This window comes from Dyadobacter sp. (genome assembly GCF_017744695.1).
GTDB lineage: Bacteria > Bacteroidota > Bacteroidia > Cytophagales > Spirosomataceae > Dyadobacter.
The window spans coordinates 1,779,780-1,893,711 of record NZ_JAGIAS010000001.1 but is presented as its reverse complement, the minus strand read 5'-3'; the positions used below and the strand labels follow the sequence as shown (position 1 = coordinate 1,893,711).

Here is a 113,932-nt window from a genome sequence, read left to right as displayed (position 1 = left end):
GGCATAATCATCCAGGACTTTCCGCATTTCCGTGATCGTATCGGAACAGTGCCAATATTCCGCGCCATGAACTCCGATTTCAACCACACCGGTTTTGATTCCCATAGGGTTATCGCAATTCATCTTTGACATACGGTTTGCGGCCACATACATAGCCGGCAGCGGCGTTCCCTCCTTGATGATATTCGGGTATATCCTCTGTCCAACGATTCCGATTACGCCCGGAATGGTCAGCAGTAGTTCGATAATTGCCTCTTCGATCATTGCTGTGATTGAGGTAAATTCTGACGAGCCCATTTCATGAACTCTAACCGGAATTCGCGTTCTACATCCACCCGTACCATCGGCATGGTTTGATCATAGGCGCGTTGTAAAAAATTATTTTTGCTCACCCTGCCCAGACTCTTTCCTGTTTTTGAAAAGCGGATCCGGGTACCGCGGGTGATGAAATTCGTTCTCCAACCGACTTTACTGGACCGCTTACTGACGCCGACCAGAATACGGCCGGATTCGTCTTTCTCAGGTGGCACTACCTTGGTGCGTAAATCGCGGCGGGTAGCTCCTCCCTGGGCGTAAGCATTGGCATTCTTTCCGGCACTACGGTGTTTCAGGGATATCCGTGTCCTGCCGCCCTTCGAAACGGGAGCATTGGCCTTTGCCGCGTTCAGCATTGGCTTCGTTGCCTTTCTCAGGATCCGGTTTGTTGTGTCAGTCGGCATGATCTTGCTGTATCTTGCCAAACCCTGATCAACTTTATTCAATCCGGAAGTGTCTGCCGTAACCTTGATCATCCTACCAGTTCGGTATTTATCTGAATCCTGTAACCCCTGCCTATCTCGGTAGCCGTTGAGACCACCTTGTAAACCTGCCCGGTAAAAAAGTCGATGATCTTCCAGTCAGTGACAATTTTGTTCTCGCCAACCAGCAGCTCACGGATAAATGGTATCTGCCAGTTTATCTGCGTTACGGACCGGGTTGCGTTATTCTTTGTCTGAGACTCATCGACAGGCCCGGGCTCTTCCCGATATGCCGGAAACATCTCGTAAACGATCGCTTCGCCAGTATTGGACTCGTTGAACCTGCCAGGCACGTTAACCGGCTTGACGAGCTTGATTCGTCGGTCAAACTGACCTACACCACGTCTTCTATCCTGCATATGGGAGTACGAAAGGGGCTAAAAGCCGGTCAACCATTGTCTTTTTCTCCCGCACATAGTCGCCCGGGGCTTCATACCACTCGGCTATCAATCCGCGGACTGCCCGAAGGAGATTCTTTTCAATCTTCCCCTCTGGATACCCAGCTTTAAATGTCACCCGAAAGAAAGTTTTTGAAGTTCGGAACGAAGCAGCCCACCGAATGCGTGACCGTAATTCACTTTCCCGGATGAGAGAGTAGTTGCTGGCCGGAATCACGGTAAATCCTGAATCTGCTTCCTCTTCAATGCTGGTAATGCTCTGGATCAGGTATTTGTCGCGGATTTCGCACGGCAAGGAATTGGTATACCACTCATAATCCGAAACGGCCAACGAAAGGTTGGTTTCAGTCTCCACATACCCGATGGCCTCATCAATCAGTTCCTGAATCTTGGCATCTTCGGCCACGTATCCCGGAATATCAAGTTTAAGCCACTGTTTCGCCTGTACAAGGGTGACGGGCGAAACAGTGTACTTTTCTTTCAATATCGGGTAGCTCCTCTGCATTATTCCTCAATCTCTTCTGCGTAGTCCATTTCGAGCAGCTTGTCAGCCACTGTTTTAGGGAGAGTCGGCGTTTCGCCTGGCTCATTCACCACCAAAGGGTGAAGTTTGACGATGCGAACTCTCTTTGTTTCAAGCTCGGCGCCCTCGACGGGTTTTCTGGTTTTTGCCATTATTTGTTATGGAAGCGGGCCCCATAAGGGCCCTGGTTGAAAACTTACTTTTGCTGATTACGGACGTACCGTCACGATATCCTTGATCCCGGCGAAAGACTTCTTGCGAGACTCGCGCTGGTTCCAGAATGCATTGACAGTTACCTCGATCTCTGCTTTTTTCTTCGCAGTGTACGGGTCAACGATGTACTCAGTACCACCCCATTGTCCAACGATCCAGTCTTTGAAGTTTCCGTAGATCAGCGCGGATAGGTTCGTCCCTGTGTTTTTCGTCAGGTTCGATGGGATCAGGTTGGAAATAACCGGCTGATAACCATTCAAGAGGTTGTCACGGGTATCCCAAACAGCTTCACCGTTCGTACCTGCGAATTTCTGCGTGGTTTTCAGGATTCCGCGGACTTTTGAGTTGGTCAGATACTTAGGCTTGCCGCGCAAGTGATTGTAGCCAGCCACCATAGTTTCCAGCTCTACGATATCCTCGTAGGTAGGCAAAGCACCGTTAGTGTCCAGTCCGAGCAGGTTGCCGTTTGCGCTGGTGATGATCAAAAGGAGCTTGATAGCTGCCTCAACGTTCATTTTTTGCGCCAATGCTTCGCCGATCTGGCTGATCACAAATTGCTCCATGTCAATACTTCCCTGGATCATGATCTGACGGGAAATAGGAATGGTCACACCACGACGCTCAGGCACCATGCCGAGTGAGCTGAACAGAATTTCAGCATCGATCATTTCTTCGATCTCGTCGAGCTCCTGAATCGCTGGCACAGTGTCCTGCACAGGAATTTTGAGGTTACCAGTCAACCCGGTCAAAAAGGTGGCGTCTACTTCTTTCAGGAAAGTATTGGCCTGCAAAACTTCCAAGACGGAGCGAACATCTTCACGAATCAGTACGCCGCCCTGGTCACCGGGATTGGTGGTCTGCCCGGTCGCAGTCTGGCCGCGCTTGGTGAAAATAGAGTCCATAACGATGAGCCCCGCTCCGTTCACCTCGATATTGTCGCGCTTGGCTGCTTCCATACCGATTGATTGGACCTCCGCTTCAACACCATCCAGTTCTCTCGCATGCAGTTTCGCGTCAAGTGCGCGAAGCAAGCTAAAACGAGCCAAATCACGTTCGTCCTGCTTCGAAACGTCGCGCTGCCCATCTTCGCCAGAACCAATAGATGCTGCACGGCCAGCCTTAAACGCCTGGATTTGCTGCGCACTCCTGATCTGTTCATCGAGCTCTTTTGCCTCATCCGATAAAGTGGAGAATCGCGTACGCTCCTCCGGCGTAAGTGCCCTGGTGTCGGACTCCTTCGCAAGGTTCTCCATTTCGGTACGCATAACAGCGCGCTCTTCTTGGAGCTCTTTAAGAGTTTTCTTATCCATTACTTTGTTTGTTGATGAAATTGTTACTAATCTTTAAATCATCTGCATCCGCATGCGTACATACTGGCTCAGATATTGCCTTTCCTGCTCCTTATGGGCCTTCATTGCCGCTTCGTACGAGCGTTGAACCACGTCGGTAGTAGTTTGAGTGTAAGCTGGCAGGGTTACGGGCCCAACCTCGAACACTTTTTCAATCCGAGTGACATATCTCAGGATTATACCGTCTCTTTCCTGGCTAAAATCCCACTCATCGCCATTTTCGGCGGTTGTAAACATGAATGAGCTGCCAGTTACGTACTCGTTGCGAATCGGTTCAATTACCAGGTCTTTAATCGTCTGCGTAGGCAGCGGCACAGCGTCATAGTGAAATCCCTTTTCGTCGATCGTATACGTAAGAGTCTTGTTTGTGGTCCTGCCGAGCACATAAACCATGTTGTGGTTAAAACAGGACACGATATCTTCCAGATCGGCACCATTCAATGCCCTTGGATCAATGATTTCGTAGAACCAACCGAGTTTTTGCGACCGTTGGTTGAATACGATGCCAGTACCGGGGATATGCACAACGCCATCGGCTCCGGAAACCGCCCGCACTTGACTAAGATTCTGAGGCACTATCCTCGTTTCCATTGCTTTTTTTGTTGTTTTTGGTCTGTTTAAACTCTTTGCCGAGCAGAGCAAGCGGACGGTTTGAGCCGTTCATGTAGGCTGTATCGCCGGTGCCGTCTGGTAGTTTCTCCATCTCTTCCAGGTCGCGCACTTCATCCAACTTGAAGAAGCCAGCGCCGGCCATTTTGGTGTAGTACTCTGCTTGTGCTTTCTGGTCGCCTTTCAGCAGACCTTTAAAATTGTGTCGGGTGAAAATCCCCTTTAATATTTCGTCCTTGCGCAGGCACTTGTAATCCAGCTCCTGCTCGAATTGAGTCGCGATGGGGATCAGTACCGAGTTCGTGAGCGCTATAAACATTTGCTCCACGCCAGTTCCCCATGAGCTTTGAACCTCAGTGTTCCCCAAAACCGAGAGCGGCAGGCCGAACATCATCGCGATCTCTTTCGCGGAGTGATTGAATAGTTCGTTCAACTGAGACTCAACCGGCGTCATACCGACCTTTGTGAATTTGGTCCCGTGAGAAAGGACTACCAGGCCAAACCCGCCATCATCGCCATCCTGCAACCCCTCGACCATCCGCTTTTTGATGATCTTTGCAGCATCCTCGTTTTTTGCGTCGCCACTTTCGATAATCCCGCCGACAAAGGTGCTTTTTGACAAAAACTTATCCTCAAATTGCTTTGCAAGCAGGTTGATTTTGATCGTTTGGGCCTGCCACGTAACAATCGAGCCTCCCCAATTGCCGTCAAAACTCAGGTCTTTTAACCAAATCACTTCATCCTCGGAAAGTGTCTTATTGAGGTGAGGGATCTTAAAATAGAACTCATCCGAAGAAGTGTCATGCAGGATGAACACTTTCGAGCATGGATAAGGGATGATTTCGGTTACCCTGTACAGATAATCACGTTTGATCTCTGCGATTGACCAGCCGTAGACCAGACAGTTCATTAACATTGTACGGTGCGCGATAAATGGCGACATATGCCGGTTCGCACGCTTGGTTAAAACCCAATGGAGCGGGTGCTCTGTGAATTTTTTACTACCACCTCCCGATTCAGAACGGTATACAGTATACGGCAGGCTCGAAAGGATGTTACTGATAAACCTGACACAACCGTAAAACGCAGCGATACTCATCGCGTTCCGTGGCGTCACAGACACATGCAGCTCATCCAATCCCAATTTCCGCGCAAACTCTTCCGCCGCATCCTTCGTAGATGCAACAGAACCGGATCCGTCCGAAACAGTAGCCGGCGTAACCGACCGCTCTTCAACGGGCTCAACAGGTGCGGGCTGGGATCTCTCGCCAAATCGAAAGATGTTTGTCCAACTAGCCAATGAAATATAAGTTTGCTCGAAAGGTACGGAGGCGAAAACCCAATAATTGTAATTCCCAATACCTCCTTTGAAAATTATTTTGCTTTGTTGCCGTAATAAGCCGCTTTGAACGACTCAAACGAGGAATAATAGTTCTTGTAGCCGTCAGTCCAGCAGATCCGGTCTACGTGATCAAATGCGCGCCTTACGGTGGTTCCTGTGGCTAAATGGTCGTTGAACAGCTTAAAAAAAGCCGTTTTGGTCAGTTGTAAGTCTGTTTTCTGAATTTTCATGTTAATACACGCCGTATGATCCGTCGTTTTTAGATTCGCCCATTGTAGTATTCCATTTCGAGTAGGTGCCTATTGCTATGATACTCGCAATAATGCCATCGATTTTGTCGCGGCTTTTGTCCTTCACGGGCGTATAGTTGCCGTATGCATCAACCCGCATCGCCACATTCCCCAACATCCAGGAGGTAATTGGATTCCCATCGTGAAAAATCTCGCCGTTCAGTATCATTTCTTCGAACAACTTGGTAGCCGGAGCCATACCCGCGGCTTTTTGCTGGAAGACCTGCACTTTGTTGTAGTAATCCCAATTCAAGGATCCGTCCTCTCTGGTTACTGCTGCCCACCTGGTGCCCAGCTCCTCAGTCAATTCATCACGGAAATAGGGCGCCGAATATGGGTCGTAGCCGAGAAACATGAGCTCTTGCTCCATCGCCGCCTCGAAAATGTCCCTTTTGATGAAGTTGTAATCAGTCGTTTTACCGGGCGTCGGAATTAAGTGCCCCTCCTCAATCCACTGCTTGTAATCGATCCCGGACCGCACTGCATTTTCCGCTGCGATCTCCGAGCAATAGTGCCGAACCAGCAAGAACTTTTCTTCTGGAAAGAATGCAGCAAGTGAGGAGATATCACGGGACTGCCCCAAGTCAAGGCCGCCATACCACACGTTCCGGTTGGAAAGCGATTTGGCAATGTGCGGCCGGGCCAGCGCATCCCACGTTTCCGAAGGAATCCACGTAATGGCTGCGTCCACCCACATATTGAGGTGCTTTGTTTTAAAGTCAACCTCCTTGGTACCCGAAAGCAACGCCTGTTGGAATTGGCCGCGAAGGTGATCCATTTCAACGGAAATGCCGAGGTTAGGATTTGCTTTGCGCCACGTTTTCTCATCTTTCCAATCGTCGTCCTTGTCAATGCCATAAATCAGGATGAATGATTGATCGAGCTTTGACTTTCCTTTCAGTACACTGATACAGACTTCCCGGTACTTGTAGCACGGGCCTTGCTTATTGTCCCCAGCCGTAGTGATGATGAAGAAGATAGGTTGCTTGCGAGCTGCCATACCGGTCTGCAAACTGTTCCGGACACCATCGTTTTCGTGAACATGGTACTCATCAAGGATTACACCGTGCGGGTTTTTACCCTCTGTCGTCCGCTTGTCGTGCGAAACGGCCATGAACTTACCCCTCAGCTTTTTGTAGATCACGCTCCAAAGACTAACCTTCGCATGCTTCATCAGGGCCGGCGATCGCTCGACCATCGCTTTCGCCTCATCAAAGCACTGCATTGCCTGATCGCGGGTGAATGCCGCAGAATAGATTTCGGGTCCGTTTTCACCATCCCAAAATTGAAGCAGTAGCCCAATGGCGGCGGCGAAAGTGGTTTTCCCGTTCTTCTTCGGAATTTCAATGTAAGCCTCTCGGAACCTCCGTTTCCAACGATTTTTCTCTGAATCGTATGACTGCCAACCGAACAAGCTGATCACTACGAATGCTTGCCAGGGCGAGCATTCGAATTTTCCGCCATCGGTTTCGCCTTTCGACAATGATATCAGATCAAAGAACGAAATCGCAAACGTAGCCAGCCCCTCATTAAACCGTAGTGTCTTTCCGTCCTGCCTGCCTAAGTCTTTGAAATGGCGCTTAACAGCAAGTCGCACCAGTTCGCCGACAATGATCTTACCATCGCGGACATCCTCAGCATACTTTAAGCCAGATTCAAGCGTATTAGCCATTCAATTGTTGCAATTTTTTCATTGCCGCCATTAGCGGATCCTCACCTTTTTCCGGAGCTTCGATTCTCGCCCGGGCGGCCGGTGTAAAGCCGAACTGATTTGCAATTTTCAACGCGTTAGACAAAGCGGCATTTTTGATACCGACGGCCGGGTGCTGCTGTGAGTAGGTTCCCCCATCGCCTCGCTCGAAAGTCATGATCATACCTTCCTTTCGGATCACGTCGCACGCTTCAATGTACGATCCCATTTCATTGCAGTATGCGGAAAGCAGGGCCAGATCGGTATTTGCGAGGATGCCCATCTTGATCAGTTCGGTGCATGCCATCTTCCATTCCTTTTTGGCGGCGGCAGATAAATACTTCGGCGCCGATGGCGGGTGCTCGATAGTTGACGGCATGATTTCGTTTGTATTCGCGCGATCCTTCCGGGCCGTACCTTCCAGCTTTTTTTGCGCAGTCGGTTTACGTGGTCTACCTGGTCCCATTTTTCAAAAAAAAAATCAATTGTTACTCTTGATACCCCCACCCCCTGAATTTTGACATTGTACTCAGATGGGGGCGGCGGGCATTGTCACGGGGTCACCTTTAAAGTTTTGACCCCTCCCCTGTAGTAGGACTACTACAAGCCCAAAAAACGGCTCAGAACGCTGGAAACGGCCTTTCTCTATCATAGTCCCTTTTTCACCCTAATTCACCCACTATCATCCCCATACGCTTCGCAATGACCAAGAGCTCTCCATTTGATATGGCTGTCTCTCCTGTCAACTTCAAAGCATCGAAGGCCTGCTGCGCACGTTCTAATGCTGCTTGCTCCTTCTCAATAAGAATCTGGATGACGTCAGCTACATCCTCTGCATCAAAGTGTATTCCAAAAGCGGATACCATGCGATCTCCCCGTTTCGTTTGATACCTCTTTTCAAGTGCTTCCGACAGTTTATTCATGTGCTGCTCGTGGTGCACAACATAAGCATGCAGGTTGGTCGCATGATCTAATTGTTCCTTTGTCATGATACTTTGTTGCTAAATGATTAATTAATATGATAATTTGCCTTTAATGACATTAACTATGGTTCTAGCTTGAATTCACCTTTACCGATCACTTCATGAGTAAGTACTTTCCACCTAAATTTGATCAAAGTGCATTTTCTTGCCCAAACTGCAATGTTCTAGCAAATCAGACCTGGTCACATTATATATTATGCTATTATGACAGGAGCAATGTTGCTTTTCACCTCCATCAAGCCGACCCTACATTGAACTACTCAATTGCCCAATGTACTCATTGCAAGGATCTCTCTTTTTGGAAAAGAGAAAAACTACTATTTCCAAATGTTTCAACCGTTGAAGAAGCAAATCCAGATTTGCCGGACGATATTAAAGCAGACTACAATGAGGCCAAAGATATACTCAATACATCCCCAAGGAGCTCAGCCGCATTACTACGACTTGCACTTCAAAAAATTCTAGCTCACATAGGCGAGAAGGGCAATAACATCAACGATGACATCAAAAACCTTGTCAAGCGCGGTCTCCCAGCACAGTTTCAGCAGGCTCTCGACTCTATTCGAGTGATCGGCAACAATGCTGTTCATCCTGGCCAAATAGATTTGAATGACAATCCTGAAATAGCAAGAGCCCTATTCGGCCTTTTAAATGTTATCTGCCATTACTTCATTACCCAACCAAAGAAAATTGCTGAAATATACGGGGCACTTCCTGAGAAAGACCTTAATAACATTGCAAAACGGGACGGCGCGCCGACTTGATGTTTTTTATTTAAACTGAGCTTCATCCTGAACTTTTCGGCATTCTTGGCCGTACATCAACCGTTATTCATATGTATGACCTCTACCTCTCTATCAAGGACTCGATCTTAACGCAATTCCCAGGATCGAATGTACTGCTTGAAATTCCACCGGGTGTAACGCCTAATGTTTTCGAATCGACAATTTCCGTCGACTGGTCACCGCCTACCCTGTTTCAAATTTCGAACTCCCAATTCGGGGATAATCCGGATGCATTATTCATTTCACTGTTTCCGGTCATCTATATTGATCAAAAAGGGAAATGTTGCCCGATTGATTATTTTACCCGCAATGAAGTCGAGTTTACCGACGAAGGCGGTAGATCGCTCTCCATCGTCAAGATGGAGGCGACCGATCAATATCGGCTGGTTTTGATAGATTTCGCTTCGAAGGATGCTGATATAGTAGAGTCATTCGCTTGTGGGGCTGAAATAATTAGTCAACTTATTGATATACTTTCCGTTCAAGATACTGGCCGTCCATATTGATCAGTCTTTTTCCTATGCCTCGCCTCCTCAGCGCTTTTTATTGTGTGACAGCGCTTGCAGAGGCTTTGCAGGTTTTTGGGGTCGAAGGGAGCGCCTCCAACCTCCAACGGGACAATATGATCAACCTGAACGGCCTCTACCAAACGCCCTTTTCTGTCGCAAATCTGACAATATGGAAAGTCCCGCAGCTGCTGAGGCCGTACCCTGTCGCGCCACTCTCTGCAATCGCGTATTTTTCTTACCTCGGCGGCGGTTCGTGGGGTGAGTCCAATTAATTCGCTCATAAGCGGCTAAAACGAGGCACCTGCCGATTGCACGACAGTATGCATTTACTGACTTTGTCGCAGCCGCCAACGTGCCACAGACCATTTCAAACTGTAAATTCTGGTAAGTCGCTATGAGGTCATTCGCAGCTTTTCTCATTAATTCCTGGTCAATGACCAGCTTAGCCTGATACTCTTTCAAGCGAATAGCGTGGATCTTCATGACTCGATGAATCGTTTGTTCCGGCGTAATTCGTTGACCTTTCCCCTAAGTCGTCGGCATTCATCTTCTCTCTGAATTAATCGGTCCTCAGCCAATGACGCTCGTTCATGCTGGCGAACAAGCCCGATGACTGTTTGAGACTTCTCGTATCTTAATCGCTCAATCACTCTCAGCCAGCGGCGTTTTCGACACAGCCAAATGATAAGCCATAAAATGCTCGTACAAATCGCGGAAAGCAATGAAACAGTGATCATAGTTGTGATGAAGAATATGCCTCTGAGGCTGTGTGAAACAAAGTATCATCCGAAAACCATCCGAACGGCTTCCCGTCCTTGGAAACAAGGATTTCGCTTCCCTGGTACCTGTCGACAGTGCAAGACTGGACTGTATCCTTGGTTTCAACGTAGTATGCTACCTGCCCTGGATGAAACTTCTGCTTGCCGGGGATACCCTCGTCTGCCTCCCTGAGGCTATCACAGTGCTTTTTGTAAAGCTTTATGTTTTCAAAGCTTTTTTGTAGTAAAGCTGCTTCACTCATGATTTGTATCGGATTTCGTGGATTTGCAAAAGGAGATCAGGGAACGATTGGTGATTGGGTCCGTCGATAATGCAAAGATTCCCGGCAACACAGGCACGATCCTCGACTGCCAGAGCCTCGACTTCGATCAGCATGCGCATACCGGGCTTCAGATTCACAATCCGGGCTACATCTGAATTCTTTGGGGAGCGATCGAATGGGACCGCATCGACGAGTTCTGACTTCGACCTGCGAGCTTTTCGTTGGGTTGGCACCATGTTAATTTGTTTGTTGATGAAGTGATGCATAGTCTGGGTCAGCCAATCGGTCTGCTAACGGCGTAGCCAAACTCAACAAGCCCAAATATAGATAATAGTTATTATTAATACCATTCAATAGACAATATCTATTTCTATTTCTGCAAATAGTACAACATTTTTGTCACCAGTTACAACCTCGACTTCTCCTACTATCCATGAATCTTGACGAAATACAATCATTGCTGACAGAAGCAATCACATACCCATTAAAATTCAACAACGAGGATAACCCGTCAGAGGTCAGGGGACTTTCCAGGTATCGAATTATCTTGGAAGAACTTCGTCGACTTGGAATCGAGTCAAAAACAATTGGCGACTTTTCAATATTTCTTCATAGTTATCCTAACTCCGACCTATTGGGGGCCGATTCTGAGACTATGAAGTACATTTTAACCAGGTCAATCGAATTGCGAGAAGCTCTCGTTGCTGTAAGCAACTTCATATCTAGAACCTTTCCTCCCCTTGACGAAGATAGCTTGCGGATACGACTACCTGATGGCAACGGCTTTCAAGATCTTGAAAAGTACACGAGCGCCTTCAAAATAGCGTTCACTCTTCCTTTGCGCCACCCTCAAGTCGACGGCACGATTCAGATACTTCGAGGCGAGCCCGGGTCCGTATGGCTAGTGGTTAAGGTTCTTGGAATTGGGAAAATGGCATATAAGTTAATAAACGATATCTGCTGGTCGGCCGCAGTCATCTGGAGAAAGGTTCTGGATAACAAAATGGTAGCTCAAGAGGTGAGATCATATAAATTAAAAAACGATTATCTGGAGATGATATTGGGCGCCCAGAAGCAGCTTATCAGCGACCATGTGGAGACAGAAGTCTCAGGCATTATTACGAGAAATGGATTAAAAGCTGACCCTGAATATCGATCTCAACTGGCCAAATCCATCATGGCCATGCACGAGTTGTTTATAAAAGGTGCAGAAGTTCAACCTTCTTTGAAGGAAGCGAATAACGGTCCTGAGAAATTTCCGGATATCAAACAGCTACAATCGGTGGAGTCGCGGGTAAAAGCCCTTCCCGAGCAAGCAGAAGGTGCCAAAATTCCTCCATTGGCTAAAGTAAAACATACCGGTTCGCCCAAAATCAGAAAATCCCCTAAACAATGAAAGAATTTATTGTACTAGCAATCGAAGTTACTCGAAAGCATTGGCCTGAACTTGAAGAATTACCTTCTGATAACAGTAAAAATGCCGCTCTGCCAGTCTACGAGGCTATTTTATCGTACGAGTCTCCGACGATACTTGTAATTTTTAACACCTTCGAGAACCAGGTAAAAGTCGTCTGCCAGACATTCGCCGATTCGGATGAACTCAGACAATATGCCGCGGCGAAGTTCAAAAATCCTGCTTTTAAAACCCTTCCGCGGCATGAGGCGCGCTTTTTCACTTACGAGGGAGATCCGGCAAGCATTCGTAAAGTGACGCCAGTGCCGAAGACGGCCGTCGCGGCAGGCCCACAGGTTGAAGGGTTACCGACCGAAGAAGAGCTATTACACATCATAAAGGATTGTTTCGACCAGCTCGGAGTAAAGTTTTGAAACGATAGGTAACTAAAAACGGGAGCTGCGAGGCTCCCGTTTTATTTTTAAATCGGTTCGAATTGAATTGCATCATTCACCGGGTGAAATTTGTACTCTTGAGTAGCGAGAGAAAAAGCGATTTCTAATCCCCGGCTAGAAATGTCATAATTGACTCCGAGGTAATGCCTCAGACATGACGCGTCACTATCGTTCCATGCTTTGTACTCAGGTTCACGCCTCCAAGGAAGCTCCCCAATAACATCCACGTTGTGAGTCAGACGGTTAAATGCGATATTACCTGCCAATTTTGAGTCATTTTGCAAAATCAGTTTATGGTTTGGGATAGATCCTTCTGGACTACCTCCCCTTTTAAGAGTTAATTTTGACTCCCAATTGGGCGTAGGCGGTGGATAATTCGTGAGGGGCCTGTCCGTAATGTTAAAGACCGGCTTTGTAACGGCCTCAATATTACATTCGTGGCTGGGGTATGATCTTTCCTCATCCTTAGTATCTCCAAATGTTTTTAATGTGTACCAAAATCGGCCATTGACAGACGGCTCGATTTTAGTAATCATGCCGACATATTTATCGTCCACTCGAATAGTCTGCCCTTCAATATAAGGTGAGGCGTTAAGATTTCTAGGTGACGCAAGATACATGCGTTTACCGTTCCTGAAAATTCTGTGTGGGTCCAACATAATGTCCACTTCTGGAGCTTTATACCCGTCATGCAAGGCAAAAATTGTCCCCGGTAGCTGTTTGTTAATAACCCATACTCTTTGGCCTAAAAAGAGATTTCCGAATTGTTCTTTTTTCATTATCGAGGGGATTAAGTCTTAAGTGAAAATAATAAAATTTTAGTCCAGCAATTGGGCACCGCAGACGTATTGCCAATAGCGTCTGAATTTTCCGTGATCTCAAAAACTGGTAATTGATCTAAATTAAGCAAGGTTAATAGTTATGCCTTTGATTATCAAAAAATTGATTTTCCATTTTACTAAAAAATAAGGTGGATACTACCCGTTATGCACTTCGCTACCGTTAATTTCCATATTTCCATATTTTCTCCATAGGCAGTAGTTATTTATACTCTATATAAATAATCTACCCCTATTTAAATATTATGTTATTATATAATTAACGGTAGTATAAGTAGTGAAAATAATTAACTATTTGAATTTCAAATAGTTAATTATTTTCAAAAACTTCCAATGATTTCCTGGCCGTCCCGTGTATGCTCACTTCGCTCGCGGTTCCGCCGGTCGGGTTTTCAGAATCCACACGCCGATATGCTCTTTGGTTCCCGTAGACTTTAAATTCAGTCTTTGATTTATAGGGCTTCCACCCTGGCATCTTTCGCATTATGTTGTGTATAAATCGGGTGTTCTGGGACGACATGTCTTTTGTCGAACCCCCAAGGGCTTCCACCCATATTTCAGCGGCGCAAACTCGGGTTCTCGTGGTGAGTCCTGGTTTTGACGAATCCCCGTATTCGAAATAGATTTTTCGCTGGACCGGCTCCATAGAATCCCAACCGTCCGGTAACTTCATTTCTAAAAACCTGTGAATTAGCCCTTGGCGCTCATCTGATACAGTATGATCAGCCTGAGTTTCTCGTGCTAAGGCCTCCAATTCCGGAGTTAAATACAGCAGCTCCGTTTTATGCAGTACGAAAGCTTCTGCCCAAATTTGGTCAACTTCATATGGGTCGAGAAACTCACCCTCGATAATTTTCTTTGGCGGATTTACGAATACGACAACAGGCCAAAACCTTCTGTTACCCGTTTGGCTCGATAAGAATTCTTCATTATTTGACGACCCTATAAATACGCACTGTCTTTTGAATGAGGACTGGTGCTCCCCTCGCGTCACCCGATATCGATCCACAGTCGTCGTAATGAAACTTTTTGCAGCCTCAACCTCAGCTCTGTTAAGCCCTGACATCTCCGGAATTTCAATGATCCAAACACCTCGCACTTGTTCTTGCGCCCGAACTCCGTTACCCCCATGTAGCATTGAAAAATTAAAGGTCTCAGAGAACCATTCCTTTCCTAATGATTTTGCTAATGTACTTTTCTTGGTCCCTTCCGTACTTATTAAAGTCAAAATGTAGTCAAATTTCGCCCCTGGCCGGAACACCCTCGTCACCGCTGCGCACAACGTTTTACGTATGAATGCGCGTGCGAGAGGGGTATCTTCGGCGCCTAAGTAGTCGGTTAGTAGCGTGTCTACTCGTGGAACGCCGTCCCATTTCAGGCCTGATAAATACTCTCTGATCGGGTGAAACTGATTCTCTTTTGCTATCAACGGATAGGTATCATCAATTATGGGGCTTCGCTTAATATTGTAAGGGTTTTTCCCCAAATAGTTCCGAAGCCCCTTAACATCATTATCAGCTATTTGGCGGATCCCAGGCACTGAGTCCCAAGGGACGGGGCCTTCTATATTGATGTGTTCTGAAAACTCGTTGAATTTAAAACGCCCCTTCAATGCTGGATCTGACCTAAGAATGAGCTCGATGTTATGGGGCGAAGTGATAAATCTACCTTTGGTATCGAATTCTGCTTTGGAAACCCAGTCCAATTCCTTCTTACCACCAGGTATATCCGCGAAATCAACCCCAGCCTCCGCAAACTTTGCCGCGGCATTTAACGCCTTCACCTTTGGATCGTTCCTGATCAAATCCAGCATTGCCATGAAAGAAGGCTTTTTATTAATCGGGGTATCTTCGGCCACATTAGCATCCATTGGCTCGTACAGGTGAATTCGAACCAAATCGACGACGTTACATAGCCGACTATACGCGGGGTCCGTCATATGGTTACTGTAAAGGAAGAGCCCATCTGTATATTCAACAGCTCCGGCATGCCCACTGCCAGCCTTATAGGTCCATCTTCCCGACATATCAGTTTCTTCGTATACGTTAGGTAGGTATTCGTAAATTACGTCCGATACAGTCGGATATGCCTGGCAAAAGAGACCAATCAGACCACCTTTCTCCCGCGGGTCTGCCTGTGTTTGCTTTCTGAACGCAGCGTCCCTGATCTGTTTGGTTTCCCTGCTTGTTCGAGGCCACTCGCTTTGGTCTTCCCAGTTCCGATACATCCCTTTAACCTCGTCGACGCATATCCGGGGCCCCTCGATCCGTTTAAAAATAAATTCACCGACCATATCTTTACTGACCGAGGGCAAGTGCATGAACTGGGTAACCCTGAAAGAAGTATGGTCACACTGCTCAATACCAAACATTTCTCCGGTTTTACGTGCCACGGGCTCGTATTCGTCTGGACGGAGTTCTCGGTCAGGAATTAGTATTAGCCTAAGTCGGGGTTTTTCTGCTGAATGCTTACGCGTTGAGTAGATTATGGCGTCGTACCCGAATAGCATCTCATAATCCTCGGAGAATCCCAGCTTTGCAAAATCCAAATCGATCGTAATAACAGACCTGTGAAGAACGTTTGTGTTCTTTCGGACACCGTTGGGCAGATACCCACCGAAAAACCCGCCCACATCCTTGATTCGATCTTGTTCGCCGGTGGGCATTTTAAGGTATTCTGCGAAGGTTTCATTGGTAACCTGCGGCTCTGAGCACATTTTCGCCAAAGTCTCGACGCTCATTTGTTTGTTCTGCCACGTCTTTGTATTCCGGTGTTTGCCTATGGCAATGTCTAATAAATCCATTTTGTATGATTAGAATGTTAAATGAAGAGGCGCCCTTCTACCAGCTAAACGGGAGAGTCTACCTTCTTGACTGCGGCATACCAGATCCAGGGATTTGATATTTCCCGCTTTCCAAACCTCTCGTCATAAATCTCATAGAAAACCCGCCGGATGCCGTCGCCGCAATTGAAAGCCTCGACACTGCCTTCGTCCGTGGCCATCCCTCGACTGTAAGAATCAGCTATACGAACCCCGGTTTCATACATTTCTTCATGTGTCAGATCCATTAACCTGCACACTTTAAGCTCTAACACTTCAAGCCATAGCCGGCTTACATATATCGGCATCGTTACAGGCAATAGCCAACGGGCGCCCGGCAATTCAGGTTCGGTAGCCTTAAAGTGAAGTTTCTCCCGGACGTAGCGGCCACCTATTTGTTTGAAACCCGAGAACGTTTCCCTGCACCACAGGATCGTCCCGGGTTGATCGAAGGGTGTACTTTCACAAACGTTGTTATCCCAGTTGCCGGCATCAACAAGTAGATAAATATCCTTCCGATTTCCGTTTTGAAGCACCTGCTTGATTATGCCCCTGGGCTGCTGTCTGAGAGGCCGAACCAGAGCCCGCTGTACTTCCTCTAAGAGTAAGGGAATTTCCTGAGGTAAAGGATAGAATGGTTTCATGGCGTTACGGCTATTTTCAGTTTCAAATTCGTGACTTTGCACCCGTAGTAAACTGAATAGTTGCCCTGGACTACATTACTCCAAAAATCAAAACCTTCTGGCGTCCAGTCCCACACGAACGCGGAACCGAGGTGTGATATTGGCCCTTTCGGATTGGGCATTGGGTAATCGATTTGCCGACGCTGCGCCAGCTCCCGTAAACCGGGAGGTAACTGAGATATAAGCATAATTGGAAATTTTAAGTGATGGTAATTACTTGTCGAGCACTTCTCGAAAAACTGCTTCTGCGCCGGGGTGGCCCGATGCGATAACCTTTATGAGGTCTTCGCCGTAGTATTGAACTGGCATTATGCTTTTAAAAGAAACTTCGCTCAAAAGTCCTTCTTCGGTTAACTTTTTGAAGACCTCGATCAGGTCTTGGCTGGTTAGGTGGAACGTCTGTCTATCCATATGAGATGAGGTTTAGTAGAATCCTGTCCACGTACAGTCGTGGCAATCTTCTGGCCAAATCCGATTCCAGGCTTTCGCTTTCAGGCGCTTGAAGCGTTCCTTATAGTTCGGAAAATACCCCACAAACGGGTACAGTTTGTGAACCCACCCGTATGAATATCGGGCATGGTGAATGCGGTGGATGCCAGTAATTAGCTGCAACCACCTGAATGATCTTGCTTTCATTTTCTAAGAAATGGACAGGAATCTAAATATCAATAAATTGGCAATGGCATCTCTTCAAGCGGCCGCCAGTGCGAATAGGTCCGCTCATAATAATCGTTTTTCGGGTCAAAAACGGTAATCTTCCCGACGTAGTGTTTCCCTGCTTGCATTGCGTGGACTTCCTGGTTCTTCAATGGCTTGTCTTTATCAAATCGGTACCATCCATTGTTATCCTCAATCCCCACCAACCCGACCGGTCGCCAATAAACGTCACGTCCTTCTTTCTTGATTTGGACCTGCTGCTCTGAAAATCCATAGGACGCCCAATTCAAACTCACGTTAGGCCCGAACTCACATATCATTGCCCAACCGTCACGGGTTACAGCCGGAAGCTTGCCCCATGCGGCTCCGTATGCGTTCACAATGGCTTGCTGCCGCGGAGTCAATTCTGTATCCATAGCGAGCGATAATTAAGCAGCCGATTTCTCCCCATTGATTTGAATATTCGTCGTTTGGAGCTCGTCGGAGACATCAACAAGGAAATTCACAAGTGAATGTGCATAATCAACCTTGGCAAGGCAGTCCTCCAAGGACGGAGCGTCGACAAGGTTAGAATTACGAAGCTCTTGATACATGTAGGCGCTTGCCAGGTCGTTCAGTATTTTGGTGGCCTCGCCGGCGCCCTCGTGCCCAATGAAACGTTGGCAAATTTTTGCCAGTTCAGAATTCGGGACAGGCAGGGCCTCCGGCAACTCGCGCGGATACAGAACCCTTTTAGCGTAGTGCTCTCGCCAAGCGACCTCCCAATCATCAATGTCCGGGCTGTTGCTTTCGAACGCGCTCATATCCTGGTGATATCCCAACTCAGCTAAGAAGCACTTCGCCTTAAACCCGGTCTGCTTGGCTTCATTCGCGGCATGGGTAAGAGAGGCTACCTGGTCAGCGAGCCCGCTCGCTTTCCGTTTCCAATAATTGATGTCGTTTTCCTTGTCGAGGCCAACTTGCGAAGGTACCCCGGGTTGTAAAGTGTTCATTTCAGATAAAAGCGGTTAAGGTTAACTGAATGCTTTTTTGGGTTCGATTCGACCCTTCTCAATGAATTCGTTAAGGTCGCCAATTTTGTAGTACACGTAGTGCCCGCGCTTGTAATGTCGGAGCTTCTTTTTGGCGGTATAAGCCCGGACAGTTGGTATTGCTACGCCGAGGATACCTGCGGCCTCCTCAATACGCACGAACTCGAATTTGCTTAGTCCATGTTCATTCAGGCTTCCTTCAATCGCCTTGTCAAGGCGCCGGCCCAGGTCGTCCAGCCGGTCGAAAAGTGGTTGATACGGATGTTCCATCGGTTATGTTGGTTCTTGATGCACAGATTTTTAGGTGTGACGAGGTGATTATAAGAGACATTGCGCATTATAGATAGCCAGTACCCTTAATTAGACCGAAATGAGGGATTCCAATTCAGCTATGGCCGCTTGCGTTAATACTTTTTGTTTTTTTTGAAGCTCCTCGAATTCCCGGATAATTGAAGCTGCGGTCTTAAAGAATAGAGCTAAATCGTTATCAGAGGGCTTAGAAATCCCTCTTCTCCAATTAGATACGACTGTTCTAGACTTACCGAGTTGTTCGTAAAATTTTGCGTTTGCGCCTGGCAAAGTATTGATCTTTGTGATCGCATTGCCAAGAAGAGTTTCGATACTTGTTGCCACGGTTTGCATTTACGTCTAATAGTTTACTATTTACCATTAAATAACTACATTTAGGATACTAAATGCATACAAATTACATTTGACGCGTCATTTAGTACATCAAATGTAGTGTACATTTTTACATCAAAGCAACTGTTTGCGCAATAATTTTATAGAAATGTTTGAGAGATTTTCACAATACCTTGACTATAAGGGAATTACTGCTTATGTCGTTGAAAACGAAATAGGCCTATCTAGAGGAGCATTGTACAAGTCTATTAGACTGAATTCCAATATAAGCTCAGCAGTTCTTGCAAAGATTGCAGTACAGTACCCAGATTTAAACATCATTTGGCTACTTACTGGCAAGGGCGGAATGACAAATAGCTCACAGACCTCTCTCCCTTTCAATCCTGACGGAACCCCCCTGGCTGGCGGAGAACAATCTTTATTGAGCGCCGGTCCAGATCAAGATAAAAACAACAATTGGTCAGCGGCCGGGTTTGAATTGATAAAACGCGAAAACTCAACAGAATTCTGGGGGTTCCGGGGAGGCGTGGACAGATATTTAATTACCACCCCTTTGATGTACATCAGTCGTGATTATGGGTATGACTATTACGCGGAGGTTTGGGACGACTTAGAGGAAATTGACCTTTTCGCCCGCCATGCGGTGGCCGTGGAATCTGTCAAATTCGGGTTATACAGGTCCTTTTATGTCAACGATAGTGGGCTAAATTCCAATGACGAGGACGATCTTAGAATTGGAGACATTGTAACTGGCATCCGAATAGAGCCAAAAAACAGACGTATAGGCCTTTCCACGGCGCACCTCGCCATTATAACAGCCAAACAAGGCGTTTTTGTTAGAAAAATAAAGAATCTTAATATTTCCGCCAGTGAGGTAGAGCTAGCCTCGACACATCCCGATCAATCGAAGTTTCCTGCCATCACTTTACCCTTCACTGACATCTTTGAAATTTACGAAATTGTAGCCATTACAAGATATCGAAATCCAGGGGCCCAACTTCCTCTAAATTTTACTTAGTAAACCGAAAAACCCCATTGGGTACAGGCCGCAACTCTGCCAGTGAATTAATTGCAGAATTTGACAAATTTAAGGAAATCTACTATGTTAAGGCTCGAACAGAACCCCTTGACTAACACAATGAACACCTCTTCCAATCAGCCCGATAAACACAAGTGGTACAACCAGATATGGTTAGTTGTATTGCTTGTTTTTGTCTTCCCTCCCGCAGGATTCTACGGACTCTATAAAATGCGAGTATTACCAGAGTCAATTAGGGCTTTGATTGGCATTGCTTATATCGCTATTCTGGTCTGGGTCGCATCAAAAAACCAACAATCTCCTTACCAATTTTCAGACAGCGGGAGCAAGGCACCCATTAGTAATGCTGGACTTGATACCACAATCTCCGCCGCCGATACAACACTCCTTGAAATAAGCGACTGGCTGTATAGTGATGATGTTGACAGAATGACATCGAAGAAGAGGTATTTTGCAAACACGTTCGCGACAGAGGAGATTAATTTTGACTTCCCATACGACGGCGGAACTACCTTCGGATTAATCGTGAGACATTCCGACGGCCAAAACGACGTAATGCTTAGATGCGATAAGTGTCAGTTTATTTACAGAATCGGAGAGGCGAATCGACTTAAAGTAAAGTTTGATGAGGGAGCGCCCGAGACCTTCGTTTTTCACGAGACCGATAATGGTAGTTCGGAATTAATATTCATCGCCTCAGCCGACGAATTTATTAGCCGTATGAAGAAATCTAAGCATTTGCTGATCGGAGCGGAATTCTATGAAGCGGGAACAAAGTATATTGATTTTGATATATCAGGCCTTAAATGGGATCATTAAAACAAATATGCAGCACACAGGCCCGGCACACGTCGGGCTTTTTTGTTTTAGCTCAATCACTGTTAGTTGCACTGTTAGTAAAAGAAAAAGGACTTAGCAATTCGATGCTAAGTCCTTGATTTTGAGAGTGGGCCCACCTGGGATCGAACCAGGCACCTACTGATTATGAGTCAGTTGCTCTAACCGAATGAGCTATAGGCCCTTTTTTGTGATCTGCTTCGAGTTTGATACTTACTGATTATGAGTCAGTTGTCCTAAGCGATCGGTTATATGGTTTGTGAGCTATTTACTCATTCTCAAACCTCGTTTGGAGTGCAAAATTAGCGAATCGGTTCAATTCTCCAAATGAAAGCAACAAGATTAGCTTCTTTTGTCCGTTGGTTGTTTATTACTTTTGCCAAAAAATCGATTTTGAATAAAAGGAAAATCATCAACGATCCGGTCTACGGATTTATATCCATCGCGTCGGATCTGCTTTACGATCTGGTCGATCATCCTTACTTTCAGCGGCTCAGGAGGATCAGGCAGCTCGGCCTGGCCGATATCGTTTATCCCGGCGCTTTACACACACGTTTCCATCATGCGCTCGGCGCCATGCACCTCATGAGCCAGGCGTTACGGACTCTGCAGGAAAAGGGCCATATGATCTGGGAGCCTGAATCGGAGGGGGCGCAGGCGGCGATCCTGCTGCACGACCTGGGGCACGGGCCGTTTTCGCACGTCCTGGAAAGTGTGGTGCTTCCCGGTGTCCCACATGAAGCGATTACGCTGGTGATGATGAAGGACCTCAACCGACAGTTGAACGGCCGGCTCGATATCGCGATCCAGATGTTCGAAGGGAAGTATCCGCGCAAGTTTTACCACCAGATGATTTCCAGCCAGCTGGATATGGATCGGATGGACTACCTGAACCGCGACAGCTTCTACACGGGGGTCATCGAAGGGTCCATCGGCGCCGATCGCCTGATCAAAATGCTGGATATCAGCCATGACCAGCTGGTGGTGGAGGAAAAAGGGCTTTTGAGCATCGAAAACTTCCTGCATGCACGCAGGCTGATGTACTGGCAGGTGTACCTGCATAAGACGCTCCTGAGCGCGCAGGCGATGCTCACGCAGATCATGCACCGCGCCCGCGAACTGGCGGCGGCAGGAGAGCCGCTTTTCGCCACACCCGATTTTGCTCGCTTCCTTTACAACCGGTTTACTCTCGCGGATTTTGATAATGAACCCGATTTGCTGGCGGCATTCAACGGATTGGATGATAACGACGTATGGGCATCTGTAAAAGGATGGAAAACCCATCCGGACCCTGTTTTATCGACGTTATGTCAAATGCTATTGGATCGGAACCTGTTCAAAATCAGTTTTTTCAGTGAGCCGCCGGGGGAAGAGGCATTAGCGCCGCTTCGCGAGCGACTCACGGCACGCGGGATCTCCGAAACGGATATGAAATATTTCCTGATCACGGGCGAAACAACCAATTGGGCCTACGCGAAAGAACAGGACCCGATCCGCGTGAAAATGAAAAAAGGGAATTTACTGGATATAGCCGATGCGTCCGACATTCCGACCATCGAAGCCCTCACTAAGATTGTACGCAAGTACTATGTATGTTGGGGTAAAAATGTATCTTTGCGTGGTTAATCAGGATCCAAAAAAGAAGGCAGAATTAATAATTTTTACAACGTAGTCGAATACTATTACCCGAAATTAGCCGATAAAATATGAAATTTACTGTCAGCGAGATTGCTCAGATGCTGAATGGAACTGTTGTTGGAAATGATCAGATTACAATTAGTTCGGCTGCAAAAATTGAAGAGGGCCTGCCGGGTTGTATATCTTTTCTGGCCAATAGCAAATATGAGCATTATATCTACTCCACACAGTCTTCGGCAGTAATTGTCAATAAAGATTTTGTCCCCAAAAAAGATATTGCAGCGACGTTGATCTACGTCGATAATGCCTATACCGCCTTCACGATCCTGCTGGAGGAATATCAGAAACGCCTCGCCGGCATCAAGTCGGGGGTGGAGCAGCCGAGTTTCATCGGAGAGAACAGCCAGACGGGAGAGAACTGTTACCGAGGCGCATTTTCCTATATCGGGAAAAATTGCGTGATTGGAAAAGAAGTGAAGATTTACCCGCAGGCCTGGTTGGGCGACGGGGTTGAGGTAGGCGATTATTCGGTGATCCATCCCGGTGTGAAGATCTACGACAACACGGTGATCGGTAAGAATGTGACCATTTTTGCCAACACGGTAATCGGCAGCGACGGCTTCGGCTTCGCTCCACAGGCCGATGGCAGTTACAAGACGATCCCGCAGCTGGGAAATGTGGTAATAGAGGATAATGTGAGCATCGGTTCCAACACGACGATCGACTGTGCGACGATGGGCTCGACCATTATCCGCCGGGGAGCGAAAATAGATAACCTGGTTCAGATCGCACATAATGTAGAGATTGGAAAAAATACCGTAATTGCGGCCCAGTCGGGAGTGTCCGGTTCTACCACTGTGGGCGATCAATGTGTGATTGCCGGTCAGGTTGGTTTGGTTGGCCATATTACGGTAGCAAACAATACGAAGATCGGAGCTCAGAGCGGGCTTGGCAAATCCATTAAAAAGGAAGGCCTGTCGCTATCGGGCTCCCCCGCCAGGGACCTGAACGAACATTTACGGTCCATGGCTTTGGTGCGTAGGCTGCCTGAGCTGGAAGAACGGCTGAAAGACCTGGAACGCAAGCAGGAAACGTCTGATTTTCAGTAATAACAGCATGTCCGGACGCACCTTATTTAGAAAAGGAAATAGATATAATGAACGAAAAACAACAAACCATTTCTAAGTCTGTATCCGTAACTGGAGTGGGTTTACATACCGGTGTTGTCGCTACGATGACATTCGTGCCGGCGCCAGCCAACCACGGGTACAAGTTTCAACGTGTTGATTTACCCGACCAGCCCATTGTAGATGCAGATGTCGATAATGTAGTGGATCTTTCCCGCGGTACTACCATCGAGCAGAACGGCGCGCGGATCCATACGGTTGAGCACACACTTGCCGCGCTGGTAGGTTTGCAGATCGATAACGTGCTGATCCAGCTCGACGGACCCGAACCGCCGATCATGGACGGCAGCTCCATCAAATTCGTGGATGCGTTGCTCGATGCAGGTATCGAGGAACAAAACGCCTACCGCAATTATTTCGAAGTTCCGGAATACGTACATTATAAGAATAAGGATAAAGATACCGAGCTGGTGGCACTACCGCTTTCGGACTACCGCCTCACGGTCATGGTGGATTATAACTCTACCGTGATCAGCAGCCAGCACGCTTCTCTGAACGATATCACGCTTTTCAAAGACGATATCGCATCGTGCCGTACATTCGTGTTCCTACACGAGCTGGAAGCACTTTACAAGCAGAACCTCATCAAAGGCGGCGACCTTACGAATGCGATCGTGATCGTGGACCGCGAGGTGAAGGATGGTGAGCTGGACCATTTGTCTCAGCTTTTGAACAAGCCGAAAGTCAGTGTCGACAAATCCAAAGGTATCCTCAACAATGTGGACCTGCATTATTCCAATGAAATGGCACGCCACAAGCTGCTCGACCTCATTGGTGACCTTGCGCTGGTAGGTCGGCCGATCAAGGCGCAGATCCTTGCGGCACGTCCGGGACACGCTGCGAATGTGGCTCTGGCTAAAAAGATCAAAAAACTGATCAAATCGGGAAAAGGAGATATCCCGCAATACGATCCCAACAAAGCACCTGTATTCGATATTAACCAGATAGGTCAGCTGCTCGCGCACCGCTATCCGTTCCAGATGATCGACAAGATCATCGCGCTCGACGAAAACAGCGTGGTAGGGGTGAAGAATGTGACGATCAACGAACAATTTTTTCTGGGGCACTTTCCGGGTAACCCGGTAATGCCTGGCGTCCTGCAATTGGAAGCAATGGCGCAAACGGGTGGAATCCTGGTACTTTCCAGCGTTCCCGATCCGGACAATTATTGGCCGTACCTCATCGGAATCGATGCCTGCCGTTTCCGCCGCAATGTTTTTCCGGGGGATACAGTTATTTTTAAATGTGAATTCACTTCGCCGATGAAGAGGGGGATAGTTAAAATGAGCGGCCGGGGATATGTAGCCGGACAGCTGGTGTGTGAAGCGGATATGATAGCAAGCCTGGTAAAGAAAAAATGACTCAATCATTAGCATATATCCATCCTGACGCTAAGATTGCTCAGAATGTAGAGATTGAACCCTTTGCCATGATCCATGCCGATGTTGAGATCGGGGAAGGATCGTGGATAGGATCACACGCTGTAATCAATTCGGGTGCGCGTATTGGTAAAAATTGTAAGATATATCCCGGTGCCGTCGTTTCGGCTACGCCCCAGGATTTGAAATACAATAATGAATACACCCTGACGGTGGTCGGCGACAATACGACGATCCGCGAATATGCGACGATCAGCCGTGGTACCGAGGAGCATTGGAAAACAGTGGTGGGTTCCGATTGTCTGATCATGGCTTATGCGCACGTGGCACACGATTGCCGCGTTGGGAACAACGTCATCATCGGTAATAATGTACAAATGGCAGGGCACGTCCATGTGGGCGACTGGGCTATTGTAAGTGCATTGAGTGCGGTGCATCAGTTCGTCAAGATCGGTATCCACGCATTTGTATCGGGTGCTTCGCTGGTGCGGAAGGATGTTCCTCCGTTTACCAAAGCCGCACGCGAGCCTATTTCTTACGTGGGTATCAACTCCGTAGGGCTGCGCAGAAGAGGCTTTACCAATGAGCAGATTATCGACATTCAGAATATCTACCGTTTCGTGTACATGAAGGGCCTCAATAATGCGGAAGCGCTTCAAAAGATCGAACTCGAAATGGCGCCTTCGGACGAACGCGACGAAATCATCAATTTTATCCGCAACTCGGAAAGAGGGATTATGAAAAGCCCGTTCCAGACAACCGGAGCGAGCGAAACAGAAGCGCAATCGTGATGTTTTGGGCGATTAAGCTGTAAGCAATAAGCCGTAGGCCGTAAGCAAGATGTGGTTTGTGGTTCTGAAGATTTCAATTACAATGCAAAAGCTCCGCTGATAACGGAGCTTTTTTGCTATTCGAGGACCATGAGCTGGTCGCCAATCTTCAATTCTCCGAAATTCTGCACCGTTACATTCTGGCCGAAGAGTATCTTGTTGCCGTTCCGCCGGTAGCTTGCCAGGGTTTTGAGCGGCTCGGCGCCTTTTTCGGCGGTTTCGGGATTAATGGTCGTGAGCACGCAGCGCGCGCATGGTTTGACCACTTCGAAATGGAGGTCGCCAATAGTAATGCGCTTCCATTGATCTTCCGCAAATGGTTCGGTGCCGCTGATGACGAAATTAGGCCGGAAACGCCTCATTTCGATCGGCTCGGCCAAACGGCCGTTCAGATCGTCGAGGGAAGCCTGTGAAATGACCAGGTAAGGAAAGCCATCCGCAAAACTTACGTTTTCGTTGTGCCGCGCATAGCGTGGATCCGCCTTCCTTTCTGTCGAATCGGGCATTACTACCAACCGAAGGTTCATATCAAGCTGCCGGGTAAGCCATGCGTCGGCTTCGTCGGAGACTGTGAGCGCTTCCGCGGTATCGTCCCATACTTGCACGGTCACAGGTAGTGCGGTGACCGGTTGGTAAGGAACGAGTACAAAATCCGTCGGGTCGGCACGGAGGTATATTTTCAATCCTCCTTCTGTTAATGCGACGTCGATCAGCGCCATTTTCAAATGTTCGCGCTGCGTGATGAACACGTTTTCTTCATCAATGATCATCCAGCGGCGATCATATTGAAGCCCTCTTTCTTCTGTTAATGCTTTGGTGAGCCTGATCCCGCCGAGGGATTTTACAGGATAAACCCAGATTTCTGACAATGTCATGGCCATGATTATTGGATGGTCAGCTTACGTATACGCTGGTTAGCTGAATCTGTAACAAAAAGATTTCCGTCTTTGTCCAAAGTACATCCCTGCGGATGCTTAAAAAGTGCATGATCACCGGTTCCTTCCCGATAACCCTCCGTCCCGCCCTTGCCTGCGAGCGTCGTTACGTACCCGTCGGGGTACACGAGGCGGATACAGTGGTTCCACAGGTCGTTCACATAGAGGTTCCCGAGTTTGTCGATCTGGATATTGCAAGGTTGGTTAAACATCGCCTGCCCGGCTTCGCCGTCGTGGTAGCCGGCCTGGGTAGGTGTCCCTGCAAATGTGACGACCATGCCGTCGGGGGTGATCTTGCGAATACAATGGTTGTGTTTGTCAGCGACGAAAATGTTGCCGTTTGCATCAAAGTTCAGATAAGCCGGCATGTAAAACTTTGCTTCCCTGAGTTTACCGTTGGCATAGCCGGGCGTGCTGCCGGCGAAAGTACTGACTTGTCCTTCCGAAAGTTTTCTGATCAGCCCGTTCCCGGTATCGCAAATCCAGAGCGTGCCTGTTTTGTCCAGTTTTATACCATAGGGCTCATTGAATTGGGCGGATGCCAGCCCGCCGTCGGCAGATCCGGGACGGGATGGCTCCCCTGCGACGGTGGTGAGTGTGCCGTTCGCGAATATTTTACGGATAGCATTGTTTTTATGGTCGGCTACGAATATCGACCCGTCGGGTGCGAGCTCGATGCCGATCGGGAACTTCATCAAACCCTCGTTGCCTTTGCCGTCTTTGAATCCCCCACTCGCCGCACCCGCAACAGTGGAAGTGCTGCCGTCGGTTTCGATGCGCCTGACCATGCAGTTACCGAGGTCGGCAGCGAACATAACGCCCTTGCTATCCATGGCAATGTTGTATAACGTCCCGAATTTGGACTTTTCGGGTGGGCCATCTGCAAAGCCGCCGGCCCCGCTGCCTGAGAAGTAGCTCGTGGTGGCTGTGTAGAGATAGCGGAATGCTGTCGCAGAAGTGACTTTTTTGCTATTTACCGTGAGTTCCAACTTTCCTAAACCACATTTATCGGGAACCACCGCGGTTATTTCAGTATCGGTAACAGCATTGATTGTCGCTTTCAAACCATTGATTTGAAGCGAAACCTTCGACAGATCATTACTGAAATACTTGCCCTGAATTCGGATGACAGTACCTTTTTGGCCTGAAAGAGGGGAGAAACTGGTGAGTTCGGGAGGCTTGTTACCGCCGGTAGCAGGAGGGTTCGGCGTCGTCGAGTCGCCGCATGACAACCAGATCGCGGAAGCGATCGCGAGTGCCGATAGCACGAACGTTCTCACGGGTTGACGACAAATCGGGTGGTAACCTGCTGTTGCTGCGACTCCACTTGAAGCACATAAGTGCCAGCAGGGAGTTTGGAAACATCCAGTTCCGTTTTTCCGTTTACCCGTCTTTTTTCGCGGATAACCGTGCGGCCGGTCATATCGGTAACCGTTAATTGGGCATTTTGCAAGGTCGATGTTCCTTCAATCTGCATTCTGCCCCTAATAGGGTTCGGGTATACGGTGAAAATGCCGTGTGCGGGTTTCACCGCTGTGACGACTTCTTTGGGAAAAGTGATTTCCCAAATCTGGCCCTGGCCTTCGAGCACATATAACTTATTGTCGACGATGGTCGCATCCGTCGGCTGGAAAAAATCGGAGGCGATGCGGTAGGCGTTCAGGGTATAGTCATCGCCGGCCGTATTTTTCTTCAGATCGAGCATGAGCAAGTCCTGTCCGGGGTCCTGCATCGGTCCGTAAGTAGCGGAGCCCTCCTGGAAATTCAGCACAAACCCTTTGCCTTTGTATTCCCCGCCAAAGGCTGATTTTGTATCAAAAACGAGTCCTAGCGGCGATCTGTGGGCCGTGAATGTGCTGATTGTCTTACCGGTTTCGCTCGCGTCCATCACTTTCCCCGTGGCCGGATCGCGGTACATATCGGCGTCCGGACCGGCATTTTGGATTGGTTTGCGAAAAATCAGGTTTTGGGGTTTTTGGGGATATTGCGGATCGTCATGAAACGCGCCGATCTGGTAAGCGGTATAATTGCGGTTGATTAGCTTGTCGTCCGCCGGCTTGTATCCGGCAAATTGCATAGGCGTATCGTTTCCGCCCATTTCCCAGGGAAAACCATAATGTGCACCCGGCCTTATCCAGTTCATTTCTTCGGGATCGTCGCGGTCGCCGGAGTTTTCGACGCTGAACAAGTCGCCGTTGGCAGCAAATGCGAGGCTGAAAGCATTCCGCACCCCGCGCACGTGAACGTAAGGCGCGAGCGCGGCCGAGTCCTTAGGCAGTTGCAGGTTTTCGGTATTGGCGGGTATTTTGAAGATACAGGCTGTCAATGGAACTTCGCGCAGGTCGGGGTAAAGGCCCTCATTATCCTTCACCTCGCCGTGATCGGTGCGCGAGCCGCTGGCGATGTACATATCCTTGCCGTCGGGCGAGAAACAGATGGCGCTGAATGCGTGATCGAAAAGCGTTTTGGAAGAGGCGTGTTCGGCGGTTCTGAAGATTTCAGTCCAAACCGGCTTACCGCCGGTCAACCGGGCTTTCACCGCCTTCCCGTAGCCTGAAACGCCTTGCGCAACGACCACATTACCGGCCAGGTAAACGCTGCCTTCGTGTAGCGCAAGCCCTTGCAGGTAGTTAATGCCGTGATCCTGTGCCGAAGTCAGTCTTTGGATGCTGTAATTCCCTGATCCGTTCGGGGTCAGGTGAAACAGGTCGCCATTCCAGGCGATGGTATAAAACGATTGATCGGAAGCGTCGTACGCGATCCTGGTTTGGGTGTCAGTGCTGTCGATCCGGAAGAATGGCCTGATCGTCAGGTCACTGCGGAGCGTGCGCGCTTGTTGTGCGAGCAGCGGACCGATTGGCGGCAGGATTGAAAGAAAAAGAATGCTCAGGCAAAAATGTTTCATACAATCCCTTCCAGATTAGTAATACCTCAAAACTCCATCCTCGCAAGCGGGCTGACAGTCTGGTCGCAGAAATCGCCCGCCTCGAATTTGTAATGCGCCGCAATCGCGATCATGGCCGCATTATCCGTACAATATTCGAAAGCAGGAATATACACATTCCAGCCCAGCTGTTCGCCGAGTTCCTGCAACGATTTGCGCAAACCTGAGTTAGCGGAAACACCGCCGGCGATCGCAATTTCCTTAATACCCGTTTCGCGGGATGCTTTTTTTAGTTTTTTAAGGAGAATATCAATTAAAGTAAACTGAATGCTGGCACAAATGTCGGCTATGTTTTCCTTGATGAAATCCGGATTCTGGCGGACCTGTTTTTGGAGGAAATACAAAAACGAAGTTTTAATCCCACTGAATGAAAAATCCAGCCCGGGTATTTCCGGAAGCGGAAATGGGAAGGCTTGGGGATTCCCCTGCGCGGCATATTTGTCGATCAGCGGGCCGCCCGGATAGGGCAGGTCGAGGAGCTTGGCCGTTTTATCAAAAGCCTCACCCACTGCGTCATCGCGCGTTTCGCCGATAATTTCCATCTCGAGCGGGCCGGTGACTTTTACGATTTGGGTATGTCCACCGCTCACGGTAAGGCAAAGGAAAGGGAATGCAGGCTTGGGCGTATCTATGAAATGCGCGAGCACGTGCGCCTGCATGTGATTGATCTCGATCAGCGGGATATCCAATCCGAGCGCCATGGACTTTGCGAACGAAGTACCTACCAGCAAAGCGCCCAGTAAACCAGGCCCCTTGGTAAAAGCAATGGCATCCAGGTCTTTTTTTGCTATTTTTGCATCATTCAATGCTTTGTCCACCACCGGCAGAATGTGTTGCTGATGCGCTCTCGAAGCCAGTTCGGGAACGACGCCGCCGTACTGGGTGTGGATGAGTTGCGTAGCAACAACATTGGAGCGGATATTCCCGTTTGTTATAACAGCTGCGGAGGTTTCGTCACACGACGATTCAATGGCGAGGATATTCATACTGTGGAAAATATTCGCAAAATTAAGCATTAACAATAAGATAAGCAGTATCCCGCTGCGAAGCTATATATGTTAAAATTCCTGAAGGCGCTTGGTAATGGTCTGATCGTGGTTATCATCTTCGTGCTGCTGGCGCTTGGAATTGCTACCACCGCATTACAGCTTCCTTCGGTGCAAACCTGGGCCGTAGGGTACGTAACGGCCGATATCTCCGCCAAGCTGAATTATCCCATTTCCATTGAAAGGGTTAATATCAAATGGTTCGACGTGGTTTCGCTGGAAGGCGTTTCGGTGAAGGATTCCTCGGGTGCGGACATGATCGATGTCGGTCGCCTGGATGTCAATCTGAATCTTAACAATATTCTCCGCGACTCGGCGAAGGAGATATTTCTGGACGAAGTCAATGTGTACCGGCCTGATGTACACCTGGTCATAGTGCCGAAATCGGGCGACCTCAACATCGACGGCTTCATCGCCCGCATTAACGAGCTCACCGCTCCGGCAGTGCCCAGGCCGCCGAATGCGCCCGAGAACAACACGCCTTTCATCATTGGCAAAGCGAAGGTGATCGACGGTACATTCGGTTACGACGACCCGCGTCAGCCCCGCGATCGCGGTTCACGGGTATTTGACTACTCCCATTTCAGCCTCAAACACCTCTATGGCGAGCTCAGCGATTTCCTCGTTCAGGGAGATACCATTGCATTTCGTGCCAAAAACCTGAAAACGGTCGATAAGCAGACGGGCCTTGAAATGCACGACCTCGACACTAAATTCCTTTTTTGCCAGAAAAAAATGGAATTGAAGGAGCTCGATGCGCACATTGGCAATTCGCATTTGAAAGACGAGGTGATATTCTATTACAACCGGTCGGGCGAGTTGGGCGACTTCAATCACAAGATCCGCATGAAAGGGCACCTCGTCGGTAGCCGGGTGGATTCGCGTGATCTGGGCTTGTTTTCGAGTTACATCGATGGCTTGAATGAAACCTGGATGATATCAGGCGATTTCAATGGGAAGGTCGATGATTTTATGCTTTCCAATACCGACCTGCACTTCGGGAAGAACAGCAGGCTCATTGGCGATATCGGTTTTAAGGGCCTTCCTACGATCGAAGGCGTGCTGATGGACATCCGGTTATCGGTCTCCAAAATAGACCCCGTCGACCTCGTGCAATATTACCCGGAATGGGACATGCACCCCGATTTGCAAAAATTCGGCTATACCCTGCTGGATGGCACATTCAAGGGGACACTGGAAGATTTTGCGGTAAATGCGTCGGCTTCGTCGGAGTTGGGCGAGCTGTCGGGAGATCTGGTGTTCCACATTGCCGACGCCAAAACGACCACCTATTCGGGTGAGGTGAAGACGTCGGCTTTCAATTTAGGGACTTTGCTGGAAGACGAGGACAACTGGCAGGAACTGGATTTTGAAGGGAAGGTATACGGAAAAGGATTGGAACTCTCGGTCGCTTCCGCGGATATGAATGCGCTGGTGCACCGGGTAGGTTTCAGAAATTATGATTATAAAAACATCCGGCTGAGAGGCAATTTGCAGAACCAGTATTTCAATGGGCTGGTGAGCACCCGCGATAGCAACCTGGTGGTTAACCTCGACGGTGAGTTCGATCTTTCGAAGCAGCAAAACATGTTCGACGTCAGAGGGGTGATCGAAAAGGCTAATTTGAAAGAACTCGGTTTCAGCGAAGACCCGATCACGCTCCGCACGCAATTGAATGTGAATGTGACGGGTAACACGGTCGATGAGCTGGTTGGTCATGCCAAATTACTCAATACCTACCTCGTGATGACCAATAAAGAGCGTAACCTTGTCGTGGATACGCTGGTATTGTCTTCCAGGAACCACCTCGGAAAACGGCATCTGCAACTCGACAGCGAGTTCCTGACGGCCAAGGTGGAAGGCAACTTCCTGCCGACACAGGCCTGGAAGGACGTGAGCCAGGTTTTGGAAGAATATAAACTGTATTTCTTTGAAAACGAGGCCAGCCGGAATGAATACTACGCACGGAAGCCATTGAAAATGCTGTCGCGCAGGTACGATATCGACTACTCGGTTCAGACCCATAACCTGTCGAAGTTCCTGGCTTTCCTCAGCCCGGATATTTACATTTCCCGCGGTGCAAAAGCGGAGGGAATTTTTAAAATGGATAACACGGCGGTACTGACATTCAATGCGGTGTCGGATACGGTGAGTTATGGTAAAAACCAGTTTATGAATGCGGAAGTGGATGTTACCACCTCGAAATTCGTAAACAGCGCCGAAGTACTCGCGTCCATTCTTGTGACTTCCGACAAGCAGCAGATCAGCAAAATGGTGCCTACCGAGAAAATGGAGCTGGAAGGGACCTGGGATGTGGACCATATCGATTTCAACGGCGCGATCCATCAGGTTAAAAGTACCAACAGGGCCAACCTGGCGGGTGAGATACGATTCCTGCCGGCTGGTCTGGATATTGGTTTCAAAAACTCCAAACTCAACCTGCTGGATGAAGAATGGAACGTGCCTTCCGAGAGCCTGATTTCGATTGTGGGCGACGATATCACGATGTCGAACCTCGGTTTGGTGAGCGGCAAGCAACGCATTTTCCTCAGCGGAACCGCGTCGGAAGATCCGGAAAAGAGCCTTTTGCTGGATATTAAAAACTTCAAACTCGCCAGCTTGAACCCAGTTTTCACCACCAAGCTATCGGGCATCATGGACGGCTCTGCCAAGGTGAAGGATATTTACAACAGTGCTATGCTCGATGCGAATTTTGCGATCGAAGGCCTTGGGTATGGTCAGTACGAGTTCGGTAACCTGCTGGGGACCGGCGATTGGGACCAGATCACCAGCGAGTTGCAGATCGACGCCCAGCTTAACAAGAATGCACGCCGGGTTTTCAGCCTCGTGGGATCCTATCGCCCAAAACTCGAAACAAACACCCTGAATCTGAAAGCCATTTTCAATCAGGCGGATTTCAAAGCGCTCGAACCTTTCGCGGAAGGACTGGTCTCCGACATCAGCGGGACCGCGCAGGGGGTAGTATCGATAAAGGGGGTGGTCGACGCGCCTGTTTTGGAAGGGTCGCTCACTGTGGATAAAGGCCGGATGAAGTTTGATTACCTGCAATCGGTGTTTACATTCAGCGATAAAATCAATTTCAGTGAAAGCGAGATCACCGGCAATAACATTCTCGTTACCGATTCCGACGGCAATACGGCGACATTGCGCGGCGGGGTTTTTCATGATGGTTTCAAGTATTTCTCGCTCGGGTTCAATGCAGACCTTCGCAATTTCAAAATCCTGAATACCACCGTGAAGGATAATGACATGTTCTACGGAACGGCCTACGTAACCGGTCCTGTGGCGGTGTACGGGCCGATTGATAACCTGAACATCGAGGCCAATGTGACCAGTAACAAAGGCACGCGTATCCATATCCCGCTGGATGGTGCTACCGAAGTGGCCACGCAGGATTATATTCAGTTTGTGAGCAAAATGGTGCCCGCCGACAGTACAACCGGTGCTCCCGCTGTTGATTCCGTAGCCCGCAGCCACATTGCAGGCGGGATCAAAATGGATTTCAACTTCAACCTTACTCCCGACGCGACCTGCGAAATTATCTTCGACCGGCAAACCGGCGACGTGTTGCGCGGAAACGGTAGCGGACGTCTCAACCTGAACATCGATACCCAGGGTGATTTCACCATGGCGGGGACGTACGAGATCGAAAAGGGAGAGTATAATTTTACTTTACAGAATGTCATCAACAAGAAATTCAATATCAAGCCGGGCAGCAGGATCGTCTGGGCGGGTGATCCTTACGGCGCACAGCTCGACGTAAAGGCGGGGTACACCCAAATGGTGTCGCTGGCGGGCGTGCTGCCCAATACCGGGAATCTGGGGAATAACAGCGGGGATGCATTGTCGAGAAGGTATCCCGTGGAGGTGACCATCGGGCTGTCGGAACGGCTGATGTCGCCCACCATCCGGTATGACCTGAAAATCCTCGATAATCCCTCGCTGAGCGCTTACCGGGGCCAGCTGGAAGCATTTCAGAACAAGTTGAAATCAGACGAACAGGAGCTGAGCCGGCAGGTGAGCAGCTTGCTTGTCGTGAACCAGCTATTGCCTGAAAGCAGCCTGGCGACGGTAGGTAGCCAGAACTTTCTCGGAAGCAGCATCAGCGAACTCGTATCGAACCAGATCAGCCGCTGGGCTTCGGGTATCAACGAAAATCTCGAAGTGGGTGTTTCGGGCCTTTCCCTGGACCAGAATGCATTGAATAACTTGCAGCTGCGCTTCTCGTACCGGTTCCTGAACGACCGTTTTCGCGTAACGCGAGACGGCCGGTTTACTTCCGGGACGCAGTCGCAAACGGGTGCCTCTCAATACGATGCTGCGAGCTTGCTCGGTGAGTGGACGTTGGAGTACTGGTTGAATGCCAAAGGTTCGGTGCGGGTGAAGGCCTACAACCGGAATATCCAGAATAACCTGGTGTTCAACAGCGGTACCTTCACGACGGGCGGTGTGAGCATGCAGTTTACCCACAGTTTCAACCGCTTCACCCGTTCGCCTAAACCAGGCGTGCGAATCCCCTTCCTGCCTGCCGATTCTGTCCGCCAGGATGCTCCGCAGGATGCCAAACAGGATACCACAAGAAAGCTGATCTCAGAAAAAGACCCTACACGCTAGCGCCCGCCGCCAGTTCCTGCTTGATCGCGTGAATGCGGTCGTTGAAATGCAGGTGCGGGAAATCGAGGCCCGGTACGCAGGTCGCGCCCAGGTAATCCATTACCTCCTTCGGATGCGGTACACGCTGCCCGGAGGCAATGCTGATATGCTTGGAAGTAGTCCAGAGCACGGTTTTGAGTTCGGTGCGGAGGTCGTTGGTCATGAAATACTCGGTCACCATCGTGTCTTCATTGTAGTAGATCACACGCGAGGTAATGCGTACCCACTCGCTGATGCGCGCGGGCCTTACGTACGCGATCTGGTGCTGGTACACGACCCAGCTCGTACGCAGCTCGCGGAACATTGCCTCAAAACTGAAACCATACAATTTGGAAACCTGGTCTTCCCGCGCATTGAAGAAGTAATCGAAGTATTTGGAGTTGTTCAGATGCATCAGCGGATCGCAATCCTGAAAACGGATGATCACCCTCGATTCCGCCTCGACGGGCATGTCGGATAGTTTGGCAGTAAACAGCATGGTTTTTAATTTATCTTGTTAGCAGTGTCATTCTCCGCGGTACCGCACAGCCAGCCCGCTCAGCATATAGCCTTCCTTATTCACGCTTGTGTAGTATTTGTATTTCACATTGATAATGGCATCGGCGCCAATTTTCTGGGCTTTCATAACCAGCCGTGCGGTCAGGAGCTCTTTTGTTTTGGCGTCGTTTCCGCGGAACATCATCCGCTTGTCCTTGGTTTGGTCGGCCGTCAGCGAATCCTCGCTGCCGATCTCCACCACCGCCAATTCGGAATAGGGACGTTCCAGCGGTTGGTTATCGTACAGGACCTGGATCGGGTATTTGGTATTGGATGAAATGGGGATCCCGTTGCCTGCGCAGGCAGATAGCAGGGCAGCAGCCAGGAAGGAAAACAGGATCGGGGCTTTTTTAATTGTGGTCATTCTCTTTCGATGAGGGACGTGTTTTGAAAATTCATATGCAACCCATACACGCATGATGCGACATTATGTTGCAACGTATATATTTTGCCATTTGTCACCAATCCATTGGTAAATGTGATATTCTGCACTATTTTCAAGGATTATAAATCTAAACTAATTGATTTTAATATGGTCATGAAATCTAGAAGAACAAATTTGTTCAGGCAGGGCTCGCTCGTCGGAATGATGCTTGCTGCGATGCTGGCAATGCCTTCGGAAGCGCAGCAGTTGCCGAAAGGCGTTACGAAAGTGACGTCCGTGGAAGGGATTACGGAATACAATCTCGAGAACGGCCTGAAAGTACTGATGTTCCCCGACCCCTCCAAGCCGACCATCACGGTAAACGTCACCTATCTGGTAGGTTCCCGTCACGAAGGTTACGGAGAAACGGGGATGGCCCACTTGCTCGAACACCTGGTGTTCAAAGGCTCTCCGAAGCATACCAACATTCCACAGGAACTCACCGAGCACGGTGCGCGACCGAACGGTACCACGTGGTATGACCGTACCAATTATTTCGAAACTTTCTCAGCCTCCGACGAAAACCTGAAATGGGCACTCGACCTGGAATCCGACCGGATGGTGAACTCATTTATTGCCAAGAAGGACCTCGACAGCGAATTCAGCGTGGTGCGTAACGAGTTCGAATCGGGCGAAAACAGTCCGTTCCGCGTGTTGATGCAGCGGGTCATTTCGGGAGGTTACCTGTGGCACAACTACGGCAAGTCGACGATCGGTAACCGCTCCGACATCGAGCGCGTACCCATCGAAAACCTGCAAGCATTTTACAAGAGATATTACCAGCCGGATAATGCGGTGCTGACGGTGGCCGGGAAGGTCGACGAGCCTAAAACGCTGGCATTGATCAACGAATATTTTGGTAAAATTCCTAAACCGACCCGTGTCCTTCCACACTCGTATACCGTGGAGCCTACCCAGGACGGCGAACGTTTTGTGGAGTTGAAAAGAACAGGCGATGTGCAAATGCTGATGGCGATGTACCATATTATGCCTGGCTCGCACGCCGATTACCCTGCCATGGAGGTGCTCACGGAAGTGCTTACCACGGAGCCAAACGGAAGGTTGTATAAAAACCTGGTGGACACCAAGAAAGCCTCGTCCCAATTTGGATACACATTCCAGCTGTACGACCCCGGTTTCGTATTGTTCGGGGCTGAAATCCTGAAAGAGAAATCGCTGGATGAAGCGAAAAAAGCATTCACCGCGACGCTGGATTCGACTGCCACGTTCAAACCATCCAAAGAGGATGTGGAAAGGGCCAAAACAACGATTCTCAAAAACTGGGACCTCGAATTCCGGAACTCGGAAAGGGTGGGGTTGAGCATCAGCGAATCCATCGCTACGGGCGACTGGCGTCTGGCATTCCTTTTCCGCGATAATATCCGCAAAGTAACGCCCGAAGACGTAGCCCGGGTCGCACAATATTATTTCAAACCATCGAACCGCACTCTGGGTACATTCATGCCTGAGGCTAACCCGGTAAGGGCCGAAATTCCCGAAGCGCCGAAAGTAGCCGATCTCGTGAAGGACTACAAGGGAGAGGCTGTGGTAGCGGAAGGCGAGGCATTTGACCCTTCGCCGGCCAATGTGGAAAGCCGTACGACGCGGGTCGAGAAAGCGAATACGATTGAAACCGCATTGCTACCTAAAAAGACCCGCGGTAATGTAGTTGCGGCGCGCGTTTTCCTCCGGTTCGGCGACGAGAAGAGCCTGCAAAACAAGGCGACGATCTCCGATCTGACCGGCTCAATGCTTGACAAGGGTACGAAAACCAAAACCCGCCAGCAGGTGAAGGACGAGTTCGACCGTCTGAAAGCACGTGTCAGTTTCTTCGGTAATACCAATCAGGCCGGGGCGAGTATTGAAACAACCAAAGAGAACCTGCCTGCCGTGATGAAACTGGTGGCGGAAGTGTTGAAAACCCCTGCATTCGACGAAAACGAATTCGAAAAACTGAAACAGGAAGAACTGGCGGGCATTGAATCGCAGCGGAGCGAACCGCAGGCCATCGCTTTTAACCAGTACCGCCGCCTTACCTCGCCTTACCCCAAAAGCGACGTACGCTACGTCGGCACGTTCGATGAGGATGTCGAGAGCATTAAGGCTACGACGATTGACCAGATCCGTCAATTCCACAAGGAATTTTATGGGGCTAACAACGCCTCGGCCACCGTGGTGGGCGATTTCGACAAGGATGCGATCCAGAAAATCCTGAACGACGAGTTCGGAAGCTGGAAAAGTGCAAAGCCGTTCACCCGCATTGCTTCGCCTTACCAGGCAGTAAAGGCCGAAAACAAGGCGATCGAGACGCCGGATAAGGCCAACGCGATGTTTGTGGCCGGGTTGAATATGCCATTGCAGGATACCGATCCCGACTATCCGGCATTGATAATGGGTAACTACATGCTCGGCGGAGGCTTCCTGAATTCGCGCCTGGCTACCCGTATTCGTCAGAAGGAAGGGTTGAGCTACGGCGTTGGCTCCCAATTCTCGGCGAGCCCGCTGGACAAGAACGGTACATTTATGTCGTACGCCATTTACGCACCTCAGAATGCGGAGAAACTGGAAGCGGCATTCAAAGAGGAAATCGAGAAGGTGATGAAGGAAGGATTTACGGCCGACGAGTTGAAAGCAGCCAAGTCGGGATACCTGCAATCGCGGCAGGTAGCGCGCTCGCAGGACGCGTCGCTTACCAACACGCTCAGCAGCAACCTTTATTTAAACCGTACCATGCAATGGGATGCCGATTTTGAGAAGAAAATCGAAGCATTGACGCCGGACCAGATCAAGGCTGCATTTAACAAGCATATCGACTACAATAAGCTGGTGATCATCAAAGCCGGTGATTTTGAGAAAGCCAAAAAAGGCGCTCAAACCGGTGGGGCACCTGCACAGCTTGGTGGAAGCGACAAAAAATAAGATTAAAATAAAATTAAGATTCAGGGAACCGGTCGTGAAATGCACGCCGGTTTTCTGCTTTTAAACGTAGTACATCTTTATCTTTGCCGAGTAATATTTACACGGAACCTCACGCTGTCAATAGCATCACAATGAAATTGATCTATCATCCGCTTCTCAGAGTTTTGTTTGCAGGACTCGTTATTGTTCAACCTGTTTTTGCCCAAACCAAAAGTAAAACGGGGGAGACGGCTCCTACGGCGGCAGCCAAACTGGCACGGCCCAAACTGGTAGTAGGCATGGTCGTCGACCAGATGCGCTACGACTACCTGTACCGCTATTATGACAAATACAAGGAGGGTGGTTTGAAAAGGCTTATGAATGAGGGCTTCAACTGCCGCAACAACCATTACCATTATGCATTGACTGTAACAGCGGCCGGGCATTCGGCTGTTTACACCGGCTCGATGCCAGCGATGAACGGTATTGTGGGTAACGACTGGTACGATGTCGCACAAGCCAAAAACGTGTATTGCACGGATGATAATACGGTTGCGACAGTAGGGAGCAGCAATGTAACGGTAGGCAAAATGTCGCCGCGAAACCTGCTGGTTACCACGGTTACCGATCAGCTGCGCATTGCCACCAATTTCCGCTCCAAAACCATCGGCGTAGCGATCAAAGACCGTGCTTCCATTCTGCCGGCCGGTCACTCGGCAACGGGTGCCTACTGGTTTGATTCCAAAACCGGGAATTTCGTGACGAGTACCTATTACACGGATCAACTGCCGCAATGGGTTGCAGATTACAATAACCTGAAAAAGCCTGCCGAATACATGGGTAAAGGCTGGAATACGATGTTGCCTATCGCAGAATATACCCAAAGCTCCCCCGACGATGTGCCCTGGGAAGGCAAACTCTCGACTGCGACGAAGCCGGTGTTCCCGCATGATCTGACAGGCAATGCGGGCGATGCCTATGGCCCGATGACAACTTCGCCATGGGGTAACACGATTACCAAGGAAATGGCCATTGCGGCGATCAAAGGTGAAAACCTGGGCAAAGGTGCCGACACCGACTTCCTCGCGGTAAGTTTTTCTTCTCCCGATCGGATCGGCCATATGTTCGGGCCGAACTCGGTGGAGCAGGAAGACGATTATCTGAAACTGGACCGGGAATTTGCCGATTTCTTTAACTTCCTCGATAGCTGGGCGGGCAAAGGCAATTACACCGTGTTCCTCACTGCCGACCACGGTGCCATGGATGTGCCTGCATTCTGGCAGGAGCATAAGTTGCCTGCGGGGTTGCTGAATGCGACCACCCTGACCCGCACCATCGTGAAAACATTGAATGATGCTTACGGGGAGGCGGAATATGTTTCTGCATTTGAGAACTACCAGCTTTACCTCAACAAGGCGATACTGAAAGAGAAGAAGATCTCCGTGGCGGATGTGTACCAGACATTGCGTGACGCATTGCTGGCCGTGGACGGGGTAGCCGATGTAATCAACCTGCGCGATATGGGCAAGGCGCCATTGAATACCTACCAATTGGAGCTTTTTAAGAACAATATCAATGCCAAACGCAGCGGCGATTTACAAGTATTGCTCCAACCGGGCTGGTTTGCTTCAACTATGAGTACCGGCACCGACCATGGTACTCCCTACAACTACGATACGCACGTGCCGTTCCTGCTGTACGGCTGGGGAATCAACAAGGGCGAGACGCTTCGCCGTACTTCCATCGCCGACATAGCGCCGACCATTTCGGCATTGCTGCACATTCTGCCGCCAAGTGGTAATGTGGGCAACCCGGTGCAGGAAGCATTGAAAAAGTAACCTGAAAAGAGTATTCGCTGCGGGCCATGCCGGGTTCGGACTGTATCCGGCTCCGCAGTTTTTTTGTTTTATCTAAATCCCTTAACTGTGAGAAAATTAGCTTGCTGGGTATTGGCTGCAATGGCTATGACGGCCGTTTCCGCACAAACCCCCAAGAAAGCCGGCGCCGCGCAGGCCGCGGCTGCCAAAGCTGCCGCAACAAAAACTTCGGCCATTGCCCGCCCAAAACTGGTAGTAGGTATTGTAGTGGATCAAATGCGTTACGATTACCTGTACCGCTATTACGACCAGTATACCGAGGGCGGTTTCAAAAGAATGATGAATGAGGGCTTCAACTGCCAAAACAACCATTACAGCTACGCGCTCACGGTAACGGCTGCGGGGCACGCGTCCGCGTACACGGGATCGGTACCGGCGATCAACGGGATTGTGGGCAATGAATGGTACGACCCGATCGCGAAACAGGACGTGTATTGTGTGGAAGACAGCACGGTGAAAACCGTTGGAAGCAGCAACGTGGCAGTAGGTAAAATGTCTCCCAAAAATCTGCTCGTGAGCACGGTGACCGATCAGCTCCGCATCGCGACCAACTTCCGTTCCAAAACCATCGGTGTAGCGATCAAAGACCGTGGCTCGATCCTGCCCGCAGGTCATGCCGCGAATGCCGCCTATTGGTTTGACTCCAAAACCGGCAACTGGGTGAGCAGCACCTATTATATGGAAGACCTTCCGCAATGGGCCAAGGATTACAATGCAAAGAAAAGACCTGCCGAATATGCACAAAAAGGCTGGGGCCTTCTGTTGACCGCGGATGCCTATACACAAAGCTCTCCGGACGATGTGGCCTGGGAAGGAAAACTGCCGGGCGCGAAAAAGCCGGTATTCCCTTATGAGCTCGTCGGAATGGCGGGTGATGCATTCGGTATTGTGACCGATACACCCTGGGGTAATACCATTACCAAGGAAATGGCTATCGAGGCGATCAAAGGCGAACAACTTGGAAAAGGGAAAGATACCGATTTCCTGGCGATCAGTTTCTCGTCGACCGATAAGATTGGCCACCGTGTGGGACCGAACTCTGTGGAGCAGCAGGACGATTTTCTGCGCCTGGACCGCGAGTTTGCTGATTTGTTCAACTTCCTCGATGGCTGGGTAGGAAAAGGGCAATATACCGTATTCCTGACCGCCGACCATGGGGTGGTGGATGTGCCGGGCTTCGCGAAGGAGCACAAGTTGCCCGCAGGCCTGGTCGATCGTAAATTGCTGACCAACGCCGTTACCGACGCGCTGAATGAGGCTTTTGGAAAAGATAAATATGTGGTTGCTACCGACAACAACCAGCTTTATTTTGACCACAACCTTTTGAGAAAAAAGAACATCACTATCGCAGCCGTGCACAGCGTGGTACGTGACGCCGCATTGACGGTGCCGGGCATCGCCGACGTGATCGACCTGACCGACATGGGCAAAGCGCCGCTGAATACTTATCAGCTGGAATTGTACAAGAATAATGTGAATGCCAAGCGCAGCGGCGATTTGCAGGTAATTTCACAACCGGGGTGGTTCTACGGAACTTCCACAGGAACCTCGCATGGTACGCCTTATAACTATGATACCCAGGTGCCGTTTGTAATGTTCGGCTGGGGCATTAACAAAGGGGAGACGGTGAAGAGAACTTCCGTTTGCGACATTGCACCAACCATCGCTTCGCTGCTGCACATTTTACCGGCGAGCGGCAACATCGGACATCCGGTGGAGGAAGCGCTGAAAAAGTAATTTTAGTATAAAAACAAAAAGCCGTGGGGCCGAGTCAATCGGGCCCACGGCTTTTTGTTTGGATGAATGTTTCAGGATTCTTCCACGATCAGGACGATGCCCTCTGTTTTTTTGATCACTACCTTGCTGCCGGCCGGGATATTCTGATGGTTTTCCGAAACAGCTTTCCATTCGGCGCCGCGGTAGTATATACGGCCTTCGCCATTACCTGGAATGTCGCGGATCACCATGGCCGTTTCCCCGGTGAATTCGCTGTATTCGGGGCTGGAACGTCGTTCGAGCAATTTACGGGCGTGCTTTCGGAGAACGAGTAGTGAAACCAGCGAGATAGCCGAAAATGCCAGTATCTGGCTTTCAGTACTAGGGAGTAGTCCGATAGACGTGAGCAGGGAAGTGAGCAATGCGCCGGCTGCGAAGAAAACGAACACGAGCAGGACGCTGACCAGTTCTGCCAGGAGCATTACCAGCCCTACGACGAGCCAAATCTGTGGTAAGGTCAAATCCATGATACTATTGCTTATGTTCCGATGATTTGACTACGGTTAATGCCGTCGCGATCAGCGAACCCATGTCGGCGAGGTTGGCAGGCAGGATCAGGGTATTGCCGGCTTTGGCTATTTTACCAAATTGCTCCACGTAATTTTCGGCTACTTTCAATTGTACAGCTTCTGTGCCGCCTTCTTCCCGGATAGCCTTGGCTACGAGTCGGATACTTTCTGCTGTCGCTTCTGCCACCGATTTCAATGCCGAAGCCTCGCCTTCCGCCTCGTTGATTTGCCGCAAGCGGATACCTTCCGATTCCAGCACGACTTTCTGTTTTTGTCCTTCGGCTACATTAATCGCCGCCTGCTTTTCACCATCCGATTGCAGGATCACCGCACGACGCTCGCGTTCAGCCTGCATTTGTTTTTCCATCGCATTCAGTACGCTTTGCGGCGGGGTAATGTTCTTGATTTCGTAGCGGAGTACCTTCACGCCCCAGCCTGTGGCCGCTTCATCGATCGATTCGACGACCGCACGGTTGATCGTCATACGCTCCTCGAATGTCTTGTCCAGGTCCAGCTTGCCGATCTCACTACGCATTGTCGTCTGGGCCAACTGGATTACGGCAAAAGTATAGTCCGAAATACCGTAGGCCGCTTTCCGCGGGTCGATTACCTGGATGAATATGACGCCGTCCATGCGCACCTGCACGTTATCGCGGGTGATACAGATCTGCTCGGGAATATCCACAGCGGCTTCTTTAAGCGTGTACTTATAGGCAATCCGGTCGAAAAAGGGAATGATAAAATTGACGCCCGGTTGCAGGACGGCATAAAACTTTCCCAGACGTTCCAGAATGTAAGCACTTTGCTGTGGGACAACCTTGACGGTCATCAGAATGGTGAGCACCACCAGGACGAGCAGAACAATGAAAGGGGTCATAACAAGTCGGTTTAAGGTCTATGGCGAAAATAACACGAAGTGGCGTTCATTCCTATCGCTCTCGGACTAATGTAAGGTAATGGTGCCCGTCGGTCGATCTCCCGGATAAGTGGTCGCGCGACTAGGGGATCAATAGTTTCCTGCCTCCCAAATCGATGCCTGCACGCGTTCGCAAGCGCAAAATGTATACGCCTGCGGGCATGTGCGAGGCATTGAAAGTAAGGTCGGAAGCCGGCGTGATTTCCATTATTTTATGACCCGACAGATTGTAAAGCTCGCCGGTATAATCTTCCGTGTTTCGTTCAGCAGTACTTTCAATTGTGATTTTGTAAACAGGGTGACTAACCGGGTAAACAGACCATTTTACCTGCCGACAAGGCGATTTTACAGAGCGGATGGTGGAGTTTTCAAATGTGCCGTCTGTATCGGTGCTGCTGAAAAACGCAAACACCGCTGCCGTCACACTGATTTCCTGTACCGTAAATTCCGACATTTCAACAGCCTGCCGCGCGTCGGTATAGCGACGAAGGACAGGATATGGATCTTCTTTCAGATAGCCATAGGGGTAGCGATTCAGTGAATCCTGGATGATAAAACTCGAAGGCCGGTTCATCAGCAAAGAAGCGGCCGGCCCGAAAACCGGCACACCGGGTACGGGCTGCGCAAACTTGCCTGGAAGCGTCGACCAATGCAAAGGATACTGTGGCGAATGCACGCCGGCATTTGTGATGAAGCATTGTGACAGCGGATTATTGCCCAAAGGAATATCGAGCTGGATTTTAGCATAATTCAGCAAATCAGGCTTTTGCAGTATATGCGCAAACAAAATGTAGTCGAATGCATAGCTTTGAGCCATCCCGAAAGAACCGTAACCCACGTAACCCTTGAAATGGTGGTAGGCGCCATGGTAGGCGTGGATTTTCATGGTTCGGTTGAAATAATTCACCAATATTTCGCTGTTCAGCTTGTCTTTAAATTCGTCGACAAACGCATTGTTTACATCAAAAGTCGTGGTTGCATAAGCCCAGGCGGCTTTGAAAGTATGCTGCTGCCAGCTCATGGTCGCATGGAACTGATGCGGGATTTGACTGTACCATTCGTTAAAATCGGTATTGTATTGCGCTTCGCCGGTTGTTTTGTACAGTTCTGCCGCTGCCCATGCGCGGTTGTCGGCGTCGATAGGGTCGGGATAAGGGCCTGCCGAAATGCCGGGAACATTAACCGGAGGTGTAGGAGTGGTGTGGTTTTTCAGGAATGACCATGCATTGCGGGCTTTTTCGAGGCATAATGCGGCATAGGCGGCATTGGCGTTTTGGAAATTTCTGGCTGCCATGGCCATCGCCGCCGCGAATAATGCGGTCGACTGCGTGGTTTTTTCAGAAATGTAGAGGGTGTTTTGCTCTTCGCCCGGCAAACCTTGAGACCACGTGGCGGGAGTGACGCGGAAGTAAACGCCGCCGTCGGGCGCCTGCATTTGCATGAGCCAGTCGGTTTCATATCGGGCCTCGTCGAGCCAATCGGGAATGCCGTTGCCGCTTTCGGGGATATTGAGGTGGTTGTCGGGGAATTTTTCGGGGTAAATTTCAAACGCGGTGAAGATAATGAACAATGCGCTCGCCGCCGTGGGAACGTAACGCCCGTAGTCGCCTGCATCCAGCCAGCCGCCCAGCATGGGTAATGCGGTACCCGGAGGGTAGTCGGAGGCTGAATAGAGTGCTGAGTTAAGGTGCGAGGAATGGATTTGGGCGGTTTGAGCAGGTAACCCTTCGCGTGCCCATGCGCCGGCATGGATGGCGTCAAGTTCGCCGGATCGCTGGTAATATAATGCCCGGGCGGTGTTCAGGTAAAGTGTATTGTAGCAGTCCGAAGCGATGGTGAACATTTCGGAACGGCCATATCCGGGCACATAAACGTAGTATTTGCCAGGTGTTTCCAAAGCGGAAAAATCCATTTCAAACACACTTTCGCCACTGAATGCCGAGTCTGATTTGAGATACTGACAAGTTCCGGTGAATGCTACCTGCTGATCCTCATCCATAACCTGAAACGCAGGCGGTGCAAGCGAATCGATGGGCATAAACCAGGCATCACCCAAAAATCGCCCCAATTTCCCCAGTTTAGGGCTCGCGGGCAGATAACCTACTTCATTAGCCTTTACATTTCCTCGGATTTCGGCGTCGCTGAAAGTAAAGATGGTGTCCAGATTTGCAGTGTTACCATCGGTGTCGCTAATGTTGTCGACTTGTAAATGGTAGGAGGTGCCGTTTTTTAATGGTTTTTCAAAAATCAGGTACAATTCAAAAACGATGGTCGGCTCGTCGGACGGGCTAAGTCCCTTTACGAAGCTATGCCGACCAATCCGGACGGGCTGGGTGAACGTTTGATAATCAGGATCAATGGCTGATAGCAGCGAATAGCGCTTTGGATCATGGCAGCCCGTGGTGTCGAATCTTTCACTGATTGTCAGTGAAATAACGCGGTTGGAAATCAGTGACGATGTTATCACGTGATTGCCGGGTATTGAACCGGCTGGTTGGGCGTTGGCGTAGCTGGTCACCAGAAGGAGCAGCAGTAGCATTGTTCTTTCCATCACATTTCATGTTTGGTCTGTGACGGAATGCAGCATACTTGTGCCTTGGAGGGAGGCGAAGAAAAAGCAAATTCCAACCGGCGGTGCTTACTTATTGGCCGGTTGGAATAAACAGGGTTTCTTTTTGAAAGAGCCGGGTAAAAGGTTGCGATACGGGAACTAGTTCCTCAATATTTCCTTGGAAATAACGATTTTCTGTATTTCGCTTGTGCCTTCGCCGATGGTACAAAGCTTGCTGTCGCGATAGAATTTTTCGGCGGGATAATCTTTCACAAACCCGTAACCTCCGAATATCTGCACCGCTTCGTTGGCCACGCGCACAGCTGTTTCCGACGAGTGGTATTTGGCCACCGAGCTCGCCAGCGTCACTTTTTCTCCGGCGTCTTTCAATGCAGCGGCATGGAAAGTGAGTAATGACGAAGCCTGGACATCGGTGTACATGTCGGCGAGTTTGAATGCAATGGCCTGGAAGTCGCAGATAGCTTTGCCGAACTGCTTGCGTTCTTTGGAATAGGTCAGAGCTGCCTCATACGCGCCCCAGGCGGTACCTACGCCCAACGCGGCGATGGAAATGCGGCCGCCATCGAGCACTTTAAGGGATTGTATGAACCCGTCGCCGATCTCTCCCAATCGTTGGCTGTCCGGAATACGGCAATCCTGAAACAACAGTTCCACGGTCTCAGAAGCCCGCATTCCGAGTTTGTCTTCCTTGCGGCCCGCCGTGAAACCCGGTGTATTGGTGTCGAGCACGAATGCGGTGGCGCCATGCTTGTCGCCTGGTTCTCCGGTACGGGTCATTACGACCAGCACATCGGCGCTTTTGCCATTGGTAATGAAGTTTTTGGAACCATTGATTACCCAGTCGTTCCCATCCCGGACGGCCACTGTGCGCATATTGCCCGCGTCGGAACCGGTATTAGGCTCGGTAAGGCCCCACGCACCCACAAGCGAGCCCGTAGCGAGGCCGGGCAGGTATTTTTGCTTCTGTTCGTCGTTGCCGAACATGTAGATATGATTGGTACAAAGCGAATTGTGTGCTGCCATTGACAAGGCTACCGACGGATCGACCTTCGCCAGCTCGATAATAGCCGTAACATACTCGCGGTAGCCGAGCCCTGCGCCACCGAGGCTCTCAGGAATGAGCATACCCATGAGGCCGAGCTCTCCCAGCGATCTGAAAAGTTCTTTTGGAAAATGCTGCTGGTCGTCCCAGGTACGGATGTTTGGCTTGATGTGCAGCGCGGCGAAATCCCTGACGGTTTGTTTGATGAGGTTACAAATTTCGTCGGAGGGGTTTATAGTCAGGTCCTTTTCTCGTGTGTCCATAGGTGTTGATGATTATATTTGTGTGACTACCCAATGATAGTGAGAATGCGACAAATTCGCTAGCCAGTAACGAACAAATACAAATCGCGAAGGTGAACATTCGCCTAAAAAAATTACTTTTGCAACCGTCCTCACGCACTGGACTTAGTTAAGTACAATTCCCGGATTTTATTAAACAAGTGCCAAAACAGCTATATATAATTAACCGTTTATGAAAATTGCAGTAGTAGGAACAGGATACGTGGGTTTGGTGACAGGTACTTGCTTTGCCGAGACCGGCAACCAGGTGACTTGCGTCGATATCGACGTCAGAAAGGTTGAACGCCTTCAAAAAGGAGAAATACCCATTTACGAGCCGGGTCTCGACGTTCTTTTCGACCGCAATGTGGCCGAAGGACGCTTGTTGTTTACGACCAACCTGGCCGAAGGTGTCAAAGATGCGCAGGTGATATTCCTCGCATTACCAACGCCTCCGGGGGAAGACGGCTCTGCCGACCTGAAATATATTCTCAAAGTGGCAGACGATCTCGGGCCGATCCTGGATCAGTATGCGGTGATCATCGACAAGAGCACGGTGCCGGTCGGAACGGCTGAGAAAGTACACGCGGCGATCGCTAAAAATGCCAAAGTGGATTTCGACGTGGTGTCGAACCCCGAGTTCCTTCGTGAGGGCGTAGCCGTGGAAGATTTCATGAAACCCGACCGCGTCGTGGTGGGTACAACCTCGGAAAAAGCCAAAAAGGTAATGGAGAAGTTGTATGCCCCGCTGGTACGCCAGGGTAACCCTGTTATTTTCATGGATGAGCGCTCGGCAGAAATGACCAAATATGCAGCGAATTCATTCCTGGCCATGAAGATCACCTTCATGAACGAAATCGCGAACCTTTGCGAGAAAGTAGGTGCGAATGTGGACGATATTCGTCGCGGTATCGGTACGGACAGCCGTATCGGCAAGCGCTTCCTGTTCGCGGGGATCGGATACGGCGGTAGCTGTTTTCCGAAAGACGTTCAGGCGCTCGCCAAAACATCCAAAGATTACGACTATGACTTCCGCATCCTGAAATCGGTGATGGATGTGAACTACGACCAGAAAAAGAAACTGCTTCCGATGGTGGAAGGGTTCTTCGGTGATGGGCTGAAAGGCAAAACGATCGCAGTGTGGGGCCTGGCATTCAAACCATATACTGATGATATCCGGGAAGCTCCTGCATTGGAAAACATCGATGCATTGCTCGCAGCCGGCGCGAAAGTGACCGCCTATGATCCTGAGGCGATGCCTAATGTGAAGGGCGTTCTGGGCGATAAGGTTACTTTCTGCCACACGCCTTACGCAGCGCTCGATGACGCGGATGCGTTGATGATCTTTACCGAATGGCCTCAGTTCCGCACGCCGGAATTTGAGAAAATGGGTAAACTGTTGAAAAACAAGGTGATTTTCGACGGCAGAAACTTGTACGAACTCGATCAGATGCGTGAAATGGGTTATACCTATTATAGCATCGGTCGCGAGAAGGTGGTACCGGCCTGATCATAAAATAGTAAATACTCTAACTTACTCATCTTAATGAAACGTGTTTTAATTACGGGAGCAGCAGGTTTCCTGGGTTCGCACCTCTGCGAGCGTTTTTTAAAGGAGGGAATGTATGTGATCGGGATGGACAACCTGATCACCGGCGATATGCGCAATATCGAACACCTGATGCCCAACCCGAATTTCGAGTTTTATCATCATGATGTGACCAAATATGTGCATGTACCCGGCGAGCTCGATTACATTATGCACTTCGCATCTCCCGCCAGTCCGATCGACTATCTGAAAATCCCGATCCAGACGCTCAAAGTAGGCGCAATGGGAACGCATAACCTGCTGGGATTGGCCCGTGCCAAAAAATCACGTTTCATTATCGCTTCCACTTCGGAGGTATACGGCGACCCGCTCGTGCACCCGCAAACCGAAGATTACTGGGGCCACGTGAACCCGATCGGGCCGCGCGGCTGCTACGACGAGGCGAAGCGTTACCAGGAGGCAATCACGATGGCGTACCACCGCTACCACGGCCTCGAAACGCGTATTGTTCGTATCTTCAATACCTACGGACCCAGAATGCGCCTGAACGACGGACGGGTATTGCCTGCATTCATGGGCCAGGCGTTGCGCGGCGAGGACATTACCGTGTTCGGTGATGGTACGCAAACCCGCTCGTTCTGCTATGTGGATGATTTGGTAGAAGGCATTTACCGTCTGCTGATGAGCGACTATTCGTTGCCCGTTAACATCGGGAACCCGGCGGAGATCACGATCGGCCAGTTTGCGGAAGAGATTATCAAGCTGACGGGCACAGATCAGAAAGTGGTTTACAAACCGCTTCCACAGGACGATCCGAAACAGCGCCAGCCGGATATTTCGAAAGCGAAAGAAGTTCTGGGTTGGGAACCGAAAGTGCCCCGTGAAGAAGGTTTGCGCATTACCTACGATTACTTCCGCAGCTTGCCGAAGGAGCGTTTGTACGAAGAGTCGAACCACCGCGGTTTCGAAGGATTCAGCGCCAACAAATAATTGTATTAATCTATATTTTCCCCGGACTAAAGTCCAGGGCATTGCATGTTTCTTTTTGAATTTTAAGCAATCTTAATCCCATTGCCCCGGACTTCAGTCCGGGGACCTTAATCAAACAAAAAACCCGCTTTCGGCGGGTTTTTGTTTGGTTAAGGTAGGGAATCAGTCGTATTATACTTCCATGATCTCCCTTTCTTTCACGGAGAATATCTGCTCTATTTTGGCCACGAAGCTGTCTGTCAGTTTCTGAACGCGCTCTTCACTGGATTTTACCAAATCCTCGGAAACACCTTCCTTAGTTAGTTTTCTCAGCGAGTTGTTGGCATCCTGACGGATATTACGAACATTGATCTTCGCGGTTTCAATCTCGTTTTTGGCACGTTTTACGAGCTCGCGACGGCGCTCTTCATTCAATGGGGGAACAGAAATCCGGATGAGCTCGCCATCGTTAGAAGGAGAGAAGCCCAGGTTACTATTGCGGATCGCCTTTTCGATGTCGTTGATGATTTTCTTCTCGAAAGGTTTGATCGCCAGCGTCCGGGCATCGGGCGTGTTGATTGTCGCCACGTTCTGGATCGGCGTCATTGAACCATAGTATTCGATCTGAAGACCTTCCAGCATCTGCGGAGATGCTTTTCCGGCGCGGATTTTACCTAATTCAATAATAAGGTGTTTGATTGCGCCGTCCATGGTATCCTTGGCGTCATCCAGATATAATTCTATTTCTTCCATTGTTTTATAGTAAGCTGTATTTTTCTATTGGTTCGAGATCAGCGTTCCGACGTTTCCACCCATCACCAGATCGTACAGGTTGCCGGGTTTGTTCATATCGAATACGATGATCGGGAGGTCATTTTCCTTGCACAACGTGAATGCGGTAAGGTCCATGATCTTGAGGTTTTTGGCCAATGCCTCGTCAAATGATAGCTGGTCGTATTTGGTTGCCGTCGGATCTTTCTCCGGATCGGCCGTGTAAACACCGTCCACACGGGTACCTTTCAAAACCACCTCCGATTCCGACTCGATGGCACGGAGGCCCGCTGTTGTATCGGTTGTAAAATAAGGGTTCCCGGTACCTGCTCCGAAGATCACTACACGTCCCTTTTCGAGGTGACGAACAGCACGGCGGCGGATCAATGGCTCGCAAACCTGCTCCATTTTGATGGCCGACATCAGGCGTGTGTTCATTCCGTGTTTTTCCAGTGAGCTCTGGATCGCCATCCCGTTGATCACGGTCGCGAGCATGCCCATATGATCGCCCTGAACCCGGTCGATCCCGGATTTTTCCACAGAAGCTCCGCGGAAAATATTTCCACCACCAATTACGATTGCAACCTGCACGCCTACCTCGGTAATCCTTTTGATTTCCTTGGCATAATTGTCGAGAATGTTAAAGTCGATGACCTGGGCTTTGTCGCCCCCGTTGAGTGCTTCTCCGCTGAGTTTCAGTAATAAACGTTTGTATTTTGGTTCCGGCATGGTTGTGAGTGGTGTTTTGATCCGTAAAAATAAGCGGACGAAGTTCAGATTCACAAGTAATTTAGTGAAACTCCAATAATACCTGGTTTTTTTCCACAATCTGTCCGGGCGTCACTTTCAACGTTTTAATAACCCCGCTTCCCGATGATTTAATCACATTTTCCATTTTCATGGCCACCAGCACGAGCAGGTTGTCACCCTTGGCAATGCTGTCTCCTTCGGCCACGGCGATGGATTGGATCAGACCCGGCATAGGGGCTTTTACGTTGTTGATCTTTTGAGCGGAGCCATTCTGCATGCCCATTTTTTCGAGCAAAAGATCGAGGTCGTCCTTTGCCGTAGTGTGGTAATGCTGGCCGTCGATGAGCAAATGCGTCGTTTTTTCGGTCGGGTTACGGTCCAGCACTTCGATATTGTAGGATTTGTTGTTCCAGATAACGTGGAAACGGTTGTTGCCAAGCGCCGCAATGTCGCCGTTGAAAGCATTTCCATTGATAAACCAGCCTTCTTTCCGCTGGTCGATTTCAAATGCATGGCTGTTTTCAGGCTGCTCGGCCTGCGGCTTGTTGCCCACATTTACTTTCAGCATACCATTTCGCTGTAATCGTTCGCAATTTCTTTGAGGATGCTGTCGAGTTCGTCGAAGGTAGGCGCTTCCACGAGGCGCATTCTGTATGGTTTGAAGTGTTCCAGCCCTTTGAAATAATTGGTATAATGTCTTCTCATTTCAAAAACACCTGCTACCGGCCCTTTCCAGCGGATGGAGAATTCGAGGTGCCTGCGGCAAACATCCACGCGCTGCTCCATGGTAGGCGGCGGCAGTTTTTCACCGGTTTTGAGGTAATGCTTGATCTCGTTGAAGATCCACGGATTACCGATCGTCGCGCGGCCGATCATAATGCCGTCTACGCCGTAGGTATTTTTGTATTCCAATGCCTTCTCGGGCGTATCGATATCGCCATTGCCGAAAATTGGGATGGTAATGCGCGGGTTTTCCTTCACTTTGGCAATGAGCGACCAGTCGGCCGCGCCTTTGTACATCTGTACGCGGGTGCGCCCGTGAATAGACAGCGCTTTTATGCCGATATCCTGCAAGCGCTCCGCCACTTCCTGGATATTCTTCGTATTGTCGTCCCAGCCAAGGCGCGTTTTTACCGTCACCGGTAAATGCGTCGACTTGATCACCGACTCCGTCATTTTGACCATTTTGGGAATGTCCTGCAACAATGCAGCGCCCGCGCCGCGGCAAGCGACATTCTTTACGGGACAGCCGTAGTTGATATCGATCAGGTCGGGGTTCACGCGCGAGGCGATCTCTGCGCACGAGCCCATCGTTTCCACATCGCTGCCGAATAGCTGGATGCCCACCGGTCTTTCGTACTCAAAAATATCCAGTTTCTGAACGCTTTTAGCCGCATCACGAATGAGCCCTTCGGACGACACAAATTCGGTGTACATCAAATCGGCCCCGTTTTCCTTGCAGACCGCACGGAAAGGCGGGTCGCTGACGTCCTCCATAGGCGCCAGCAGCAACGGAAAATCACTCAGTTCTATATTTCCAATCTTAACCATAATCCTTCAACACCACTACGCAGTAATATGATAATAAACTGTAAATTTACACCAATTATGCAAAATAGTAACCCGAATCTGGCTGTTTCGCGCGTACCCGGCACCTGGGGCAGTTTATTGGTACTGGTCGGCTTCATGCTTATCGGTATGGCCGTAGGCAACGTACTGGCTGTAATGGCGCTCGCCGTTTACCTTGGCGCGGACACCGAAAGCGTTACAGCCCTGCTCACCCAGCTCTTTGCCGAACCTGAAAAAGTACCAAACGGGTGGAACGCGCTGATGATCATGCAAGGTACGGTCCATTTCTTTTCCTATTTGCTCCCGACACTCATTTATTGGTTCTATATCGAACGCCGCACCATAAGCGCCCTGAGCACGGAGCGCAAACCTGTATGGTACATTTGGGTACTGGTGTTTTTGCTGGTACTGGCATTTATTCCGGCGAACAGCAAGTTTATCGAATGGAATCAGGCGATGGATTTACCGGATGCATTGTCGGGCCTCGAAAAATGGATGCGCGATAAGGAAGACCAGCTTTCGGTGATGACGGAGTTTCTCACGAGTTATACGAATTTCGGCCAGCTGCTGATCGCTTTGTTCGTAGTAACGGTGTTGCCTGCTCTTGGGGAGGAAATCCTGTTCCGGGGGGTGATACAATCCAAATTGTACCTCGAATTACGCAATATTCATGTGGCGATCTGGGTGTCGGCGGCTATTTTCAGTGCTATTCACTTCCAGTTTTACGGCTTTTTGCCGCGTATGATGCTTGGTGCATTGTTCGGCTATCTGTATTATTGGAGCGGCAATTTGTGGGTCGCGATCCTGGCACATTTCGTTAACAATGGTTTTGTGCTGGTAATGATGTATTTACATAATGTAGGCCTGATAGAGATTAATATAGAAGAGGCAAAATCGATGCCGTTGATGCTCATTACGGCTTCGCTGGTTGTGTCTGCTGCCATTCTGCAGGTGATCAGAAAAAACGGCCAGGGGACGGGAACGGGTGTTCTGCGCAACTTTTAAGATAATTTAACATTTCAAAAATAATGGAGGAAAACTGGGCGAAGGCCTACCAGAGCGGACAGGCGATCCGGGCCGAAATAGCCCGCGAAATTTTGGAACAGAATGGAATCGGGGCGGTGATTGTGAACAAGCAGGATAGTAATTACCCGATATTCGGAAACTTTGAAGTGCATGTGCCCGCAGTCGAACTGGAAAAGGCCCAAACAATACTAACAAATGACGAAGCGCTTAAACAACCTGAGTAATTTACAGCAAAGGACCATCACCGGGTTGGCGGGCGTATTTGTTATTATTAGTTGCATTGTTTACAGTGAATGGTCATTTTTGCTGCTTTTTTGCGCCATCAGCTCCCTCACACAGCTCGAATTTTACAAACTGCTCGGCCTCGATGGTAACCAGCCACTTACATATTATGGCACGTTCTGTGGCACAGTCATGATGCTTCTTGCGTATTTGATAGAGCAGGACATTGTCGAGTTTGAAAACTACTTCATTATCAGCCCGCTGCTATCGATGATCTTTTTTATCAAACTCTATAAAAAGAACGATCTGAAACCCTTTACGAATATCGGTTTTACGTTCCTGGGCATTATTTACGTGGCATTGCCGTTCGCATTGATCATCGTGATGGCGCTGCGCGGAGGAACTTACAACTACGAGATCGTACTCGGTAGCCTGCTGCTCCTCTGGGCGTCGGATATCGGGGGGTATTTTGCGGGGACCAAGTTTGGGAAAAGGAAACTGTTCGAGCGCATTTCTCCCAAAAAATCCTGGGAAGGGTCAATGGGCAGTGCTGTCTTTGCGGGTATCATCGCATTTGCGCTGGGGCATTATTTCCGTACCTTCGAGCCCTGGAAGTGGTATTGCATCGGCGCGATTATCGTGGTGGTGGGTACGTATGGCGACCTGGTGGAATCGTTGTTCAAACGGAGTATCGCCATCAAGGACTCGGGGAGCAGTATTCCCGGCCATGGAGGCTTCCTCGACCGTTTCGACGGCCTTTTACTGTCGGCGCCATTTATTGTTACATTTTTGAAGTTATTTTCCTGAGCAAAATCGCTTTGTATAATTCATAGGGCAATGCCCGGTTACTCAGGTCGTTTGTAAAATAAGGAACGGAATTTTTACAAGCATTCGGCAAACACTATTTGAAGGGAAATTTATCATCGTGCTAATCAAAGTTTCCGGGCTTTCCCGGGGCGTAATCTGGAAGGAATGAAACGGAGTCTTTTAATATTTTTCCTCGTGCTGGCGGGAATGTTGTGTGGGCGGGAAGCATTTGCTCAGGGTGAACAGAAAGCGATTATCTTCTCGGGGGTGGTCGTGGGAGGTAAAACCACGGAGCGCTTGCCCGGTGCCACCATTTTTATCGTGAATGCGGGACGGGGAACGCTTGCCAAAGCCGACGGTTCATTTACTATCCCGGTTTTCCCGGGCGATAGCATTGTGTTCAGCTATGTAGGCTATAAAAAGCAATTCCACATTGTTCCAAGAGGTTACAACTCGGATATCTATTCGGCGATCGTGGCCCTGCGCGAAGATGTAGTGACCCTTTCCGGCGTTACCATCTACCCCTATTCAACCGAAGAGGAATTTAAGAAGGCTTTTCTTGCACTTAAATTGCCCGATCAGGCCGAGCGTGATGCATTGGCAAAGAGTACCGACCCGGATTATATCAATCGGCTTGCCGCTCAAATGCCCAACAATGCGCAGACCAACTATCGGTACTCGATGGACCAGCTGATGTTTGGTAGGGAATCGGCGGCGAACAAAGGTTTTGCTACGAGCTTCCCGTTCCTGAACCCGTTTGCATGGGCGAAATTTATCAAATCAGTCAAAAACGGGGACTTGAAACAGAAGGATTGGAGCAAAGAGCTGAATGCAACCCCGCGTGAAAATATCACGAAGCAGGATTTCATCGTGCCAAGCCCCGCCGAAGCGGAAGCTGCCAAAAAGCGGAGCGGAAACTAGCCAGCCGGTTCAAACTTCTTCAATTGCAAATCATTGCCGTCAAATACGGCATAATGCTGCTGGGTAACCCATTCGCCGAGGTTAATGTAGCGTGAATGTGCACTGACGTCCATGTCGAGCACGAGGTGCCGGTGTCCGAAAATGTAATAGTCGTGGGGAGCAGTAGCCTCCACATCGCGGCAATATTGGAATAACCATTCATGATCCGCACCCAGGAAGCGTTCTTCACCCTTATTCACATTCGCCAACCGGCTGCGCTTCGACCATTCGGAGGCGATCCACATACCTACGTCCGGGTGTACGACCCGGAAGAGCCATTGGAAGAACTTGTTTTCAAATACTTTCTTCAAAAACTTGTAAGTATGGTCTCCCGGGCCAAGGCCGTCGCCGTGGCCTACCAGCAGCTTTTTAGTACCTGATGGCGAGCTGATAGCGAAGCTCACCGGGTTGCGGTAAATGGGCGCACCGAGCTCTTCGGTGAGGTACCCCGACATCCACATATCATGGTTTCCTGTAAAAATCACGAGCTCGATTCCTTCGTCTGCCAACTCGGCCAGCTTGCCCAGCAAACGCACAAAGCCTTTCGGTATCGCCCGGTTGTATTCAAACCAGAAATCAAAAATATCGCCCACGAGAAAGATCACCTGGGCATCGTGTCTGATTGATTCCAGCCAGCTTACGATGCGCCTTTCGCGCTCGCGGCTCGCGGAGGCGGTGGGTACGCCGAGGTGAAAGTCAGACGCGAAGTAAATGCGCCGCCCAGGGGCAAGGGTAATGTTTTTTTGCTGGAATGAAAGACTCATGTAGATTGTACAAATGCGGTGCAATTTACGATGTTCGCGGAAAATGCAGCGATGGTATGGTTTTTCAGCAGGCTCTTTCTAGCTTGCAGCTATTTTAAAGAACCTGTGAAATGAAACGTTACCTATCCATTTTTGCCCTCTCGGTGTGTCTCCTGGGCGTTGTCGTGCCAGCGTTGGCGCAGGCCCCGAAAAAGATACCCGCCGACAAACAGCGCGTTACGCTCTGGAAGCCCGACAAGGGGCAGTACTATTTCAGCCACGCATTGATTTTTGATTATCAGAATAAAGCGGATAAAACCGCCGGGACGATCAAAATTCACCTGGACCCGGTTACAGGCGCCATGTGTTTTGTGAAGGAAACGAGTTTCGGAAAAGGCGGTAAAGCATTTGATTTTGTGATCGGCTTCCCCGACGGGAAATACATTTTCTGTGGAACCGATGAGGACGGTAAGAAAGTCAGGATCAATGAAGTGGTGAAGGAATTTAAGCCGGATGCGGATACTAAAAAGCAGCAGCAGGACGATTTCGCGACCTATGTGGTACCCACAGAAAACAAACGGGAAGAATTTGGCCTGACCAGCACCGAGTATGACCTCACTTACGCGACTTCGGGCACTCAGGAGAAGATCTGGCTTACCAAAACCCCATTTAGCGTGTACCCGCTCTACGGCCTCGAATTCGTCGAAAGCGCCGTAAGTCTGCCGGTTTCATTTGATTACATGAACCTGCTGCCTTCGGATTTGTTGCTTTCAGAGATTAATTCGAAAGACCTGGTCTTGAAATTGAAAAGTTTTGGCAAGGATCCTTACACGGCGAATGCCAAGGGTTATGCGGTATTGAAGGTGAATGACTGATGTTTGATAAATGTCAGTCTGAGCGAAGTCGAAGACAGTCAGTATGGAGCCGTCCCACATGCCCTTCGACTGCGCTCAGGGTGACATTTGTTATGCATTCTCTACTGGAACCGCGGTTTCCGTGCTAGCCTCCGCCTGTGCGCGTTCGGCCATTACCTCGGATAGCGGGCGCATATTGGCCGGAATTTCAGGTTCCTTGTCTTCATCCGCCGAATATGGGAACACATCCAGGATCGGGGTGAGGTTAATGTCCGTCACTTCGTAAGGGATCAGGAAGTTGCGCATGCTTTCGTTGATCCGGTCGAGTGCTTGCTGGATGCCTTCCGCATTGACCAGCATATAATTCACAATTTTCTTCTCCTTGCCGCTCTTTTCGTCCACGGAGAAGTAAATGACCTTGGCTTTGAACCACTGTTCGCCTTCCTCATAAGAAAAGAGGTCGGCCAGGCGCATTCTGCTGATGGCCGTCACACTGAAATCGCTGGCGTCGGTAAGGATTTGCTTGTACAATCTCGCTTCCGACTCGGTGTATGAAACTGCATCTACCAGATACGTCTCATTGATCGTTTTCAACCTTCCTGCTTCGTCTTCTTTTTGATACCGAATTTTTCCTAAATACCAGCTGGCCATTGTTCGTGTTGATTGGGTGAAAATTAGAGTGTGCAAATGTAGAGGCTGGTTCGAAAGCACGCAAAAAATAACACCAGAAACTAATAATCCCCGCCCCGGGTATGCGTTCTGATACCTACTGTTTAACTTGCGAAAAATACATTGTAATGAAAAAACACATTTGGTTGGCCGTAATCGTCGTTGTTGTGGCTGTAATGACAAGTTGCGGCGTGAGCCGTCAGGTTTCGGAAGCGAAGGTTTTTGGTGATTGTAAATATGATATTGCGTCGGTCGACAGCGTGTACCTCGCTGGTATCGACATTCGCGAGTTCCGGAATATCAGGAGTTTCAGTGATTTCGACCTGGCCAGATATCCGCGACTGGCCATGGGGTTACTCAGAAAAGACGTGCCGCTGAATCTCCGGGTTAATGTGGATATCACCAATCCTACCCGCAAGCGGGCGGCGATCAACCAGCTGGAATATAAAGTGCTGCTGACTGAAAGCGAAATTTTCAACGGCTACCTGAGCCAACTGATCGAAGTGATGCCGGGCACCACGCCTACGCGCGTACCTGTGAGCCTGCAAACCAATGCATACCAGTTGCTTTCCAACGACAAAACGCGCGATCAGTTTGTGAACATGATTATCGCCCTGACGGGCAAGTCGGACGCCAAGCCTTCGAAGTTCGTGGTGAAAGTAAGGCCGACGCTGGATATTGCCGGAAAGCAGGTCAATTACCCCGGTTATATTACTTTTGAAAAAGAAATAACCAGCCAGATGATCACCGGAACGCGGTAAGCAGGCGCAGTCAGTTCCCAAACTCCCCTATGTTTTGAAGCTATTTCTCGAAGATCCTCATTTGTTTGAGTATTACAGTCTCGTTGTTGTACTGCTGATACTGTTTGGGGCTACGTTTTGGATAGAAAAAATAAGATCCTGGCGGCAGTGGACCGGTATCGGACTGGTCGTATTACCCGTGCTCTATTTTTTCATCCTCCTTGATGCGCACGTCGTCAATATTCCTTATACCGACGATTTCAATCTACTTGAAACCGTGCAGAAACTGCGCAACTCGGGGAGTTTCACAGGAATGCTGAAAGCGCTTTTCGAGCAGGTGAACCAGCACAGGTTTGGCTTCGAGCGGATCGTCATGTTGATCATGTTCGCGCTGACCGGCTCGGTCAATATCAAAACGCAGATCATCATCGGGGACCTTTTCATGCTGGGAATAGGCTATTTGCTTTACCTAGGCCTGAAAAAGGAGCGCATTTCGTGGTACTGGTTCATTCCCGTGCCCTACATACTTTTCAATCTGGTTTACTTCGAAAACGCTTATTGGGGAATTGCGGCGCTGCAAAACACACCGCTGATCTTCTTTGCCATGCTTACCGTCCATGGCCTTGCACGTGAGGATGAAAAGGGCTTCCGCGTCGGACTGATTGCTGCATTGCTGACAACCTTCACGAGTGGCAGCGGATTGCTGGCGTGGATCGTAGGAATGATCATATTAACCTTTCAGAAGCGTTTCAAAAGCCTGCTCTGGTGGCTTGTGGCCAGCGTTGTGGTATTGCTGTTCTACTTCTTTTTCGATTACCAGTTCGTCAGTTCCCCGGGTGAAAAAGTCTGGAACCACCCGTTTTTCAATGCGATTTTCGTGATGGCGTTCTGGGGTAATGCCTTGTACCTCGACGTGAGGCATCCGCTTGTGCCGGTGTTTCACAAGGACATGATCGCTTGTGTTGTGCTGGGGGCCGGTATTGCATTAATCTTTGCGATCTGGGCATTAAGAACACTACTGGCACGCAAACCTGTCTGGTCGGACTGGTTCCTGCTTGGTACAATGATGTTCATCATGGGTACCGGTGCGATGTTCGTCATCAGCCGGCCGATCAACAATTACGTTATGTACGGCGGTACCGTGTTTTCGAGGCGGTACATGATATTCGGAATTGTATTGGTCGCTGCTTGCTATATCTGCGTCGTAATTGCTTTGAAGAATTTCAAATCCTGGAAAAAACTGGCGGCTATTGTTGCGATGGTGTTTTTTATCGGGTTGAATTTTGTGAGCTATTTCACTTCCATCGTATCGATACGAAAACTGCACGACGATCTGGTGATCGACAGCTACTTTTGGAAGAATTACAAAACATTCTTGACCATCGGGGACCTGTTTACCGACATCCCGTTCTGGAACCACCCCACGCGCATGCGCGACCTGATCATCGATCTTGAATCGGATGGGATTACGGATTTCTACCAGTTTTACGACATGCCCGCGCAGGAAGACCTGATCCGTCAGACCGCGTCGCGAAAACCGTTTGCGGGAACCTTCGATGCGCAGTTCCAGTACAGAAATGGAGAAAACAATCTTCCCGTCAAGTATTTCAAATTTTTTGTAACGCCGGAGAGGGCGCAGAAAGAAACCTTTTACATTGCGCTGGATTCGGGGCGGCATACGATCGTACTCCCTGCGGTTCCGGAGCATAATACGGTTTCCGATTTTTTACAAAAAGCTTCATATTACAGTAACAATTACCAGTACTCGCTTTACAAGCCGAAGCTTCCCGAGGGAAAATACCGCGCGTGGATCATGTCACGCGATGAATCCGGGAAGTGGAAATCGGCTTATACCGGAAAGCAAGTGTTATTTTACTAAGGCTGTCAATGCCTGCCCCTCATTTATGCAAATACTAACCTACAATCTGAACGGCATCCGCGCCGCATTAAAAAACGGCCTGCTCGACTGGCTGCAAACCACACCGGCCGATATTCTTTGTTTTCAGGAAGTAAAAGCTACGCCGGATGTGGTCGACCTTTCGGGTTTTCGGGCACTGGGTTATGAACTCGCGGGCTGGCACGCCGCCGAGAAAAAGGGTTACAGCGGGGTCGCGATATTTTCCAAAATCAAGCCGGACCTTGTTGTGGAAGGATGCGGCATTCCGGCTTACGATTCGGAGGGCCGCGTGTTAAGGGCTGATTTCGGCGATATCACGGTGCTGAACTGCTATTTTCCTTCCGGTACCAGCGGCGACGTGCGGCAGAGCGTGAAAATGCGCTTCCTTGCCGATTTCTTCGTTTGGGTAAATGAATTGAGAAAGGAGCGTCCGAACCTGATCATTTGCGGAGACTACAATATTGCACATACCGAAATCGATATCCACGATCCGGTCAGGAACCAGAAATCATCCGGCTTCCTGCCCGAAGAGCGTGCCTGGATGACCGAATGGTTTGCCAACGGCTATACCGACGCCTTCCGTTTCATGAACCCCACGCTCCGCCAATACTCCTGGTGGACCTACCGCGCCGGCGCCCGCGGCAACAACAAAGGATGGCGTATCGATTACATTTCCGTAGCCGAACCGATCAAAGACCGCATCACCGGTGCCCGCCAGTACAACGATGCCGTCCATTCGGACCACTGTCCGGTGTGGTTGGAAATTGAGTAGGGCATTGGGGTAAATGTGTGTTTCAATGCCGGTGATAATTGTTTATTTTTGATAGAAGCAAAAACTCAATGACCCATGGATGCCGAAATGCAGGTGACTTTAAAAATGGTTAGCCCGATGAGTGACGAAGAATTCTTTGAGTTCTGCCAAATAAACGACACACTAGAGTTCGAAAGGGACTCGCATGGAAACATTATAGTTATGTCACCAACAACAATGTCTACTTCGCGCCTGAATTTCCGCCTTGGTGGGGTTATGTTCAAATGGTTTGAGCAAACGGGCTTAGGTGAATTTTTGGAATCCTCGTCCGGCTTTACATTGCCAAACGGGGCCGTGAGATCGCCTGATATATCCTGGATCAGTCCGGAAAGATTGATTGATTTGGACGATGAAGAAAGAGAGAAGTTCGCACACGTGTGCCCGGATTTTGTAGTCGAAATTCGTTCCAAATCCGATTCAAAGCAATACGTACTTGAAAAGATGAAGGAATACATTGAAAACGGTACCCGTCTCGGCTGGATGATTGACCGGTTCGATCGTAAAGTATATATTTTTCGTGAAGATGGCTCGGTATCTACAGAGGATTTCGCCGCTGTACTTTCGGGTGAGAATGTTCTTCCAGGCTTAACAGTTGATCTGGGAAAGTTGATCAAATAGCCCAGATGTAAAATTTTTTATTTTGTTTCAATACTACCTCATCTACAAACCCTTCGGAATGCTTTCGCAATTCTCCCGCGAGGGCGATCATCAGACGCTGGCTGATCTCGATTTTACATTTGCCAAAGACATTTACCCCGTAGGCCGGCTTGACGCTGACAGCGAAGGGCTCTTGCTCCTGACGAACGACAATTTCCTCAAAACAAAACTACTCGAACCGCGTAACAGGCACACGCGTACGTATTACGTGCAGGTGGAAGGCGAGGTTACAGAAGAAGCTTGCCGGCAGCTTTCCAATGGCGTAATGATTTCTATCAATGGGAAACAGTACAAGACGCTGCCCGCCGAGATCTCGAAAATAAACGAGCCGGAGCTGCCGGAGCGTAATCCGCCGATCCGTTTCCGGAAGAATATCCCTACTTCATGGCTGTCGGTTACATTGCATGAGGGCAAGAACCGGCAGGTGCGGCGGATGACGGCGGCGGTCGGTTTCCCGACGCTCAGGCTAGTTCGCTGGTCTATCGGAAAAATTTCATTAGCGGATAAAAAAATAAATTTTCCTAAACCAGGGGACGTATGGGAAGTTACGCCGAAAGAGGCTAAACTTTTTTATGAAAGGACCTTTTGACGAGGGGATAAATCATTTGCCCTGACTTGCCAAACCGGAGAGAAGGCTTAATTTTGTACAAATCCTTGTTCTTAAAATTAGGCTGATAATTGGCAAAGGCACACAAAGAAACTCCGCTTAATAAACAATACAATCAGATTAAAGCCAAATATCCCGGAGCACTGCTGCTTTTCCGGGTTGGTGATTTTTATGAGACTTTCGGAGAGGATGCGGTAAGGGCTTCCAAAATTCTGGGCATTGTACTTACACGCCGGAATAATGGCGGTGCGCACGAGGAGCTCGCAGGTTTTCCACACCATTCATTGGATAATTATCTGCCCAAACTCGTCCGCGCGGGCGAGCGTGTGGCGATTTGCGACCAGCTGGAAGATCCGGCTGCGGCAAAAGGCATTGTAAAGCGCGGGGTAACGGAGCTTGTTACGCCGGGCGTGTCGTTCAACGATAATGTGCTCGATATTCGTAAAAACAACTATCTGGCGGCGATACACGTAGGCAGCGACGGTTTTTACGGGATTGCGTTCCTGGATATTTCCACGGGCGAATTCATGGCATCGCAGGGCAATGCGGCCTACGTAGACAAAATGCTCCAGGGCTTCGGCCCGGCCGAGGTGTTGTATTGCAAAAAACATAAGCAGGAATTCAACGAACTCTTCGGAGGGAAATACCATACTTTTCACCTGGAAGACTGGTGCTTCGGCTATGATTATGGCTATGAGCAGCTTACAGGCCATTTTCAGACTACAACTTTAAAGGGCTACGGCATTGAGTCGCTCCCGCTGGGCATTATTGCGGCGGGGGTGATTTTGCATTACCTGCGCGAAACCGAGCACAAGGAGGTCGCGCATATCAGCCGCATTACCCGGTTGGAAGAGGAGAAATATGTGTGGCTCGACCGTTTCACCGTCCGTAACCTGGAACTCGTGTATCCTCAACAAGAAGGTGGTGTACCACTGATCGACATCCTCGATCACACGGTTACGCCGATGGGCGCGAGGCAGTTGCGGAAATGGATGGTATTGCCGTTGAAAGACAAAGCGCCGGTTGAGGAACGTTTGGCCGCGGTTGCGCACCTCCTGGCACATGAGGAGCTCCATGAGTCGCTGGTTGGATACTTCAAACAGATCGGCGACCTGGAACGACTGATTTCCAAAGTGGCGGTGCGGCGTATTAATCCGCGGGAGTTGGTTCAGCTAAAAAAATCACTGAAACAGATTACCCCCGTAAAAGAATTGCTGACGGGCGGTATGCTGAATAAATTTGCTTCCCAGCTCGATACCTGCGACGCATTGGTCGAGAAAATCGAACGCGAGCTTCGCGATGACGCGCCGGTATTGTCCAACCAGGGCCGGATGATCCGGAGCGGTGTAGACAGCGAACTGGATGAATTGCACGCCATTTCTTACGAAGGCAAGGATTACCTGATCAAACTCCAGAACCGGGAGATCGAACGCACCGGTATTGGTTCGTTAAAAATTGCCTATAACAAGGTATTTGGCTACTATCTAGAAGTGACCCACGCGCATCAGAGCAAGGTACCTTCCGACTGGATCCGGAAACAGACCCTCGTGAATGCGGAACGGTATATTACGCCTGAGCTCAAAGAGTACGAAGAGAAGATCATGAATGCGGAGGATCGCATTTCGGCCATCGAATTCAAAATATTCAGTGAAATCGTTCAAACGGCTTCGGAGTATGTGGCGGCCATTCAGCAGAATGCGCTGGTAATATCGGCGCTGGATGTACTGAGTTCGTTTGCATTGGCTGCCCGGAAGAACAAATACGTGCAACCGGTCATCAGTGAGGGCAACGAGCTGGATATCAAGGAAGGACGCCACCCGGTAATCGAGCAGCAATTGCCGGTGGGCGAGAGCTATGTGCCCAACGATGTTTACCTTGACGACGCCAGCCAGCAGATCATCATCATTACCGGTCCCAACATGGCCGGTAAGTCGGCGTTGCTCCGGCAAACGGCATTGATCGTGCTGATGGCCCAAATGGGTAGTTTTGTCCCGGCCAAATCGGCTACGATTGGTCTGGTCGACAAGGTTTTCACCCGGGTAGGGGCGAGCGATAACCTCAGTAAAGGGGAAAGTACTTTCATGGTCGAAATGACCGAAACGGCCAGCATCCTGAATAACCTGAGCAGCAAAAGCCTGGTACTGATGGATGAGATTGGTCGCGGAACGAGCACTTACGACGGTGTTTCCATTGCCTGGGCGATTACAGAATACCTCCATAGCCAGTCAGATTGCCGGCCCAAAACGCTTTTTGCCACCCACTACCACGAATTGAACCAGCTTGCGGAGGATTTCCCGCGCATCAAAAACTTCAATGTAGCCGTAAAGGAAGTGGACAACAAAGTGGTTTTCCTGCGGAAACTCAAACCGGGCGGCAGTGCGCATAGTTTCGGTATCCATGTGGCGCAGATCGCCGGTATGCCGCAACCGATTGTCCTGCGCGCGAGTGAGATCATGCAACACCTGGAAAAAGACCACGTGGCGCACGAGCACAAGAAGCGGGTGAAGGATATTCCTAAAAACAATTTCCAGCTCAGCATTTTTGAACCGGCGGACCCGAAGCTGGACGAATTGAAAGAAAAATTGCTGCTCGTGGATGTCAACACACTATCACCCATCGAAGCATTGCTGAAACTGAACGAGTTCCAGAAGCTGATCAAGAAGTAAATTTATTTTCAATGTCATACCAATCAATCTCCTACAACCGCTAACCTAGTTTATGAAAAATTCGACCCGCTTTCAGTTGATGGCCATGATGTTCCTGCTCTATTTTGTGTGGGGTGCATGGTACGGGCAAATGAGCAAGTATATGTTTACCGAGTTGGGCGCAACGGGCGTCCAGGTGGGGAATGCATACGCGGCATTCTCCATTGCAATGATCATCGCGCCATTCTTTGTGGGTATGATCGCCGACCGTTATTTCGCAGCGCAGAAAGTGCTGGGAATATTAAACATAGTAGGGGCAGGTATTCTGTACGTGCTGTCCGAAGTGAAAGATCCCGACACGTTCTTTTGGGTAATCCTGGCCTATTGTATCACTTTCGCGCCGGCCATGTCGCTCACGACTTCCATTGCGATGCAACAAGTGACCAATTCGGAAAAAGACTTCCCCGCCATCCGCGTAATGGGAACCGTGGCATGGATCGCGGTAACGAACATCATCGGATACTATGAAATCGGTCACACGGCATTGATTTTCAAGATTTCCATGTTCACTGCGGCATTCCTGGGTGTTTACTCATTCTTTTTGCCCGATACCCCTCCAAAGCCAAGTTCACACACTTCTGTCTCGGATATTCTTGGTTTGGATGCCTTCAAATTGTTCAAAGACCGTTCTTTCGCGATCTTCTTCATTTCGTCGCTGCTGATCTGCATCCCGCTGTCATTCTATTATGCAATGGCCAATCCGTCGCTGACGGATTCGGGCATGACCAATGTAGAAAATAAAATGTCCCTTGGCCAGGCTTCGGAAGTGGTATTCATGTTGCTGATCCCGCTGGCGTTTTCACGTTTCGGTGTGAAATGGATGCTGGTCGTAGGCCTCGTTGCATGGATCATCCGTTTCATTGGTTTTGGTTACGGAGATGCATCCAGCGAATGGCTGCTTTACCTCGCGATCGTGCTGCACGGTGTTTGCTATGACTTTTTCTTCGTTACCGGCCAGATTTACACCGATAGCAAAGCAGGTGAGCAATACCGTTCTTCCGCACAAGGGCTGATCTCCATCGCTACGTACGGCATCGGTATGGGTATCGGTTCGTGGATTGCTGGTGTAGTGGCGGATATGTATACCGTCGACAATGTGAAAAACTGGACGTCGATCTGGATGGTACCGGCAGGCATTGCCGCGGTGGTACTGGTGCTTTTTGTATTGTTTTTCCGGGACAACAAAGTTAAAGCTGCTGCATGAAATCATTCCTGACCATCGGCCTTCTGATATTGTCCAACGCCTTCATGACGATGGCGTGGTACGGGCATTTGAAATTCAAGGAGCTGGGTTGGTTTAGCAAACTGGGGCTGTTCTCCATTATCCTCATCAGTTGGGGAATAGCCCTGTTTGAATATTGTTTTCAGGTTCCTGCCAACAGAATAGGCTTCAAGGAAAATGGCGGACCATTTTCACTGGTAGAACTGAAAGTGATCCAGGAGGTGATCACATTGGTCATTTTCATGGTTTTTACATTGCTTTTCTTTAAAACGGAGACTTTCCGCTGGAACCACTTCGTCGGGTTCGTTTTCCTGGTGCTGGCGGTTTACTTCATATTCAGAAAATAAAAAGAGCCTGCGAGCGGAAGCTTGCAGGCTCTTTTTATAATGTAATATTTTAATCCCAATCGTCGTCGCCACCGAACCGGCGGCCATAGTCTTTCGAACCACCTCCGCCTTTTTTGTTGCTGTAACGATCTTCCATTTTCGGTCTGCCTCCCTGGTGACGATTATGGTCATGTCCGCGGTCGTGGTGCCCCTTGTCGCGTTGCTTATCAGGTTGGCGGAAGTTGTTGCCTCCTCCTCCCGAAAATCCCCGATCGCCAAAGTTGCGTTCCGCAGGTCTTGCCGGAGCGCTTGGTGCATCGTCATCGTCCTGATCGTCGTCGTCAAGGGATGGTTCTTGCCGGGTATAATCTCTTCCTGTATTTCTATCTTGAGTATAAGGCGTTCTGTTACCTGGACCGTCATTTCCCGCCGGTCGTGGCCGGTTAAAGCCTTCCCGGTTACGCGTATCGGGGCGGGAAGTACCGCCGCCGTCGCTTCTGGGTTCTCTCTTTTGGGATTCGTTTACTACCAGAGGCCTGCCATACATATCCGCCCCGTTCAATGCATTAATGGCAGCTCTCGCTTCTGTTTCATCGGGCATTTCAACAAACCCGAACCCTTTGCTTTGACGCGTAATTTTGTCAATGATAATTTTCGCCGAGCTTACTTTACCATACTTTTCGAAAGCTTCACGCAGCTCGCTTTCCTTTAACTTAAAAGAAAGACTACCAACAAAAATGTCCATGAAACGCCTTGATTTTATTGATTTTAGATGTAATAAATATATTTTACTTTATCCACTCAAGAGCCAAAGTCTGCTTATTTACTTTTCTTGATCTTGATTTTCTGATTATTATATCAAAGCTAAATAAAATTGCCCAAAGTGATCCAAGGGGACATTTTTTAATTTTTTTCTATAATTTAAGCCGGACGTCATAAACGAAATCGCGGACCGACCGGATGGAATAGATTAAGACCTTGCGAAATAGCGGGTTGAGCAGGTAATTAAATTCGTCGTCCATGATCGCAGACGGGATTTTAATAATCCCGTAGTCAGCCTTCCGGAGTAAGTTAGTACCAAAATCTTTGGTCGAAGCGGGTGCAGGGGCATTCTTCCAGTCGCCCGGCAAGGCGCTTGCGGGCAAGTCTAAAATGTAAGCAGGGTCTATTTCAAATGCGGTAATACTGAGCGCCCTTGGAATGTCGTCGATGTTGACATTGGCCGTGTATTCCAGTAAAGCCAGCGCGCGGCTTTCCGAAGTGTAAATGCACGGCGTGAGCGGGTGGTTCCAGCGGCCACCATGCAGGCGTGCTCCTTCACCATCGAGGTCGCGGGCGTAACGTGTGCGCCCGACTCTGTAAACGATCATCGGCTACGGTGTTAAGAATAAACCCCATAATCGATGCGGCCAATCAGATTTTTGACCTCCTCTCGGCCAAACTGATTGTCCAGAAAATCAAAAGGCCGCTCACCGCCCAATGCCTGATTGGGCCTGAAAACCCAGCTATTGAAACGCTCCGTATCTTCGAATACCTCGTATCCGTAAGAATAAATATCCGCCAGGCTCACAATCCGCTCGCTGAGGGATTGGTTAAACTTTTCATCCCCCTTTTTATTGATGAGCGTGGCCCGCGCTACCGACAATGCGTGCGCTAACTGATCGTAATCCAGATCGGCCTTGTTCTTGAATAGCTCAAAATCATTTTTGCTGATCCCTTTACGGATCATATCGATTTTCTGAAAGCTGGTCATCTGGCTTTCCGGCCGTTGCAAGGGAGTTTTGAAGATGATGCCGGGATGTTGTGCGCCGTAATAGGCAGCGTAAGGTTCATTAAAAGTGGCCCCTGGAGCGTCATCAGGCTCGGGATAAGGCTTAGGTGTGTGTTTTTTCATGATGATTTAAATTTCTACTAAATGAAGTATAATTTTATACTAAATGTACGAAAATAAAAATGCCCCGCAAAATAGCAGGGCATTTCTCAAATTACTTTTTCTTCTTATTCTTTTTCTTACCTGTCTCAACCGGCTCCGGTGCCACTTTGGTCAGGTCCTTGATGCGGATGTTCCTGAATTTGAGTTCGGAACCGTGACCGAGGAATCCGAGGTGCCCGCTGGTCCTTTTCAGTCCGGGGTGGTCTTTGTGGTCCGCCGTGCCGTTTTTGCTGGCTTCCGCCAGGTCGCCGTCAAGGATCACGGTGCCGTTCAGCGTTACCTTTAGTTTCGAGCCCTGAACGCGGACTTCCTCGTAGTTCCATTCGCCAACCGGTTTCAGATAACCTCTTTTGGCGGGAATAATGCCGTAGGCTGAACCGTGGTACTGATATTCGTGCAAATCCTTGTAAATCTCGGCGTCGTTGTCCAGTATCTGGATTTCGGTTCCTACGTATGCCGCGTCGCCTTCCATAGGTGTGCGGATACCAAGACCGTTATTCGCACCCGGCGTAAGCTGGAACTCGAAACGGAAATCGAAATCGCTGTATTCGTCTTTGGTGTACAGGTTGCCTTTGCCGCCTTTCTTAGGATCGACAACCAGTTCGCCGTTCTGGATGAAATAGTCGGTTTTGTTACCCACCCATTCAAACATATTCGTACCATCGAACAGCACCTTGAAATCGTCCTTCTGTTCTGCTTCCGGCAATGTAAACTCCGGGCGAGGGATTTCGCGGACGTAGATGTCGCGGTAATGGATCTCGTTGCCGTGCGCCTGCAATTCGAGCTGTTCTTTCGCGAAGATCGGCAGGTTGCGGTCCCAGTAGTTTTCCAGTACCACATTGTCCACCACATTTTCGCCATTCAGATCTACCGATACGCGGTCGCCGATCATCGTAATGTGGAAAGTGTTCCATTCGCCAATCGCATTGTCGGCTACTTTCGAAGGCTTGCTTGGATTTTTTTGATTGTTATAAAGTCCGCCCGAGCCTACTTGCGCCCCCACGCTCACGCGTGAGGTGTCCCAGATCTGAACCTGCGGGGTACCGCGTAGATAAATACCTGCGTCACCATCCTTCTGGATTTTCCAATCGACGTACATTTCAAAATCGCCGTATTGCTTCACCGTGCAAAGGTTATCGCCGTGGCCCGAGAAAACGAGTTCGCCGTCTTTGGCAAACCAATCCTTAAATGCGGCCTCATCCGCTTTTTTCTGTTTGAACGCCAGCGTGTCGGCGCTCATTTTGCGGCGTGCAATCGGGTTTTGTACCAGGCCTTTCCAGCCCGAAAGGTCTTTGCCATTAAAAAGGGGCACAAAGCCTTCGCCTGCGGGCAATTCAGCCAGGTGCTTGCGGATCGATTCGCGTTGGTAATCGGCGTCCTGACCTTTCAAAAGAGGTCCTGCCTTGGTCAGCAGTTCGCGGATTTCGGCGCTGTACAGGTTTTTGTTAGCCAATGCAATGTTCATCACCGCCTGGGCAGCAGCTTGCTGGGTACCTGCATTGTCCAGGTATTTGCCGGCGAGCAGTAGTGAGTTAAAGGTTCTGTTTCTTCCCAGCTCCTTTAAAATAACTTCTTTCTGTGCATCGGTTTTGGCGATGGCCAACGCTTCGCGGAGCATGATCACTTTGTTGGCAGCAGTCTTGCCCGATTTCGCGGTAGCGGCCACATAGCCATTCAATGCTGCATTGAAATCGTCGGAGTCGCCGGTGCTATGAGCGATAGCCAGCAACTCTTTAGCAGCACTCGCATCCGACCACGCCGAAAGTGCCGCAATAGCTGATTTTTTCTTCGCCGCATCACCATTTCCATAAGCTTCCACTACTGACTTCAACGCCTTCTTACCGCCAATACCGGCCAGAACTGCGAGGTAATTGCCCTGCTTGTCGGCAGGAGCAGCCTGTATTTGTTTCAGAACGGCGTCTGTCTGGCTGTTGGCATCACCACTTTCCTTGATCGCCACGTTGATAGCGCGCTGTGTAGCCGAAATCTCGTCGGCATTGGAAACAGTGTTCAGCAGGGTGTACAATTGTGGCAGATCGTTAGCGGTAGCCAGTGATTGCAATGCACCGAAAGCAGATTTCCGCACTTCGGGATTTGTACTTTTCAATTGTGCGGAAACTACCGGCAGTTTGGAGCTCGCCCCACGGGCAGCCAGCACGTCGATCAAAGCCGATTGTGAGGCAGCGGGCAGGGTAGGGATGGCCGTTGCCACCTGATCTACCAATGAAGAGCCTTTGATCGTCAGCAAGCTGCTTTTCGCCGTTGCGATTTCATCTGCGTTAGCCGTTTTCAAAACCGGGATCAGTTTGGCAACGCTGCTCTCCTGTCCGATTTTACCCGCTGCCCAGATGGCCGCCGTTTTTACCTTGCTATCCTTTGAAGCAAGCGCTTTCAAAACCACCGGCAATGCATCTTTCGATTCTGCGCGGCCGAGCATGGTGATGATTTCCGCCTGTACAGTGGGTGTAGCCTTTTTAAATGCATTCAGCCACGGTGTAGTGCCATCGGCCATCAGGTATTTTTGGCCCAATTTCAATGCGGCAGCGCGGTACTGTGCGTCGCTGCTTTGCAATGCGCTCACGAGCACGGGAACGGATTCTCTCTTTTTGATATCCGAGTAAATCTTCAATGCAGAAGAACGTGTCGCCGATTGCTTCACATCAGGTGTAGCTTTGATCAATGCGAGTGCCGCTTTTTCAGCGGTTGCAGCATGGCCAGTAGCGGCAAGGTTTGCCAGATATTTGAGGTAGACAGCCGTTGCATCTGCTTCGTCGTAACCGTACGCGGCCTTTTGTGCTGCACCTGCCAGAATACTTTCCGAGGTAGGAGAACCTATTTCAGAAAGCGCATAAAGGCTTACCTTCCGGAGTTTGGTATCAGCGCTGGTAGCGGCTTTTTCGATGGCCGGAGCGGCGTCTTTGTTGTGGCTGCCGCCCAATGCCTCAGTGATCGCCAGTTGTGCGCTTCCGCTGGCATTGCCGAGTGCTTGCAGCAATGCAGCTCCTGCCGCTGGCGAGCCAATGCGTGCCAATGTCCGCGCGGCAGGCTGCGAAAGCCGCTCGTCTTTGAGATAACCCTTCAAAACCTCCACCGATTCATCTTTACCAACCGTTTGAAGCTGGTAAATCAGGAAGTTTTTACTGTCGGGGTCATTCACTTTCGACAATGCTTCGCCATAGGCTTCGGCCGCGTCTTTGCGCAATGCCTCTTTGCCAGCCTGGGAGGCATAGTAAGTGAAACCACCCAGCGCGTACTGGATTTTGGTATTATCCCCTTTGCCGGGTGGCGTCAGCATGGATGCGATCTGCACGAGTCCGGGTTTGCCGAGCTGGGCGAGTTCTTCCATGTTTTTCTTCAATGCCGCCTCGTTCTGGGAGGGCAGTTTTGACAACACCGCTTTGACTTTGGCATCGAGCGGGTTGTCGGTTTGGGCCATCAGCTGCGAGGAAGCCAGGCAGAGGGCCATGATATTGTAAAGTCTGTTTTTCATCGGATATGCCGGTGCTGCAAGCCACAGGGCCTGTCAGTTAGCTGGTTAAGTTCTTAAATGGTCCAGGGAGCACGCATAGGTTGGTTGATCAGCCGGTTTGCGCCTTCGTCGTCGATAAATTCCTGCTTGTCCGGATCGAATTTCAACGAGCGGCCCAGGCGCAATGCGATGAGGCCCATGTTGACGATCGTGCAAGAGCGGTGCCCGTTTTCTTCGTTCAACGCGAATTTCTTACGGTTTTTAACGGCGTCTACGAAATCAGTAACCTGCGGTTCGGGATCCGGGAACGCGGCGAGTTTCTTTTCCAGGTCAGGAATATCCGATTTGAAATTTTGGTACAGCTTGCCTTTGGGACCTTCGATGTACGCTACTTTATCGTCCTTGGCTTCGCCGTCGAGTACGATCTGGCAGCCATCGGCATACGTATAGGTAATGCGGCGCCACGTGCCTACGGCCTCGGTGTGCTGCTGGGGAGCATCCACTTCCACGCTCACAGGGCTGGTATCGTCCTTCCCGAGGAAGTATTGAATAGGATCGATGTAATGCTGGCCCATGTCGCCCAGGCCGCCGCCATCATAATCCCAATAGCCGCGGAAAGTCTGGTGTACGCGGTGTTCGCTGTATGGTTTGTACGGCGCTGGTCCGAGCCACATGTCGTAGTCGAGTTCGGCTGGTACCGGTTGAGGGGCATTGTTGGTTTTACCTACCCAATAAAATTTCCAGTCGAAGCCGGTATGCTTGCTCACGGTTACCTTTAATGGCCAGCCGAGCAATCCGCTCTGAACGAGCTTTTTGATAGGTTTAACGGTCGTATTCATTCCGTAGAAATTGCTTTCAAAACGGAACCAGGTGTTGAGACGGAACACCCTTCCATGCTGCTGGACGGCCTCGACCAGGCGCTTACCTTCGCCGATGGTACGTGTCATCGGTTTCTCGCACCAAACATCCTTACCGGCGCGGGCGGCGTCGGCAGCGATAATGCCGTGCCAGTGCGGAGGTGTCGCCACGTGCACGATGTCGACTTCGGGAAGCTGGATGAGCTCGCGGTAGTCGGAGAAGGTTTTGACGCCTTTGTCGACCATGTTAACCGCGATGTCGAGGTGCCTTTTATCCACGTCGCACAATGCTACCACCTTGGTACCTGCGTAAGGGATGTGCCCGCGGCCCATGGAGCCGGTGCCGACGATGGCTTTGGTGAGCGTGTCGCTCGGAGCGAGGTAACCTTTCCCCAGCACATGGCGGGGAACGATCGAAAACGTTGCCAGCGTTGCCAGCGAGCCTTTGATAAAGCTCCTCCGGGAGGCGCTCCTCCGGGATGCCGAAGTGCCATTCTCTTCTTTCATTCGTTAAGGTTCTTTTAGGAAGTAAAAATGATTGTTAAGTGCTTGTGAAATTAGGACAATATTCAGAATGCGCCAAAGCATTCCACGGCATTACCCGATATTAATGGGGTAAGGCCGCGGAATAGGCTATAAAATCAGAGAAAATGGGCAATACGCGCTGCGTGCTCGTTACAACGGAATGTTGCCGTGCTTCTTTTTAGGGAGCACATCCACCTTGTTTTCGAGCATTTCGAAGGCACGGATGAGCTTCGCGCGGGTCTGGTCGGGATAGATCACCTCGTCGATATAACCACGGTGCGCGGCGCGGTAGGGATTCGCGAACTTGTGTGTATAATCGTCGATTTTTTCCTTCAATTTCTCCTCCGGGTTTTCGGCCTGTGCGATCTCGCGTTTGAAAATAATCTCAGCTGCGCCGCTGGCTCCCATTACCGCAATTTCGGCGGAAGGCCAGGCGAAGTTCATATCCGCCCCGATGTGCTTGGAGTTCATCACATCGTAGGCGCCGCCGTAAGCCTTACGCGTGATCACGGTAATGCGCGGAACCGTCGCTTCGCAGAATGCGTACAGCAACTTCGCACCGTTGCTGATGATCGCATTCCATTCCTGATCGGTGCCCGGAAGGAAGCCGGGGACGTCTTCCAAAACCAGTAATGGAATATTGAAACAGTCGCAAAACCGCACGAAACGCGCCGCTTTCTGGCTTGCATGAATATCCAGTACACCTGCGAGTACAGCCGGCTGGTTAGCCACAATGCCGATGCTCCTGCCTGCAATGCGGGAGAAGCCTACGACGATATTTTCGGCAAAATTTTCGTGTACTTCAAAAAAACTGTCGCTGTCCGAGAGCTCGGTGATCACCTCGCGCATGTCGTAAGGCTGGTTGGCATTCTCGGGAATGAGGGTATTCAAAGCGGGGCGAAGCTCGTCGCCGGGTGTGTAGGGGTACCGCGGTGCGTCGTCCTCGCAGTTTTGCGGCATGTAGCTCAGCAATTTTTTAATGGATTGCAGGCATTCGACTTCATTGGCAGACACAAAATGCGTCACGCCCGATTTCGTCGCGTGCGTCATCGCGCCGCCGAGTTCTTCTGATGTTACCTCCTCATGCGTTACGGTTTTGACGACGTTAGGCCCCGTTACGAACATATAGCTCGTGTTTTCGACCATCAGAATGAAATCCGTGATCGCAGGCGAATATACGGCACCGCCCGCGCATGGGCCCATTACGGCCGATATTTGCGGGATGACACCGGACGCCAATGTGTTTTTATAGAAAATATCCGCATAACCTGCCAGCGAGAGTACCCCTTCCTGAATGCGGGCCCCGCCGGAGTCGTTCAGGCCGACGAGCGGGGCGCCGTTTTTCATGGCGAGGTCCATGAGCTTACAAATTTTCTCGGCATGTGTCTCCGAAAGCGATCCACCGAAAACCGTAAAATCCTGCGCAAAAACGTACACCAGCCGGCCATTGACCTTACCATAGCCCGTCACCACGCCGTCGCCGAGGTAATGCTCTTTATCCAGCCCGAAATCCTTGCTGCGGTGCATCACAAACCGGCCTATTTCTTCGAAAGAACCTTTGTCGAGGAGAATGGAAATGCGCTCGCGGGCAGTGAGTTTACCCTTCGCATGTTGCGCCTGGATCCTGCTTTCACCGCCGCCCAGCTCAGCCTCAGCATTTTTTTGATCTAAAAGTTCTTTTTTTGAAACAGCGGCTGATCGGGATTCCATGTAATGCGGGGATATGGTTACATTTGTTGTTGGTGAACGGTTATAAATATAGCTGCATTTTAATGATTCGGGAAATTATTGGATGTTTATGAGGTCGACGGGCAGCGGTTTGCTTTTCCTGATCTTATGGCTATGCTGGCCATGGAATGCCGCTTTCGCCCAGGTGACGGGTGGCCGTAGCCGTCTGGATTTTCTGCAATTGCCGGCCCAGGCGCGTAGTACCGCATTGGGGTCCAGCCACATTACCGCACAAGGGAACGATCCCCTGTTGTTTCTGCAAAACCCTGCACTGCTCGATTCCGCGAAGATCAACAATGTATCGCTGAACCTGATGCCTTACCTGGCGGATACCAAATTTGTGAATATGGGTTATGCCAACCGAGTCCGCAAAACGGGTGGCATTTGGGCGGTTGGGCTGCAATACCTGAACTACGGTACCATGCAGGAAACCGACGACATCGGGAACGTGGTAGGGGAGTTCCGCGCGGCGGACTATGGTCTTTCCGCAGGGTACGGACATACATTGGGCGCATTTACGCTCGGCGCAACGGCCAAGTTCGTGGGCGCGTCCATTGAAAGTTACCAGACCTGGGGTATGGCATTCGACTGGGGCGCCACATTCCGGCATCCGCGGGAGGACCTTACAATCGGTTTCGCTGCCAAAAACTTCGGCTTTTTAAAACAGACCTACAATGGGGCGAATACGCCGGTGTTGCCGTTGGATATGCGGGTGGGGGTGACTTTCAAACCGAAGTATATGCCCGTTCGGGTGTCGATGACGGCCCATCATCTGAACCGTTTCGATATGGTTTACAACGATCCGAACCTGTTTTATACCTATGATCTCAATGGTAATAAGTTATCCAAAAAGGTAGGCGTAGCGGAAAAGCTGGGCAGGCACTTGTCCCTGGGCGCGGAGATTCTGGCACACCCCAATTTTCGCATTCTGCTAGGCTACGACCATTTGAAGAGGCAGGAATTGCGCCTGAATAATCGTGGGGCGCTGGCCGGGTTTTCCTTTGGCGCGTGGCTGCGCATTAAAAGATTCGAGGTCGGTTATGGCCGGGCGCAATATGTACCAGGCTTCGGCAGTAGCTCCATTTCCATTGTAATGAACCTCAAAAACGGGTTTGTCAGAAGCAAATGGGACGAGCCGGTGAAAGCCAGGCCCGCCCGCTGATGTGATGCGTTATCTGCGCGTGTAATGCAGTTGTACCAACCCTTTTTCAAAAGACTTACTGCTCTGAAAAGTAAGGTTTTGCTCCGGCTGACCGTCTTTGAACAGACGGATGCCGTCGCCAAGCAGAATAGGGATCAATGAAACAATGTACTCGTCGATCAAGTCGAGTTGCATGAGCTGGTTCACCACTTCGGCGCCGCCGTCGACAAAAATGTGTTTCCCTTCTTTTTGTTTCAACTCTTCGATGAAGGCTTTCAGGTCGCCGGTGTGGAAGCGGACATTGCCTTCCTGCGCACGCGGGGTACGCGTCATGATGTGGTATTCCTTATCGGGTCGAAGGTATTCAATGCCCATGGCCTGGACTTTATCATACGTTTTGCGACCGATAATCACCGTGTCGATGGTGTCGATGAACTCGGCATAGCCGTAATCTTCGCCTTCTTGCTCGACGAGGGAAAGGAACGTCAGGTCATCATCATGTTTGGCAATGTAGCCGTCGAGGCTGGCGGCAATGTAAACGAATACTTTTCTGGTCATAGCTGGTGATTTGGTTAAAGCAGAAAAAAGAGGATGACTATTTTTCGTCAAAAGTTGGAACCACTAGCGAGATTCGACCACCTTCCCTTTTTCCAGTTTCAAATAATGCGTTACACAGCTCGGGATCTCGTTCGGATAATGCGAAACATAGATTAATGTCCGTTGATCGGTATCGCATATGGCATTTACAACCGATTTGAAATAGTCGATTGCGTCGGTATCCAGTCCCTGGCAAGGCTCGTCGAGGATCAGCAACGGTGGGTTTTTGACCAATGCCCGCGCAAGCAGTACCATCCTTTGCTGCCCTTTTGAAAGCTGTGAAAAATCCTTTTCGATCAGTTCATGAACGTGAAGGAGCTCGGCCACTTCGTGTACGCGTCCGATTTGTGTTTCCGTGAGTTTTTTAAAGAAAACCCCGGTGGCGTCGAAAAAGCCGGACGCAATGGTTTTGAAAACGGTGGTATTTCTGGGGAAGTACAAATGCAATTCCGGCGAAACGTGCCCGATCTTTTGCTTGATATCCCAGATGGAAGCCCCTGCGCCGCCTCGTTTTTGATCGAACAAGTCAAAGTCATTTGCAAAACGCTGCGGGTTATCGGCTGTAATAATGCTCAGTAATGTCGATTTGCCGGAGCCATTCGGACCGGATAACGCCCATTTCTCTCCCTTGGCGATTTGCCAGCTTACCCCGTCGAGAATCTGATCTTCGCCATATTTGACGCGGATATTCCTCAAATCGAGCGCATATTGGAAGCCGGTGAATTCCGGATGGCCGAAATGGGCCAGTTTTTGCGGATCAGGCTGTGGAAAGTGATGGGTATGGGTTGCCGCCGACCGAAATTGCGCCACGGGCTTTTGGGCTTCGATCTTCCCGGCTTCCAGTTCCAGCACATCGGTTATGCAAGGCGGTATTTCGGTTGCCGTGGTGGCCATGATAATGGTTACGCCATGCTTGCTCAGTTCGGTCAATGCATTGCGAAGCACCTCGCGCGAATGCACATCCAGGCCACTGAACGCGTTGTCGAGCATGAGTACTTTCGGTTTTTTCAACAGCGACTTCGCCAAAAGCATTCTCCTGGTTTCGCCGTTGGAAAGCGTCACAAACGGGTGATCGAGCAAGTGGGTGATGGACAGCAACCCGCTTACCCGGCCCAGTTCTTCATCACTCACTTTGGATGGCGCGAGTGTCACGGATTTGTCGTCTACGGTGCCTACCGGTTTCAATTGGTCCGTCAGGATCGCCCGCACGCTGGGTGCGCGTTCGGACTCGTATGCGTGAAAACGCTGCTGGTAATACTCAGCCCCGGCACTCACAATGCGGTTGAACGAATAGTCGTTAGAGGCAAGCTCGATATTCTCACGGACAGGTGTGTTCCAATCGTAAACGACCTTGCCTGTCAGCACAGGCCATTTTCCTGCGATAACTTCGAGCAATACCGACTTGCCGGAGCCGTTCGGGCCAATGATCGCCCAATTTTTCCCTTGTTCAATATTCCAGTTGATTTCAGAAAGGACCGTTGATTCGTATTTGCGGACGGAGACGTTTTGAAGCGAAATGAGTGTCATGCGAAAGCCAGGTAATGAAAGAGCAAATACCACAATTTTGGCTTTAAATGGAAACAAAAAGAGCATCCGTTGCCGGATGCCCTTGCTAAGCGTTTGAATCTGTGATTAATGCAGTTAATGGTGGAATTCCATATTGAACTCCCGGATCATCGTGCTGACGAATGCCGAAAGGTCGTCGGTCGTACGGCTTGTGACGAGCCCGTTGTTGGTCACCACTTCCTGATCTACCCATATCGCGCCGGCATTTTCGAGGTCGTGGCGGATGGCGGCGTAGGAGGTAAGCGTGCGGCCCAGTACCACGTCGGCGTCGATCAGGATTTGCGGGCCGTGGCAGATAGCTGCCACCGGTTTTCCGGCGATAAAGAACGACCGCACAAAGTCGACCGCCTTCTGGTTGATCCTCAGCGCGTCGAGGCCCATCACTCCGCCCGGCAGCAGCAGTGCGTCGTAATATTCGGCACGTGCCATTTCAAGCGGGACATCGACCCGATGGTTTTCGCCCCAATCCAGATGACTCCATCCTTTCACAATGTCCTTGCTGGGCGAAATGACATGGGTTGTCGCGCCACGTTGGTTTAGGACTTTTCTGGGGCAGGTCATTTCAACCTGCTCAAATCCATCGGCAACCAGTATCGCGACTTTGATTGAATTCAGTGATTGTTCCATGGATTTAGGTGCGGATTAAAAGGTTAGACTATAAGAATAAATAATTGTACAAAAACTATGCCAGTAAATCGACTTGTTTTTGGGTCGAGCACGCGGCAAAGCGGCGGTGCGCAGCTTCCACAACGTGGGAATGAGGCCTCCGGTAAATCCCGATTTGGGGAAAATAAAAAGAGCGGCATTGCTGCCGCTCCCTGTATTAGCATTATTCCGCGATTATATCTCTACGCCCCCGACGTTTTCGAAAACCAGCTCACCTTTCGAATCGAGTTCCATCATGATCACCGAGTCTTTCGCAACCTGTCCGCTCAGAATGCCTTTCGACAGTTCATTCAGGATTCTTCTTTGAAGGACCCTTTTCAGCGGACGCGCACCGAATGCCGGATCGAAACCGTCTTCACCGAGCTTGGTGAGTGCTTCGTCGGTTGCGTCGAGCGTGATTCCCTGCTCTTTCAGCATGTGCTGAATGCCTTTGAACTGGATATCCACGATTTTGCGGATGTTTTTCAAGGTCAGCGGTTCGAACAGCACGATCTCGTCGATACGGTTGAGGAACTCGGGCCTTACGGACGCTTTCAGCAGATCGAGTACCGCCTGTTTGGCCTCTTCGATGATCAGCGTGTGGTTCCAGCCTTCGTCTTCCGCGAATTTCTCCTGGATAATGTGGCTGCCGATGTTCGACGTCATGATGATGATCGTGTTCTTGAAATTCGCCACACGACCTTTGTTATCAGTCAAACGACCTTCGTCGAGCACTTGCAGCAGGATGTTCCACACATCCGGGTGTGCTTTTTCAATCTCGTCGAGCAGGATTACGCTGTACGGTTTGCGTCGAACGGCCTCCGTGAGCTGTCCGCCTTCATCGTAACCCACGTACCCCGGAGGCGCACCCACGAGGCGGCTTACCGCGTGGCGTTCCTGGTATTCGCTCATATCGATCCGGACCATGGCATTCTCGTCGTTGAAGAGGTATTCGGCCAGCGTTTTCGCTAGCTCGGTTTTACCTACACCCGTCGGGCCGAGGAAGAGGAAACTGCCAATCGGCCGTTTCGCATCCTGCAAACCTGCGCGGCTGCGGCGTACGGCGTCGGACACCACTTCAATGGCCTCATTCTGGCCTGCCACGCGCTGGTGCAAATGCTCTTCGAGTTGCAGCAGCTTCTCGCGGTCGCTTTGCAGCATTTTGCTGACAGGGATACCGGTCCATTTAGCCACTACTTCGGCAATATCCTCCGGCGTAATCTCTTCCTGCATCAGGCTTTCCGCATTTTCGGACTTTTGCAGCTCATTCAATTTGGCCTGAACCTCCGGAATGCGGCCATAGCGGATCTCGGCTACTTTTCCGAAGTCGCCCGAACGTTCGGCCTGCTCGGCTTCGAGGCGGAGTTGCTCGCTTTGTTCTTTCAATGCGCGTACCTCATTTACTTTCCCCTTTTCATTTTCCCATTGGGATTTCAGGGCATTGCGTTGCTCGCCGAGGTCGGCAATTTCTTTGTTCAGGACTGTTTCCTTGTCCTTATTGTTTTCACGGCGGATCGCCTCGCGCTCAATTTCAAGCTGCATAATGCGGCGGTTCAGCTCATCGAGCTCTTCCGGCACGCTGTCCATTTCGAGGCGCAATTTCGAAGCGGCCTCATCCATTAAGTCAATCGCCTTGTCGGGCAGGAACCGGTCACTAATGTAGCGGTTCGAAAGCTCTACGGCAGCGATCACCGCGTCGTCCTGGATGCGAACACCGTGGTGCAATTCATATTTTTCCTTGATACCCCTCAGAATGCTGATCGCATCGGAGATATTAGGCTCATCCACCATCACAGCCTGGAACCGACGTTCCAAAGCCTTGTCCTTCTCGACGTATTTCTGGTATTCTTTCAATGTGGTAGCACCGATCGCGTGCAGTTCGCCGCGTGCCAATGCCGGTTTCAGCAAGTTGGCGGCATCCATGGCGCTTTCGCCACCGCCACCCGCACCGATCAGCGTGTGGATTTCGTCAATAAAGAGTACAATCTCACCTTCCGAATCGGTCACCTCTTTGATAACCGCTTTCAACCTTTCTTCAAATTCTCCTTTGTATTTCGCACCGGCAATGAGCAAACCCATGTCTAGCGACACAATGGTTTTCGATTTCAGGTTTTCAGGAACGTCGCCCTGCACGATACGCTGGGCCAGCCCTTCCACGATGGCGGTTTTACCCACACCCGGCTCACCAAGCAGGATCGGGTTGTTTTTCGTACGGCGGCTGAGTATCTGCAATACCCGCCTGATTTCTTCGTCACGGCCGATAACCGGGTCAATTTTACCCGCTTTGGCCAGTTCATTTAAATTTTTGCTGTACCGTTCCAGAGAGCGGTATTTGGCTTCTGCGTTTTGATCTTTCACAGGGTTATTCTTTCCTCTTAGTTCTTTGATTGCATTGATCAGTTCCTTCTCATTGAATCCCAGCTCCTTCATCATGTTGGCTGTGGAATCTTTTCCGCTGAGTATACCCAGAATCAGCAGCTCGATGCTGATGAATTCGTCCCCGAATTCTTTCAGGTAATTCTGTGCCTTGCCACTGGCAGCGGCCATATCGTTGCCCAGGTAGGGCTGTCCCCCACTCACACGCGGGTACCCATCCAATATCTTCTGTAAACGGTTGTTGAGTACATCCGCGCTGATATTGAGTTTGTTAAGTAGAAATAATGACGTATTGGGGTCCTCCTCCAAAATGGATTTCAACACGTGCCCCGTTTCAATGGCCTGCTGCTGGTTTCCCTGGACCATTTGAGCGGCGTGCTGGATTACCTCCTGCGCCTTGATAGTATATTGGTTAAAGTTCATGGCGTTGATCGCTTTGTTAATGGTACAACGCTGAATGAAAAATGGTGTGCCGATTGATCAAATCGGAAATTTTGTCTCAAAAGAGTGACGTGAAGGGGGCGTTTCGGACAAAATGGCAAGAAGTTAGTGGCTTTTCTTTTCGATCTTCTTATGGATTTCGAGCGTTTCGGCCAGCGCCGCGGAGCCGTACCACATCAATAGATCCATGTCGAGCAGCTTGGCTTGAACGGCGGGGTCGGTCTCGACGAGTTTTCGACCTTCCTCGATGGAATCTGCATTGAGGATGAAAATACCGCGGTATTTGTCATTTTTGAAAAATGGGCCTGCTACAACCAGCTTCCCTGTCTCGGCGAGGCGGTTGATGTTCTGCATATGCCCGGCGAAGGCACTGTCCGATTTGCTTTTGGGGACATTCGTCGCACTTCCTGTTTTCAGAAAAACCATCACATATTTCTTCATACCATATTCATCCGCATTCAGCTTTTTGGCAAGCGTGGAGTCATAGGCTGCGTTGGCGGATTGGGCAATGCCGTCATAGGAAACGGCCGAAAGGCAGGCCAGGAGGAGTGTGGCGTACAGTGTTTTCATCAGTCATCGATTTAAGTATAGGTTAATGAATAAATGTATTGAAATTTTGACTGAAAAGGAATGCGGACGGGTACCAAAAACAAGAAGCTGCACAGGTACTTTTGTGCAGCTTCTCTCTACTGATTTGTGGCAAAATCTTAAATCTCTGTTTGCGTCCTTAGTAAATCTTCCATCGTCTCGCGCCGTCTTACCAGCTTTGCCACGCCGTTGTCGATCAGCACTTCGGCCGGACGGAAGCGGGCATTGTAGTTCGAGCTCATCGTTAACCCATAAGCGCCGGCATTCAGGAATGCCAGCACATCACCCTTACGGACCTCGGGAAGTTCGCGGTCGGTGGCGAAGGTGTCGGTTTCACAGATGTAGCCTACCACATTGTAATGCTTCAATTCACCTTTCGGGTTTGAAATATTGAGAATGTGGTGGTAGGAACCATACATCATCGGGCGGATCAGGTGGTTAAGGCCCGAATCTACATGCACAAAGTTGCGTGCGGGATCTTCCTTAACCACATTGGTAGTAACGAAAAGGAAGCCCGATTCGCTGACGAGAAACTTGCCCGGTTCAAACCAAAGCTGTAACTCGCGGCCATATTCCTGGCAGAACGTCTGAAATCGTTTGGAAATCTTTTTGCCCAGTAAATCCATATCCGTAATGGCGTCGCCCGGCAGGTAGGAAACTTTGAAGCCACCGCCCAGATCGACCACCTGGAGGTCGGGGAAATGCTTCGCGGTTTCGAAAAGGATATCGGCGACTTTCAGGAATGGTTCGGCGTCTTTAATATCCGAACCTGTGTGCTGGTGCAAGCCGATCACTTTAATATCGTACTTTTTGATTACCTCCAAAATCTGATCCAGCAGCAGGACTGAAATCCCGAACTTGGAGTCGGCGTGCGCCGTCATGATCTTGGTGTGCCCTCCCGCAGCTACATTGGGCTTAATGCGGATCATGCAGGGCTTGGTATTGCCATAAGTTTGTCCGAACCATTCTAGCAGCGGGATGCTGTCGACGTTCACAATCGCCCCGGCTTCGACAGCCTCGCGTACTTCTTCAAAATGTACGCCGCTGGGCGTAAATGTGATCTGGTTCGCAGCATAACCCGCCATTTTCCCCATTTCAAATTCACCCGGTGATACTACGTCCAGTTCTACCCCGATTTCGCGCATCAGCCGCAGCACGGCCAGGTTGGTATTGGCCTTGCAGGCATATTTGATCTTCATATTCACGCCGGCAAATGCATGTTGCAGCTCGGCTGCTTTCCTGCGGATAGTCGCGCCGTCGTACACGTAAAGCGGGCTTCCGTACTGGTTGATTAACTCAATAGGGTCGATTCCCTGAATAGAATATGGGTAATGGTCAGAAAGTTGCATTGTATGATATGGGCGGCAGGTACTGTGCCGGAATGATTGAACTACAAATATTTGTCGAGATAAATGGCCATTTCCTGTTGCAGGGCCGCAGCTTCCAGTTTCGCTTTTTCGGCGAAATCGGTGCCATTGCTGGCGTAGATAATGCTGCGCGACGCATTGACGAGCAATCCGCAGCTTTTGTTCATGCCGAACCTCGAAACCTCTTCCAGATTTCCGCCCTGTGCGCCTACGCCGGGTACGAGCAGGAAATGATCAGGGATGATGGTGCGAATTTGCTCGAAGTCGGATGCTTGCGTGGCGCCTACTACATACATCATGCGCTCTGCACCTGCCCAGGTCTGCGACGTGCGCAAAACATTTTCGTACAGGGCAGAGCCTTCCGCATCAAGCCGCTGGAAATCGGCGCTGCCCGGGTTGGAGGTTAATGCGAGCAAAATCACCCATTTGCCTTCGAATGCCAGGAACGGCGTCACCGAATCGCTGCCCATATAAGGGGCTACGGTGATGGAATCGAATTCGAGGCCGGAAGACGATTTGTCGAAAAAAGCCCTTGCATACAAGCCGGAAGTGTTTCCGATATCGCCGCGCTTCGCGTCGGCAATTGTGAAGTGGCTTTTCGGGATGTACTCGACGGTTTTTTGAAGGCTCTCCCAACCTTTTGGTCCCATGGCTTCGTAAAATGCGATGTTGGGTTTATACGACACGCAGTAGTCGGCGGTGGCGTCGATGATCTGCTTGTTGAATTCAAAGATAGGATCGTCAGTTTTCAACAAATGCGCCGGGATTTTCTGGATATCGGTGTCCAAACCCACACACAAATAGGACCTTTTAGTCGAAATTTGCTGGAAGAGCTCTTGATAAGTCATGATTTTGTAAATATTGCGGCGAAATTACAACCTCTTCCAATAGATTCATAAATTTGCCGCAACATTAAACTTTGCTCCAACCAACTCATAACGATCATATGCAGATTAGAGAAACTTCCATTGCCGGTCTGGTTGAAATATTTCCAAGGGTCTTCGGTGACGACCGTGGAGTATTCTTTGAATCGTATAATGAGGAGACATTTAAAAAACTCGGTCTGCCTGTAAACTTCGTTCAGGATAATCAGTCGTTTTCAAAAAAGGGTGTGGTAAGAGGCTTGCATTTCCAGAATGCGCCATTTGCACAAGGCAAGCTGGTGCGTGTGATCTCGGGCAGGGTGCTGGATGTGGCCGTGGATATCCGTCCGGATTCTCCGACATTCGGCAAGCACGAAGTATTTGAACTGAGCGGAACGCAAAACAATATTGCCTATATCCCGGAAGGCTTCGCACACGGGTTTGTGGCGCTGGAAGATTCTGTTTTTAGCTACAAATGCACCAACCTTTATAACAAGGAATCCGAGTCGGGTATTCTCTGGAATGATCCGGATTTGAATATCAACTGGGGCGTTACCGATCCGATCGTTTCGGAAAAAGACCTGATCCTGCCCACCTTCCGTTCACTTTTTGGTGAGCTGATCAAGTAAAACCCGGCACTATTTTTCAAAAAGCTCTTCGAGTGCTTTCGACGCTACTTTCCGGGCCGAATGCGAATTTTGCCCGGTAATGAGCCGCTCGTCCATTTCAATGAATTCCACAAATGGGATCATAGCTTTGGTGTAATGCGCGCCGCGCTCCTTTAACTTGTCTTCGAGATAAAAAGGTACCTCGCTCACAAAACTGACCAGCGCTTCTTCGACATTGGAGTAGCCGGTCACATATTTGTCCTGAATGAGTAATGTGCCGTCGGACAACCGGACGTTGAGCAATCCGCAAACGCCGTGCGCAACAGCTGTTACCATGCCATTCCGCTCATAAATAGCTTTCGCGATGTTTTGAAGTTCGGTATTCTCGGTGAAATCCGACATTGCGCCGTGGCCACCTGCGAAATAGATCAGGCGATAATCGCCGGGGTTAACATCTGATGGTTTGAGGGAGTTTTGAAGCTTTGCGCGGAAAGAGGCATCTTCCCAGTATCGGGCATTGCATTCGTCTTTTAGGTCGACGCTCCTTTCATCCACGGGGATCGCGCCGCCCAGCGGACTTATGATGTCCATCAGAATGCGCCTTTTGGCCATCAAGTCGTAAAAATGCGTCAGTTCATTCAGCCAGAGACCTGTTTTAGAGGTTTTGGTCGGATATGAGTCGTGGTTAGTGCAGACGATCAGGACTTTCATAGCTATACATGGAATGGCTCCGGGAAATATAGTAAAACCCCGGAAGTTTTCATCATGAAAGCGTTATCCTTAACTCAGTAGCTGGTTTTTGTAGGCGAATGCAACCGCGGCTGCGGTACTTTTCGTACCGGTTTTTTCCAAAACCCGCAACCGGTGCCCTTCGACCGTGCGCACGCTGATGAACAGTTTGTCGCCGATTTCGGTCGTGGAAAGCCCGTCGCAGATCAATTGAAGTACTTCTTTCTCGCGGGACGAGAGCGCTACATTACACGCATTCGGGAAAAACGGATGCTTGTTGACCTGCCGGTTCACCATTTTGCGGTGCATGGCCTTAGAGACGAAGTCGTTGTAGTAAAAGCCTTCTTCGTGCACCCTTCTGATCGCTTTTTCGACCTCGTCGGGGCTTGTATCTTTCAGCAAATAGCCCTGTACGCCCTTTTCGAGCATGTGTATCACAAAGCGATCTTCGTTGTACATCGAAACCACGATGATCTTGATATTCGGAAAGCGTTCGAAGGCAGCTTCCGTGGCCTGGATGCCGTCCATGACAGGCATTTGCAGGTCCATAAAAACGATGTCGGGCGTATTGGCGGGCAGGCGGTCCAGCAATTCCTGGCCGTTGCCGGCTTCCAGTATAAATTCGAAATCGGGAATGCCGCTCAGCATGGAGATGAACCCCTTTCTGAATAGTTCGTGGTCGTCGGCAATTCCTAGTTTAAGGGTGCTCATAGCATTAAATATTCACTCGTTCCCGGCGGAATGGATGTAATGGTTCAGGTTTGTTACCGGATGCCGGGTTCACCGGAATCCTCGCGATGGCGCTGGAACCGCCCCTGGCCGGCTGTTCGTACTGGACAGTTCCATTTACAATGGCTAGCCGGCTTTCAATTCCCAACAGGCCCAGCCCCGCCAGGTTGCTTTCCTTTATTTTTTCGGGGTCGAAACCGACACCATTGTCGGTCACCCGCAAACCTATCATTTCTTCGTCGATTTCCAGCACAATATCGATTTTTGTGCAGCTTGCATGCTTGATCGCATTGTTGACCAACTCCTGCATAATGCGGTAAAGCGTCAGTTCCAGCTTCTGGCCCTGACGCGGAAACTCCTCCGTATTGGATTGAAAGGCAATCACCAGATTGTTGTCCTCTTCCAGCTTATGAATGAACTCTTCAATGGCTTCCATTAGCCCGAACCTTTCCAGCGTAGTCGGTACGAGGTCGCGCGTGATGCGCCGCACGTGCAGGATTGTCTCTTCCACAAGCGACTGCGACTTTTTCATAATGCTCTCCTCTTTCTCATCTCCCGAGTTTGCTACTAATTTACTCAATTGGTTGAGACTTAGCTTGGTAAGCGAGAGCATCGTGCCGATATCGTCATGCAAATCCTGCGCAATTCTCCGTCGCTCCGTTTCTTCGGAATTGAGCGCGGTATCAAGGAGCAAGCGGTTGTAATTTTTCTCGATGTCGTTGATTCGTTTTTCTTCCTCGAACCTTTTTTTCTGGTAGTACATCACAAACGCGATCATGCAAAACGCCATGGCCAGCATAGCCAGGGAGGCTATCAAAAGTGCCCATTTTAGTTCTTCGCTATTTTGCATATTTCCGGGGTGAAAAATTGTAAATGCCCACGCTGAAAAGCACGGCGCACAGGATTTCAAAAATACTTGGAATAACTTCGGTTATCCCGAGATCCGTTTGGTTGTTCCATGTGTATGTATAATGGAGGAATGGTGCCAGGAATATCAGACTTGAATAGTATAGCAGCAATCCCGAACATACCCAAAAAAATGGGAATGTCAGCAAGTTAGGTATTTGAAGCGATTTAATGATTTCGTAGAAATAGAGCAGAATAAGTGAAATCATTAAAACACCTTCGACCGTTTTAGCATACAGGACGAGTCTGTGCTCATTCAGATCGCCCAAATTTTCATTAGAATTAAATATGTCCCAGATACTGAACACGAAGACGCCGACAATAGAAGTCAGCACGAACCCCTTCTGCGCCTTCCCCGTAAACTGGAAATAGAACATCCCGCTTAATAAGGCGTAAAAAAGCGGGATGCTTAAATTGTACAATATCAGATTGTTAGTTCTGGTGGATGCCAAGTGAAGCATGATAATGTCGATGATCAGCTTGGAGACTAGATAGCAGAAAAGCAACCTTAAAGATTTATCTAAAAAGGCTTTTCTGGTTATAGTGAGTGTTAATGGTAAAACTGTGACAAATACTGCAATAGAAGAAATAGGATTATTGACAATATATGCAAAGTGGCTATCGAACATACATTAATCGATTATCGAACTTTCCTGTTCCTAACATTGGCGTGGGCAAAGTGGCCCACCTGTCATGGCCTCGCCACTGTCCGGCATATCTTTCAAGCCGCCCAGTTGTGCAGTCCTGATAATGTCCTTGCCATCCGCATCGACAGGAACCAGAACAAGTCTTGGAGTTGGTTTTTTGGCCTTTTTTGTTTTGGTGTCATCATCTTCTTCCTCGTCTCTCAATCCGTAATATACTCTGAATCCTACACAGTTGTCACCATGCAGCTTAATCAGTTCGTTGAATGTGTGAATGCCGAAGAACTCAGCCTTCACGTAGTTTTCACCTTTGTCGGTGAAGTAACGTTCCCTTTTTTGATGTGGAATGGTAAGCTCCTGAGCCTCCGATGCTGAAATCAGCCGACCCTCCCGACCTGTAAATCTCTTGCTGTCCATAGTTTTAGTTAAAGTATAACAATTAATCAACGTAAATGTAAATAGGGAGGCTGCCAAGGGCAAGTCAACCATTTGCAATTGATTTAACGGTTAGTTTGTAACTAATTGTAAATCAATTCAATTTGTTCCTGGTGGTCGAAAATCGCGTAATTTTACGTATAACTTCCGGGCAATAATACGATGCCGTACTTGTAAGCCTACCCATGCTAAAAATCGGGGATTTTTGCGCTAAAATGCTTGTGTAGAGCTTTTGTACATTTGTAAAGCGTTAGGGAAGACTTTTTAAAAGCTTTCTCATCAAGATTAAAGGGTTAGGTTATAGTCGAAAGCCGCGGGGGATGTCCCTCGCGGCTTTTTTGATTGTTTGCCTCCAATGCCGATTTTTGGCATTGATACATACAATGACGTTATGAAACCAACCATAGAAATCGAATACTGCCCCAAGTGCGGATGGCTGCTGAGGGCTGCGTGGATGGCGCAGGAGCTGTTGACCACGTTTAGCGATGACTTATATGCCGTGCAGTTGCGGCCTTCGGAGGTGGCCGGCCGGTACCTCATTACACTCGGTGAGGAACTGCTTTGGGACAGGAAGCGTGAAGGTCACTTCCCCGAACCGAAGGAAATCAAACAGCGGGTAAGGGATATCATCGCGCCAGATCGCAGCCTTGGTCACAGCGACCGATGAGCAGACCGGGATGTTGGAATGGTGCCATTTTGGCGCACTATATCGGTGGAAACTGTAATTTTGGCACTATTTCTTTTCCTTTTTTCGACAAAAGGAAAAGACGCGGTGAAAATGCATTGGTGTGCCTCAATGACTGGGTTTCACGCATACAACCGGGTTACAGAGACTATACCGCCCATCACATTTCTGTCCGGAAACGATCTTTGGCACGCAGTTTTTCGTTAATAGGTAAAACTTGTGAACCTAAAACGCGATAGCTATGGAAAGCAAACTGAAAATACCACGGGAGATGTTGATGAACATAGACTTCATCAACACAGTAAACGGTGGAATGAGTGAGCCCTCTATCAAGCTTGACAAAGGGTCGGACGGTTTCGAAGTAGTTGTGAAAATTCCAGGCATCGAGGTTGAGGATCTTCAATTGGAGGTTGTAAAAGGCAAGAGGAACTCAAATAACTTAAAGCTTTTCCACTTGCTGCCCATATTTTCACAGGAAAATTTGCCCGACGAAGAGCAGTGGAAGACAATCCGTTTCATCAATACTTTCGTCATCCCGGACGGAGTAGATATAGACAATATATCAGCAAGGTACGACGATGGTCGTCGTCAATTGGTACTGTTCCTTCCTTTCGGGGACGAACAGGGGGATTATCACCGTAAGGTGGACATTGAACGTTGGTAAAATTATCGGCGGAATATAACGTAGTCCGGCAGTTTGCCGGGCTTTTTTATTGCCCAGGAGCTATCTCAGGCGGTTTTTTGACGACCAGAACGAAGTAAATCGAAGTGCTGTTTGGTATTAATCCGGGTAGCGGTTGTACGCTTCCAATAGAATGCATTAAGATTGAGTAAAGATTCCACACTTTTTCAAAAAAGGAATTACATATCTGTATCTTGCACTATTAATTCCCTTAGTGCTCGTCAATCTCAACGTTATGAAAAAGTCTAATATTTTCGCTTTTATTGAGCTTACCAAGTTGGTCGAAGAACTCAAAGTTGACCAGTCCAAACTAAGGCAGAAACTGAAATCACAGTCGGCCTACTTCAACATTATCGAACCAAGGTATTTTTCGGAAGGATTGATCGGAGAGTGGGAAAGCATTCTCAGTGTAATCAAGCAGAAAGGCGCCAAAGTGAATGAAGAAGGTCGTGTGGTGTCGAATGCCGTAAGTAACACGATCGATCATTTGAGCGACAAAGAATGTTTCTCGCTGGTAGAGCGGGTCAACTCGATCTACGACTCGGTGAAAAAGGAGTTTCAGTAAAAAGGGGCCCTGCATGGTACTCCGCCCATGCAGGGCCGATGAGTTTAGTTCACTGTTCCGCCGTTCCAGACATCTTTGCCCGGTTGGACGAATGCGAGGCTACCGTCGCGGTCTTCCGCCATCAGGATCATTCCGTGGCTTTCCATTCCCATCATCTTCCTCGGTGCCAGGTTTGCGAGGTATAATACCTTCTTGCCTATCACTTCTTCCGCTTTGAAATGCTCCGAAATGCCGCTCAAAACGGTGCGTTGTTCCGAGCCGATATCGATCAGCAGCTTCAACAGCTTCTTGCTTTTGGGTACATTTTCGGCTTCGAGGATCGTTGCGATGCGAATATCCATTTTCGTAAAGTCGTCATACTGAATTTCAGGTTTGACAGGAAGCACGGTTTTACCTTCCAGTTCATTCAGCCGCTTAGCATCGTGCAGTTTCTGAACCTGTTTCTCGATCACACTGTCTTCTATTTTCTCAAAAAGGAGCTTCCCTTCCAAAACAGGCTGACCCGCCGGCAGCAAATCAGCATGACCTGCATCCTGCCAGTTTTTACCCGAAAGGCCAAGTTGCTCCTGGATTTTCGCTGCTGTAAATGGCAACACCGGCTCCGAAACGATCGAAAGCGTTGCTGAAATTTGTAATGCGATATTCAAAATTGTATTCACACGCTCCGGGTCAGTTTTGATCACATGCCACGGCTGTGTATCGGCCAGGTACTTGTTTCCTGTGCGCGCGAGGTCCATGATGAGCGCGAGCGCCTCGCGGAAGCGGTAGTTTTCCATCGACTCGGCTATCCTTGCCGGGAATGCAGCCAGCTCATCGAACGCGGCGCGGTCAATATCCTGCAATTCGCCACGTTGAGGCACTTTGCCTTCGCAGAATTTTTGCGTGAGCACCACGGCGCGGTTGATGAAGTTGCCATAGATGCCTACGAGCTCACTATTATTGCGGGTCTGGAAATCTTTCCAGGTAAATTCGCTGTCTTTGGTTTCGGGCGCGTTCGCGGTGAGCACGTACCGTAATACATCCTGCTTGTCGGGAAGTTCTTCGAGGTATTCATGCAGCCACACCGCCCAGTTGCGGGAGGTCGAAATTTTGTCGCCTTCAAGGTTCATGAATTCGTTGGCAGGGACATTATCGGCCAGGATGTAGTTTCCTTCGGCCATCAGCATAGCCGGAAAGATAATGCAGTGGAAAACGATATTGTCCTTTCCAATAAAATGGACCAGCTTGGTTTCACCCTGCGATGCATCCTTTGCGGGCTGCCACCATTTTTGCCAGCCTTCGGCGGTGCCGTTCTTCTGGATTAACCAATCCTTGGTGGCGGAAATGTAGCCAATCGGTGCTTCGAACCACACGTACAGTACCTTGCCTTCTGTGTCTTCGACGGGCACTTTAATGCCCCAGTCGAGGTCGCGGGTCATCGCGCGGGGTTTCAGCCCGTCTTTCAGCCAGGACTGACATTGCCCGAACACGTTGGTCTTCCATTCGGAGTGGCTGTTGACGTACGCTTCGATGTCCGGCTGCATTTTGTCCAGAGGCAGATACCAGTTTTTGGTTGCCTTCAATACCGGTTTTGCTCCCGACAATGTCGATCGCGGATCTTTCAATTCCAATGGACTCAGTGTGGAGCCGCAGCGCTCGCATTGGTCGCCATAGGCATTGGGGTTGGCACAAACAGGGCAGGTACCTACGATGTACCGGTCGGCAAGGAACTGCTGTGCGGTTTCGTCATAGTACTGCTCGGTCGTTTCTTCGATGAACACCTTTTTATCATACAAATCCCTGAAAATTTCGCGGGAAGTTTCGTGATGAATCGGCTTGCTCGTGCGCGAATAGATGTCGAATGAAATACCCAGCGATTTGAAAGAAGCGTCGATTTGTTCATAATATTTATCGACTACCTGCTGGGGCGTGAGACCCTCCTTTTTGGCGCGGATGGTAATGGGGACGCCGTGTTCGTCGGTGCCGCTGATAAACGCTACTTCCTTGCCGGAAGAACGCAAATAGCGAACGTATATATCTGCAGGGACATAACAACCCGCCAGGTGGCCAATGTGGATCGGGCCGTTGGCGTAGATCAACGCTGCTGTGACGGTATATCTTTCGGGATTTGAAATCGGCATTTGAATTCAGGGATTTGGTTCAATCATCGGAGCATCGCTTTGCTCCCCGGTGTGGCCGGAACGTAAAATTAGTAAAAAGGCTTGCAATGGTGTGACAAACTACTTTTTTACTACGAACTTTGACCCAAACAATTTGTTTCATTTAAATGAAAGTACTCATTACCGGTGCGACAGGCCTGGTGGGCAGTGCAGTAGCCAGAAGGTTCTTGTCGGAAAATCATGAAGTATTCGCGCTCGTGCGCCCCGGTGCGGATAAGCGCCTGCTCGCGGACGCGCACCCGAAGCTGACGTGGGTGGAAGGCGATATCCTCGATTTGCTTTCCCTCGAAAAGGCCATTGAAGGGATGGACTACGTTGTTCATACGGCGGCGGTTGTGTCGTTTGTCCCGCGTGATCGGAAGATGATGTACAAAGTGAATCAGGAAGGTACCGCCAACGTGGTAAATGTGTGTTTGAAATACCAAACACAAAAACTGGTACACGTAAGTAGCATCGCCGCCATCGGCCGCCCCGATCCGCGCAAGCAGTCGGCGGGGCAGGCAGTGATCTTAAATGAAGAACAGCGCTGGGAGGATTCACCCGAAAATTCGGAATATGCCAAAACCAAGCATATGGCCGAGCTGGAAGTGTGGCGCGGTATAGCGGAAGGCCTCAGTGCCGTAATTGTGAACCCGACGATAATCCTCGGTGAGGGCGATTGGGAGAAGAGCAGCACACAACTTTTCAGGTACGTATATAGAGAAAAGCCATTTTACACAGAAGGCATTGCGAACGTGGTCGACGTGCAGGATGTCGCCGAAATCGTATACCGCCTGGCCGGCTCCGATATTACCGGAGAGCGCTTCCTGCTCAATGCGGGGAGCATTTCCTTTCATAATTTGTTCAATATGATAGCGGATAAAATGCGCCGCAAAAGGCCGTCGTTCAAGGTCGGTTCTGGCCTGGCCGGGGTGATATGGCGGGTAGAGGCGGTGAGGACCTGGCTATTGGGTACGAAGCCGCTGATTACCAGAGAGACAGCACAATCGGCAGCCAGAAAAATTACCTATGACAATGGCAAAGTCAGGAAAGCATTGGATTTTCAATTTCAGTCTATTGAGGAAACGGTGTCCCGCATTAGTGAAAGTTTGCTCGGGAGAGTTTGAAATCCGGGGAATTATTTTATAACTTTCTTTCATTAATAGTGGTGCATTTGCCCTCGATTCTAACCTAGCGGTTCGTATGATGGAGAAAAATTTTGGTGAAAGGAAGGATTATATGAAGGAGACACTGCTCAGGTTCGAAAGAATGCTGAAAACCAGCGAGCCGGTCTTTTTTGATTTGGACACTTACGAAAAGGTTACAGTACATTACATAGAAAAGGGGGATTGGGAAAAGGCTTTCAAAGCTTGTGAGATGGGCCTGTCGGATTACCCCTATTCGCTCGACCTGCTGCTCAGCATGGTCCAGTTGCACGCCAACCGCGGCGAGCACGAAATGGCCCTCGAAATATTGGAGCGCGCCTCACTCTTTCACCCCGGCGATATCGAAATCTCTTTCATGCAAGTGGCGGTAGCCAATATGATGGGAGAATACGAAGAGGCGATCGAAATTCTCGAGAACTTGCTCGGCAGGGTGGAGGACCGTGATGAAATCTATTTCCAGATTGGCCAGACTTATCAGAACTGGGGTAAATATGAAGATGCGATCAAGTATTATAAGCGGTCGCTTCGCAATAATCTGAACAATGAAAATGCGCTTTACGAACTGGCCCATTGCCTCGACCTGGTAGGCCAGCTGGAAAGCCATCTGGACTATTACAACGACCTCGTCGATCGCGACCCGTTCTCGCACCACGCGTGGTATAACCTCGGCATTGCATTCAGCAAGCTGGAACGTCATGAGGATGCCGTGCACGCATACGAGTACGCAACGTTGATCAAGGATGATTTCGCTTCGGCATTTTTCCAATTGGGGAATTCTTACATGAACCTGGAAAAGTACGAGGACGCCAAAGTGCAATACCTCCGCGCCATCGAGCTCGAAGGCGACCAGCCGGAAACATGCTGCTGCCTCGGTACCTGTTACGAAAAACTGGGCGAGTTTGAGACCGCCATTAAATATTACCGCCAAACCGTCAAGCTGGATAGCCAGTGGGACGACGGCTGGTATGGCCTCGGTATCTGTTTCAGTGAGCTCGGTCGTTGGTATGAAGCGGTAGGTTTTCTCCGCAAGGCAATCCAGATCACAGAGCTGAACCCCGATTACTGGCTGGCTTTGGCCGAAACAGAGTTCAAGGTCGGCAATGTCGTTTCCGCATTCGAAGCATTTGAAAAGGCAGCGGAAATAGAACCTTCCAACCCGGATATCTGGCTGAAATGGTCGTATGTGCTGTTTGAACAAGGTAACTACGCCCGAGCGTGCGACTTGTTGCAGGCGGCGATCGACGAAATGTCGGAAGAAGCGGATTTGTATTACCGCATGGCAGTTTATCAGATCCACGCAGGGCAGTACCGCGAAGCATTAGTGAACCTCGAAATCGGTTTGACGCTGGATTACGATGCCCACGAGCAGCTTTTCGATTTCTTCCCTGATCTGGAAAAACAGAAAGCATTGTACCGCATTATCGAGCAGTATCGTGAGAAATAATTACCTCAGACTTTCATAAAGCTGAACAAGCTGCCCGGCAATATGCTTAGCCGCAAATTGTTGAACATGTAGCCTGCCGGCGTCCGATAAAGTATTCCGAAGATGAACATCAGTGACCAGTTTTTGCAGCTGTTCGCTGATGTTTTCTGTTTGAAAGGGATCTGCATAAAGTCCGCCGGGGCCGCCGGCTTCTTCAAGGCAGGAGCCTTTGGCCGCCAGCACCGCCGTACCGCTGTGTAATGCTTCGACGATAGGAATGCCGAAACCTTCATAAATGGATACGTACGCAAATACTTCTGCCTGTTGGTACAAGGCCGGTAGATGTAGCGTGGATACATTATGCAACAAAAGCACGCGGTCTTCGAGCTTCAAACGCTGGATTGTCTCCTTGATTTTTGGCAAATAACCGGTTGGTTTTCCTACCAATACCAGTTTGAAATCATGGTTTCTCAGCTGCGCAAATGCTTCTATCAGCCGATGTTGATTTTTCCGCTCTTCCAATGTGCCCACACACAGAATAAACGGACCGTCAATACCGTATTCAGCGCAAATGCGACTTCTTTCTTCCTGGGTAACCTGTTTTTGAAACACCGGGTTGCAGTCCTGGTAAATGACCTTGATTTTGGAATCTTCAACGTCGTATAGCTCGATCAGGTCGCGGCGCGTTTGATCACTCACTGCTACGACCGAATCGGCGCGTTTGCAGGCGGACTGGAATTTGTGGCGGTAAATGGCGCGGTCGACGGTTTTGAAAAGGTGCGGCAGCCTTTCGAAAATGAGGTCGTGAATGGTTACGACAGACCTGATGCCCGCTGCTTGCAATCCTTGCGGGATTTCGTTGCTCAGGCCGTGGTAAATGCCGACATTATCATCGCGAAGCTGTCGTGTTATCCGTGCGTAGCGCCAATAGGCCGAAAGTTTTTGGTCGATAAATCCTTTGGGATAATGTATTGAACCGCTGGGGAGTTCGTCGAATAGATGTCGGTTGTTTTTAGGGGTGTAGGCAAGATATTCGTGACCGGGTTCATGGACCATTAACGCGTCGAGCACGAAGCGGCTGTAATTTCCCAGACCAGTTTTATTGGCAAACGCTCTTTTAGCGTCGAATCCGATGCGCATCATGTATAACTGCAAGGCTTTCCGGGCAAAAGTCCGTATTTTTGCGGATACCACCGAAAATTATTGGTGGCTATTTTGTGTTACAAAGGAATGAAGAGAAACAATGTCCGCAAACGGGGCAACCCCAAAGCATCCTCCCTTTCACTAGCCGAAGAATATCAGATACACACGCTGGCCAACGGGATCCGCATTGCACACAAGCAGGTTCCCTACACGCAAATAGCGCATTGCGGCATTATGCTCGATATCGGCAGCCGCGACGAACTACCGCACCAGCAAGGCCTGGCCCACTTCTGGGAACACATGGCTTTCAAGGGTACTGAAAAAAGAAGCTCCTATCACGTAATCAACCGGCTCGAAAATGTGGGTGGTGAGTTGAATGCCTATACGACTAAAGAGAAAATATGCTTCCACGCTTCGGTTCTCGACGATCATTTCGAGAAGGCGATGGACCTGCTGGCCGATATTACTTTTCATTCTGTTTTTCCCGACAAGCAGATCGAGCGGGAGCGGAATGTGATTTTGGAAGAAATGTCCATGTACGTCGATTCACCGGAGGACGCCATCCAGGATGATTTCGACCAGCTGATTTTTCCGGATCACGCATTGGGCGCTAACATTCTCGGCACGGCGGAGACGGTCAATTCGTTTGGCCGGGAGCAATTGTATGAATTCATTAATCATAATATCGATACCGAGCGCATTGTGGTATCGTCGGTGAGCCGTTTGCCGTTTTCGAAGGTGATCCGCATTGCTGAGAAGTATCTCGGCGCTGTGCCGCATCGAACTACGAGCCGGGAGCGCAAAGCCCCGTTGATTTACACGCCTGTGCGTCAGGAACGCGAGCGCCCGATCCAGCAGGCGCAAGTGGCGATGGGCCAGCCCGCATATGCATTGCTCGATGAGCGCAGGTTGCCGTTTTTTATGCTGGTGAACCTGCTTGGCGGGCCTGGAATGAACTCGCGTTTTAACCTTTCGTTGCGTGAGAAATATGGCTTCGTGTACTCCATCGAGGCCAATTATACACCCTATCTCGACACCGGGTTTATGGGGATTTTCTTTGGTACGGAGAAAAAGCAGCTGAACAAGAGTATTTCGCTGATCAATAAAGAACTGAAACGTATCAGGGAAGTACCTTTAACCACGCTGCAACTTCATCAGACAAAGGTGCAGCTAATGGGGCAGCTCGCGATGTCGGAAGAAAGCAATATGAGTTTTATGCTCATGATGGCGAAAAGTATCCTCGATACCGGCAAGGTGGATTCGCTGCCGGAGATTTTTGGTGAAATCGAGCAGATTGCCGCCGCGCAGTTGCAGGAAATCGCGATGGAGCTGTTTAATGAGCAGAATTTCAGCTACCTGACATTCCTGCCGGAGGAATGATACCGGATATTAATGCAAAAAAGCGCTGTCGGTTCCATTGAAACGGCAGCGCTTTTTGCTTATGATTTTTCTACTTTACTTCGGCGCGGTAATACATTGTCGATGTATTCTCAGGCGTCAGGATGCTTTTTGCAGCATTGTTAATATCATCCGGAGTGAGCGCCCGGATAATATCTGCATCGGCATTTGCCCAATCTACATTGCCTGCATTAGCGGCGAATGCGAGGTTCATCGCGCGGTTGAGCAGCTCTACCTCCGAGAATGCCAGTGATGCCTCCGATTGGTTCTTCACTTTGGTCACTTCTTCTTCCGATGCGCCGTTTTCAACGATTTCCTGCAAGATTTCAGTGACCGCGGCGTCGGCTTCTTCCAAAGTGACACCGGGATTCAGATTGCCTTTGATCATCAACAAGCCGGGGTCGAGGGAAGAAATGATGCTGCCGCTCACGCTGTTGAACAGCGCCCGTTCTTTCAGCAACTTCTGATACAAGCGTGAGGATTTACCTCTTCCCAAAACATCACTGAGCAAATCGCTCGCGTAGAACCCGGGTTCGTACCTCCCGGGCATATGAAATACCTTGATCAGCGAATTGAGCGGAACGGCAGCCGAAGTTTCCAGGAACCGGGCTTCGGTTTGTACCGGTTCGGCAGGGAGGTTCCGCACATAAGCCGGGCCGGCCGGGATTTCCCCAAACCATTTTTCGGCCAATTCCTGTACTTTTTCAAATGAGACAGCCCCTGCGACGACCATTACCGCGTTGTTAGGGCGGTAGAAACGGAAGAAGAAGTCCTGTACATCGTCCATCGTAGCACGTTCGATGTGGCCGATATCCTTACCGATCGTTGCCCAGCGGTAGGGATGCGTCTTGTAGGCCAATGGCCGTAATTTGAGCCACATGTCGCCATAAGGCTGGTTGAGATACCGCTGTTTGAATTCCTCGATTACCACCTTGCGCTGTACTTCGAGCACATTGGGGTCGAACGACAGGCTCAGCATCCGGTCCGATTCCAACCAGAAAGCCGTTTCCACATTGTCGGCAGGTAATGTGATGTAGTAGTTGGTAATATCGGGAGAGGTAAATGCGTTGTTCTCGCCGCCGACGTTCTGCACCGGAATATCGTAGCTGGGAATGTTTTTGGAACCACCGAACATCAAATGCTCGAACAAATGTGCGAAACCGGTGCGTTCTTCATCTTCATCCCGGGAACCCACATTGTACAGGATATTTACCGCAGCCATGGGTGTCGAAAAGTCTTCGTGGACAAATACCCGAAGGCCGTTACCCAAGGTAAACTGCTTGTAGCGAATCATATTTTATCAAAAAGGAAGTTGAATAGAGAGCATATGCCCAAAATAAAACCGGCGGCCGAAACCCGCACCGTCAATTATGGGTTATAAACAAAGCTACTGTTCAGCTGGGACACCACCAAACCAATTTAGTTGAGAGCCATGCAAATTACACTTCATTCGCTGTGCATATGGGTTTTGCTTGCCCTATGCACAACGCAGGCCAATGCACAGTTACTAAATGACCCTGCCTCGTTAAAAAACATTCAAAATAGCCTCGACAAAATTTACAATTACGAGTTCGATGAAGCGGTTCAGATTATCGACCAGGTAGAGAAAAAATATCCCAATCACCCCGTTTCCTACATTCTCGACTCATTTATTCTTTACTGGAAATACCTGCCCATCAAGGACAATCCTGCCAAGTCCAAAGAATACATTCAAAAGCTTGACCAATGCCTGGAAGCGATTAACAAGCGCTACGGTAAAAATAGCACCGATCCGGAAGCCGTGTTTTACACAATGGTGGCGAGGGGCTATATGGCAATGATGTACAACTACCGCGGCGAAATGATGGCCGCCGCGGGCGAGGGGAAAAAGGCCTACAATGCATTCGTGGAAGGTTTCAAGCTGATGCATAAGAACCCGGAATTTTACTTCACTTCGGGGATGTACAATTATTATGTGGAAGTGTATCCGGAAGAACATCCGATCGTGAAGCCATTGCTGGTGTTTTTCAAAAATGGCGACAAGGCTTTGGGACTGAAACAGGTAGACACGGCTACGAAAGTCGGGACGATTACGAAAGCGGAGTCATGCTATTACATTTCCCACATTTACCTGAAGTATGAAGCGAAACCTGAGAAGGCCGTTTTTTACATGGAGAAGCTGGTGGATATGTACCCGCGAAATCCTATTTATCTGATGAAGCATCTGGAAGCACAGTTGCTGTCAGGCAAATACGAGGAGGCCTATGAAGGCGTACAACTGCTTCGCAAGCAAAGTACCGGTTTTTATCCGGTTGCCTGGCGGACGTTTCAGGGGATTTTGGAAGAAAAAGACCGGAAAAATGATGCTGCCGCTCAAAAGGAATACCTGGCAGCGCTCAAAACGCCTCACGACGACCAATACACGAAAGAGTATCACGCATTTGCGTACGCAGGCCTCGCGCGCATTTCCGCGCGGGCAGGCAACAAGGCGAAGGCCAAAGAGTATTATAAAAAATGCCTTGGCAAAGCGGAATACCGGTCGGTTATACGCGAAGCCAAGGCATTTAAATGAAGTCGGCTAGTTAGGGAAGAGACTTTTATCGAGCCCCGGGATGATTTTCAGGGCGTTTTTATAGTACAGCTTTTTCAAAACTTCGTCGGATAGCCCCATGCCGTACATGCGCCAGAATGCGTGGTATTTTTTGTGATAGGGGAAATACTCATCCTCGGTTTCCAGCACCCGGAAATAGGTGGCATATTCAGCCGGCACCCAGCTATCTTTTCCAAAAAGGACGCGGTCCTGGTATTTTTCAAAAAACTTCTTCGCAGTACGCGGCTGGCGGCCCAGCTCGGCAATAACCGCGCCTATTTCCACGTACATATTCGGGAAGGCGATCATCAGGCTATCGAGCTTTTTGAGGTTGTTGGGATACCAGCCCATATGCGCATTGATAAACGTCGTTTTCGGGTTCATCTTGAAAATATGGTGCTGCTCGGCGATCAGCGAATCGAACGGAATCGGGTCATGGGGGCCACGCTTGCGGCCGGGATGCGTTTTCAGTTCGAGCCAGCGCTCGTTGTAACGGTCCATGGGGTCCCAGAAAGAGGGCACGTCGGCGGTGTGGATCAGCACCGGAATGCCCAGTTCGCCGCATTTCTGCCAAACCGGCTGCAGACGCGGATCGCTCACCGGCACGCGGTTGCCTTTGTCGTCCTTAATGCCGGCAAAGCCAAGGCTCTTGTATATTTTCAAGCCTTTCGCACCCATTTTGACATCCTCTTCCAACTGTTTGACCGCCTTTGCGGACCAGTCTTTTTCGCCAAAACCTTTGAATTGCAGGTTGGTGAAAACAGCGATGCGCTTCGGCTCGTTTTTAGCCACATTTTCCAGTGATCCCTTTAAAGTAGCCGTCCCCTCAGCCCATTCCTGTGACCAGCCCCGACCACTGAGATTTACCATAATGGCCATATTCAGCGCATCCATTTCTTTTACCAACCCTTTCAGATCCTGGGAGGGCATCTGATACTGGTGGTTATGCACGTCGATAAACGGGAATTTGGCTTTTTTCAGGGGATGTTCTTCCACCTTTAGCGTGGAAACAGGGTCGTATTCTTCAAAACCGAGGGGTTGTTCGGCGAGTGGTGCAGACTGCTGCTGAGCGCAGGCCGAGAACGTAACACCAATGGAAACGGAGAGAAACAGTAGGACTTTTTTCATGCAAATCTATCATTTAACAGGATCGTTGATTAAGCATTACCCGACCATGCCGGGTTTATAGATCAATGCGACACAATGCGCGGCAATGCCTTCTTCCCTTCCCACGAATCCCAAATGCTCGGAAGTGGTCGCTTTGATTGAAATATTTTCTTCTAAGATGCCGGTAACTTCGGCCAGGCAGGTTTTCATGGCCGGAATGTGCGGGTTGAGCTTCGGATTCTGCAATACAATGGTCACATCTACATTCCCGACCTCGTAACCCTTTTCACGAATCATTTCAAGCACTTTGGCGAGCAGTATTTTACTGTCCACCCCTTTCCATTGCGGGTCTTTGTCGGAAAAATGATAGCCTATATTGCGAAGATTGGCCGCGCCCAGGAGTGCGTCGCACATGACGTGGCACACTACATCGGCATCGGAGTGCCCTTTGGCACCGTGTGTGTGGGGGATTAAAATGCCGCCGAGCCAAAAAGGCCGGCCTTCTACTAACTGGTGAACATCGTAGCCCTGGCCTACGCGGAATGGGAACATAATAATGGTACTCGGGGGTGTTATAGGTTGTCTAATTTTCTTTTGATAGCCTCGATACTGTCGTCAAGCCTTTTGGTTTTGCCTCTGTGTTTCGCTAATGCAGCTTCCAGCCGATCAGTATGTTCCTTCGCCAGATCGAACTTTCTCATCATGTATTCGTACAATAGTGAAAGATCGTCCTTCCCGAGCGTGTTTCTCGCATAGTTCTCAATATTGATAGCGTTTTTTCGCGCGATTGTAAACACGTCAAGAAGCGTTCTATGCAACTTGGCGTGTTTCATCTCATAGATTTGCTGTTGACGCTTCGTCCGAGCGGCCAAGGAAGCAACGGATCGGATGTCGTTTGCCATGTTAATGTCGAGCAACCGTATCTTTTTGAGATCATTGTCAATTCTGTCGAGGATAAGATAGATATCTGCCGTCATTTCTTCGAGGTTACTGATTCTTTCGCTGTCTTTCATAAAAGATAGGTTAACAAATATAACAATTCTTTCCTACCTATACGGAAGACGGGTGGATTGGTAACGATATATCGAACAGCAATTTTCAAGCGGTGAAAAAAGTGATTAAAATCGCTTTTTTTGACATTGCAGGGCAACTTTTTACTGACTAGCTTTGGTTACTTTTATGAATCAACACAATTAACAATATCAACTATAAAGACGCATGAAAACCAACATCGGAATATCTGACGAGCATAGCCAGGCCGTTGCCTATCAGTTGAACAAGTTGCTCGCCAACGAGTTTGTGCTTTATACCAAAACACGCAATTACCACTGGAACATCGGGGGGATGAATTTCTTCGAACTACACAAGCTGTTTGAAGGACAATACGAGCAGCTGCAAGTAATCCTGGACGATATCGCTGAGCGTATCCGTGCGATCGGGCACTATTCCGAAGCGCGCCTGGCGGATATTCTCAAACTGACCGACCTGCTCGAACCGGAATATACCACCGAACCGAAAACCCAGCTGCAGAATTTGCTGGACGACCATGAAACGATCATTCGTCTCCTGCGCCCACTGGTGACCGAATTTGCCGATACTTACAAAGACCTGGGATCAAGCGATTACGTGACGGGCCTGCTCAGAGAGCATGAGAAAATGGCCTGGATGCTGCGCGCATTTTTGAAATAGGGTTTTGTAATGAATATAAAAAAGCCGGTCGGATCACTAGGTCCGCCGGCTTTCGTGTGTACAGGTCAATATCGTTATTGCTTATTCACTTGTGTTTCAGTTTTGATCTTTTCGATCTCCTCTTGCTGTGCAACCGATTTGAAATAGAAGTACAAACCGGCGATCAGGAAGATTTTCGACAGAATGAAAACGGCGATGAATGCGGGACGCCACAGTTTATGCACTTTCATGTGCGTGTCGTTGACCTCCACGTCAAGGTATTGTTTCGCATCGACCGGCTCTTCGCTGCCGCTGCGGCCTTTTTTCTCACGGATGCTTCTCAGCAATATAATTTCCCTGACGGCTTCGGGTGGAGGTACAGATCCTTCCGCGAAGTAGCGTTTAATGTCGTATTCGAGATCATTTACGTATTCGGCCATTTCGCTGTCAGCCTGCATCATTTTCGCGACCTGCGCTTGCTCTTCCTCGTTGGCGAGTCCCATTAAATGTGATTCGAGAATACCGCTCTCGATAAATTCCTGTTTGCTCAATGGGTGTAAAGGTTATGCGTTGCGATATGATTTGAAAAACTCGTGAAAAGAGCGAAGTACTTCTTTCTTAGATATGTTCAGTTTGCCTGCGACTTCGTCCGGCGTGTAACCTTGCCTGAATGCGAGATCGAAAATGCTTTGCGGAGAGGCATCTCCCTGTGCATATTCAATTCCTGAAGGTGCCAGGGCGGTCAGTTTGCGTTTGGCTTCCACCGCTTTGGCCCGCGCAAGCTTGATCACGCAAGCGGCAAAGGTAAAGGGATAACTGTTACAAGACTGCAATTGCGGAGAGGAAAATACGCTCACCAGGACTTCCTGGGCCAGGTGTACCTGCGGCAGGATTTGTAATATAATGCCATATGCCATGGCGCCGTATTGATCATACACTTCAAGGGAAGTGAGCGTTTTTGGCTTCGAAAGTGCATGACCGTCGACTCCATTGCCAGCTCGTTCTAATTCATTCATATAGGCAATTAATTGATCGGATATTGGGTCGGGTAAAACGGAGAGCTTTTAGTATGCTGTTGAAATTAGGGAAGTTTTGAACAAGTAGTGTGGGGCGTTGCGGGTAAATTTAATAGAATGCTCCATAAAAAGGTCAGTTGCTTGTAAAAAGTTTGGATTAAAGTTGTCAAACTATTTCAATTGCCGTACCACTTTTTAGTTCGGAAATTCATTTTCTGGAAGGATTGCGGATGGTTAACTTTGCGGGATGAAAGAGAAATTAGCAGTCATTTTTGATATGGACGGTGTGATTGTCCATACCAACCCTTATCACTCCCGCGCATTCCGCGAATTTTTTTCAAAACGAAACCTTTCGCCTACCGAAGAGGAATTTGCCCAACATATGTATGGCAAAAGCAATAGCTACATTTTAAGCCATTTTTTACAGCGCGTAGTGGAAGGCGAAGAGTTGTTGCAAATGGAAGAGGAAAAGGAAGGCCTATTTCGTGAATTGTACGCCCCTTACGTGGAACCGATCAAGGGTATCGTCGAATTTATGCATGATTTGAAAGCGAATGGAGCTGTATTGGGCGTGGGTACCTCTGCCCCGCGGGCCAACCTGGATCTGATCGTAAGCAAAGTGCCCATTCAGGAAATGCTCGGATCCATTCTGGCCAGCGAGGACGTGAAAAAGCATAAGCCCGATCCGGAAGTTTACCTTACTTCGGCGAAAAACCTGGGCGTGGAGCCGGAGCAATGCGTTGTATTTGAGGATTCGTTCTCGGGTGTTTCGGCGGCGCTTAATGCAGGTATGCGTGTGGTAGGCGTATTAAGCTCGCATACCCGCGAGGAATTGCCGCCGTGCAACCTGTATATAAACGATTACAGCGATCTCTCATACGGAAAGATCGCAGCACTCTTTTAAATATTGGATTACTATAAGGTGACGGGATCGTCGACTTTGACATCGAAGGCGCCCGTCAGAACTTTTTCGTTTCGTTTGATTTGAAGGAAAATCCGGTACTGTCCCCCTTTCGGGAAAGCATAGGGAAATGATATGCGTGTGCCGTGTTCCATGCCGGTCATACCGCCTTCGGTGGCATTGTACATGCCCATTTCCTTCATGAGAAATAGCTCCCGGTCAATGGTCGGCATGGCTTTGAGATGGGCTAAATGCCTGTCGATGCTGTCACGGAAAACGTCCGGTTTGGGCCATTTGGCTACATGGGCAGTATCCGAGATACGATTTTCAAACGACTGCTCGGCGGCCATTGAGTACGAGCCGCTCGGGTGCAGGTGGATGTAAACCGAGCCGTCGGAACGCATGATGACCGCATGGCCTAGCATGCCCAGATAGGGTTCGGGAAAACACGGGCTGTTGTCCGGATTGTATATTTCAAAATTCAGCTGATACGGTTTCCCTGCTTCGAGTGCCTTGTCGGGCTTACCTTCCCAAATGGCGTAGGAGCCGTCTTTGAAAACGGTTTTGGTACCTGGTTTCCCGCAAATGACCACGTTTTCGCCCATCGGCACCTTGCCCGGTGTATCGAGCGGATCCGTCATGATATAGGTATCGTCCTCGGATATTGTCTGAGAGGTGTTTTTGACAGACTTAGCCTGGATAACCAAGGTATCGACAATCGTTTCCGCAAACCCGGAGTATTGGACAATATCCGAGTAGACCAGGTACTTGCCCGCAGGTAAATCCGGTAATGCCGCTTCAAATGTCAGGCTATCCTTGCGCTCCGGATGGACGTGTGCAAACGCATCGAGTCCCGGCATACGCACGAGGAACGTGTGCATGATCTTTCCATGATCGGGGATCAGGGTGCTGAGCATGCTCCTTTTCTTCCGGTGGTCCCAGTGGATGGTGTCGATTTTCAATTGAAACACACGTTGCGAATCGGCTTCGATGATGGCCGTTTTTGCAGCCAATGGCTTGTATAGCCATTGTTTATACTCTGAAGCCCAGCTATCCCACCAGCTACTCCCGCCATACAAAATCAACGAGCATACCGCCGTGGCAATGCCCATATTGATCCATCTCTTCCGTTTTTGGGCCGGCGTAAGGCTTTGGCCCGGTTTTAAAAGACCGTCGCTCACGCTCGCACCGATGGTCGTGATCATCAGCAGGAAAAGCAGCAACCCGAAAATGCCGAGGCCGATGCCAAGTCCTTTCGGCATATCGCGCTCGGCGGTTGAAACGGCTACAATGGGGATAATTAACTCCGCGTCGCCCTGGATGCCTTCAATGCTGATCTGCGCACTGGACGAGCCAGGCTCCATGAGCCAAACTGATCCCTGGAACTGGCCTTTTTGTCCGGGAACCGGTGTTAGCGGGTCGGCGGTAGGCGCGCCCTTATCGCCGGAATAAAAGTAAATCGGCCGCACAGACACTTTGCGCGCCTCGCCATATTCAATAAAAACCGTAACCTGGGCTGTGCCCGGGATGACATCCGGCGGGGTTACGCTCACAAGCACTTTATACGCGCCGGCTTGCGCCTGCATTTGTACGCCCGCGCTTCCCACGTGCGCATACGAGGCTATGCCAGACAGCAATAGGAGAAAGAGATACAGATATTTTTTCATCGTTGAATCCGGTGCATCCAGTTACCCCACGCCAGTCCGATGCGGGTCGAGATTAATGTTAAAACCAATGCGACGCCCAGCCCTTTGAGCATCTGCGACGTGCCCTCTACCATCCAGGGGCCGAATTTGTAGCGGTATTGCCAGTTGGGGTCATTCCCGAAATACCAGTACTGACTTCCAAAGAACCAGTTGCGGGCATACGGTGATTCCATCAGAAACCCGCCGAAAAACCATTGGACTACAAAAAATACGGCCAGGAATGCGACGCCCAGCAGCACCGTGAGCTTCCATTCGTTCCAATGCGCAAAACGGTAACGGAGTATGTCGATCGCAATAGCCGGAGCAATCAGTAAAAGCGGGAAATGAAAACCCTGGTAATGGGTAATGTGGTTCAGGATCGGTCCGAGTTTCGGCTCGGCAGGGAAGAGCGGAATAATCCACAGCGTACCCAGCATGAGGGCTGTGTAAACACCAGCCACGGCAGTAACGGCCCATTTATGCGAAACGGCCCTACCGACCGCCACTAGTAGAAGCGGAAACGCGGCGCCGGCAAATATGTAAAAGCTGGACCGATGTGTGCGCATTCTGCCCAGTTCTTCGGATATTAATGTAAACCAGATGGTCAGGAGAAATCCTGCTGAAAGGGCAAACAGCCAGAATAGTATCCTGTCCAATGCCTTGGCCTTATCTCTTTCAAAACTGGAAAGTTTCATCTGGTTTTTCACGGCAATGACGCTGATCATCGCCCCAAACTGAATGCCGATAATGCCCAGGATCAATACGGTATGCGGAGGAGATAGGATGGTCACGTCCAGCCCATAGGTATTATGCCACCAATCGTCGAATGGGGCGGAGGTAAGCATTGATAATGCGCCCCAGACACAGAACAGGGAGCCGAGTGAGCTGTAAAAAAAGCCCCAGATTTTGACGCTCGCTGCTTTTTCGAGGTCATTTCCCCAGAATGTCTTTCTCAAAATCTCATAACCCGAAAACAAACCTGCTACCACGGCACCCAGATAAATAACCAGATGCGGCGGCGACAAAAGTCCGTCACGACCAATGCTCATATGCCAGCAAATATCCCAGATGAGCCCGGTAATTACGCAAAAAGATGCGAAAACGGTGGCGAAAATGTAAACGGGGATGCCCGGACTGGCCTGCATGGTCAATGTCCGGGCGCCGGTTGATGGCGGCGGGGCTGCGGTGTCTTGCATATGGCGGAGAGGAAAATGGAGTTACGACTGCAAATTTCGAAAAGGACAACCAGATTCCGTGCTACCCCTATGATAGTTGTTTATTTTAGTGAGGCAAATTTCGTGAACGTTCGTTACACTCAGAAGGGACGCATGGCCTTCACGAAACGCCCTTTGAAATAGGTCGAAAAGAGGTTGTCTTCACGCACGCCGCGGGATGTGGACGCGTGAATGAAGATGATTTCGTCGCGCCCGCGAACGTCCGTGACGATACCCGCATGCGAAACATAACCTTCCTTGCCGGCCTCCGGGACGAAAAATAGCCAGTCGCCTGCTTTAATTTCTTCCACACTGCCCACTTCCTGTCCGAATTCCGATTGCTGCCATGAAATGCGGGGGACTTTTACGCCCATTTCGGAATAAACCTGACAAATGAGGCCGGAGCAATCGATACCTTGTTTGTCGTTGCCGCCGGAGCGGTAAGGCGTACCGGTGTAAGTCCGGGCGATTTGCACCACTTGCGGGATATTCTCAGTATTCGCATCGCCGGGCCGCGCGTATGTCGGGGTGGTGTTGCGCGCGGGTGCCGGTTTTTTGACTGGCGCTTTTGCTACCGGTTTCCGTGCGGGCGGTCTGCGGTCAGACGGTCTGCGGGAAGGTGCAGTGCGGCCTCGCGACGCCGTGCGCGATGATGCATTTCTTTCGGGCGTTGTCCGGAATACTTCGCAGGAAAGCAATGTGGTGATCAGGAAGATGAAAATCGTGCAGGAAAGGGATTGGGAAAGGTACTTCTTCATGCGTAAGCGAAATTGGCCTGATTACTTTTTCAAAAATAATGTAAAAATCGGTTTTGCGCAGGCGGGACGCCTTACGATCTGCTTCGCCAGCGGGACGCTGGTTAATAGCGTGCCCCGACGTGACGTCGGCGCTAACTGCATATTAATGTGTTTACTATTTTAACTGCATTAGGTCTGAAAAATTGTAACAAATATTGTGAGGCCCCCGCTTTGTAAGTAGCTTTGTCCCTGACGTTCATTCCTTTTAAATTAGCATTTGACCCCTGATGAAAATTATTTGTGTAGGCCGGAATTACGCAGAGCATATCGCCGAACTCAACAACCAGACTCCCGATTCCCCGGTTATATTTCTGAAACCTGAAACCGCACAGCTTCGTCCCGGAGAGGATTTTTATTATCCCGAATTTTCAAAAGATGTACATTATGAAGTTGAGCTGGTGGTGAAAGTCAACCGGGCAGGGAAGAACATAGAAGAGAAATTTGCCCATAAATATTACAGTGAAATCGGAATCGGCGTGGACTTTACGGCCCGTGACCTGCAATCCGAGCTGAAAGCGAAAGGGCTGCCTTGGGAGCTCGCCAAAGCATTCAACGGCTCGGCACCGGTGTCGGACTTTGTGCCGGTTTCGGATTTTGCGGACATTCAGGACATCAATTTCAGTCTGGATGTAAACGGCGAGACACGGCAGAACGGCAACTCGTCGATGATGATCTATCGGATCAACTACCTCATCTCATTCGTTTCTAAATATTTCATGCTTAAAACGGGCGACCTCATTTTCACGGGTACACCCAAAGGCGTCGGCCCGGTGCAGATCGGCGACAAGCTGACGGCCTCGATCGAAGGCAAGAAGATGCTCGAGCTGTACGTTAAGTAAACCATACTCGTCATATCACCCGGTCGTAGTGCCGGCTATTCAAGCACTTTTTCATGCGTCATTATTTTCGGGCATTTGTCCGTTCAGGATTGTTTGTATTGGGGTTGGCAGGCTTTGCAGGAGGAGCATTGGCTCAAAAACAATCCTATCCGAAAGGGTATTATCAGTTTCCGATCCGCCCGGGGTTACCTAATTCGCTGGCCGGCGGACTGGGCGATTTGCGCAGTAATCATTTCCACGCTGGCCTGGATATCCGTACGGAACAGCGGGAAGGGCTGCCGGTTTACGCGGCCGCCGAAGGCTATGTTTACAAAGTGGCGGTTCAACGCACGGGTTACGGGAATGTAATCTATTTGCGCCACCCGAATGGACAAACCACCGTTTACGGCCATTTGCTGAAGTTCAGCGACCCGCTGGCAACATGGGTGCGCCAGGAGCAATATAAGAAGCAGACATTTGAAATCGACCTGTTGCCGGAAGCGGGCCAGTTTACATTCAAAAAAGGCGAGGTGATCGCGCTTTCCGGAAACACAGGCGGTTCCGCAGGACCGCATTTGCATTTCGAGGTGCGCGATTCGAAGGATAACTATCTGAACCCGTTGTATTTTGGGTTTAATGAAATCAAAGACGTTACGCCTCCCAGGTTCGTCAATCTGGCGATCAGGCCGATGGATATTAACGGGCGTGTGAACGGGCAGTTCGACCGCAAAGTTTATACGCCGGTCAAATTGAAAGATGGTACCTGGCGTCTGGCTGAGCCGGTTTCCGCCACCGGTATTGTCGGCCTCGACCTCATTGCTTTCGACCAGATGACCGGTACCGGTTTTCGCTATGGTTTGCAATGCATTGAGATCAAAATGGACGGACAGGAAGTGTTTTCATATAATATTGAAGTATTTCCAAACGCTTCTACCCGCGATTATAATAACCTGATCGACTACGAAACTGAGCAGGCGACCGGGCAGCGTTTCCTGAAATGCTACGTGCCGGACGGGAATCAATTCAATTTATATAAAACCAATGCAATCAACGGCAAACTGAATATCGCCGATACGCTCAGCCACGAAGTCAAAGTCCGGATTTCGGATTCTTATGAGAACTTCTCGGAGCTGATATTCACCATTAAAGGAGAACCGCAGAATCCGCCGCTGCCTGCATTTAATACCGAAGTCAACCCGGAATATGTTCAGACCGAAATTCGGGAAAACACGCTGGTGGTGAAAGCGAAATATTACCGCAGCCAGGAGCCGTTTGCGACTTTTTATATTAAAGGAAAACCGGAGAAGAAAGTGCCTAACCTGTACGCAGGCGAATCGGCGGTGTTCCTGACGGATTTGAGAAAAGAAATGCCGGATTCGGTGAAAGTGGGCACTACGACTGTGAAGACTTTCCTGCGCAGTCAGGTGTTGCCGAGCATTGCGTCGTCATTCAAGGACGCGAAATGGTCAGTGGACCTGGATAATACCAGTCTGTTCGATACGCTTTTTTTAATGGGCCAGCGAAATTTTAATGCATTGACCATTAACAATCGCGGAACTGCTTTGAACGATTACATTCACGTAGCATTCACGCCCGAGAAAGCACCAGAGGACAAGTCGCGCACCTATGCGTACCGTTACCTGAACGGGGACTACCGGTTCCTGGGCGGTAAGTGGGATGGCGAGATGATCCGGTTTGATACCCGCGAACTGGGCACGTTCGTGATTCAGGAGGATACAGTTCCGCCCCGGGTGCGCCTGGTGGAGCATAGCAAGCATCGCATACGCGGGTACGTGGGCGATGGTTTGTCGGGGATTGCGAATTTCAAGGCGTTGGTCAACGGAGAATGGGTTTTGCTGAATTATGATTTCAAGAAAGGCTATATCTGGTCGGAGAAAATGGATGACAGTCAGCCATTTGAAGGAGAACTGGTGCTGGAAGTGACGGATAGGGCGGGAAATAGTACTATCTTGCGAACAGAATTGGTTGACCTGGTTGTTAAACCTAAGAAAACCAAAAAACGTAGAAGATAGATTATGGGACTACAAGTCGGTGACCCCGCACCCGCATTTTCAGTAAAAGATCAGGATGGAAATCAAGTTAAGCTGTCGGATTTGAAAGGAGAGAAAGTTGTTTTGTACTTTTACCCCAAAGATAACACACCTACCTGCACCAATCAGGCCTGCAATATCCGCGACAATTACGGAGCGCTCCTGAAAAAAGGTTACAAGGTATTCGGGGTAAGCCCCGACAGCGAAAAATCGCATCAGCGGTTTATCAAAAAACATAACCTCCCATTTCCCTTGCTGGCCGATACGGAGCATCAAATGGTAGAAGCTTACGGCGTCTGGGGAGAAAAAACAATGTTCGGGCGCACCTACATGGGTGTACTCCGCACAACTTTCGTCATCAACAAAAAAGGGATCATTGAGGAGATCATTTCCAAAGTGGAATCATCGAAACACACTGATCAAATTCTTGGAAAAACTGAATAATAATCAGTCATTTTACCATTCCGAATAGCAGGACATTTACGCCGCCTAAATCGTCCCGCTTCGGGTAAC

General features: G+C 49.7%; 112 protein-coding genes and 1 tRNA gene (1 of these 113 running past the window's edge). 44 read left to right on the top strand and 69 right to left on the bottom strand.

The genetic code is table 11. The annotated features are described in order from the left end of the window. From J7619_RS07610 to J7619_RS07555, 12 genes are all read right to left on the bottom strand, one after another. A protein-coding gene (locus J7619_RS07610) for a hypothetical protein (RefSeq protein ID WP_291196414.1) crosses the window boundary here: on the bottom strand, positions 1-264 show its 5' portion. 132 nt of this gene lie to the left of the window's left edge; the window shows 264 of its 396 coding nt (coding positions 1-264); the start codon lies at positions 262-264; its stop codon lies beyond the left edge, outside the window. Further along, positions 261-791: an HK97 gp10 family phage protein gene (locus J7619_RS07605; RefSeq protein ID WP_291196411.1), complete on the bottom strand. Its 531-nt coding sequence runs from the start codon at positions 789-791 to the stop codon at positions 261-263. Before J7619_RS07605 ends, J7619_RS07610 begins: the two co-directional genes overlap by 4 nt. Next, the gene (locus J7619_RS07600) at positions 788-1,156 is read right to left on the bottom strand and encodes a hypothetical protein (RefSeq protein ID WP_291196408.1); all 369 of its coding nucleotides are present in this window, start codon (positions 1,154-1,156) and stop codon (positions 788-790) included. Before J7619_RS07600 ends, J7619_RS07605 begins: the two co-directional genes overlap by 4 nt. Next, positions 1,146-1,700 carry a hypothetical protein gene (locus tag J7619_RS07595; RefSeq protein ID WP_291196405.1) on the bottom strand — a complete coding sequence of 185 codons (555 nt, stop codon included), beginning with the start codon at positions 1,698-1,700 and terminating at the stop codon, positions 1,146-1,148. Before J7619_RS07595 ends, J7619_RS07600 begins: the two co-directional genes overlap by 11 nt. Beyond that, positions 1,700-1,870 (bottom strand): hypothetical protein, encoded by a 171-nt coding sequence (locus tag J7619_RS07590; protein ID WP_291196402.1) that lies wholly within the window; start codon positions 1,868-1,870, stop codon positions 1,700-1,702. The genes J7619_RS07595 and J7619_RS07590 overlap by 1 nt, the downstream gene beginning before the upstream one ends. A 57-nt stretch (positions 1,871-1,927) precedes the next feature. After that, the gene (locus J7619_RS07585; protein ID WP_291196399.1) at positions 1,928-3,241 is read right to left on the bottom strand and encodes a phage major capsid protein; all 1,314 of its coding nucleotides are present in this window, start codon (positions 3,239-3,241) and stop codon (positions 1,928-1,930) included. 33 nt (positions 3,242-3,274) lie between these two features. After that, the gene (locus J7619_RS07580; protein WP_291196396.1) at positions 3,275-3,871 is read right to left on the bottom strand and encodes an HK97 family phage prohead protease; all 597 of its coding nucleotides are present in this window, start codon (positions 3,869-3,871) and stop codon (positions 3,275-3,277) included. Next, positions 3,840-5,189 carry a phage portal protein gene (locus tag J7619_RS07575; RefSeq protein WP_291196393.1) on the bottom strand — a complete coding sequence of 450 codons (1,350 nt, stop codon included), beginning with the start codon at positions 5,187-5,189 and terminating at the stop codon, positions 3,840-3,842. Before J7619_RS07575 ends, J7619_RS07580 begins: the two co-directional genes overlap by 32 nt. 74 nt (positions 5,190-5,263) lie before the next feature. Further along, positions 5,264-5,461 (bottom strand): hypothetical protein, encoded by a 198-nt coding sequence (locus J7619_RS07570; protein ID WP_291196390.1) that lies wholly within the window; start codon positions 5,459-5,461, stop codon positions 5,264-5,266. 1 nt (position 5,462) lies between these two features. Continuing rightward, the gene (locus J7619_RS07565) at positions 5,463-7,193 is read right to left on the bottom strand and encodes a terminase large subunit (protein WP_291196387.1); all 1,731 of its coding nucleotides are present in this window, start codon (positions 7,191-7,193) and stop codon (positions 5,463-5,465) included. Beyond that, the gene (locus J7619_RS07560; RefSeq protein ID WP_291196384.1) at positions 7,186-7,677 is read right to left on the bottom strand and encodes a phage terminase small subunit P27 family; all 492 of its coding nucleotides are present in this window, start codon (positions 7,675-7,677) and stop codon (positions 7,186-7,188) included. The genes J7619_RS07565 and J7619_RS07560 overlap by 8 nt, the downstream gene beginning before the upstream one ends. Positions 7,678-7,873: 196 nt before the next feature. Continuing rightward, positions 7,874-8,200, bottom strand: a complete 327-nt coding sequence (locus tag J7619_RS07555) for a hypothetical protein (RefSeq protein ID WP_291196381.1) — start codon at positions 8,198-8,200, stop codon at positions 7,874-7,876. Between the two features lie 245 nt (positions 8,201-8,445). On the opposite strand from J7619_RS07555, the gene J7619_RS07550 reads away from it, so the two are divergent. Together J7619_RS07550 and J7619_RS07545 are read left to right on the top strand one after the other, a co-directional pair. Continuing rightward, a complete protein-coding gene (locus tag J7619_RS07550) occupies positions 8,446-8,958 on the top strand; it encodes a DUF4145 domain-containing protein (protein ID WP_291196378.1) in 513 nt (170 codons plus the stop codon). A gap of 71 nt (positions 8,959-9,029) precedes the next feature. Then, complete coding sequence (locus J7619_RS07545) at positions 9,030-9,485, top strand: hypothetical protein (RefSeq protein WP_291196375.1); 456 nt, start codon at positions 9,030-9,032, stop codon at positions 9,483-9,485. Here the strand turns inward: J7619_RS07545 and J7619_RS32230 are convergent. Both J7619_RS32230 and J7619_RS07535 read right to left on the bottom strand, forming a co-directional pair. After that, on the bottom strand, positions 9,461-9,769 hold the full coding sequence (locus J7619_RS32230; RefSeq protein ID WP_409012710.1) for an HNH endonuclease: 309 nt from the start codon (positions 9,767-9,769) through the stop codon (positions 9,461-9,463). The two genes, J7619_RS07545 and J7619_RS32230, sit on opposite strands and share 25 nt — an antisense overlap. 452 nt (positions 9,770-10,221) lie before the next feature. Then, a complete protein-coding gene (locus tag J7619_RS07535; RefSeq protein ID WP_291196369.1) occupies positions 10,222-10,509 on the bottom strand; it encodes a hypothetical protein in 288 nt (95 codons plus the stop codon). Positions 10,510-10,526: 17 nt separating this feature from the next. Here J7619_RS07535 and J7619_RS07530 point away from each other — a divergent pair, with 17 nt between their 5' ends. The 3 genes from J7619_RS07530 to J7619_RS07520 all read left to right on the top strand — a co-directional run bounded on the left by J7619_RS07530 (position 10,527) and on the right by J7619_RS07520 (position 12,357). After that, complete coding sequence (locus J7619_RS07530; protein WP_291196366.1) at positions 10,527-10,685, top strand: hypothetical protein; 159 nt, start codon at positions 10,527-10,529, stop codon at positions 10,683-10,685. Positions 10,686-10,963: 278 nt separating this feature from the next. Further along, positions 10,964-11,926: a hypothetical protein gene (locus J7619_RS07525; RefSeq protein ID WP_291196363.1), complete on the top strand. Its 963-nt coding sequence runs from the start codon at positions 10,964-10,966 to the stop codon at positions 11,924-11,926. After that, complete coding sequence (locus tag J7619_RS07520; RefSeq protein WP_291196360.1) at positions 11,923-12,357, top strand: hypothetical protein; 435 nt, start codon at positions 11,923-11,925, stop codon at positions 12,355-12,357. The genes J7619_RS07525 and J7619_RS07520 overlap by 4 nt, the downstream gene beginning before the upstream one ends. Positions 12,358-12,404: 47 nt before the next feature. Here the strand turns inward: J7619_RS07520 and J7619_RS07515 are convergent, their stop codons facing one another. From J7619_RS07515 to J7619_RS07475, 9 genes are all read right to left on the bottom strand, one after another. Continuing rightward, on the bottom strand, positions 12,405-13,157 hold the full coding sequence (locus J7619_RS07515; protein ID WP_291196357.1) for a hypothetical protein: 753 nt from the start codon (positions 13,155-13,157) through the stop codon (positions 12,405-12,407). Positions 13,158-13,527: 370 nt separating this feature from the next. Beyond that, a complete protein-coding gene (locus J7619_RS07510; RefSeq protein WP_291196354.1) occupies positions 13,528-16,020 on the bottom strand; it encodes a virulence-associated E family protein in 2,493 nt (830 codons plus the stop codon). Between the two features lie 44 nt (positions 16,021-16,064). Then, on the bottom strand, positions 16,065-16,682 hold the full coding sequence (locus J7619_RS07505; RefSeq protein WP_291196351.1) for a hypothetical protein: 618 nt from the start codon (positions 16,680-16,682) through the stop codon (positions 16,065-16,067). Further along, positions 16,679-16,909, bottom strand: a complete 231-nt coding sequence (locus tag J7619_RS07500; RefSeq protein WP_291196348.1) for a hypothetical protein — start codon at positions 16,907-16,909, stop codon at positions 16,679-16,681. The genes J7619_RS07505 and J7619_RS07500 overlap by 4 nt, the downstream gene beginning before the upstream one ends. Before the next feature lie 25 nt (positions 16,910-16,934). Beyond that, positions 16,935-17,132 (bottom strand): hypothetical protein, encoded by a 198-nt coding sequence (locus J7619_RS07495; RefSeq protein WP_291196345.1) that lies wholly within the window; start codon positions 17,130-17,132, stop codon positions 16,935-16,937. Positions 17,133-17,386: 254 nt separating this feature from the next. After that, complete coding sequence (locus J7619_RS07490; protein WP_291196342.1) at positions 17,387-17,794, bottom strand: hypothetical protein; 408 nt, start codon at positions 17,792-17,794, stop codon at positions 17,387-17,389. Between the two features lie 12 nt (positions 17,795-17,806). After that, positions 17,807-18,370, bottom strand: coding sequence for a hypothetical protein (locus J7619_RS07485; RefSeq protein ID WP_291196339.1), 564 nt, complete (start codon positions 18,368-18,370; stop codon positions 17,807-17,809). A gap of 21 nt (positions 18,371-18,391) precedes the next feature. Then, positions 18,392-18,679, bottom strand: coding sequence for a helix-turn-helix domain-containing protein (locus tag J7619_RS07480; RefSeq protein WP_291196336.1), 288 nt, complete (start codon positions 18,677-18,679; stop codon positions 18,392-18,394). 90 nt (positions 18,680-18,769) lie between these two features. Continuing rightward, a complete protein-coding gene (locus J7619_RS07475; RefSeq protein ID WP_291196333.1) occupies positions 18,770-19,051 on the bottom strand; it encodes a hypothetical protein in 282 nt (93 codons plus the stop codon). 148 nt (positions 19,052-19,199) lie between these two features. Here J7619_RS07475 and J7619_RS07470 point away from each other — a divergent pair, with 148 nt between their 5' ends. Both J7619_RS07470 and J7619_RS07465 read left to right on the top strand, forming a co-directional pair. Continuing rightward, positions 19,200-20,069, top strand: a complete 870-nt coding sequence (locus J7619_RS07470; RefSeq protein WP_291196330.1) for a hypothetical protein — start codon at positions 19,200-19,202, stop codon at positions 20,067-20,069. A 120-nt stretch (positions 20,070-20,189) separates the two neighbouring features. Further along, a complete protein-coding gene (locus J7619_RS07465) occupies positions 20,190-20,909 on the top strand; it encodes a hypothetical protein (protein ID WP_291196327.1) in 720 nt (239 codons plus the stop codon). Positions 20,910-21,037: 128 nt separating this feature from the next. Here the strand turns inward: J7619_RS07465 and J7619_RS07460 are convergent. Continuing rightward, positions 21,038-21,111, bottom strand: a tRNA-Ile gene (locus tag J7619_RS07460). 206 nt (positions 21,112-21,317) lie between these two features. On the opposite strand from J7619_RS07460, the gene J7619_RS07455 reads away from it, so the two are divergent. From J7619_RS07455 to lpxA, 4 genes are all read left to right on the top strand, one after another. After that, positions 21,318-22,553: an HD domain-containing protein gene (locus J7619_RS07455; RefSeq protein WP_291196528.1), complete on the top strand. Its 1,236-nt coding sequence runs from the start codon at positions 21,318-21,320 to the stop codon at positions 22,551-22,553. 80 nt (positions 22,554-22,633) lie between these two features. Further along, the gene (lpxD, locus tag J7619_RS07450) at positions 22,634-23,674 is read left to right on the top strand and encodes a UDP-3-O-(3-hydroxymyristoyl)glucosamine N-acyltransferase (RefSeq protein WP_291196324.1); all 1,041 of its coding nucleotides are present in this window, start codon (positions 22,634-22,636) and stop codon (positions 23,672-23,674) included. Between the two features lie 47 nt (positions 23,675-23,721). Continuing rightward, positions 23,722-25,113 (top strand): bifunctional UDP-3-O-[3-hydroxymyristoyl] N-acetylglucosamine deacetylase/3-hydroxyacyl-ACP dehydratase, encoded by a 1,392-nt coding sequence (locus tag J7619_RS07445; protein WP_291196321.1) that lies wholly within the window; start codon positions 23,722-23,724, stop codon positions 25,111-25,113. After that, positions 25,110-25,922 carry an acyl-ACP--UDP-N-acetylglucosamine O-acyltransferase gene (gene lpxA / locus J7619_RS07440; RefSeq protein WP_291196318.1) on the top strand — a complete coding sequence of 271 codons (813 nt, stop codon included), beginning with the start codon at positions 25,110-25,112 and terminating at the stop codon, positions 25,920-25,922. The genes J7619_RS07445 and lpxA overlap by 4 nt, the downstream gene beginning before the upstream one ends. 116 nt (positions 25,923-26,038) lie before the next feature. Here lpxA and J7619_RS07435 read toward each other — a convergent pair whose 3' ends face one another. Genes J7619_RS07435 through tsaD form a run of 4 tightly spaced genes read right to left on the bottom strand, consistent with a single transcriptional unit; the run spans position 26,039 to position 30,826 of the window. Continuing rightward, positions 26,039-26,842: an MOSC domain-containing protein gene (locus J7619_RS07435; protein WP_291196315.1), complete on the bottom strand. Its 804-nt coding sequence runs from the start codon at positions 26,840-26,842 to the stop codon at positions 26,039-26,041. A 2-nt stretch (positions 26,843-26,844) separates the two neighbouring features. Continuing rightward, positions 26,845-28,176, bottom strand: coding sequence for an IPT/TIG domain-containing protein (locus J7619_RS07430; protein WP_291196312.1), 1,332 nt, complete (start codon positions 28,174-28,176; stop codon positions 26,845-26,847). Next, the gene (locus tag J7619_RS07425; RefSeq protein WP_291196309.1) at positions 28,173-29,801 is read right to left on the bottom strand and encodes a T9SS type A sorting domain-containing protein; all 1,629 of its coding nucleotides are present in this window, start codon (positions 29,799-29,801) and stop codon (positions 28,173-28,175) included. The genes J7619_RS07430 and J7619_RS07425 overlap by 4 nt, the downstream gene beginning before the upstream one ends. 26 nt (positions 29,802-29,827) lie before the next feature. Next, positions 29,828-30,826, bottom strand: a complete 999-nt coding sequence (gene tsaD, locus J7619_RS07420) for a tRNA (adenosine(37)-N6)-threonylcarbamoyltransferase complex transferase subunit TsaD (protein ID WP_291196306.1) — start codon at positions 30,824-30,826, stop codon at positions 29,828-29,830. A 69-nt stretch (positions 30,827-30,895) separates the two neighbouring features. On the opposite strand from tsaD, the gene J7619_RS07415 reads away from it, so the two are divergent. Then, on the top strand, positions 30,896-35,521 hold the full coding sequence (locus tag J7619_RS07415; RefSeq protein WP_291196303.1) for a translocation/assembly module TamB domain-containing protein: 4,626 nt from the start codon (positions 30,896-30,898) through the stop codon (positions 35,519-35,521). On the opposite strand, the gene J7619_RS07410 is transcribed toward J7619_RS07415, so the two are convergent. Both J7619_RS07410 and J7619_RS07405 read right to left on the bottom strand, forming a co-directional pair. Further along, positions 35,511-36,038, bottom strand: a complete 528-nt coding sequence (locus J7619_RS07410) for a thioesterase family protein (protein WP_291196299.1) — start codon at positions 36,036-36,038, stop codon at positions 35,511-35,513. The two genes, J7619_RS07415 and J7619_RS07410, sit on opposite strands and share 11 nt — an antisense overlap. Positions 36,039-36,065: 27 nt before the next feature. Next, complete coding sequence (locus J7619_RS07405) at positions 36,066-36,461, bottom strand: hypothetical protein (protein WP_291196296.1); 396 nt, start codon at positions 36,459-36,461, stop codon at positions 36,066-36,068. Between the two features lie 168 nt (positions 36,462-36,629). Here J7619_RS07405 and J7619_RS07400 point away from each other — a divergent pair, with 168 nt between their 5' ends. The 3 genes from J7619_RS07400 to pafA (J7619_RS07390) all read left to right on the top strand — a co-directional run bounded on the left by J7619_RS07400 (position 36,630) and on the right by pafA (J7619_RS07390) (position 43,033). After that, the gene (locus J7619_RS07400) at positions 36,630-39,440 is read left to right on the top strand and encodes a pitrilysin family protein (protein ID WP_291196293.1); all 2,811 of its coding nucleotides are present in this window, start codon (positions 36,630-36,632) and stop codon (positions 39,438-39,440) included. Positions 39,441-39,571: 131 nt separating this feature from the next. Further along, complete coding sequence (pafA, locus tag J7619_RS07395) at positions 39,572-41,257, top strand: alkaline phosphatase PafA (protein ID WP_291196290.1); 1,686 nt, start codon at positions 39,572-39,574, stop codon at positions 41,255-41,257. A 120-nt stretch (positions 41,258-41,377) separates the two neighbouring features. Then, positions 41,378-43,033: an alkaline phosphatase PafA gene (gene pafA / locus J7619_RS07390; RefSeq protein ID WP_291196525.1), complete on the top strand. Its 1,656-nt coding sequence runs from the start codon at positions 41,378-41,380 to the stop codon at positions 43,031-43,033. A 71-nt stretch (positions 43,034-43,104) separates the two neighbouring features. Here the strand turns inward: pafA (J7619_RS07390) and J7619_RS07385 are convergent, their stop codons facing one another. From J7619_RS07385 to J7619_RS07370, 4 genes are all read right to left on the bottom strand, one after another. Further along, positions 43,105-43,539: an NfeD family protein gene (locus tag J7619_RS07385; protein ID WP_291196287.1), complete on the bottom strand. Its 435-nt coding sequence runs from the start codon at positions 43,537-43,539 to the stop codon at positions 43,105-43,107. Positions 43,540-43,543: 4 nt separating this feature from the next. Further along, positions 43,544-44,458: an SPFH domain-containing protein gene (locus J7619_RS07380; RefSeq protein WP_291196284.1), complete on the bottom strand. Its 915-nt coding sequence runs from the start codon at positions 44,456-44,458 to the stop codon at positions 43,544-43,546. Between the two features lie 121 nt (positions 44,459-44,579). Next, the gene (locus J7619_RS07375) at positions 44,580-47,048 is read right to left on the bottom strand and encodes a glycoside hydrolase family 9 protein (RefSeq protein WP_291196281.1); all 2,469 of its coding nucleotides are present in this window, start codon (positions 47,046-47,048) and stop codon (positions 44,580-44,582) included. 159 nt (positions 47,049-47,207) lie between these two features. Then, entirely contained in the window at positions 47,208-48,374 is a 1,167-nt protein-coding gene (locus tag J7619_RS07370) for an acyl-CoA dehydrogenase family protein (RefSeq protein WP_291196278.1), read from the bottom strand. 211 nt (positions 48,375-48,585) lie between these two features. On the opposite strand from J7619_RS07370, the gene J7619_RS07365 reads away from it, so the two are divergent. After that, entirely contained in the window at positions 48,586-49,902 is a 1,317-nt protein-coding gene (locus tag J7619_RS07365; protein WP_291196275.1) for a UDP-glucose/GDP-mannose dehydrogenase family protein, read from the top strand. A gap of 36 nt (positions 49,903-49,938) precedes the next feature. Further along, positions 49,939-50,931: a UDP-glucuronic acid decarboxylase family protein gene (locus J7619_RS07360; RefSeq protein ID WP_291196272.1), complete on the top strand. Its 993-nt coding sequence runs from the start codon at positions 49,939-49,941 to the stop codon at positions 50,929-50,931. 171 nt (positions 50,932-51,102) lie between these two features. Here J7619_RS07360 and frr read toward each other — a convergent pair whose 3' ends face one another. The 4 genes from frr to dusB all read right to left on the bottom strand — a co-directional run bounded on the left by frr (position 51,103) and on the right by dusB (position 53,982). Continuing rightward, positions 51,103-51,663, bottom strand: a complete 561-nt coding sequence (gene frr / locus J7619_RS07355) for a ribosome recycling factor (protein WP_291196269.1) — start codon at positions 51,661-51,663, stop codon at positions 51,103-51,105. 24 nt (positions 51,664-51,687) lie between these two features. Next, entirely contained in the window at positions 51,688-52,410 is a 723-nt protein-coding gene (pyrH, locus tag J7619_RS07350) for a UMP kinase (protein WP_291196266.1), read from the bottom strand. Positions 52,411-52,471: 61 nt separating this feature from the next. Continuing rightward, complete coding sequence (locus J7619_RS07345) at positions 52,472-52,999, bottom strand: acetyl-CoA carboxylase biotin carboxyl carrier protein subunit (RefSeq protein WP_291196263.1); 528 nt, start codon at positions 52,997-52,999, stop codon at positions 52,472-52,474. Next, positions 52,993-53,982 carry a tRNA dihydrouridine synthase DusB gene (dusB, locus tag J7619_RS07340; protein WP_291196260.1) on the bottom strand — a complete coding sequence of 330 codons (990 nt, stop codon included), beginning with the start codon at positions 53,980-53,982 and terminating at the stop codon, positions 52,993-52,995. The genes J7619_RS07345 and dusB overlap by 7 nt, the downstream gene beginning before the upstream one ends. 57 nt (positions 53,983-54,039) lie before the next feature. Here dusB and J7619_RS07335 point away from each other — a divergent pair, with 57 nt between their 5' ends. The 4 genes from J7619_RS07335 to J7619_RS07320 all read left to right on the top strand — a co-directional run bounded on the left by J7619_RS07335 (position 54,040) and on the right by J7619_RS07320 (position 56,976). Further along, complete coding sequence (locus J7619_RS07335) at positions 54,040-55,005, top strand: CPBP family intramembrane glutamic endopeptidase (RefSeq protein ID WP_291196257.1); 966 nt, start codon at positions 54,040-54,042, stop codon at positions 55,003-55,005. Positions 55,006-55,028: 23 nt separating this feature from the next. Further along, on the top strand, positions 55,029-55,250 hold the full coding sequence (locus J7619_RS07330) for a DUF2007 domain-containing protein (RefSeq protein ID WP_291196254.1): 222 nt from the start codon (positions 55,029-55,031) through the stop codon (positions 55,248-55,250). After that, positions 55,222-56,055: a phosphatidate cytidylyltransferase gene (locus J7619_RS07325; protein ID WP_291196252.1), complete on the top strand. Its 834-nt coding sequence runs from the start codon at positions 55,222-55,224 to the stop codon at positions 56,053-56,055. The genes J7619_RS07330 and J7619_RS07325 overlap by 29 nt, the downstream gene beginning before the upstream one ends. Positions 56,056-56,220: 165 nt before the next feature. Continuing rightward, positions 56,221-56,976: a carboxypeptidase-like regulatory domain-containing protein gene (locus J7619_RS07320; protein ID WP_291196249.1), complete on the top strand. Its 756-nt coding sequence runs from the start codon at positions 56,221-56,223 to the stop codon at positions 56,974-56,976. On the opposite strand, the gene J7619_RS07315 is transcribed toward J7619_RS07320, so the two are convergent. Continuing rightward, positions 56,973-57,779 carry a UDP-2,3-diacylglucosamine diphosphatase gene (locus tag J7619_RS07315; RefSeq protein WP_291196246.1) on the bottom strand — a complete coding sequence of 269 codons (807 nt, stop codon included), beginning with the start codon at positions 57,777-57,779 and terminating at the stop codon, positions 56,973-56,975. The genes J7619_RS07320 and J7619_RS07315 overlap by 4 nt on opposite strands. Before the next feature lie 110 nt (positions 57,780-57,889). Between J7619_RS07315 and J7619_RS07310 the strand changes: the two genes are divergently transcribed. After that, positions 57,890-58,633, top strand: a complete 744-nt coding sequence (locus tag J7619_RS07310) for a hypothetical protein (protein ID WP_291196242.1) — start codon at positions 57,890-57,892, stop codon at positions 58,631-58,633. Positions 58,634-58,723: 90 nt separating this feature from the next. Here J7619_RS07310 and J7619_RS07305 read toward each other — a convergent pair whose 3' ends face one another. Continuing rightward, positions 58,724-59,263, bottom strand: a complete 540-nt coding sequence (locus J7619_RS07305; RefSeq protein ID WP_291196239.1) for a DUF4494 domain-containing protein — start codon at positions 59,261-59,263, stop codon at positions 58,724-58,726. Between the two features lie 146 nt (positions 59,264-59,409). On the opposite strand from J7619_RS07305, the gene J7619_RS07300 reads away from it, so the two are divergent. The 8 genes from J7619_RS07300 to J7619_RS07265 all read left to right on the top strand — a co-directional run bounded on the left by J7619_RS07300 (position 59,410) and on the right by J7619_RS07265 (position 68,267). After that, the gene (locus tag J7619_RS07300; RefSeq protein WP_291196236.1) at positions 59,410-60,042 is read left to right on the top strand and encodes a hypothetical protein; all 633 of its coding nucleotides are present in this window, start codon (positions 59,410-59,412) and stop codon (positions 60,040-60,042) included. A 34-nt stretch (positions 60,043-60,076) separates the two neighbouring features. Next, positions 60,077-61,900, top strand: a complete 1,824-nt coding sequence (locus J7619_RS07295; RefSeq protein WP_291196233.1) for a hypothetical protein — start codon at positions 60,077-60,079, stop codon at positions 61,898-61,900. 25 nt (positions 61,901-61,925) lie between these two features. Continuing rightward, positions 61,926-62,690 carry an exodeoxyribonuclease III gene (locus J7619_RS07290; RefSeq protein WP_291196230.1) on the top strand — a complete coding sequence of 255 codons (765 nt, stop codon included), beginning with the start codon at positions 61,926-61,928 and terminating at the stop codon, positions 62,688-62,690. A 75-nt stretch (positions 62,691-62,765) separates the two neighbouring features. Continuing rightward, a complete protein-coding gene (locus tag J7619_RS07285) occupies positions 62,766-63,347 on the top strand; it encodes a Uma2 family endonuclease (RefSeq protein ID WP_291196228.1) in 582 nt (193 codons plus the stop codon). A 22-nt stretch (positions 63,348-63,369) separates the two neighbouring features. Then, the gene (locus J7619_RS07280; protein WP_291196225.1) at positions 63,370-63,975 is read left to right on the top strand and encodes a pseudouridine synthase; all 606 of its coding nucleotides are present in this window, start codon (positions 63,370-63,372) and stop codon (positions 63,973-63,975) included. Positions 63,976-64,064: 89 nt separating this feature from the next. Next, complete coding sequence (gene mutS / locus J7619_RS07275; protein ID WP_291196222.1) at positions 64,065-66,659, top strand: DNA mismatch repair protein MutS; 2,595 nt, start codon at positions 64,065-64,067, stop codon at positions 66,657-66,659. Positions 66,660-66,711: 52 nt separating this feature from the next. Next, positions 66,712-67,902: a nucleoside permease gene (locus J7619_RS07270; protein ID WP_291196219.1), complete on the top strand. Its 1,191-nt coding sequence runs from the start codon at positions 66,712-66,714 to the stop codon at positions 67,900-67,902. Further along, positions 67,899-68,267 carry a DMT family protein gene (locus J7619_RS07265; protein ID WP_291196216.1) on the top strand — a complete coding sequence of 123 codons (369 nt, stop codon included), beginning with the start codon at positions 67,899-67,901 and terminating at the stop codon, positions 68,265-68,267. The genes J7619_RS07270 and J7619_RS07265 overlap by 4 nt, the downstream gene beginning before the upstream one ends. A gap of 49 nt (positions 68,268-68,316) precedes the next feature. On the opposite strand, the gene J7619_RS07260 is transcribed toward J7619_RS07265, so the two are convergent. The 6 genes from J7619_RS07260 to J7619_RS07235 all read right to left on the bottom strand — a co-directional run bounded on the left by J7619_RS07260 (position 68,317) and on the right by J7619_RS07235 (position 76,740). Next, the gene (locus J7619_RS07260; protein WP_291196213.1) at positions 68,317-68,991 is read right to left on the bottom strand and encodes an RNA-binding protein; all 675 of its coding nucleotides are present in this window, start codon (positions 68,989-68,991) and stop codon (positions 68,317-68,319) included. Positions 68,992-69,160: 169 nt separating this feature from the next. Further along, the gene (locus J7619_RS07255; protein ID WP_291196210.1) at positions 69,161-69,616 is read right to left on the bottom strand and encodes an RES family NAD+ phosphorylase; all 456 of its coding nucleotides are present in this window, start codon (positions 69,614-69,616) and stop codon (positions 69,161-69,163) included. A gap of 11 nt (positions 69,617-69,627) precedes the next feature. Beyond that, positions 69,628-70,140 (bottom strand): antitoxin Xre/MbcA/ParS toxin-binding domain-containing protein, encoded by a 513-nt coding sequence (locus tag J7619_RS07250; protein WP_291196207.1) that lies wholly within the window; start codon positions 70,138-70,140, stop codon positions 69,628-69,630. A gap of 91 nt (positions 70,141-70,231) precedes the next feature. Continuing rightward, positions 70,232-73,669: a DUF1080 domain-containing protein gene (locus tag J7619_RS07245; RefSeq protein WP_291196204.1), complete on the bottom strand. Its 3,438-nt coding sequence runs from the start codon at positions 73,667-73,669 to the stop codon at positions 70,232-70,234. Between the two features lie 53 nt (positions 73,670-73,722). Continuing rightward, complete coding sequence (locus J7619_RS07240) at positions 73,723-75,012, bottom strand: Gfo/Idh/MocA family oxidoreductase (protein WP_291196201.1); 1,290 nt, start codon at positions 75,010-75,012, stop codon at positions 73,723-73,725. A gap of 168 nt (positions 75,013-75,180) precedes the next feature. Then, the gene (locus J7619_RS07235) at positions 75,181-76,740 is read right to left on the bottom strand and encodes an acyl-CoA carboxylase subunit beta (protein ID WP_291196198.1); all 1,560 of its coding nucleotides are present in this window, start codon (positions 76,738-76,740) and stop codon (positions 75,181-75,183) included. Between the two features lie 88 nt (positions 76,741-76,828). On the opposite strand from J7619_RS07235, the gene porQ reads away from it, so the two are divergent. Further along, positions 76,829-77,920: a type IX secretion system protein PorQ gene (gene porQ, locus J7619_RS07230; RefSeq protein WP_291196195.1), complete on the top strand. Its 1,092-nt coding sequence runs from the start codon at positions 76,829-76,831 to the stop codon at positions 77,918-77,920. Positions 77,921-77,929: 9 nt separating this feature from the next. On the opposite strand, the gene J7619_RS07225 is transcribed toward porQ, so the two are convergent. The 7 genes from J7619_RS07225 to pyrF form a co-directional block, all read right to left on the bottom strand. Further along, complete coding sequence (locus tag J7619_RS07225) at positions 77,930-78,457, bottom strand: dihydrofolate reductase family protein (protein ID WP_291196192.1); 528 nt, start codon at positions 78,455-78,457, stop codon at positions 77,930-77,932. 63 nt (positions 78,458-78,520) lie between these two features. Then, complete coding sequence (locus J7619_RS07220; protein ID WP_291196189.1) at positions 78,521-80,023, bottom strand: ATP-binding cassette domain-containing protein; 1,503 nt, start codon at positions 80,021-80,023, stop codon at positions 78,521-78,523. Between the two features lie 114 nt (positions 80,024-80,137). Continuing rightward, positions 80,138-80,689 carry a type 1 glutamine amidotransferase domain-containing protein gene (locus J7619_RS07215; protein ID WP_291196186.1) on the bottom strand — a complete coding sequence of 184 codons (552 nt, stop codon included), beginning with the start codon at positions 80,687-80,689 and terminating at the stop codon, positions 80,138-80,140. A gap of 213 nt (positions 80,690-80,902) precedes the next feature. After that, entirely contained in the window at positions 80,903-83,506 is a 2,604-nt protein-coding gene (gene clpB, locus J7619_RS07210; protein WP_291196183.1) for an ATP-dependent chaperone ClpB, read from the bottom strand. 123 nt (positions 83,507-83,629) lie between these two features. Next, positions 83,630-84,094 (bottom strand): YciI family protein, encoded by a 465-nt coding sequence (locus tag J7619_RS07205; RefSeq protein ID WP_291196180.1) that lies wholly within the window; start codon positions 84,092-84,094, stop codon positions 83,630-83,632. A gap of 137 nt (positions 84,095-84,231) precedes the next feature. Then, the gene (lysA, locus tag J7619_RS07200; protein ID WP_291196176.1) at positions 84,232-85,461 is read right to left on the bottom strand and encodes a diaminopimelate decarboxylase; all 1,230 of its coding nucleotides are present in this window, start codon (positions 85,459-85,461) and stop codon (positions 84,232-84,234) included. A 41-nt stretch (positions 85,462-85,502) separates the two neighbouring features. After that, positions 85,503-86,327 carry an orotidine-5'-phosphate decarboxylase gene (gene pyrF / locus J7619_RS07195; protein ID WP_291196174.1) on the bottom strand — a complete coding sequence of 275 codons (825 nt, stop codon included), beginning with the start codon at positions 86,325-86,327 and terminating at the stop codon, positions 85,503-85,505. 98 nt (positions 86,328-86,425) lie between these two features. Between pyrF and rfbC the strand changes: the two genes are divergently transcribed. Continuing rightward, a complete protein-coding gene (gene rfbC / locus J7619_RS07190) occupies positions 86,426-86,971 on the top strand; it encodes a dTDP-4-dehydrorhamnose 3,5-epimerase (RefSeq protein ID WP_291196171.1) in 546 nt (181 codons plus the stop codon). Between the two features lie 9 nt (positions 86,972-86,980). On the opposite strand, the gene J7619_RS07185 is transcribed toward rfbC, so the two are convergent. The 5 genes from J7619_RS07185 to J7619_RS07165 all read right to left on the bottom strand — a co-directional run bounded on the left by J7619_RS07185 (position 86,981) and on the right by J7619_RS07165 (position 90,375). Then, positions 86,981-87,661 (bottom strand): type 1 glutamine amidotransferase domain-containing protein, encoded by a 681-nt coding sequence (locus J7619_RS07185; protein WP_291196168.1) that lies wholly within the window; start codon positions 87,659-87,661, stop codon positions 86,981-86,983. Positions 87,662-87,730: 69 nt separating this feature from the next. Then, on the bottom strand, positions 87,731-88,390 hold the full coding sequence (locus tag J7619_RS07180) for a response regulator transcription factor (protein ID WP_015812427.1): 660 nt from the start codon (positions 88,388-88,390) through the stop codon (positions 87,731-87,733). 4 nt (positions 88,391-88,394) lie between these two features. Beyond that, on the bottom strand, positions 88,395-89,258 hold the full coding sequence (locus tag J7619_RS07175) for a sensor histidine kinase (RefSeq protein ID WP_291196163.1): 864 nt from the start codon (positions 89,256-89,258) through the stop codon (positions 88,395-88,397). Continuing rightward, positions 89,248-89,775: a hypothetical protein gene (locus tag J7619_RS07170; protein WP_291196160.1), complete on the bottom strand. Its 528-nt coding sequence runs from the start codon at positions 89,773-89,775 to the stop codon at positions 89,248-89,250. The genes J7619_RS07175 and J7619_RS07170 overlap by 11 nt, the downstream gene beginning before the upstream one ends. Before the next feature lie 198 nt (positions 89,776-89,973). Beyond that, positions 89,974-90,375: a hypothetical protein gene (locus J7619_RS07165; protein ID WP_291196156.1), complete on the bottom strand. Its 402-nt coding sequence runs from the start codon at positions 90,373-90,375 to the stop codon at positions 89,974-89,976. A 409-nt stretch (positions 90,376-90,784) separates the two neighbouring features. On the opposite strand from J7619_RS07165, the gene J7619_RS07160 reads away from it, so the two are divergent. From J7619_RS07160 to J7619_RS07150, 3 genes are all read left to right on the top strand, one after another. Further along, complete coding sequence (locus tag J7619_RS07160) at positions 90,785-91,060, top strand: SelT/SelW/SelH family protein (RefSeq protein ID WP_291196153.1); 276 nt, start codon at positions 90,785-90,787, stop codon at positions 91,058-91,060. A gap of 259 nt (positions 91,061-91,319) precedes the next feature. Further along, entirely contained in the window at positions 91,320-91,742 is a 423-nt protein-coding gene (locus J7619_RS07155) for an Hsp20/alpha crystallin family protein (protein ID WP_223400226.1), read from the top strand. 253 nt (positions 91,743-91,995) lie between these two features. After that, on the top strand, positions 91,996-92,325 hold the full coding sequence (locus J7619_RS07150; protein ID WP_291196148.1) for a hypothetical protein: 330 nt from the start codon (positions 91,996-91,998) through the stop codon (positions 92,323-92,325). 44 nt (positions 92,326-92,369) lie between these two features. Here the strand turns inward: J7619_RS07150 and metG are convergent, their stop codons facing one another. Then, the gene (gene metG, locus J7619_RS07145) at positions 92,370-94,445 is read right to left on the bottom strand and encodes a methionine--tRNA ligase (RefSeq protein ID WP_291196144.1); all 2,076 of its coding nucleotides are present in this window, start codon (positions 94,443-94,445) and stop codon (positions 92,370-92,372) included. A 146-nt stretch (positions 94,446-94,591) separates the two neighbouring features. Here metG and J7619_RS07140 point away from each other — a divergent pair, with 146 nt between their 5' ends. Together J7619_RS07140 and J7619_RS07135 are read left to right on the top strand one after the other, a co-directional pair. Then, positions 94,592-95,590 (top strand): NAD-dependent epimerase/dehydratase family protein, encoded by a 999-nt coding sequence (locus tag J7619_RS07140; RefSeq protein WP_291196142.1) that lies wholly within the window; start codon positions 94,592-94,594, stop codon positions 95,588-95,590. A 76-nt stretch (positions 95,591-95,666) separates the two neighbouring features. Then, complete coding sequence (locus J7619_RS07135) at positions 95,667-97,073, top strand: lipopolysaccharide assembly protein LapB (RefSeq protein ID WP_291196139.1); 1,407 nt, start codon at positions 95,667-95,669, stop codon at positions 97,071-97,073. On the opposite strand, the gene J7619_RS07130 is transcribed toward J7619_RS07135, so the two are convergent. Then, positions 97,074-98,195: a glycosyltransferase family 1 protein gene (locus J7619_RS07130; protein WP_291196136.1), complete on the bottom strand. Its 1,122-nt coding sequence runs from the start codon at positions 98,193-98,195 to the stop codon at positions 97,074-97,076. Between the two features lie 87 nt (positions 98,196-98,282). Between J7619_RS07130 and J7619_RS07125 the strand changes: the two genes are divergently transcribed. Beyond that, positions 98,283-99,575: a pitrilysin family protein gene (locus J7619_RS07125; RefSeq protein WP_291196133.1), complete on the top strand. Its 1,293-nt coding sequence runs from the start codon at positions 98,283-98,285 to the stop codon at positions 99,573-99,575. Positions 99,576-99,645: 70 nt separating this feature from the next. Here the strand turns inward: J7619_RS07125 and J7619_RS07120 are convergent, their stop codons facing one another. After that, a complete protein-coding gene (locus tag J7619_RS07120) occupies positions 99,646-100,887 on the bottom strand; it encodes a pitrilysin family protein (protein WP_291196130.1) in 1,242 nt (413 codons plus the stop codon). 138 nt (positions 100,888-101,025) lie between these two features. Between J7619_RS07120 and J7619_RS07115 the strand changes: the two genes are divergently transcribed. Then, positions 101,026-102,144 carry an ABC transporter substrate-binding protein gene (locus tag J7619_RS07115; RefSeq protein ID WP_291196127.1) on the top strand — a complete coding sequence of 373 codons (1,119 nt, stop codon included), beginning with the start codon at positions 101,026-101,028 and terminating at the stop codon, positions 102,142-102,144. Positions 102,145-102,150: 6 nt separating this feature from the next. Here J7619_RS07115 and J7619_RS07110 read toward each other — a convergent pair whose 3' ends face one another. The 3 genes from J7619_RS07110 to J7619_RS07100 are packed head-to-tail and all read right to left on the bottom strand — an operon-like array spanning position 102,151 to position 104,282. Further along, the gene (locus J7619_RS07110; RefSeq protein ID WP_291196124.1) at positions 102,151-103,290 is read right to left on the bottom strand and encodes an amidohydrolase family protein; all 1,140 of its coding nucleotides are present in this window, start codon (positions 103,288-103,290) and stop codon (positions 102,151-102,153) included. 36 nt (positions 103,291-103,326) lie between these two features. After that, complete coding sequence (gene ispF / locus J7619_RS07105) at positions 103,327-103,821, bottom strand: 2-C-methyl-D-erythritol 2,4-cyclodiphosphate synthase (RefSeq protein ID WP_291196121.1); 495 nt, start codon at positions 103,819-103,821, stop codon at positions 103,327-103,329. A 20-nt stretch (positions 103,822-103,841) separates the two neighbouring features. Next, positions 103,842-104,282 (bottom strand): hypothetical protein, encoded by a 441-nt coding sequence (locus J7619_RS07100; RefSeq protein WP_291196118.1) that lies wholly within the window; start codon positions 104,280-104,282, stop codon positions 103,842-103,844. Positions 104,283-104,487: 205 nt separating this feature from the next. On the opposite strand from J7619_RS07100, the gene J7619_RS07095 reads away from it, so the two are divergent. Further along, complete coding sequence (locus J7619_RS07095; protein WP_106596983.1) at positions 104,488-104,958, top strand: Dps family protein; 471 nt, start codon at positions 104,488-104,490, stop codon at positions 104,956-104,958. A gap of 74 nt (positions 104,959-105,032) precedes the next feature. Here J7619_RS07095 and J7619_RS07090 read toward each other — a convergent pair whose 3' ends face one another. Together J7619_RS07090 and J7619_RS07085 are read right to left on the bottom strand one after the other, a co-directional pair. After that, positions 105,033-105,488 carry a hypothetical protein gene (locus J7619_RS07090; RefSeq protein ID WP_291196115.1) on the bottom strand — a complete coding sequence of 152 codons (456 nt, stop codon included), beginning with the start codon at positions 105,486-105,488 and terminating at the stop codon, positions 105,033-105,035. A gap of 12 nt (positions 105,489-105,500) precedes the next feature. Next, on the bottom strand, positions 105,501-105,953 hold the full coding sequence (locus tag J7619_RS07085) for a hypothetical protein (RefSeq protein WP_291196112.1): 453 nt from the start codon (positions 105,951-105,953) through the stop codon (positions 105,501-105,503). 247 nt (positions 105,954-106,200) lie between these two features. Between J7619_RS07085 and J7619_RS07080 the strand changes: the two genes are divergently transcribed. Further along, entirely contained in the window at positions 106,201-106,857 is a 657-nt protein-coding gene (locus tag J7619_RS07080; RefSeq protein ID WP_291196109.1) for an HAD family phosphatase, read from the top strand. An 11-nt stretch (positions 106,858-106,868) separates the two neighbouring features. Here the strand turns inward: J7619_RS07080 and J7619_RS07075 are convergent, their stop codons facing one another. The 3 genes from J7619_RS07075 to J7619_RS07065 all read right to left on the bottom strand — a co-directional run bounded on the left by J7619_RS07075 (position 106,869) and on the right by J7619_RS07065 (position 110,511). Next, positions 106,869-108,521, bottom strand: a complete 1,653-nt coding sequence (locus J7619_RS07075; RefSeq protein WP_291196106.1) for a hypothetical protein — start codon at positions 108,519-108,521, stop codon at positions 106,869-106,871. After that, entirely contained in the window at positions 108,518-109,735 is a 1,218-nt protein-coding gene (locus J7619_RS07070; protein WP_291196103.1) for a hypothetical protein, read from the bottom strand. Before J7619_RS07070 ends, J7619_RS07075 begins: the two co-directional genes overlap by 4 nt. A 119-nt stretch (positions 109,736-109,854) precedes the next feature. After that, on the bottom strand, positions 109,855-110,511 hold the full coding sequence (locus tag J7619_RS07065) for a C40 family peptidase (protein WP_291196100.1): 657 nt from the start codon (positions 110,509-110,511) through the stop codon (positions 109,855-109,857). Positions 110,512-110,777: 266 nt separating this feature from the next. Between J7619_RS07065 and J7619_RS07060 the strand changes: the two genes are divergently transcribed. From J7619_RS07060 to bcp, 3 genes are read left to right on the top strand one after another with little or no spacing between them, the layout of a single operon-like run. After that, entirely contained in the window at positions 110,778-111,389 is a 612-nt protein-coding gene (locus J7619_RS07060) for a fumarylacetoacetate hydrolase family protein (protein ID WP_291196097.1), read from the top strand. A gap of 53 nt (positions 111,390-111,442) precedes the next feature. Beyond that, the gene (locus J7619_RS07055) at positions 111,443-113,401 is read left to right on the top strand and encodes a M23 family metallopeptidase (RefSeq protein WP_291196095.1); all 1,959 of its coding nucleotides are present in this window, start codon (positions 111,443-111,445) and stop codon (positions 113,399-113,401) included. 3 nt (positions 113,402-113,404) lie between these two features. Next, on the top strand, positions 113,405-113,863 hold the full coding sequence (gene bcp, locus J7619_RS07050; protein ID WP_291196092.1) for a thioredoxin-dependent thiol peroxidase: 459 nt from the start codon (positions 113,405-113,407) through the stop codon (positions 113,861-113,863). The last annotated feature ends 69 nt before the right edge of the window (positions 113,864-113,932 follow it).

What these genes read in the sequence shown, in the direction of transcription:
- metG (WP_291196144.1), bottom strand. Translation starts at nt 94,445, where the DNA reads ATGCCGATTTCAAATCCCGAAAGATATACCGTCACAGCAGCGTTGATC.
- J7619_RS07085 (WP_291196112.1), bottom strand. Translation starts at nt 105,953, where the DNA reads ATGAATGAATTAGAACGAGCTGGCAATGGAGTCGACGGTCATGCACTT.
- J7619_RS07150 (WP_291196148.1), top strand. Translation starts at nt 91,996, where the DNA reads ATGAAAAAGTCTAATATTTTCGCTTTTATTGAGCTTACCAAGTTGGTC.
- J7619_RS07260 (WP_291196213.1), bottom strand. Translation starts at nt 68,991, where the DNA reads ATGGACATTTTTGTTGGTAGTCTTTCTTTTAAGTTAAAGGAAAGCGAG.
- J7619_RS07290 (WP_291196230.1), top strand. Translation starts at nt 61,926, where the DNA reads ATGCAAATACTAACCTACAATCTGAACGGCATCCGCGCCGCATTAAAA.
- ispF (WP_291196121.1), bottom strand. Translation starts at nt 103,821, where the DNA reads ATGTTCCCATTCCGCGTAGGCCAGGGCTACGATGTTCACCAGTTAGTA.
- J7619_RS07155 (WP_223400226.1), top strand. Translation starts at nt 91,320, where the DNA reads ATGGAAAGCAAACTGAAAATACCACGGGAGATGTTGATGAACATAGAC.
- J7619_RS07235 (WP_291196198.1), bottom strand. Translation starts at nt 76,740, where the DNA reads ATGGAATCCCGATCAGCCGCTGTTTCAAAAAAAGAACTTTTAGATCAA.
- J7619_RS07415 (WP_291196303.1), top strand. Translation starts at nt 30,896, where the DNA reads ATGTTAAAATTCCTGAAGGCGCTTGGTAATGGTCTGATCGTGGTTATC.
- J7619_RS07120 (WP_291196130.1), bottom strand. Translation starts at nt 100,887, where the DNA reads ATGATTCGCTACAAGCAGTTTACCTTGGGTAACGGCCTTCGGGTATTT.
- J7619_RS07435 (WP_291196315.1), bottom strand. Translation starts at nt 26,842, where the DNA reads ATGGCCATGACATTGTCAGAAATCTGGGTTTATCCTGTAAAATCCCTC.
- J7619_RS07385 (WP_291196287.1), bottom strand. Translation starts at nt 43,539, where the DNA reads ATGGATTTGACCTTACCACAGATTTGGCTCGTCGTAGGGCTGGTAATG.
- J7619_RS07060 (WP_291196097.1), top strand. Translation starts at nt 110,778, where the DNA reads ATGAAAATTATTTGTGTAGGCCGGAATTACGCAGAGCATATCGCCGAA.
- J7619_RS07480 (WP_291196336.1), bottom strand. Translation starts at nt 18,679, where the DNA reads ATGGAACATCCGTATCAACCACTTTTCGACCGGCTGGACGACCTGGGC.
- J7619_RS07250 (WP_291196207.1), bottom strand. Translation starts at nt 70,140, where the DNA reads ATGAAAAAACACACACCTAAGCCTTATCCCGAGCCTGATGACGCTCCA.
- lpxD (WP_291196324.1), top strand. Translation starts at nt 22,634, where the DNA reads ATGAAATTTACTGTCAGCGAGATTGCTCAGATGCTGAATGGAACTGTT.
- J7619_RS07175 (WP_291196163.1), bottom strand. Translation starts at nt 89,258, where the DNA reads ATGCAAAATAGCGAAGAACTAAAATGGGCACTTTTGATAGCCTCCCTG.
- J7619_RS07370 (WP_291196278.1), bottom strand. Translation starts at nt 48,374, where the DNA reads ATGGACACACGAGAAAAGGACCTGACTATAAACCCCTCCGACGAAATT.
- J7619_RS07495 (WP_291196345.1), bottom strand. Translation starts at nt 17,132, where the DNA reads ATGGATAGACAGACGTTCCACCTAACCAGCCAAGACCTGATCGAGGTC.
- J7619_RS07330 (WP_291196254.1), top strand. Translation starts at nt 55,029, where the DNA reads ATGGAGGAAAACTGGGCGAAGGCCTACCAGAGCGGACAGGCGATCCGG.
- J7619_RS07410 (WP_291196299.1), bottom strand. Translation starts at nt 36,038, where the DNA reads ATGCTGTTTACTGCCAAACTATCCGACATGCCCGTCGAGGCGGAATCG.
- J7619_RS07225 (WP_291196192.1), bottom strand. Translation starts at nt 78,457, where the DNA reads ATGACCAGAAAAGTATTCGTTTACATTGCCGCCAGCCTCGACGGCTAC.
- J7619_RS07165 (WP_291196156.1), bottom strand. Translation starts at nt 90,375, where the DNA reads ATGGACAGCAAGAGATTTACAGGTCGGGAGGGTCGGCTGATTTCAGCA.
- J7619_RS07470 (WP_291196330.1), top strand. Translation starts at nt 19,200, where the DNA reads ATGTTTGAGAGATTTTCACAATACCTTGACTATAAGGGAATTACTGCT.
- J7619_RS07560 (WP_291196384.1), bottom strand. Translation starts at nt 7,677, where the DNA reads ATGGGACCAGGTAGACCACGTAAACCGACTGCGCAAAAAAAGCTGGAA.
- J7619_RS07205 (WP_291196180.1), bottom strand. Translation starts at nt 84,094, where the DNA reads ATGAAAACACTGTACGCCACACTCCTCCTGGCCTGCCTTTCGGCCGTT.
- J7619_RS07245 (WP_291196204.1), bottom strand. Translation starts at nt 73,669, where the DNA reads ATGAAAAACAGACTTTACAATATCATGGCCCTCTGCCTGGCTTCCTCG.
- J7619_RS07485 (WP_291196339.1), bottom strand. Translation starts at nt 18,370, where the DNA reads ATGAACACTTTACAACCCGGGGTACCTTCGCAAGTTGGCCTCGACAAG.
- J7619_RS07525 (WP_291196363.1), top strand. Translation starts at nt 10,964, where the DNA reads ATGAATCTTGACGAAATACAATCATTGCTGACAGAAGCAATCACATAC.
- J7619_RS07585 (WP_291196399.1), bottom strand. Translation starts at nt 3,241, where the DNA reads ATGGATAAGAAAACTCTTAAAGAGCTCCAAGAAGAGCGCGCTGTTATG.
- J7619_RS07240 (WP_291196201.1), bottom strand. Translation starts at nt 75,012, where the DNA reads ATGAAAGAAGAGAATGGCACTTCGGCATCCCGGAGGAGCGCCTCCCGG.
- lysA (WP_291196176.1), bottom strand. Translation starts at nt 85,461, where the DNA reads ATGCAACTTTCTGACCATTACCCATATTCTATTCAGGGAATCGACCCT.
- J7619_RS07135 (WP_291196139.1), top strand. Translation starts at nt 95,667, where the DNA reads ATGATGGAGAAAAATTTTGGTGAAAGGAAGGATTATATGAAGGAGACA.
- J7619_RS07095 (WP_106596983.1), top strand. Translation starts at nt 104,488, where the DNA reads ATGAAAACCAACATCGGAATATCTGACGAGCATAGCCAGGCCGTTGCC.
- J7619_RS07265 (WP_291196216.1), top strand. Translation starts at nt 67,899, where the DNA reads ATGAAATCATTCCTGACCATCGGCCTTCTGATATTGTCCAACGCCTTC.
- J7619_RS07100 (WP_291196118.1), bottom strand. Translation starts at nt 104,282, where the DNA reads ATGAAAGACAGCGAAAGAATCAGTAACCTCGAAGAAATGACGGCAGAT.
- J7619_RS07300 (WP_291196236.1), top strand. Translation starts at nt 59,410, where the DNA reads ATGAAAAAACACATTTGGTTGGCCGTAATCGTCGTTGTTGTGGCTGTA.
- J7619_RS07070 (WP_291196103.1), bottom strand. Translation starts at nt 109,735, where the DNA reads ATGCAAGACACCGCAGCCCCGCCGCCATCAACCGGCGCCCGGACATTG.
- J7619_RS07180 (WP_015812427.1), bottom strand. Translation starts at nt 88,390, where the DNA reads ATGAGCACCCTTAAACTAGGAATTGCCGACGACCACGAACTATTCAGA.
- frr (WP_291196269.1), bottom strand. Translation starts at nt 51,663, where the DNA reads ATGGAAGAAATAGAATTATATCTGGATGACGCCAAGGATACCATGGAC.
- rfbC (WP_291196171.1), top strand. Translation starts at nt 86,426, where the DNA reads ATGCAGATTAGAGAAACTTCCATTGCCGGTCTGGTTGAAATATTTCCA.
- J7619_RS07310 (WP_291196242.1), top strand. Translation starts at nt 57,890, where the DNA reads ATGAAACGTTACCTATCCATTTTTGCCCTCTCGGTGTGTCTCCTGGGC.
- J7619_RS07055 (WP_291196095.1), top strand. Translation starts at nt 111,443, where the DNA reads ATGCGTCATTATTTTCGGGCATTTGTCCGTTCAGGATTGTTTGTATTG.
- J7619_RS07345 (WP_291196263.1), bottom strand. Translation starts at nt 52,999, where the DNA reads ATGCTGAAAGTAAATGTGGGCAACAAGCCGCAGGCCGAGCAGCCTGAA.
- pafA (WP_291196290.1), top strand. Translation starts at nt 39,572, where the DNA reads ATGAAATTGATCTATCATCCGCTTCTCAGAGTTTTGTTTGCAGGACTC.
- J7619_RS07545 (WP_291196375.1), top strand. Translation starts at nt 9,030, where the DNA reads ATGTATGACCTCTACCTCTCTATCAAGGACTCGATCTTAACGCAATTC.
- J7619_RS07220 (WP_291196189.1), bottom strand. Translation starts at nt 80,023, where the DNA reads ATGACACTCATTTCGCTTCAAAACGTCTCCGTCCGCAAATACGAATCA.
- J7619_RS07605 (WP_291196411.1), bottom strand. Translation starts at nt 791, where the DNA reads ATGATCAAGGTTACGGCAGACACTTCCGGATTGAATAAAGTTGATCAG.
- pyrF (WP_291196174.1), bottom strand. Translation starts at nt 86,327, where the DNA reads ATGACTTATCAAGAGCTCTTCCAGCAAATTTCGACTAAAAGGTCCTAT.
- bcp (WP_291196092.1), top strand. Translation starts at nt 113,405, where the DNA reads ATGGGACTACAAGTCGGTGACCCCGCACCCGCATTTTCAGTAAAAGAT.
- J7619_RS07520 (WP_291196360.1), top strand. Translation starts at nt 11,923, where the DNA reads ATGAAAGAATTTATTGTACTAGCAATCGAAGTTACTCGAAAGCATTGG.
- J7619_RS07170 (WP_291196160.1), bottom strand. Translation starts at nt 89,775, where the DNA reads ATGCTTCACTTGGCATCCACCAGAACTAACAATCTGATATTGTACAAT.
- J7619_RS07065 (WP_291196100.1), bottom strand. Translation starts at nt 110,511, where the DNA reads ATGAAGAAGTACCTTTCCCAATCCCTTTCCTGCACGATTTTCATCTTC.
- J7619_RS07160 (WP_291196153.1), top strand. Translation starts at nt 90,785, where the DNA reads ATGAAACCAACCATAGAAATCGAATACTGCCCCAAGTGCGGATGGCTG.
- tsaD (WP_291196306.1), bottom strand. Translation starts at nt 30,826, where the DNA reads ATGAATATCCTCGCCATTGAATCGTCGTGTGACGAAACCTCCGCAGCT.
- J7619_RS07130 (WP_291196136.1), bottom strand. Translation starts at nt 98,195, where the DNA reads ATGATGCGCATCGGATTCGACGCTAAAAGAGCGTTTGCCAATAAAACT.
- J7619_RS07270 (WP_291196219.1), top strand. Translation starts at nt 66,712, where the DNA reads ATGAAAAATTCGACCCGCTTTCAGTTGATGGCCATGATGTTCCTGCTC.
- J7619_RS07405 (WP_291196296.1), bottom strand. Translation starts at nt 36,461, where the DNA reads ATGACCACAATTAAAAAAGCCCCGATCCTGTTTTCCTTCCTGGCTGCT.
- J7619_RS07360 (WP_291196272.1), top strand. Translation starts at nt 49,939, where the DNA reads ATGAAACGTGTTTTAATTACGGGAGCAGCAGGTTTCCTGGGTTCGCAC.
- J7619_RS07500 (WP_291196348.1), bottom strand. Translation starts at nt 16,909, where the DNA reads ATGCTTATATCTCAGTTACCTCCCGGTTTACGGGAGCTGGCGCAGCGT.
- lpxA (WP_291196318.1), top strand. Translation starts at nt 25,110, where the DNA reads ATGACTCAATCATTAGCATATATCCATCCTGACGCTAAGATTGCTCAG.
- J7619_RS07080 (WP_291196109.1), top strand. Translation starts at nt 106,201, where the DNA reads ATGAAAGAGAAATTAGCAGTCATTTTTGATATGGACGGTGTGATTGTC.
- J7619_RS07555 (WP_291196381.1), bottom strand. Translation starts at nt 8,200, where the DNA reads ATGACAAAGGAACAATTAGATCATGCGACCAACCTGCATGCTTATGTT.
- J7619_RS07305 (WP_291196239.1), bottom strand. Translation starts at nt 59,263, where the DNA reads ATGGCCAGCTGGTATTTAGGAAAAATTCGGTATCAAAAAGAAGACGAA.
- J7619_RS07445 (WP_291196321.1), top strand. Translation starts at nt 23,722, where the DNA reads ATGAACGAAAAACAACAAACCATTTCTAAGTCTGTATCCGTAACTGGA.
- J7619_RS07315 (WP_291196246.1), bottom strand. Translation starts at nt 57,779, where the DNA reads ATGAGTCTTTCATTCCAGCAAAAAAACATTACCCTTGCCCCTGGGCGG.
- J7619_RS07505 (WP_291196351.1), bottom strand. Translation starts at nt 16,682, where the DNA reads ATGAAACCATTCTATCCTTTACCTCAGGAAATTCCCTTACTCTTAGAG.
- J7619_RS07115 (WP_291196127.1), top strand. Translation starts at nt 101,026, where the DNA reads ATGCAAATTACACTTCATTCGCTGTGCATATGGGTTTTGCTTGCCCTA.
- J7619_RS07465 (WP_291196327.1), top strand. Translation starts at nt 20,190, where the DNA reads ATGAACACCTCTTCCAATCAGCCCGATAAACACAAGTGGTACAACCAG.
- J7619_RS07285 (WP_291196228.1), top strand. Translation starts at nt 62,766, where the DNA reads ATGGATGCCGAAATGCAGGTGACTTTAAAAATGGTTAGCCCGATGAGT.
- J7619_RS07570 (WP_291196390.1), bottom strand. Translation starts at nt 5,461, where the DNA reads ATGAAAATTCAGAAAACAGACTTACAACTGACCAAAACGGCTTTTTTT.
- J7619_RS07590 (WP_291196402.1), bottom strand. Translation starts at nt 1,870, where the DNA reads ATGGCAAAAACCAGAAAACCCGTCGAGGGCGCCGAGCTTGAAACAAAG.
- J7619_RS07110 (WP_291196124.1), bottom strand. Translation starts at nt 103,290, where the DNA reads ATGAAAAAAGTCCTACTGTTTCTCTCCGTTTCCATTGGTGTTACGTTC.
- J7619_RS07365 (WP_291196275.1), top strand. Translation starts at nt 48,586, where the DNA reads ATGAAAATTGCAGTAGTAGGAACAGGATACGTGGGTTTGGTGACAGGT.
- J7619_RS07075 (WP_291196106.1), bottom strand. Translation starts at nt 108,521, where the DNA reads ATGAAAAAATATCTGTATCTCTTTCTCCTATTGCTGTCTGGCATAGCC.
- J7619_RS07490 (WP_291196342.1), bottom strand. Translation starts at nt 17,794, where the DNA reads ATGGATACAGAATTGACTCCGCGGCAGCAAGCCATTGTGAACGCATAC.
- J7619_RS07510 (WP_291196354.1), bottom strand. Translation starts at nt 16,020, where the DNA reads ATGGATTTATTAGACATTGCCATAGGCAAACACCGGAATACAAAGACG.
- J7619_RS07375 (WP_291196281.1), bottom strand. Translation starts at nt 47,048, where the DNA reads ATGGAAAGAACAATGCTACTGCTGCTCCTTCTGGTGACCAGCTACGCC.
- J7619_RS07565 (WP_291196387.1), bottom strand. Translation starts at nt 7,193, where the DNA reads ATGGCTAATACGCTTGAATCTGGCTTAAAGTATGCTGAGGATGTCCGC.
- porQ (WP_291196195.1), top strand. Translation starts at nt 76,829, where the DNA reads ATGAGGTCGACGGGCAGCGGTTTGCTTTTCCTGATCTTATGGCTATGC.
- J7619_RS07325 (WP_291196252.1), top strand. Translation starts at nt 55,222, where the DNA reads ATGACGAAGCGCTTAAACAACCTGAGTAATTTACAGCAAAGGACCATC.
- J7619_RS07515 (WP_291196357.1), bottom strand. Translation starts at nt 13,157, where the DNA reads ATGAAAAAAGAACAATTCGGAAATCTCTTTTTAGGCCAAAGAGTATGG.
- J7619_RS07215 (WP_291196186.1), bottom strand. Translation starts at nt 80,689, where the DNA reads ATGGAACAATCACTGAATTCAATCAAAGTCGCGATACTGGTTGCCGAT.
- pafA (WP_291196525.1), top strand. Translation starts at nt 41,378, where the DNA reads ATGGCTATGACGGCCGTTTCCGCACAAACCCCCAAGAAAGCCGGCGCC.
- J7619_RS07425 (WP_291196309.1), bottom strand. Translation starts at nt 29,801, where the DNA reads ATGAAACATTTTTGCCTGAGCATTCTTTTTCTTTCAATCCTGCCGCCA.
- J7619_RS07475 (WP_291196333.1), bottom strand. Translation starts at nt 19,051, where the DNA reads ATGCAAACCGTGGCAACAAGTATCGAAACTCTTCTTGGCAATGCGATC.
- J7619_RS07580 (WP_291196396.1), bottom strand. Translation starts at nt 3,871, where the DNA reads ATGGAAACGAGGATAGTGCCTCAGAATCTTAGTCAAGTGCGGGCGGTT.
- J7619_RS07125 (WP_291196133.1), top strand. Translation starts at nt 98,283, where the DNA reads ATGAAGAGAAACAATGTCCGCAAACGGGGCAACCCCAAAGCATCCTCC.
- J7619_RS07400 (WP_291196293.1), top strand. Translation starts at nt 36,630, where the DNA reads ATGGTCATGAAATCTAGAAGAACAAATTTGTTCAGGCAGGGCTCGCTC.
- clpB (WP_291196183.1), bottom strand. Translation starts at nt 83,506, where the DNA reads ATGAACTTTAACCAATATACTATCAAGGCGCAGGAGGTAATCCAGCAC.
- J7619_RS07320 (WP_291196249.1), top strand. Translation starts at nt 56,221, where the DNA reads ATGAAACGGAGTCTTTTAATATTTTTCCTCGTGCTGGCGGGAATGTTG.
- J7619_RS32230 (WP_409012710.1), bottom strand. Translation starts at nt 9,769, where the DNA reads ATGAGCGAATTAATTGGACTCACCCCACGAACCGCCGCCGAGGTAAGA.
- J7619_RS07595 (WP_291196405.1), bottom strand. Translation starts at nt 1,700, where the DNA reads ATGCAGAGGAGCTACCCGATATTGAAAGAAAAGTACACTGTTTCGCCC.
- J7619_RS07185 (WP_291196168.1), bottom strand. Translation starts at nt 87,661, where the DNA reads ATGAAAGTCCTGATCGTCTGCACTAACCACGACTCATATCCGACCAAA.
- J7619_RS07335 (WP_291196257.1), top strand. Translation starts at nt 54,040, where the DNA reads ATGCAAAATAGTAACCCGAATCTGGCTGTTTCGCGCGTACCCGGCACC.
- J7619_RS07535 (WP_291196369.1), bottom strand. Translation starts at nt 10,509, where the DNA reads ATGAGTGAAGCAGCTTTACTACAAAAAAGCTTTGAAAACATAAAGCTT.
- dusB (WP_291196260.1), bottom strand. Translation starts at nt 53,982, where the DNA reads ATGGTTAAGATTGGAAATATAGAACTGAGTGATTTTCCGTTGCTGCTG.
- J7619_RS07600 (WP_291196408.1), bottom strand. Translation starts at nt 1,156, where the DNA reads ATGCAGGATAGAAGACGTGGTGTAGGTCAGTTTGACCGACGAATCAAG.
- J7619_RS07255 (WP_291196210.1), bottom strand. Translation starts at nt 69,616, where the DNA reads ATGATCGTTTACAGAGTCGGGCGCACACGTTACGCCCGCGACCTCGAT.
- J7619_RS07380 (WP_291196284.1), bottom strand. Translation starts at nt 44,458, where the DNA reads ATGACCCCTTTCATTGTTCTGCTCGTCCTGGTGGTGCTCACCATTCTG.
- pyrH (WP_291196266.1), bottom strand. Translation starts at nt 52,410, where the DNA reads ATGCCGGAACCAAAATACAAACGTTTATTACTGAAACTCAGCGGAGAA.
- J7619_RS07140 (WP_291196142.1), top strand. Translation starts at nt 94,592, where the DNA reads ATGAAAGTACTCATTACCGGTGCGACAGGCCTGGTGGGCAGTGCAGTA.